This is a genomic window from Micromonospora sp. TSRI0369, from assembly GCF_001905625.1.
Lineage (GTDB): Bacteria > Actinomycetota > Actinomycetes > Mycobacteriales > Micromonosporaceae > Micromonospora > Micromonospora echinospora_A.
The window spans coordinates 224,172-337,090 of record NZ_LIVU01000005.1 but is presented as its reverse complement, the minus strand read 5'-3'; the positions used below and the strand labels follow the sequence as shown (position 1 = coordinate 337,090).

108 protein-coding genes (2 of these 108 cut by a window edge) are annotated in these 112,919 nt (G+C 73.2%); 50 read left to right on the top strand and 58 right to left on the bottom strand.

The window, feature by feature from the left end; all coding sequences use genetic code 11:
• Positions 1-76, bottom strand: partial view of an ABC transporter substrate-binding protein gene (locus tag AMK25_RS18810; protein ID WP_073829659.1) — the start only. Its footprint begins 809 nt before the window's first position; the window shows 76 of its 885 coding nt (coding positions 1-76); it begins with the start codon at positions 74-76; its stop codon lies beyond the left edge, outside the window.
• Positions 77-259: 183 nt separating this feature from the next.
• Here AMK25_RS18810 and AMK25_RS18805 point away from each other — a divergent pair, with 183 nt between their 5' ends.
• The 3 genes from AMK25_RS18805 to AMK25_RS18795 all read left to right on the top strand — a co-directional run bounded on the left by AMK25_RS18805 (position 260) and on the right by AMK25_RS18795 (position 2,753).
• Positions 260-958: a hypothetical protein gene (locus tag AMK25_RS18805; protein WP_073829658.1), complete on the top strand. Its 699-nt coding sequence runs from the start codon at positions 260-262 to the stop codon at positions 956-958.
• Positions 959-1,068: 110 nt separating this feature from the next.
• Positions 1,069-1,719, top strand: coding sequence for a fasciclin domain-containing protein (locus tag AMK25_RS18800; protein WP_241826407.1), 651 nt, complete (start codon positions 1,069-1,071; stop codon positions 1,717-1,719).
• A 107-nt stretch (positions 1,720-1,826) separates the two neighbouring features.
• Complete coding sequence (locus tag AMK25_RS18795; RefSeq protein ID WP_073829656.1) at positions 1,827-2,753, top strand: diacylglycerol kinase family protein; 927 nt, start codon at positions 1,827-1,829, stop codon at positions 2,751-2,753.
• Here AMK25_RS18795 and AMK25_RS18790 read toward each other — a convergent pair.
• Positions 2,675-3,691 carry an EamA family transporter gene (locus AMK25_RS18790; RefSeq protein WP_338013376.1) on the bottom strand — a complete coding sequence of 339 codons (1,017 nt, stop codon included), beginning with the start codon at positions 3,689-3,691 and terminating at the stop codon, positions 2,675-2,677. The two genes, AMK25_RS18795 and AMK25_RS18790, sit on opposite strands and share 79 nt — an antisense overlap.
• A gap of 70 nt (positions 3,692-3,761) precedes the next feature.
• On the bottom strand, positions 3,762-4,526 hold the full coding sequence (locus AMK25_RS18785) for an HAD family hydrolase (protein ID WP_073830015.1): 765 nt from the start codon (positions 4,524-4,526) through the stop codon (positions 3,762-3,764).
• 86 nt (positions 4,527-4,612) lie between these two features.
• On the opposite strand from AMK25_RS18785, the gene AMK25_RS18780 reads away from it, so the two are divergent.
• Together AMK25_RS18780 and AMK25_RS18775 are read left to right on the top strand one after the other, a co-directional pair.
• Positions 4,613-7,393, top strand: coding sequence for a DEAD/DEAH box helicase (locus AMK25_RS18780; protein WP_073829655.1), 2,781 nt, complete (start codon positions 4,613-4,615; stop codon positions 7,391-7,393).
• A gap of 165 nt (positions 7,394-7,558) precedes the next feature.
• The gene (locus AMK25_RS18775) at positions 7,559-8,446 is read left to right on the top strand and encodes an MHYT domain-containing protein (protein ID WP_073829654.1); all 888 of its coding nucleotides are present in this window, start codon (positions 7,559-7,561) and stop codon (positions 8,444-8,446) included.
• A gap of 33 nt (positions 8,447-8,479) precedes the next feature.
• Here the strand turns inward: AMK25_RS18775 and AMK25_RS18770 are convergent, their stop codons facing one another.
• On the bottom strand, positions 8,480-9,403 hold the full coding sequence (locus tag AMK25_RS18770) for a 5'-3' exonuclease (protein WP_073829653.1): 924 nt from the start codon (positions 9,401-9,403) through the stop codon (positions 8,480-8,482).
• A gap of 99 nt (positions 9,404-9,502) precedes the next feature.
• On the opposite strand from AMK25_RS18770, the gene AMK25_RS18765 reads away from it, so the two are divergent.
• Both AMK25_RS18765 and AMK25_RS18760 read left to right on the top strand, forming a co-directional pair.
• Positions 9,503-10,588 (top strand): DUF4037 domain-containing protein, encoded by a 1,086-nt coding sequence (locus AMK25_RS18765; RefSeq protein ID WP_073829652.1) that lies wholly within the window; start codon positions 9,503-9,505, stop codon positions 10,586-10,588.
• Between the two features lie 127 nt (positions 10,589-10,715).
• A complete protein-coding gene (locus AMK25_RS18760; protein ID WP_073829651.1) occupies positions 10,716-12,110 on the top strand; it encodes an extracellular catalytic domain type 1 short-chain-length polyhydroxyalkanoate depolymerase in 1,395 nt (464 codons plus the stop codon).
• A gap of 25 nt (positions 12,111-12,135) precedes the next feature.
• Here the strand turns inward: AMK25_RS18760 and AMK25_RS18755 are convergent, their stop codons facing one another.
• The 4 genes from AMK25_RS18755 to AMK25_RS18740 form a co-directional block, all read right to left on the bottom strand.
• Entirely contained in the window at positions 12,136-12,927 is a 792-nt protein-coding gene (locus AMK25_RS18755) for a glycosyltransferase family 2 protein (RefSeq protein WP_083664759.1), read from the bottom strand.
• Positions 12,928-13,010: 83 nt separating this feature from the next.
• Positions 13,011-13,649, bottom strand: coding sequence for a YdcF family protein (locus tag AMK25_RS18750; protein ID WP_073829650.1), 639 nt, complete (start codon positions 13,647-13,649; stop codon positions 13,011-13,013).
• Positions 13,650-13,665: 16 nt separating this feature from the next.
• Positions 13,666-13,935 (bottom strand): DUF4873 domain-containing protein, encoded by a 270-nt coding sequence (locus AMK25_RS18745; RefSeq protein ID WP_073829649.1) that lies wholly within the window; start codon positions 13,933-13,935, stop codon positions 13,666-13,668.
• The gene (locus AMK25_RS18740; RefSeq protein ID WP_073829648.1) at positions 13,932-14,648 is read right to left on the bottom strand and encodes a TetR family transcriptional regulator; all 717 of its coding nucleotides are present in this window, start codon (positions 14,646-14,648) and stop codon (positions 13,932-13,934) included. The genes AMK25_RS18745 and AMK25_RS18740 overlap by 4 nt, the downstream gene beginning before the upstream one ends.
• Positions 14,649-14,697: 49 nt before the next feature.
• Here AMK25_RS18740 and AMK25_RS18735 point away from each other — a divergent pair, with 49 nt between their 5' ends.
• The gene (locus AMK25_RS18735) at positions 14,698-15,600 is read left to right on the top strand and encodes an AurF N-oxygenase family protein (protein ID WP_073829647.1); all 903 of its coding nucleotides are present in this window, start codon (positions 14,698-14,700) and stop codon (positions 15,598-15,600) included.
• 44 nt (positions 15,601-15,644) lie between these two features.
• Here AMK25_RS18735 and AMK25_RS18730 read toward each other — a convergent pair whose 3' ends face one another.
• From AMK25_RS18730 to AMK25_RS18710, 5 genes are all read right to left on the bottom strand, one after another.
• Positions 15,645-17,096: a cellulase family glycosylhydrolase gene (locus tag AMK25_RS18730; RefSeq protein WP_073829646.1), complete on the bottom strand. Its 1,452-nt coding sequence runs from the start codon at positions 17,094-17,096 to the stop codon at positions 15,645-15,647.
• 139 nt (positions 17,097-17,235) lie between these two features.
• A complete protein-coding gene (locus tag AMK25_RS18725) occupies positions 17,236-17,526 on the bottom strand; it encodes a BON domain-containing protein (RefSeq protein ID WP_073829645.1) in 291 nt (96 codons plus the stop codon).
• Between the two features lie 22 nt (positions 17,527-17,548).
• On the bottom strand, positions 17,549-18,085 hold the full coding sequence (locus tag AMK25_RS18720; protein WP_073829644.1) for an STAS domain-containing protein: 537 nt from the start codon (positions 18,083-18,085) through the stop codon (positions 17,549-17,551).
• Entirely contained in the window at positions 18,082-18,393 is a 312-nt protein-coding gene (locus AMK25_RS18715; protein WP_073829643.1) for a hypothetical protein, read from the bottom strand. The genes AMK25_RS18720 and AMK25_RS18715 overlap by 4 nt, the downstream gene beginning before the upstream one ends.
• Positions 18,394-18,402: 9 nt before the next feature.
• Entirely contained in the window at positions 18,403-18,768 is a 366-nt protein-coding gene (locus tag AMK25_RS18710; protein WP_073829642.1) for an STAS domain-containing protein, read from the bottom strand.
• A 150-nt stretch (positions 18,769-18,918) separates the two neighbouring features.
• Between AMK25_RS18710 and AMK25_RS18705 the strand changes: the two genes are divergently transcribed.
• The 4 genes from AMK25_RS18705 to AMK25_RS18690 all read left to right on the top strand — a co-directional run bounded on the left by AMK25_RS18705 (position 18,919) and on the right by AMK25_RS18690 (position 22,451).
• Positions 18,919-19,593, top strand: coding sequence for a response regulator transcription factor (locus AMK25_RS18705; protein ID WP_073829641.1), 675 nt, complete (start codon positions 18,919-18,921; stop codon positions 19,591-19,593).
• Positions 19,590-20,939, top strand: coding sequence for a HAMP domain-containing sensor histidine kinase (locus AMK25_RS18700; protein ID WP_073829640.1), 1,350 nt, complete (start codon positions 19,590-19,592; stop codon positions 20,937-20,939). The genes AMK25_RS18705 and AMK25_RS18700 overlap by 4 nt, the downstream gene beginning before the upstream one ends.
• Positions 20,936-21,499: a GerMN domain-containing protein gene (locus AMK25_RS18695; protein WP_073829639.1), complete on the top strand. Its 564-nt coding sequence runs from the start codon at positions 20,936-20,938 to the stop codon at positions 21,497-21,499. The genes AMK25_RS18700 and AMK25_RS18695 overlap by 4 nt, the downstream gene beginning before the upstream one ends.
• A 142-nt stretch (positions 21,500-21,641) precedes the next feature.
• A complete protein-coding gene (locus AMK25_RS18690; RefSeq protein ID WP_073829638.1) occupies positions 21,642-22,451 on the top strand; it encodes a SigB/SigF/SigG family RNA polymerase sigma factor in 810 nt (269 codons plus the stop codon).
• 54 nt (positions 22,452-22,505) lie between these two features.
• Here AMK25_RS18690 and AMK25_RS18685 read toward each other — a convergent pair whose 3' ends face one another.
• On the bottom strand, positions 22,506-24,497 hold the full coding sequence (locus AMK25_RS18685; RefSeq protein ID WP_073829637.1) for a glycosyl hydrolase family 28-related protein: 1,992 nt from the start codon (positions 24,495-24,497) through the stop codon (positions 22,506-22,508).
• Positions 24,498-24,696: 199 nt separating this feature from the next.
• Here AMK25_RS18685 and AMK25_RS18680 point away from each other — a divergent pair, with 199 nt between their 5' ends.
• The 7 genes from AMK25_RS18680 (at position 24,697) to AMK25_RS18650 (ending at position 38,526) form a co-directional block, all read left to right on the top strand.
• A complete protein-coding gene (locus AMK25_RS18680; RefSeq protein WP_073829636.1) occupies positions 24,697-25,698 on the top strand; it encodes a LacI family DNA-binding transcriptional regulator in 1,002 nt (333 codons plus the stop codon).
• A gap of 434 nt (positions 25,699-26,132) precedes the next feature.
• On the top strand, positions 26,133-27,509 hold the full coding sequence (locus AMK25_RS18675) for an ABC transporter substrate-binding protein (protein WP_073829635.1): 1,377 nt from the start codon (positions 26,133-26,135) through the stop codon (positions 27,507-27,509).
• A 60-nt stretch (positions 27,510-27,569) separates the two neighbouring features.
• On the top strand, positions 27,570-28,526 hold the full coding sequence (locus AMK25_RS18670; protein WP_073829634.1) for a carbohydrate ABC transporter permease: 957 nt from the start codon (positions 27,570-27,572) through the stop codon (positions 28,524-28,526).
• Between the two features lie 3 nt (positions 28,527-28,529).
• Positions 28,530-29,417: a carbohydrate ABC transporter permease gene (locus AMK25_RS18665; RefSeq protein ID WP_073829633.1), complete on the top strand. Its 888-nt coding sequence runs from the start codon at positions 28,530-28,532 to the stop codon at positions 29,415-29,417.
• 74 nt (positions 29,418-29,491) lie between these two features.
• The gene (locus tag AMK25_RS18660) at positions 29,492-31,117 is read left to right on the top strand and encodes a glycoside hydrolase family 13 protein (protein ID WP_073829632.1); all 1,626 of its coding nucleotides are present in this window, start codon (positions 29,492-29,494) and stop codon (positions 31,115-31,117) included.
• Positions 31,118-31,266: 149 nt separating this feature from the next.
• Entirely contained in the window at positions 31,267-34,137 is a 2,871-nt protein-coding gene (locus tag AMK25_RS18655; protein ID WP_073829631.1) for a discoidin domain-containing protein, read from the top strand.
• Positions 34,138-34,236: 99 nt separating this feature from the next.
• On the top strand, positions 34,237-38,526 hold the full coding sequence (locus AMK25_RS18650; RefSeq protein WP_073829630.1) for a discoidin domain-containing protein: 4,290 nt from the start codon (positions 34,237-34,239) through the stop codon (positions 38,524-38,526).
• 206 nt (positions 38,527-38,732) lie between these two features.
• Here AMK25_RS18650 and AMK25_RS18645 read toward each other — a convergent pair whose 3' ends face one another.
• Positions 38,733-40,124 (bottom strand): aminotransferase-like domain-containing protein, encoded by a 1,392-nt coding sequence (locus AMK25_RS18645; protein WP_073829629.1) that lies wholly within the window; start codon positions 40,122-40,124, stop codon positions 38,733-38,735.
• 40 nt (positions 40,125-40,164) lie between these two features.
• Between AMK25_RS18645 and AMK25_RS18640 the strand changes: the two genes are divergently transcribed.
• Complete coding sequence (locus tag AMK25_RS18640; protein ID WP_073829628.1) at positions 40,165-41,127, top strand: DMT family transporter; 963 nt, start codon at positions 40,165-40,167, stop codon at positions 41,125-41,127.
• Here AMK25_RS18640 and AMK25_RS18635 read toward each other — a convergent pair.
• Complete coding sequence (locus tag AMK25_RS18635; protein WP_073829627.1) at positions 41,065-42,279, bottom strand: hypothetical protein; 1,215 nt, start codon at positions 42,277-42,279, stop codon at positions 41,065-41,067. The two genes, AMK25_RS18640 and AMK25_RS18635, sit on opposite strands and share 63 nt — an antisense overlap.
• Before the next feature lie 330 nt (positions 42,280-42,609).
• Between AMK25_RS18635 and AMK25_RS18630 the strand changes: the two genes are divergently transcribed.
• Positions 42,610-44,175, top strand: a complete 1,566-nt coding sequence (locus tag AMK25_RS18630; RefSeq protein WP_073829626.1) for a pectate lyase family protein — start codon at positions 42,610-42,612, stop codon at positions 44,173-44,175.
• Positions 44,176-44,235: 60 nt separating this feature from the next.
• Here the strand turns inward: AMK25_RS18630 and AMK25_RS18625 are convergent, their stop codons facing one another.
• The 5 genes from AMK25_RS18625 to AMK25_RS18605 all read right to left on the bottom strand — a co-directional run bounded on the left by AMK25_RS18625 (position 44,236) and on the right by AMK25_RS18605 (position 50,789).
• Positions 44,236-45,966 carry a cellulose binding domain-containing protein gene (locus AMK25_RS18625; protein WP_073829625.1) on the bottom strand — a complete coding sequence of 577 codons (1,731 nt, stop codon included), beginning with the start codon at positions 45,964-45,966 and terminating at the stop codon, positions 44,236-44,238.
• Between the two features lie 27 nt (positions 45,967-45,993).
• The gene (locus tag AMK25_RS18620; RefSeq protein ID WP_073829624.1) at positions 45,994-47,424 is read right to left on the bottom strand and encodes a non-reducing end alpha-L-arabinofuranosidase family hydrolase; all 1,431 of its coding nucleotides are present in this window, start codon (positions 47,422-47,424) and stop codon (positions 45,994-45,996) included.
• 264 nt (positions 47,425-47,688) lie between these two features.
• Positions 47,689-48,756: an SRPBCC domain-containing protein gene (locus tag AMK25_RS18615; RefSeq protein WP_073829623.1), complete on the bottom strand. Its 1,068-nt coding sequence runs from the start codon at positions 48,754-48,756 to the stop codon at positions 47,689-47,691.
• Positions 48,757-48,777: 21 nt separating this feature from the next.
• The gene (locus tag AMK25_RS18610) at positions 48,778-50,109 is read right to left on the bottom strand and encodes a low temperature requirement protein A (RefSeq protein ID WP_073829622.1); all 1,332 of its coding nucleotides are present in this window, start codon (positions 50,107-50,109) and stop codon (positions 48,778-48,780) included.
• An 89-nt stretch (positions 50,110-50,198) separates the two neighbouring features.
• A complete protein-coding gene (locus AMK25_RS18605) occupies positions 50,199-50,789 on the bottom strand; it encodes a TetR/AcrR family transcriptional regulator (protein WP_073829621.1) in 591 nt (196 codons plus the stop codon).
• A 121-nt stretch (positions 50,790-50,910) separates the two neighbouring features.
• On the opposite strand from AMK25_RS18605, the gene AMK25_RS18600 reads away from it, so the two are divergent.
• Both AMK25_RS18600 and AMK25_RS18595 read left to right on the top strand, forming a co-directional pair.
• Positions 50,911-52,551, top strand: a complete 1,641-nt coding sequence (locus AMK25_RS18600; RefSeq protein WP_073829620.1) for an MDR family MFS transporter — start codon at positions 50,911-50,913, stop codon at positions 52,549-52,551.
• A gap of 74 nt (positions 52,552-52,625) precedes the next feature.
• The gene (locus AMK25_RS18595; RefSeq protein WP_073829619.1) at positions 52,626-53,474 is read left to right on the top strand and encodes a phosphatase PAP2 family protein; all 849 of its coding nucleotides are present in this window, start codon (positions 52,626-52,628) and stop codon (positions 53,472-53,474) included.
• A gap of 7 nt (positions 53,475-53,481) precedes the next feature.
• Here AMK25_RS18595 and AMK25_RS18590 read toward each other — a convergent pair whose 3' ends face one another.
• A complete protein-coding gene (locus AMK25_RS18590; protein ID WP_073829618.1) occupies positions 53,482-55,539 on the bottom strand; it encodes a cellulose binding domain-containing protein in 2,058 nt (685 codons plus the stop codon).
• Between the two features lie 246 nt (positions 55,540-55,785).
• Here AMK25_RS18590 and AMK25_RS18585 point away from each other — a divergent pair, with 246 nt between their 5' ends.
• From AMK25_RS18585 to AMK25_RS18565, 5 genes are all read left to right on the top strand, one after another.
• Entirely contained in the window at positions 55,786-56,535 is a 750-nt protein-coding gene (locus tag AMK25_RS18585) for a lytic polysaccharide monooxygenase (protein ID WP_073829617.1), read from the top strand.
• The gene (locus tag AMK25_RS18580; RefSeq protein ID WP_083664758.1) at positions 56,520-57,155 is read left to right on the top strand and encodes a DUF305 domain-containing protein; all 636 of its coding nucleotides are present in this window, start codon (positions 56,520-56,522) and stop codon (positions 57,153-57,155) included. Before AMK25_RS18585 ends, AMK25_RS18580 begins: the two co-directional genes overlap by 16 nt.
• A gap of 311 nt (positions 57,156-57,466) precedes the next feature.
• The gene (locus tag AMK25_RS18575) at positions 57,467-59,056 is read left to right on the top strand and encodes a DHA2 family efflux MFS transporter permease subunit (protein WP_073829616.1); all 1,590 of its coding nucleotides are present in this window, start codon (positions 57,467-57,469) and stop codon (positions 59,054-59,056) included.
• 127 nt (positions 59,057-59,183) lie between these two features.
• Positions 59,184-59,408 carry a hypothetical protein gene (locus AMK25_RS18570; RefSeq protein ID WP_073829615.1) on the top strand — a complete coding sequence of 75 codons (225 nt, stop codon included), beginning with the start codon at positions 59,184-59,186 and terminating at the stop codon, positions 59,406-59,408.
• Between the two features lie 35 nt (positions 59,409-59,443).
• Positions 59,444-60,529, top strand: coding sequence for a PIN domain-containing protein (locus tag AMK25_RS18565; protein ID WP_073829614.1), 1,086 nt, complete (start codon positions 59,444-59,446; stop codon positions 60,527-60,529).
• Between the two features lie 193 nt (positions 60,530-60,722).
• Here AMK25_RS18565 and AMK25_RS18560 read toward each other — a convergent pair whose 3' ends face one another.
• A complete protein-coding gene (locus tag AMK25_RS18560; protein ID WP_241826406.1) occupies positions 60,723-61,964 on the bottom strand; it encodes a hypothetical protein in 1,242 nt (413 codons plus the stop codon).
• Positions 61,965-62,055: 91 nt separating this feature from the next.
• Between AMK25_RS18560 and AMK25_RS18555 the strand changes: the two genes are divergently transcribed.
• Entirely contained in the window at positions 62,056-62,529 is a 474-nt protein-coding gene (locus AMK25_RS18555) for a molybdenum cofactor biosysynthesis protein (protein ID WP_073829613.1), read from the top strand.
• Between the two features lie 152 nt (positions 62,530-62,681).
• Positions 62,682-63,248, top strand: a complete 567-nt coding sequence (locus tag AMK25_RS18550; protein WP_073829612.1) for a sigma-70 family RNA polymerase sigma factor — start codon at positions 62,682-62,684, stop codon at positions 63,246-63,248.
• Between the two features lie 90 nt (positions 63,249-63,338).
• On the opposite strand, the gene AMK25_RS18545 is transcribed toward AMK25_RS18550, so the two are convergent.
• Both AMK25_RS18545 and AMK25_RS18540 read right to left on the bottom strand, forming a co-directional pair.
• Positions 63,339-64,076 (bottom strand): zf-HC2 domain-containing protein, encoded by a 738-nt coding sequence (locus AMK25_RS18545; RefSeq protein ID WP_073829611.1) that lies wholly within the window; start codon positions 64,074-64,076, stop codon positions 63,339-63,341.
• Positions 64,077-64,125: 49 nt separating this feature from the next.
• Positions 64,126-65,526 (bottom strand): acyl-CoA synthetase, encoded by a 1,401-nt coding sequence (locus AMK25_RS18540; protein WP_073830011.1) that lies wholly within the window; start codon positions 65,524-65,526, stop codon positions 64,126-64,128.
• Between the two features lie 111 nt (positions 65,527-65,637).
• On the opposite strand from AMK25_RS18540, the gene AMK25_RS18535 reads away from it, so the two are divergent.
• The gene (locus AMK25_RS18535) at positions 65,638-66,765 is read left to right on the top strand and encodes a CaiB/BaiF CoA transferase family protein (protein ID WP_073830010.1); all 1,128 of its coding nucleotides are present in this window, start codon (positions 65,638-65,640) and stop codon (positions 66,763-66,765) included.
• Between the two features lie 25 nt (positions 66,766-66,790).
• Here AMK25_RS18535 and AMK25_RS18530 read toward each other — a convergent pair whose 3' ends face one another.
• Positions 66,791-67,207: an ASCH domain-containing protein gene (locus AMK25_RS18530; RefSeq protein ID WP_073829610.1), complete on the bottom strand. Its 417-nt coding sequence runs from the start codon at positions 67,205-67,207 to the stop codon at positions 66,791-66,793.
• Between the two features lie 60 nt (positions 67,208-67,267).
• Positions 67,268-68,146, bottom strand: coding sequence for an alpha/beta hydrolase family protein (locus AMK25_RS18525; RefSeq protein ID WP_073829609.1), 879 nt, complete (start codon positions 68,144-68,146; stop codon positions 67,268-67,270).
• A gap of 108 nt (positions 68,147-68,254) precedes the next feature.
• Between AMK25_RS18525 and AMK25_RS18520 the strand changes: the two genes are divergently transcribed.
• The gene (locus AMK25_RS18520; protein ID WP_073829608.1) at positions 68,255-68,791 is read left to right on the top strand and encodes a GNAT family N-acetyltransferase; all 537 of its coding nucleotides are present in this window, start codon (positions 68,255-68,257) and stop codon (positions 68,789-68,791) included.
• A 1-nt stretch (position 68,792) separates the two neighbouring features.
• Here the strand turns inward: AMK25_RS18520 and AMK25_RS18515 are convergent, their stop codons facing one another.
• Positions 68,793-69,203 (bottom strand): MmcQ/YjbR family DNA-binding protein, encoded by a 411-nt coding sequence (locus AMK25_RS18515; RefSeq protein WP_043324249.1) that lies wholly within the window; start codon positions 69,201-69,203, stop codon positions 68,793-68,795.
• A 163-nt stretch (positions 69,204-69,366) separates the two neighbouring features.
• Between AMK25_RS18515 and AMK25_RS18510 the strand changes: the two genes are divergently transcribed.
• From AMK25_RS18510 to AMK25_RS18500, 3 genes are all read left to right on the top strand, one after another.
• Positions 69,367-70,482, top strand: coding sequence for a WD40/YVTN/BNR-like repeat-containing protein (locus AMK25_RS18510; RefSeq protein WP_073829607.1), 1,116 nt, complete (start codon positions 69,367-69,369; stop codon positions 70,480-70,482).
• Positions 70,479-70,775, top strand: coding sequence for a MoaD/ThiS family protein (locus AMK25_RS18505; RefSeq protein ID WP_073829606.1), 297 nt, complete (start codon positions 70,479-70,481; stop codon positions 70,773-70,775). The genes AMK25_RS18510 and AMK25_RS18505 overlap by 4 nt, the downstream gene beginning before the upstream one ends.
• A gap of 84 nt (positions 70,776-70,859) precedes the next feature.
• Positions 70,860-72,773, top strand: a complete 1,914-nt coding sequence (locus AMK25_RS18500; RefSeq protein WP_073829605.1) for a beta-propeller domain-containing protein — start codon at positions 70,860-70,862, stop codon at positions 72,771-72,773.
• A gap of 49 nt (positions 72,774-72,822) precedes the next feature.
• Here the strand turns inward: AMK25_RS18500 and AMK25_RS18495 are convergent, their stop codons facing one another.
• From AMK25_RS18495 to AMK25_RS18455, 9 genes are all read right to left on the bottom strand, one after another.
• Positions 72,823-73,437 carry a hypothetical protein gene (locus AMK25_RS18495; protein WP_073829604.1) on the bottom strand — a complete coding sequence of 205 codons (615 nt, stop codon included), beginning with the start codon at positions 73,435-73,437 and terminating at the stop codon, positions 72,823-72,825.
• Entirely contained in the window at positions 73,434-74,783 is a 1,350-nt protein-coding gene (locus AMK25_RS18490; protein WP_073829603.1) for a hypothetical protein, read from the bottom strand. The genes AMK25_RS18495 and AMK25_RS18490 overlap by 4 nt, the downstream gene beginning before the upstream one ends.
• Positions 74,783-75,577 carry an ABC transporter ATP-binding protein gene (locus AMK25_RS18485; RefSeq protein ID WP_073830008.1) on the bottom strand — a complete coding sequence of 265 codons (795 nt, stop codon included), beginning with the start codon at positions 75,575-75,577 and terminating at the stop codon, positions 74,783-74,785. The genes AMK25_RS18490 and AMK25_RS18485 overlap by 1 nt, the downstream gene beginning before the upstream one ends.
• Before the next feature lie 74 nt (positions 75,578-75,651).
• Positions 75,652-76,467 carry a zf-HC2 domain-containing protein gene (locus AMK25_RS18480; protein ID WP_073829602.1) on the bottom strand — a complete coding sequence of 272 codons (816 nt, stop codon included), beginning with the start codon at positions 76,465-76,467 and terminating at the stop codon, positions 75,652-75,654.
• Positions 76,464-77,048 (bottom strand): RNA polymerase sigma factor, encoded by a 585-nt coding sequence (locus AMK25_RS18475; protein ID WP_198937573.1) that lies wholly within the window; start codon positions 77,046-77,048, stop codon positions 76,464-76,466. Before AMK25_RS18475 ends, AMK25_RS18480 begins: the two co-directional genes overlap by 4 nt.
• 64 nt (positions 77,049-77,112) lie before the next feature.
• Positions 77,113-78,279: an SGNH/GDSL hydrolase family protein gene (locus tag AMK25_RS18470; RefSeq protein ID WP_073829600.1), complete on the bottom strand. Its 1,167-nt coding sequence runs from the start codon at positions 78,277-78,279 to the stop codon at positions 77,113-77,115.
• 73 nt (positions 78,280-78,352) lie between these two features.
• Positions 78,353-79,192 (bottom strand): sugar phosphate isomerase/epimerase family protein, encoded by an 840-nt coding sequence (locus AMK25_RS18465; RefSeq protein WP_073829599.1) that lies wholly within the window; start codon positions 79,190-79,192, stop codon positions 78,353-78,355.
• Positions 79,189-80,352, bottom strand: coding sequence for a dihydrodipicolinate synthase family protein (locus tag AMK25_RS18460; RefSeq protein WP_073829598.1), 1,164 nt, complete (start codon positions 80,350-80,352; stop codon positions 79,189-79,191). The genes AMK25_RS18465 and AMK25_RS18460 overlap by 4 nt, the downstream gene beginning before the upstream one ends.
• Positions 80,349-81,500, bottom strand: a complete 1,152-nt coding sequence (locus tag AMK25_RS18455; protein WP_073829597.1) for a Gfo/Idh/MocA family protein — start codon at positions 81,498-81,500, stop codon at positions 80,349-80,351. Before AMK25_RS18455 ends, AMK25_RS18460 begins: the two co-directional genes overlap by 4 nt.
• Positions 81,501-81,604: 104 nt before the next feature.
• On the opposite strand from AMK25_RS18455, the gene AMK25_RS18450 reads away from it, so the two are divergent.
• Together AMK25_RS18450 and AMK25_RS18445 are read left to right on the top strand one after the other, a co-directional pair.
• Positions 81,605-82,627, top strand: coding sequence for a LacI family DNA-binding transcriptional regulator (locus tag AMK25_RS18450; RefSeq protein ID WP_073829596.1), 1,023 nt, complete (start codon positions 81,605-81,607; stop codon positions 82,625-82,627).
• A gap of 39 nt (positions 82,628-82,666) precedes the next feature.
• Entirely contained in the window at positions 82,667-83,176 is a 510-nt protein-coding gene (locus AMK25_RS18445; protein WP_073829595.1) for a pyridoxamine 5'-phosphate oxidase family protein, read from the top strand.
• Positions 83,177-83,248: 72 nt separating this feature from the next.
• Here the strand turns inward: AMK25_RS18445 and AMK25_RS18440 are convergent, their stop codons facing one another.
• A complete protein-coding gene (locus AMK25_RS18440) occupies positions 83,249-83,869 on the bottom strand; it encodes a class I SAM-dependent methyltransferase (protein ID WP_073829594.1) in 621 nt (206 codons plus the stop codon).
• Positions 83,870-83,977: 108 nt separating this feature from the next.
• Positions 83,978-84,919 (bottom strand): sugar phosphate isomerase/epimerase family protein, encoded by a 942-nt coding sequence (locus AMK25_RS18435; protein WP_073829593.1) that lies wholly within the window; start codon positions 84,917-84,919, stop codon positions 83,978-83,980.
• Between the two features lie 147 nt (positions 84,920-85,066).
• Between AMK25_RS18435 and AMK25_RS18430 the strand changes: the two genes are divergently transcribed.
• Complete coding sequence (locus tag AMK25_RS18430) at positions 85,067-85,480, top strand: NUDIX hydrolase (protein ID WP_073829592.1); 414 nt, start codon at positions 85,067-85,069, stop codon at positions 85,478-85,480.
• On the opposite strand, the gene AMK25_RS18425 is transcribed toward AMK25_RS18430, so the two are convergent.
• A complete protein-coding gene (locus AMK25_RS18425) occupies positions 85,477-86,367 on the bottom strand; it encodes an arginase family protein (protein ID WP_073829591.1) in 891 nt (296 codons plus the stop codon). The genes AMK25_RS18430 and AMK25_RS18425 overlap by 4 nt on opposite strands.
• Positions 86,368-86,407: 40 nt before the next feature.
• Between AMK25_RS18425 and AMK25_RS18420 the strand changes: the two genes are divergently transcribed.
• Positions 86,408-86,821 (top strand): hypothetical protein, encoded by a 414-nt coding sequence (locus AMK25_RS18420; RefSeq protein WP_073829590.1) that lies wholly within the window; start codon positions 86,408-86,410, stop codon positions 86,819-86,821.
• 10 nt (positions 86,822-86,831) lie between these two features.
• Here the strand turns inward: AMK25_RS18420 and AMK25_RS18415 are convergent, their stop codons facing one another.
• Complete coding sequence (locus tag AMK25_RS18415) at positions 86,832-87,566, bottom strand: class I SAM-dependent methyltransferase (RefSeq protein ID WP_073829589.1); 735 nt, start codon at positions 87,564-87,566, stop codon at positions 86,832-86,834.
• A gap of 157 nt (positions 87,567-87,723) precedes the next feature.
• Here AMK25_RS18415 and AMK25_RS18410 point away from each other — a divergent pair, with 157 nt between their 5' ends.
• On the top strand, positions 87,724-88,191 hold the full coding sequence (locus AMK25_RS18410) for a hypothetical protein (RefSeq protein ID WP_073829588.1): 468 nt from the start codon (positions 87,724-87,726) through the stop codon (positions 88,189-88,191).
• Between the two features lie 70 nt (positions 88,192-88,261).
• On the opposite strand, the gene AMK25_RS18405 is transcribed toward AMK25_RS18410, so the two are convergent.
• From AMK25_RS18405 to AMK25_RS18390, 4 genes are all read right to left on the bottom strand, one after another.
• A complete protein-coding gene (locus tag AMK25_RS18405) occupies positions 88,262-90,157 on the bottom strand; it encodes a DUF2075 domain-containing protein (protein WP_073829587.1) in 1,896 nt (631 codons plus the stop codon).
• Between the two features lie 128 nt (positions 90,158-90,285).
• Positions 90,286-90,621, bottom strand: a complete 336-nt coding sequence (locus AMK25_RS18400; RefSeq protein ID WP_073829586.1) for a nucleotide pyrophosphohydrolase — start codon at positions 90,619-90,621, stop codon at positions 90,286-90,288.
• 351 nt (positions 90,622-90,972) lie between these two features.
• Entirely contained in the window at positions 90,973-91,176 is a 204-nt protein-coding gene (locus AMK25_RS18395) for a DUF397 domain-containing protein (protein WP_073829585.1), read from the bottom strand.
• Positions 91,169-92,056 carry a helix-turn-helix domain-containing protein gene (locus AMK25_RS18390; protein ID WP_073829584.1) on the bottom strand — a complete coding sequence of 296 codons (888 nt, stop codon included), beginning with the start codon at positions 92,054-92,056 and terminating at the stop codon, positions 91,169-91,171. Before AMK25_RS18390 ends, AMK25_RS18395 begins: the two co-directional genes overlap by 8 nt.
• Positions 92,057-92,378: 322 nt before the next feature.
• Between AMK25_RS18390 and AMK25_RS18385 the strand changes: the two genes are divergently transcribed.
• The 5 genes from AMK25_RS18385 (at position 92,379) to AMK25_RS18365 (ending at position 97,712) form a co-directional block, all read left to right on the top strand.
• A complete protein-coding gene (locus AMK25_RS18385) occupies positions 92,379-92,660 on the top strand; it encodes a DivIVA domain-containing protein (protein WP_073829583.1) in 282 nt (93 codons plus the stop codon).
• Entirely contained in the window at positions 92,657-92,908 is a 252-nt protein-coding gene (locus tag AMK25_RS18380) for a hypothetical protein (RefSeq protein ID WP_073829582.1), read from the top strand. Before AMK25_RS18385 ends, AMK25_RS18380 begins: the two co-directional genes overlap by 4 nt.
• 132 nt (positions 92,909-93,040) lie before the next feature.
• On the top strand, positions 93,041-93,631 hold the full coding sequence (locus tag AMK25_RS18375) for a DUF7019 family protein (RefSeq protein ID WP_073829581.1): 591 nt from the start codon (positions 93,041-93,043) through the stop codon (positions 93,629-93,631).
• A 9-nt stretch (positions 93,632-93,640) separates the two neighbouring features.
• Positions 93,641-97,096 (top strand): protein kinase domain-containing protein, encoded by a 3,456-nt coding sequence (locus tag AMK25_RS18370; RefSeq protein ID WP_073829580.1) that lies wholly within the window; start codon positions 93,641-93,643, stop codon positions 97,094-97,096.
• Between the two features lie 4 nt (positions 97,097-97,100).
• The gene (locus AMK25_RS18365; RefSeq protein ID WP_073829579.1) at positions 97,101-97,712 is read left to right on the top strand and encodes a hypothetical protein; all 612 of its coding nucleotides are present in this window, start codon (positions 97,101-97,103) and stop codon (positions 97,710-97,712) included.
• 1 nt (position 97,713) lies between these two features.
• Here AMK25_RS18365 and AMK25_RS18360 read toward each other — a convergent pair whose 3' ends face one another.
• From AMK25_RS18360 to AMK25_RS18350, 3 genes are read right to left on the bottom strand one after another with little or no spacing between them, the layout of a single operon-like run.
• Complete coding sequence (locus AMK25_RS18360; RefSeq protein ID WP_073829578.1) at positions 97,714-98,373, bottom strand: response regulator; 660 nt, start codon at positions 98,371-98,373, stop codon at positions 97,714-97,716.
• Complete coding sequence (locus AMK25_RS18355) at positions 98,370-99,530, bottom strand: sensor histidine kinase (protein WP_073829577.1); 1,161 nt, start codon at positions 99,528-99,530, stop codon at positions 98,370-98,372. Before AMK25_RS18355 ends, AMK25_RS18360 begins: the two co-directional genes overlap by 4 nt.
• Complete coding sequence (locus AMK25_RS18350) at positions 99,530-100,366, bottom strand: CPBP family intramembrane glutamic endopeptidase (RefSeq protein WP_073829576.1); 837 nt, start codon at positions 100,364-100,366, stop codon at positions 99,530-99,532. The genes AMK25_RS18355 and AMK25_RS18350 overlap by 1 nt, the downstream gene beginning before the upstream one ends.
• Before the next feature lie 192 nt (positions 100,367-100,558).
• On the opposite strand from AMK25_RS18350, the gene AMK25_RS18345 reads away from it, so the two are divergent.
• Positions 100,559-101,350 (top strand): class I SAM-dependent methyltransferase, encoded by a 792-nt coding sequence (locus AMK25_RS18345; RefSeq protein WP_073829575.1) that lies wholly within the window; start codon positions 100,559-100,561, stop codon positions 101,348-101,350.
• A gap of 21 nt (positions 101,351-101,371) precedes the next feature.
• On the opposite strand, the gene AMK25_RS18340 is transcribed toward AMK25_RS18345, so the two are convergent.
• The 8 genes from AMK25_RS18340 to AMK25_RS18305 form a co-directional block, all read right to left on the bottom strand.
• Entirely contained in the window at positions 101,372-101,656 is a 285-nt protein-coding gene (locus AMK25_RS18340) for a hypothetical protein (RefSeq protein ID WP_073830006.1), read from the bottom strand.
• Positions 101,657-101,782: 126 nt separating this feature from the next.
• Positions 101,783-102,022 carry a hypothetical protein gene (locus tag AMK25_RS18335; protein WP_073829574.1) on the bottom strand — a complete coding sequence of 80 codons (240 nt, stop codon included), beginning with the start codon at positions 102,020-102,022 and terminating at the stop codon, positions 101,783-101,785.
• Positions 102,019-103,293 (bottom strand): WXG100 family type VII secretion target, encoded by a 1,275-nt coding sequence (locus AMK25_RS18330; RefSeq protein ID WP_073829573.1) that lies wholly within the window; start codon positions 103,291-103,293, stop codon positions 102,019-102,021. Before AMK25_RS18330 ends, AMK25_RS18335 begins: the two co-directional genes overlap by 4 nt.
• Positions 103,290-103,610: a type VII secretion target gene (locus AMK25_RS18325; RefSeq protein ID WP_073829572.1), complete on the bottom strand. Its 321-nt coding sequence runs from the start codon at positions 103,608-103,610 to the stop codon at positions 103,290-103,292. Before AMK25_RS18325 ends, AMK25_RS18330 begins: the two co-directional genes overlap by 4 nt.
• A complete protein-coding gene (locus tag AMK25_RS18320) occupies positions 103,597-103,998 on the bottom strand; it encodes a YbaB/EbfC family nucleoid-associated protein (RefSeq protein WP_073829571.1) in 402 nt (133 codons plus the stop codon). The genes AMK25_RS18325 and AMK25_RS18320 overlap by 14 nt, the downstream gene beginning before the upstream one ends.
• A gap of 86 nt (positions 103,999-104,084) precedes the next feature.
• Positions 104,085-104,360, bottom strand: coding sequence for a hypothetical protein (locus AMK25_RS18315; RefSeq protein WP_241826405.1), 276 nt, complete (start codon positions 104,358-104,360; stop codon positions 104,085-104,087).
• A 99-nt stretch (positions 104,361-104,459) separates the two neighbouring features.
• Positions 104,460-105,851 (bottom strand): pyridoxal phosphate-dependent decarboxylase family protein, encoded by a 1,392-nt coding sequence (locus AMK25_RS18310; RefSeq protein WP_073829570.1) that lies wholly within the window; start codon positions 105,849-105,851, stop codon positions 104,460-104,462.
• Positions 105,852-105,860: 9 nt separating this feature from the next.
• Positions 105,861-107,822: an AfsR/SARP family transcriptional regulator gene (locus tag AMK25_RS18305; protein WP_073829569.1), complete on the bottom strand. Its 1,962-nt coding sequence runs from the start codon at positions 107,820-107,822 to the stop codon at positions 105,861-105,863.
• Between the two features lie 97 nt (positions 107,823-107,919).
• Between AMK25_RS18305 and AMK25_RS18300 the strand changes: the two genes are divergently transcribed.
• The gene (locus AMK25_RS18300) at positions 107,920-108,798 is read left to right on the top strand and encodes an alpha/beta fold hydrolase (protein ID WP_073829568.1); all 879 of its coding nucleotides are present in this window, start codon (positions 107,920-107,922) and stop codon (positions 108,796-108,798) included.
• Positions 108,799-108,848: 50 nt separating this feature from the next.
• On the opposite strand, the gene AMK25_RS18295 is transcribed toward AMK25_RS18300, so the two are convergent.
• Positions 108,849-109,811 (bottom strand): ABC transporter permease subunit, encoded by a 963-nt coding sequence (locus tag AMK25_RS18295; RefSeq protein ID WP_241826404.1) that lies wholly within the window; start codon positions 109,809-109,811, stop codon positions 108,849-108,851.
• Between the two features lie 5 nt (positions 109,812-109,816).
• Entirely contained in the window at positions 109,817-110,650 is an 834-nt protein-coding gene (locus AMK25_RS18290; RefSeq protein WP_073829566.1) for an ABC transporter ATP-binding protein, read from the bottom strand.
• Between the two features lie 119 nt (positions 110,651-110,769).
• Here AMK25_RS18290 and AMK25_RS18285 point away from each other — a divergent pair, with 119 nt between their 5' ends.
• From AMK25_RS18285 to AMK25_RS18275, 3 genes are all read left to right on the top strand, one after another.
• Entirely contained in the window at positions 110,770-111,891 is a 1,122-nt protein-coding gene (locus tag AMK25_RS18285) for a sensor histidine kinase (RefSeq protein WP_073830005.1), read from the top strand.
• Complete coding sequence (locus AMK25_RS18280; RefSeq protein WP_073830004.1) at positions 111,891-112,538, top strand: response regulator; 648 nt, start codon at positions 111,891-111,893, stop codon at positions 112,536-112,538. Before AMK25_RS18285 ends, AMK25_RS18280 begins: the two co-directional genes overlap by 1 nt.
• 65 nt (positions 112,539-112,603) lie before the next feature.
• Positions 112,604-112,919 carry the start of an ATP-binding cassette domain-containing protein gene (locus tag AMK25_RS18275; RefSeq protein ID WP_073829565.1) on the top strand. It continues 653 nt past the right edge of the window, so the window shows 316 of its 969 coding nt (coding positions 1-316); it begins with the start codon at positions 112,604-112,606; the stop codon falls past the right edge of the window.

Sequence of the window (112,919 nt, the reverse complement as noted above, 5' to 3'; positions counted from 1 at the left end):
CGCCGACCAGATCGTCACCGAGACCCAGCGCGTACACGATCTCGGTGGCGGAGGGGAGCAGGGAGACCAGCCGCATGCCGCCATCATGCCGGTCGCGCCGATCACCCGGCGCGCGGGCACATCGGGCCGCCCTCGGGCCTTGCTGCGACGCCGTACCCGCTTAGACTCTGCTGACTCCGCCGAGCCCCCCGGGCGGTGTGCCGGGGTGCGTCGGCGCCCCGTTCCGGTCAGCACGCTGACCTGCGCTCCGGAGATCCCGATGAAGAGCCGTACCGCCGCCGTCCTGACCGTCCTCTGCGCGGCCACCGCGCTCACCGCCTGCGGTGACGACGAGCCCGCGCCGAAGGGCCAGCAGGTGCCGGTGACCGCCACCGACACCAGTTGTGAGGTCACCACCACGCTGTTCACCCCGGGCACCGTCACCTTCACCGTCACCAACCGGGGTCAGCAGGCCACCGGGGTCTACGTCTACGGCCGCGAGGGTGACGCCTTCACCAAGGTGATCGCCGAGGTCGCGGATGTGCCGGCGGGCCGCACCGGCGACCTGCGTGCCTCGCTGCAGACCGGCACGTACGAGGTGGCCTGCAAGCCGGGCCGGCAGGGCGACGGCGTGCGGACCCGGATCACCGTCTCCGACGACGGCAACCTCGCGAGCGCCGCCGCCGAGGTGGCGTACGACCGGTCGGTGACGATCGAGCTGACCGCCGACGCGATCAGCGGGGTGGACGCCCTGATCGCCGAGCCCGGCGAGAAGCTGGCGTTCAAGGTGACGAACAAGACCGCCGGGGCCCGGACGCTGTACGTGCTCAACCCCGACGGCAAGCGGGTCGCCGAGATGAAGGCGGAGGCGAACGGCACCGCCGAGACGGTGGTGACGCTCGGCGCGGCTGGGGACTGGTCGCTGAAGGTCAAGGGCGACGGCGTGCCGTCGGTGAGCAAGCGGCTGGTGGTGCGCTGAGGCGGCGGCGAAAACGGATCGATCCGGCTGCATCCACCGGGGACGGTGCGGGCGAAGCATTGGTCGTGACGACAGTCACGGACCTGGTCGCTTCGACGAAAGGCTCCCCGATGAACATCGCTCGTCTCGCCGCCCGGCTGGCCGTGGGCGCCACGGCTGCGGCGGTGGCCACCACCGCCGTCGCCGTGCCCGCCCAGGCTGGCGCCAAGCAGCCGGGCACCCGGTCGCTGGCCGCCGTGCTCACCGCCGACAAGAGCGGCTTCGACCGCAACGCGCGGGACTTCGACGTGCTCACGAAGGCGGTCCTGACGGTGTTGCAGGCCAAGCCGGACTCGCCGGTGAAGGTGCTCACCGACGGCACCGTCGCGCTCACCGCGTTCGTGCCGAACGACTACGCGTTCCGGGAGTTGGTCCGGGACATCACCGCCGCGAAGAAGCTGCCCGGTGAGCAGGCCGCGTTCGACGCGGTCGCCGGCCTCGGCGTGGACACCGTGGAGGACGTCCTGCTCTACCACGTGGTGCCGGGCGCGACGATCGACCGGAAGGCGGCGCTGAAGGCGGACGGGGCGGATCTGACCACCGCCCTCGGCGCCACCGTCGAGGTGGACGTGAAGCGCTGCTGGTACGGCCGCGAGGTGCGCCTGGTCGACGCCGACACCAGCGACCGCAACGCGCGTGTGGTGCGGTACGACATCAACAAGGGCAACAAGCAGATCGCGCACGCCGTGGACCGCGTGCTGCGCCCGATCGACCTGCCCTGAACCACCCCCGCGACGGCGCCCGGCACCCCCTGCCGGGCGCCGTCGGCGTGCGCCGTCCGTTCGCGGCGTGACCTGGCTCTGGTGGCCCGCGCGACCCGTGTCGTACGGTGCTCGCCGTGACCGCGCACGATCATGTCCCGCCCGGCCCCGTCGCCGTGCTCGCCAACCCGAGCGCCGGCCGGGGACGGCACCGCGGGCTGCTGCCCCGCATCCTGGAGCGCCTGGGTGCCGCCGGCCGGCCGGTCGAGCTGCTGCGCGCGCGTACCCCCGCCGAGGCGGAGGCGGCGTGCCACGCCGCGGTGGCGGACGGCGCCGGGGCGCTGGTCACTGTGGGTGGCGACGGCACCGTGCACCGCGCGTTGCAGGCGGTTGCCGGCACGGCCGTGCCGTTCGGGCCGGTCCCGGCGGGCACCGGCAACGACTTCGCGGTGGAGACCGGCTTCCCGGCCGACCCGGCGGCAGCGGTCGAGGTGATCGCCGACGCGCTCGCCGCCGGCCGGACCCGCCCGGTCGACCTGGCCCGGCTGTCCGGGCCCGGCGTGCCCGACCGCTGGTACGGCGCGGTGCTCGCCGCCGGGTTCGACGCCATCGTCAACGAGCGGGCCAACCGGATGCGCTGGCCGCGCGGTCCCCGCCGGTACGACCTGGCGATCGTGGTCGAGCTGGCCAAGCTGCGGCCACGCCGCTACCGGCTGGTGCTGGACGGGGTGCCGCAGGAGGTGGACGCGGTGCTGATAGCGGTCGGCAACGTGGCCAGCTACGGCGGTGGCATGCGGATCTGCCCGGACGCCGACCCGCACGACGGCCTGCTGGACGTGGTGGTCGGCGGCCGGTTCGACAGGCGCACGCTGATGCGGGTCAAGCCGCAGATCTACCGGGGCACGCACGTCACGCATCCGCTGGTGCGCGCGTACCGGGCACGGACCGTGGAGCTGGCCACCGACGGCATCACCACCTACGCCGACGGGGAACGCTCCCTCGACCTGCCGGTGACCGTCACCGCCGCGCCGGCCGCGCTGCGACTGCTGCGCTGACCGGCGCCGCCGTCCTCGGCGTCCGGCGGGCCGGGAGCGGGCGGCGGCGCGGCGGACGGAGCGGGTCCGGTGGGGGAGGCGGCGGCGCGGACCGCGCCGGCGCTCGCGGCGACCACCAGCACGATCGCGAGCACCTCGACCGGGTGCAGCGCCTGGCCGAGCACCAGCCAGCCGGCCACCGCGGCGATCGCCGGGCCGAGGCTCATCATGACCGCGAACGTCGCGGTGGGCAGCCGCCGCAGCGCCGCCAGTTCCAGGCTGTACGGCAGCACCGAGGCGAGCAGCGCCAGCGCGGTCCCGAGCCCCAGCACCGCCGGGTCGGCGAGCCGCCCGCCCGCGTCGGCCAGCCCGAACGGCAGCGTGAGGAGGGCGGCGAAGGTCAGCGCGAGGGCCAGCCCGTCGGCGCCGGGGAACCGCGCGCCGATCCGCGCCGAGCAGACGATGTACGCGGCCCACATGGCCCCCGCCGTCAGCGCCAGCGCCGCGCCGACCGGGTCGAGCCGGTCGAACCCGCCCTGCCCGAGCAGGGCCACCCCGCCCAGCGCCAGCGCGGCCCAGAACCAGGCCGCCGCCCGGCGCGCGCCGAACACGGACAGCGCCAGCGGGCCGAGCACCTCCAGCGTCACGGCCGGGCCGAGCGGGATCCGCTCGATCGCCTGGTAGAAGATCGAGTTCATGCCGGCCAGGGCCAGCCCGAACGCGACAACGGCGGCCCAGTCGCGGCGCCCGTACCCGCGCACCCGGGGCCGGCACACCACGAGCATCAGCAGCGCGCCGATGGTCAGCCGCAGCGTCACCGCCCCGGCCACCCCGGTACGCGGGAACAGCAGCGCCGCCAGCGCGGAGCCGAACTGCACCGACAGCGCCCCGCCGAGCACCAGCGCGACCCCGCCGAGCCGGCCCGGCGCACGCGGCGGCAAGGGGTGGGCACCGGTCATGCCCCTGACCGTAACCGGTCCGCCGGGACGCCTTCGCGCCGGTCACACCCGGCTTGACCAGGCCGGGCGCTCAGCCGACCCCGGCCAGGTCGAGCACCGCGCCGAGACCGTTCGGGCGGCCGGCGTCGGCGCACGGCAGCACCAGCACCCCGCACCCGGCCGCGACAGCGCCCGCGTCCGCCGGGGTGTCGCCCACCATCAGGGTGCGCTCCGGGTCGACGCCGAGCATCCCGCAGGCACGCAGGAAGATGCCCGGGTCCGGCTTGCAGCGCCCCACCTCGTACGACAGCGCGTACGCGTCGACCAGCGCGTCGAGATCCCACGCGGTGAACAGCGGCCGCAGGTCGAAGCCGATGTTGCTGACCACCGCCACCTTCACCCCGCCGGTCCGCAGCGCGCCGAGCACCGGCGCGGTGTCCGGGTACGGCACCCAGCCCTCGGGCACCAGCACCCGCTCGTAGAGCGCGTCGGCGAACCCGTCGATGCCGGTGTCCACGGTCTCGGCCAGCCCGGTGTACGCGCCCCGGTGGGCGTGCGGGTAGAGATCGCGGTCGGCCCACAACTCGGCCAGCCGGGGCGGTACCCGGGCCGGCAGCGGGCCGCCCGCGCGCCCGGCGGTGAGCAGCCGGTCGGCGAGCGACGTGGCCCGGATCCGGTCCAGCTCGACCCCGCAGGCGTCCGCGGCGGCGAGCACCCAGGCCAGCGGCTCCTCGACCTGGGCGAGGGTGCCGTGGAAGTCGAAGAGCACCGCCTCCACGGGCCGGCGGGACGGGCGCGGGCCCACGACGTCGTCGGCGCCGCTGGCGGCATGGGGCAGTTCGGTACGGTCCGGCACGTCGTGCACCCTACCGACCCGCTCCGACCGTCCTGCCGGATGGCCTTGACCGGTACTCGTCGGCCGTACCGATTAATCTTGGATCCATGTCGAGCCCCGCCGAGCGGTACGCCGCGGCGCGCCGCCGGGCCGCGCAGGCCTCCGCCTTCCCGGCCCTGGACGAATTCTCCCTTGATCTCGGGTTCGATCTCGACGACTTCCAGCGCGAGGCGTGCGAGGCGCTGGAGCGGGGCAGCGGTGTGCTGGTCTGCGCGCCCACCGGCGCCGGCAAGACCGTGGTGGGGGAGTTCGCGGTGCACCTTGCGCTGCGCGGGCGGCCCGGCGGCGACGCGCCGGCGGCCCGGCGCAAGTGCTTCTACACCACGCCGATCAAGGCGCTGTCGAACCAGAAGTACCACGACCTGGTGGACCGCTACGGCGCCGAGCAGGTCGGCCTGCTCACCGGCGACAACGCGATAAACGGCGACGCGCCGGTGGTGGTGATGACCACCGAGGTGCTGCGCAACATGCTCTACGCCGGCTCGGCCACCCTGGAGGGCCTGGCGTACGTGGTGATGGACGAGGTCCACTACCTGGCCGACCGGTTCCGCGGCGGGGTCTGGGAAGAGGTGATCATCCACCTGCCGGAGTCGGTCACCCTCGTCTCGCTGTCGGCCACCGTCTCCAACGCGGAGGAGTTCGCCGACTGGCTGGTCACCGTACGCGGCGAGACCGCCGTGGTGGTCTCCGAGCACCGCCCGGTGCCGCTGTGGCAGCACATGCTCGTCGGCAAGCGGATGTTCGACCTGTTCCACGACGCCGACGCCGCCCGCAAGCACGACGTGCACCCGGAGCTGCTGCGCTACACCCGGGACACGATGCGCCGGCTGGAGCTGGGCGAGGGCCGCAGCGCCGGCCCCGGCGGCGGGCGGCGCGGCCCGCGCTGGCGTGGTCCGATGCGCCCGGACATCGTCGACCGGCTCGACCGGGAGGGGCTGCTCCCGGCGATCCTGTTCATCTTCAGCCGGGCCGGCTGCGACGCCGCCGTGCAGCAGTGTCTCGCCGCCGGCCTGCGGCTGACCTCCCCGGAGGAACGCGCCGAGATCCGCCGGGTGGTCGAGTCCCGGGTCACCGCCATCCCCGGCGAGGACCTGTCCGTGCTCGGCTACTGGGAGTGGCTCGACGGGCTGGAGCGCGGGCTGGCCGCGCACCACGCCGGCATGCTCCCGGCGTTCAAGGAGGTCGTCGAGGAGCTGTTCGTCCGCGGGCTGGTCAAGGCCGTCTTCGCCACCGAGACGCTCGCGCTGGGCATCAACATGCCGGCCCGCTGTGTGGTGCTGGAACGCCTGGTCAAGTTCAACGGCGAGGCCCACGTCGACCTCACCCCGGGCGAGTACACCCAGCTCACCGGCCGGGCCGGCCGCCGGGGCATCGACGTCGAGGGCCACGCGGTGGTGGTCTGGTCGCCGGAGACCGATCCCCGGCACGTGGCCGGGCTCGCCTCCACCCGCACCTACCCGCTGCGCTCCAGCTTCCGGCCGTCGTACAACATGGCCGTCAACCTGGTCGGCAGCGTCGGCGCGGCGCCGGCCCGGGAGCTGCTGGAGTCCTCGTTCGCGCAGTTCCAGGCGGACCGGTCGGTGGTCGGCCTGGCGCGGCAGGTGCAGCGCAACACCGAGACCATCGAGGCGTACGGCGCGGAGGCCGCCTGTCACCACGGCGACTTCGACGAGTACTTCGCGCTGCGGGTGGCGATCGCCGACCGGGAACGGGCCATCGCCCGGCAGGGGCAGACCCAGCGCAAGGCGGCGGCCGTCGCCTCGCTGGAGCGGCTGCGGGTCGGTGACGTGATCCGGGTGCCGTCCGGGCGGCGGGCCGGCCTGGCAGTGGTGCTGGACCCGGCCACCGGCGGGTTCGGCGAGCCCCGGCCGCTGGTGCTCACCCAGGACCGCTGGGCCGGGCGGGTCACCCCGGGTGACTTCACCACCCCGGCGGAGGTGCTGACCCGCATCCGGGTGCCGAAGCACTTCAACCACCGCTCGCCCGCGGCCCGGCGGGACCTGGCCGCGGCGGTCAGCGGCACCGGGCTGGACCGGCACGGCGGCCGGCGCGGTGGCCGGTCCCGCCAGGCGGCGGGGGAGGACCACCGGCTCAGCCAGCTCCGCGTCGAGCTGCGCGCGCATCCCTGTCACGCCTGCCCGGACCGGGAGGAGCACGCCCGCTGGGCGGAGCGGCGACGCCGGCTGGAACGCGACACCGAGGAGCTGCGTGAGCGGGTGTCCGGGCGGACCGGTTCGCTGGCCCGTACCTTCGACCGGATCGTGGCGTTGCTGACCGCGCGCGGCTACCTGGCCGCCGACGGCGAGGTCACCGACGCCGGCCGGACGCTGGCCCGGATCTGGACCGAGGCCGACCTGCTGGTGGCCGAGTGCCTGCGCCGCCGGGTGTGGGACGGCCTGTCCCCGGCGGAGCTGGCCGCCGCCGTGTCGGTGGTGGTCTTCGAGGCCCGGCGCGACGTCGACGAGCGGGCGTCGTTGCCGCGCGGCGGGGTCGCCGACGCGGTCGACGAGACGCTCAAGCTGTGGAGCGACATCGAGGCCGACGAGGCCGCGCGCGGCCTGGCGGTGACCCGCGAGCCGGATCTCGGGTTCGCCTGGCCGATCTACCGGTGGGCACGCGGCGAGGCGCTGGCCAAGGTGCTCGCCAGCGGGCACCAGATCGACGGGGAGATGCCGGCCGGCGACTTCGTCAGGTGGGCGCGCCAGGTGGTCGACCTGCTCGGCCAGGTCGCCGATTCCGGCGGCGCCTCCGCCGAGCTGCGCGGCACCGCGCGGCAGGCCATCGCGGCAGTCAACCGGGGCGTGCTGGCCTACCACGCCTCAGCCTGATGGTCACTTCCGGTCACTCGTAGGCGGGAAATCGACGCATCGCTGCGTCACTGCGACAACACCCGGCGAACATCCGGGGGGCCGATGTAACAGCAGGTCAGGGGCTGCCCGATCATTGCCCGGGGCGCCGTGCTTCGCGCTCGGCCGATGTGAGGGAAGGGCGTCGTGGGCGAGATCAATCACTTCGAGTACGGGTGGATCACACCCGCGCTCAGCTACGCGTTGTCAGTGCTCGGCTCGGCGCTCGGGCTGGTCTGCGCCGGACGGATCCGGACCGCCACGAGTGGCGGCCAGCGCGTCTGGTGGGGCCTGCTCGCCGCGTGGGCGCTGGGCGGCACCGCCATCTGGGCGATGCACTTCATGGCGATGCTCGGGTTCGCCGTCGCCGGCACCCGCATCCGCTACGACGTGCCGCTGACGGCGGCCAGCACCGCGATCGCGGTGGCGGCGGTCGGCATCGGGCTGGCGATCGTGGGCACCGGCCGGCTCGCCGCGCCCCGGCTGCTGGCCGGCGGGTTCTTCACCGGCGGTGGCGTGGCCGCCATGCACTACACCGGCATGGCCGCGATGCGCCTGGACGGTTCGTTCGGCTACGACCCGCTGCGGGTGACGCTGTCGGTGGTCATCGCTGTCGTGGCGGCCACGGTGGCGCTCTGGCTGGCGATGACCGTCCGGCGGGCGCTCGCCATCGGCGCGTCGGCGCTGGTCATGGGCGTCGCGGTCAACGGCATGCACTTCACCGGCATGAGCGCGCTGTCGGTGCATCTGCACGAGAGCCGCGGCCCGGCGTCCGGCGCCGAGGTGAGCGGACTGCTGGTGCCGATCGTGCTCGCAGTGATCTTCGGCGTGGTGGGGCTCGTCTACGCGCTGCTCGCCGCGCCGTCGGACGACGACCGGGCCGGGGCCGCGTACGTCAGCTCGCGACTCGGTGAGGCGCCGCAGACAGTCGCCACCGAGCCCGCGCCGGACCCGGTCGGCCTGCGTGCCCGGTCGACGCTGGCGCAGCCCGGCACCCAGTTCCCGTCCCGCCGCAACACCGACCGCCGCCCGTGATCAACTGACCACTTCCGGTCACCCGGGCAGCCGTCAGTCCCGGGACGTGGCCAGCGCGTCGACCAGGCGGCGGCACGAGCCGGCCAGGTTCCACCGCTGCGCCAGCTCCAGCAGCCGGTCCGGGTCGGCGGGGGACGTCGGCAGCGCCGGGTCCAGCTCGGGCAGCGGCACGTCGGTGGCGACCCGGACCACCTTCGGCGCCACCGCCAGGTAGTCGCGGGCGGCGTCGAGCTTGGCCCGCAGCCCGGGGGCGAAGCCGGAGCGGGGATCGTCGAGCGCGGCCAGGATGCCGTCGAGCCCGCCGTAGCGGTCGATCAGCCGGGCGGCGGTCTTCTCGCCCACCCCGCTCACGCCGGGCAGCCCGTCGCTGGGGTCGCCGCGCAGCGCCGCGAAGTCGGCGTACCGGTCGGCGGGCACGCCGTAGCGGGCCCGCACCGCCGCGTCGTCGCAGTCGTCCAGCTTGGCCACGCCCCGCCCGACGTAGAGCAGCCGCACCGGGCGCGCGTCGTCGACGAGCTGGAACAGGTCGCGGTCGCCGGAGACCACCTCGACCGGGCCGGGCTGGGTCACCGAGAGCGTGCCGAGCACGTCGTCGGCCTCGTAGCCGGTGGCGCCCACGGCGGGGATGCCGAGCGCGTCGAGGACCTCCAGGATCATCGGCACCTGCGGGGACAGCGTGTCCGGCACGACCTCGCCGCCCTCGGGCGCGACCCGGTGCGCCTTGTACGACGGCAGCAGCTCCACCCGCCACGCCGGCCGCCAGTCGTGGTCCATCGCGCAGATCATCCGGTCGGGCCGGCGGGTGCGCACCAGCTGGGCGAGCATGTCGAGGAAGCCGCGCACGGCGTTTACCGGCTGGCCGTCGCCGGTCTTCGCCGCCGACTCGGGAATGCCGAAGTAGGCGCGGAAGTAGAGGCTGGGGGAGTCGATCAGGAGGATCGGCTGTCGGTGTGCCACGGCGGCAAGCCTTCCACAGCCCTGTGACGAGATGGGGGAGGCGGCCGCCGGGCCGCAAACCCGGACGCGCGCGGGGCTTCGGATGCGCAGACTGGCGGGGTGAGCTTCGTACCCGGCCTGACCCTGGCCCGCCGGTTCCACGACGAGGTGGTGGGTCCGCTGCTGGCCCGGCGTCTGCCCGGCCTGCGCTACGCCGCCGGCCTGCTCGACGGCGGCTCCGAGCTGCTCGGCCTCGACACGCCCCGCTCCACCGACCACGACTGGGGTCCGCGTACCCAGGTCTTCGTGGGCAGCGCCCACGACGTGGCGCCGGTACGGGCGGCGCTGGACGCGGAGTTGCCGGCGCGCTTCCTCGACTGGCCGACCCGGTACGCCGGTGGCCCGGCGGCACGGCTCGGCACGGTCCACGCCGACGGTGACCGGCACGGCGTGACAGTGGACGAGCTGGACGCGTGGTGGCGTGACCGGCTGGGCGCCGACCCGCGGCCCGGCATGTCGGTGGCGGACTGGCTGGCGACGCCGACGCAGCGGCTGGCGGAGCTGACCGGGGGAGCGGTGTTCCACGACGGGCTCGACGGGGCGCTCACCGCCGCCCGTGCCGCGCTGGCCTGGTATCCGGACGACGTGTGGCGGCACGTGCTGGCGTCCGGGTGGCAGCGGGTCGCGCAGGCCGAGCACCTGGCGGGCCGGTGCGCCGAGGTCGGCGACGAGCTGGGCAGCCGGGTGGTGGCGGCCGGGCTGGCCCGGGATCTGATGCGCCTCGGGTTGCTGCTGCGCCGCCGCTGGCCCCCGTACGCGAAATGGCTCGGCACGGTGTTCGCGACGCTGCCGGACGCGGCGCCGGTGGTCGACGGGCTCGCCGCCGCGCTCGGTCCGGGCGACTGGGCGGCCCGCGAGCCGGGCCTGGTGCGGGCGCTGGAGACGGTGGCCGGGTGGACCAACGACGCCGCTCTGGCTCCGCCGGTGGACCCGGCCGCCCGGCCCTTCCACGACCGGCCGTTCCTGGTGCTCGACGCGGGCCGCTTCGTCGAGGCGCTGCGCGCCGCGATCGCCGATCCGCGGCTGCGCGGCCGGCCGCCGATCGGCGCGGTGGACCAGTACGTCGACAACGTGGACGTGCTCACCCATCCGGGCCGGGCCCGCCGGGTGGCCGCGGCGGTTGTCCGTCCGCCGGGTGCGGCCTAGACTGCGATCGGGTCGCATCGATCAGCGACCGTCTATCTCGTCTCCGAGGGTCCGGGCCGCCCTTCGCAGGCGCCTCGCCGGCGAGAACGCCGCTGCGCGCGGCGTTCCACCACCCGAGGAGAACCGCATGCTGTCCAGAAGAAGCAGACTCCGGCTGCTCGGCGCGGCGCTGGCCGCCGCCGGGGTCGCCGTGGCGGCGGCGCTCGCCGTGCCCGGCCCCGCCTCGGCGGCGTCGCTGACCGAGGTGACGAACTTCGGCGCGAACCCGAGCAACCTGCGCATGTACCTGTACGTCCCGGACACCGTCGCGGCCCGTCCCGGGCTGCTGGTGGTGAACCACTACTGCACCGGCAGCGGCCTGGCCATGTACTCGGGCACCCAGTTCGCGGCGCTCGCCGACCGGTACGGCTACATAGTGGTCTACCCGTCCGTCACGCGCAGCAGCAAGTGCTTCGACGTCTCGTCGCCGCAGGCGCTGCGCCGCGACGGCGGCAGCGACCCGGTGGGCATCAAGTCCATGGTGGACTACGTGCGGCAGCGCTACCCGGTCGACTCGCAGCGGATCTTCACCACCGGCACCTCGTCCGGCGCGATGATGACGAACGTGCTGCTCGGGGACTACCCGGACGTGTTCCGCGCCGGGGCGGCCTTCGCCGGGGTGCCGTTCGGCTGCTTCGCCACCACGAACGGCTCGGAGTGGAACAGCGAGTGCGCCAACGGCCAGGTGCTGAAGACCCCGCAGCAGTGGGGCGACCTGGTGCGCAACGCCTACCCGGGCTACACCGGCCCGCGTCCGCGCATGCAGATCTGGCACGGCACCAACGACGAGACGCTCCGCTATCCGAACTTCGGCGAGCAGATCGACCAGTGGACGAACGTGCACGGGCTGAGCCAGACGCCCGCGTACACGGACAGCCCGCAGTCCGGCTACACGCGCACCCGCTACGGCGGCACCGGCGGCACCGCGACCGTCGAGGCGATCAGCATGCAGGGCGTCACGCACAACCTGCCGGTGGACGCGGCCCAGGCCATCCGCTTCTTCGGCCTGGACACCGCGCCGCCGACGAGCCCGCCGCCCACCACGTCCGTCCCCACGACGCCGCCGCCGACCACACCTCCGCCCACCACGCCTCCGCCGACGACGCCCCCGCCCACCACGCCGCCGCCCACCACGGCGCCTCCGCCCACGACGCCGCCGCCGTCGGGGGCCTGCCGGGTCGGGTACGTGGTGAACGCCTGGAACAACGGCCTCACCGCCTCGGTGACCATCACCAACACGTCCACCACGGCGATCAACGGCTGGAACCTCGCATTCACGCTGCCGAGCGGCCAGACGATCACCGGAGGCTGGAACGCCACGTACAGCCCGTCCAGCGGCGCGGTGACCGCCCGCAACGTCTCCTACAACCCGGTGATCGGACCGGGCGGCTCGGTGGACATCGGCTTCCAGGCCACCCACACCGGCAACGCCGGTAAACCCGGCTCGTTCACGCTCAACGGAAGCCCCTGCACGGCCGCCTGACCGGCGCGCCGCCGTCGTGGCGGCATCACCGGTCCGGGTGATGCCGCCATCCGGCCGCGTCCACGCCGATCGGGGCGGGCGCGGCCGACCGGCGCCGGACGGCGTGCGGGACCCGCCCCGGGTGGGCGCGGCCGGCCAGCCGGGCCGCGGCGAAGCCGACCAGCGGGCGGTAGATCCGCACCGAGTCGGCGAGCGCGGAGAAGTGCGAACCCGCGTTGTCCGCGTGGTAGCGGGTGGCGATGTCCACCTGTTCGACCGGCAGCCCGGCGCCCACCGCGCGCAGCAGCACGTCCATCTCGTACTCGAAGCGGTCGCCGGGGACGGTGACCAGCCAGTCCAGCAACCCGGCCGGGTACGCCCGCAGGCCGGTCTGGGTGTCCCGCACGTCGCGCCCGGTCGCCAGCCGGAACGCTACCCGGGTCGCGGCGTTGCCGAACCGGCTGCGCGCCGGCACCTCGCCGTCGAAGAGGCGGACGCCGAGCGTCGTCGCTCCGGTGGCGCGCATCCGCTCGGCCACCCGGCACACGTCCTCCACGCGATGCTGACCGTCGGCGTCCACACAGACCACGTCGTGTCCCGGGTGCTTCGCTGCGGCGTACCGGAAGCCGGTGCGCAGCACCACGCCCTTGCCCCGGTTGACCCGGCGGCGCAGCACCTCCGCGCCCCGGTCGCGGGCCGCGCCGAGCACCCCGGCGGCGGCCGGGCCGCTGCCGTCGTCCACGACCAGCACCCGTGCCCCGGGCAGCGCGGCCCGCAGGTCGGTGACCAGCGGCGGAAGCCGGTCACCCGGTCGGTACACCGGCACGAGCACGATCACGGAACCTCCCCGGTTTCCTCGCCCGCCGGCACGCTCCGCCGGGTCGATCGGGGAGCGTCGTACCCCCGGCGCGCGGCGGCGAATCACCGGCCGGGCGTGAGGCGTCCGATCCGGTCGGCCGCGCGGGTCAGCGCGCGTTCGCGGCGCAGCGACGCCTCCGGGGTACGCACGCCGAGATAGCCGAGCCGGCTGAGCGCCCGGACGGCCCGCTCGCGCCGGGCCGGCACCGGGTCGGGCGCGGTCACCGGCACGTCGGCCAGCGCCGGGCCGGACAGGCCGAGCACGCGCGCGGCGAGCAGCCGGACGCGGGGCAGGTGCCACGGGTGCGTGACCAGCCCGAGCGGGCGCCGCGCGGTGAACTCGGCCGCGCCGAGCAGCCCGTCCTGCACCGTGTGCGCCAGGTTCTGCAGCGTGGTGCGGGACCGGGTCTCGGCCGCCGACCGGGCGTACGCGTCGAGGCCGGCGTCGCGGGCCAGCGCCCGCATCAGCTCGCCCTCGCGGAATCCGGGCGGCGGGCCGGGCGCGCCGCCCGGGCCGTGCGGCCAGCCGCCGGTGAACACCACCCGCGCTCCGGGCGTGCGGCGGAACTCCTCGGCGTGCGCCCGGACGTACGCCACGGCGGCCTCGGTGCGCGCGACGCTCTCGGCGGTGAGCCGGTAGCCGTCGTCGCCGGCCACCACGCCGCGCCCGAAGACCAGCAGGACGGTGGCGGTCGGCCTCATCCCCTCACGGTACGTGTCACTCCTCCTCCGGCGGCCAGGGCGGCGTACCGACGCCGGTGATGCGTACCCCGCCCCACGGGTCCACCTCGGTCAGCCGGGCCCGGGTGACCCGCTCGCCGATGCGGACCTCCACGTCTCGGCGGCCGGAGCGCAGCAGCCGCACCAGGCGTGGCTCCGGCTCGACCCGCCCGGCCCAGTGGTAGCGCCCGTCGACCGGCTCCCACCGGCCGCCGGCGTGCAGCCGCACCGCGGTGCCGGCCACCTCGGCCGGGCCCTGCCAGGTCACCTGTCGATCCGTTCGTGCGCGCGGGTCAGCTCCGGCGGCAGGTCCGCGCCGCGCCGTACCCCCTCGATGCCGCTCCACAGCAGCGTGGTCAGGTACTCGGTGAGCGCGGACCGGTGGATCGGCTGCCCGTGCGTGGTCCACCAGTCGCCGACCGCCTGCACGAACCCGACCAGTCCGTACGCCCACGGCTCGGCCGGCCCGGCGTCGAGGCCGAGCGCGCGCAGCCGGTCGCCGATGACCCGGGCCAGTCCGGTGGCGACCTGCCGGCTGGTGCCGGTGACCACCTGCTGGATGCCGGGGTGCCCGGACTCGTGCACCAGGAACCGGTAGAGCGAGGGTTCGAACTCCACCACGCTCAGGTACGCGTCGATTGTCGCCTCGACCAGCGCCCGCTCCTCGCGGACCTGCTCCACGGCGGGCGCCACAGCGGCCACCACGCGCTCGGCGACCACCTCGCTGACCGCCAGCCAGAGCTGCGCCTTGTCGGCGAAGTAGCGGTAGAGCACCGGTTTGCTGACCCCGGCGGTGGCCGCGACCTGGTCCATGTCGACGCTCGGGCCGTGCCGCAGCAGCGCCTGCACGGCGGCGGCGATCAGCTCCTGGCGGCGCTGTTCGCGGTGCTCGGCCCAGCGGTCACGCCGCCCGCCGGAGCGGGGCGGGGACGGCTCGCGGGGGGCGTGGGGGCCATTGACATCGGTGGTGGTGCGTCGCATGCTACCACTCGTAACAGTTACTGGAAGTTACGTCAACTGTGGAGGGGACATGGAGCGGACGACTGCCGGATTCCCGCGCGAGGCGGTCGCCGATCGCCTCCTCACCGCCTCCGTGCGCACCAGCTACGACCCCATGGTGGACATCGACTGGGCGGCGCCGCCCGCGCCCGGCGCGTACTGGATGCCGCCGCGGCGCAGCAGCCTCTACGGCACGCCCCTGTGGGAGGCGATGAGCGAGGAGCAGCGGATCGAGCTGACCAAGCACGAGGTCGCCAGCGCGGCCAGCGCCGGGATCTGGTTCGAGACGATCCTGATGCAGATGCTGATCCGGCAGTACTACGACGCGGATCCGACCAGCCGGCACGCCCAGTACGCGCTCACCGAGGTCGCCGACGAGTGCCGGCACTCCATCATGTTCGGCCGGCTCATCGAGGCCACCGGCGCGCCCGTCTACCGCGCCGAGCCCGTCGACCACCTGCTCGGGCGCTGGCTCAAGGCCACGGCGACCGGCCCGCAGATGTACGCGGCCATCCTCATCGCCGAGGAGATCCTCGACGCGTTCCAGCGCGAGATCATGGCCGACGAGTCGCTGCAGCCGCTGATCCGGATGGTGTCCCGCATCCACGTGGTCGAGGAGGCCCGGCACGTGCGCTTCGCCCGCGACGAGCTGGCCCGGCAGGTGGAGGCGTCCGGGCCGGTCGCGCTCGCGTACGCGCGGCTGGTGATCGGGCGGGCCGCGTACTCGATCACGCGGCGGCTGGTGCACCCCCGGGCGTACGCGGCGGTCGGGATCGACCCGGCGGCCGGTCACGCCGCGGCGCGGGCCAACCCGCACTGGCGGGCCACGCTGCGCTGGTCGGCACAGCGGATCGCCGACCACCTGACCGAGCTGGGCCTGGTGGACGGGCCGGGCCGGCTGCTGTGGCGCCGGGCCGGGCTGATCGAGGGCTGACCGGCGGCGACCCGAAGGGGAAAGGATCGCCGCCGGTCGCCCGGTCAGGAGGTCGGGAAGTTGTCGGGGGTACGGATGCGGTCGCGCATGTACGCGCCGGACTGCGTCAGCACCGACGTCCCGCTGAACGAGCCGGACGCGCACGTGCCCGGCCGCAGCGCGGCTGAGCCCTCGGGGGCGTCGGAGAACGTCCAGTTGGCGTAGCTGATCTTCAGACGGTCGAGCAGGTCGAGCCAGGCGTTGCTGCTGGCGGTGTCGACTGCGCCGTCGCCGGTGTAGGTGACGGTGCCGAACTCGGTGACGAACAGCGGCAGCCGGGAGGCGGCCCGCTGCACCTCGTTGCGGTAGTTGTCCTGGTGCGAGGCGGCGTAGAAGTGGAACGTGTACATGATGTTCTGCGCCCGCACCGGGTTGTTCACGATCTCGTCGGAGTTGCTGCCGTCGGACACGCCCAGCGAGGACCAGCCGCGGGTGCCGACGATGACCACCGCGTCCGGGTCGTTGGCCCGGATCACCGGGATGACCTGCTCGGCGTAGTTGCGGATGGTCGACCAGCTGACCCCGTTGGGCTCGTTGGTGATCTCGTAGATCACGTTCTTCTTGGCCGCGTTGCGCGCCGACACGTTGGCGAAGAACGTCTTGGCCCGGTCCAGGTTGTACATCGGGTCACCGGGAGTCAGCGTGTGGAAGTCGATGAGCGCGTACATGCCGCGGGCCTCGGCCTTGTCCACGAGCGTGTTCACCTGGGCGGTGAAGGCGGCCGGGTTGGTCTCGTAGCCCTGCTCCTGCACGTACATCGAGATGCGCAGCAGGTCCGACTGCCACTCGTCGGCCAGCACGTTGAGCGAGGTGTCGGTGTAGCAGTTGGCGAACCACTGCAGGCCGTGGGTGCTCATGCCGCGCAGCTGGATCGGCCGTCCGTACTGGTTGCAGAGGTTGACCCCGCAGACCTGGAGCTGGCCGTTGATCGCGACCGGGGTGGTGCCGGTCGGCGGCGGCGTCGTGGGCGGGGGAGTGGTCGGCGGCGGGGGCGTGCTGGGCGGCGGGGTGCTCGGCGGCGGCGTGGAGGTGCCGCCGGTGCAGACCGTGCCGTTGAGCGTGAACGAGGTGGGGCTCGGGTTCGACCCGGTCCAGGAGCCGTTGAAGCCCACTGTGGTGCTCGCGCCGGTGCCGAGCGCGCCGTTGTAGTCGGCGCTGCGCGCGGTGACCGAGGAGCCGCTCTGCTGCCAGGTGGCCGACCAGCCCTGCACCACGCGCTGGCCCCCGTCGGGGAAGGTGAAGCCCAGCGTCCAGTTGCTCACCGGGTCGCCGAGGTTCTTCACCGCGACGGTGGCGGTGAAACCGCCGGGCCACGAGTTGGTGGTGTAGGTGACGGCACAGCCGGTCGCGGCCATCGCGTTCGCCGACGGCAGGACGGCCGTCGCCGCCAGGGCGAGCGCGCCGACCGCGCCGCCGACGAGCAGGTGCCGTCGCGACGGCCAGGGGATTGAGAACATGCGGGAAGGTCCCATCTGGTGGATGGTGATCGGACGATGCCCGTCGTGAACCTGCCCGGAAAGTCCGACGCGGCGACCTGGGGGAGCGCTCCCACGGCCGAGCGTAGAGGCGGACGCCGATGCGTGCAACCGCCGCGGCTCAGCGGCCGCCGCGCCGCCCGCCGTAGAGCCGCAGCGCGTTGCAGACGTCGAACACGCCCGGCACGTCCCAGGCCAGCTCGGCGGCGACCAGGCGGGTCTCCGGGTCGGCCACCAGGCCGGCGAGGATCACCACGCGGTTCTGCACGGTGACGGTGATCTGCTGCCGCCGGGTGGTCCAGTCGGCGCTGAGCCGCTGGGCGACGAGGGAGGCGAGCCGGCTGTCCGCGTCGTCGGGCTCGGGTCCGCGGCCGGTGTACGGGAACTCGGGGTACGGCCAGGGCATCACCACGGGGAGGGCTCCTTCTGTTCGGTCATGACCGCGCGCCGGACGCGGATCGCGGCGCCGGGACGCGGCCGTCGACGACTGTGAAGACGCCGTCGAGCCGCATGGTGTGCAGCACGGTGAGCACGAAGCGCGACGGCGACAGCAGGCACAGCCGGCGACCGTCGCGCCGGGCGTCCTGGTGCGCGCGCACCAGCAGGCCGAGACCGGCCGAGTCGATCACCTCGAGCGCGGACAGGTCGACCAGCTCGCGGTCGCCGCGTACGGAGCGCTCCGCGAGCGCGCGGCGTACCGCCTCGGCGGGGTCGACGTCGGCGACGGCCGGGGCGCCGCCCACCTGCTCCAGGTCCTCCGTGCCGAGGCCGTCCTCGGCGACTGTGGCCCGGACGCTGCACCGGGGGCAGTGGTGCGGGCCGGCCGCGAAGGGCGAGCCGACCCAGTCGTGCTCGAACACGAGCGTCCACACCACCTCGGCGTCGGGCAACGTGGCGCCCGCGCCGGTGACGCTGTCGCCGCAGCCGTCGCAGATGAGCATCATCAGGTGGTCCGCGGGGACGACTGTCACACCTCCTCCTTCCGTCGGGCGCCCGGATCGGGCGCCTGCCCGTCGGTCTCCGTGCGGCCCGCCGCCACCACGGCCAGCACGACCGCCACGGCGGCGAACGCGGTCTGCGTCATCAGGGACAGCAGCGGCGAGGTGTCGGGACGGCGGTCCACCAGGCCGACCACGATCGCGCCGAGCAGCGCGGCGGCCACGCCGAGCGCCAGCGTCAGCCAGACCGGGACGGCCTTGCGTCCCGGCACGACGAGACGGCCCACGCCGCCGACGGCGAGGCCCACCACGAGCGCTCCGACAAGCGTGCTTCCGGTCACGGCCCCTCCTCAGCGGGGTGCGGACGCGACCCGGGCCCGGCCGCGCGCGGCCGGACGGGGCGTGTCGACGACGGGTACGGCGCCCAGCCCGGAGGTCTGCAGGATGCGCCGGATCCGTGGGTGCGGGTTGCTCAGCGTGAGCACGCCGTCCTGCCGCGCCAGCCGCCGGTGCACGTCCAGCAGCAGCGCGACCGCGGCGGCGTCCACATGTCGGCACTCGGCGAGATCGATCGTCAGCTCGCGGGGACGGAGCGCGAGGATGCGGTCCAGCACGTGCGCGACCTCGGGCAGCCCGGCGAGGTCCAGCTCGTCGGTGATGTCCACCCGCACGTGCGGCACGGCGGACTCCGGCGGGGACGGCGAGGTTGCGGGCATCAGGTCGCTTCCGTGGTGGGATCAGTGTCGATCCCCACTCTGCGCAGCGATCTTGGAGGTCGCCGGACGGTTGTATGACGGTTCGATGACAAAAACCACGAACGGCCTACGCGATTGGGCGACCCGTGGCCCGCCGGTCATGATGCCCATATGACGGCCGTACTGGTGATCGAGGACGACGACCGCATCCGGCTCGCGCTGCAGCTCGCCCTGGAGGAGGAGGGCTACGAGGCGTACGGCGCCCCGACCGCGGAGGACGGGCTGCGACGGCAGCGGGAGAAGCCGGCGGACTACGTGCTCGTCGACCTGATGCTGCCCGGCATGAACGGGTTCGACTGCATCCGTCAACTGCGCCGCGACGACGACGTGCCGGTCGTGGTGATCAGCGCCCGCGACGACACCCACGACATCGTCGCCGCGCTGGAGGCCGGCGCCGACGACTACGTGGTGAAGCCGGTCGCGATCAAGGAGCTGTCCGCCCGGCTGCGGGCGCTGCGCCGGAGGGTACGCACCGTGTCCGGGCCCGCGCCCGCCCAGTTCTTCGGCGATCTGGAGATCAGCGCCGAGGCCGGCGAGGTGCGCCGCTCCGGACGGCCGGTGCCGGTCACCCGGACCGAGTTCCGGCTGCTCTGCGAGCTGGCCGAGCACGCCGGCCGGGTGCTGTCCCGCCAGCAGCTGCTCAGCCGGGTCTGGGGCTACGAGACCGGCGACGAGCGGCTCGTCGACGTGCACGTCGGCCGGCTGCGGCAGAAGATCGAGTCGGACCCGGCGAACCCCCGCCACCTGGTCACCCTCCGCGGCCTCGGCTACAAGCTGCAGCGATGACCCGTCCCGGACTGCGCGCCCGCGTCACCGCGGCGTTCGCCGTCGGCGCGCTGCTGCTGTCCGCGCTGATGGCCCTCTTCTCGTACGACCTGACCCGGCGCTCGCTGCTCGACGAGCGCGAGCGCACCGCGGTACGGGCCGCCTACTACGACGCGGCGGTGGTCCGCTCCGGGCTGGACACCGGCACCCCGGACGTGGTGGCGGTGCTGCGCTCGCTCGACACCGGCAGCGCCCGCCGGCCGCTGCTGCACCTGCCCGACGGCTGGTACGCCCGCACCGCCGACGTGGGCGCCAGCTCGGTGCCGGTGGAGTTGCAGCGTATGGTCGCCGACGGCAAGCCCGCGGTACAGCGGATCCGCCTCGACGGGCAGCCCGCGCTGCTGGTCGGCGTGCCGCTGCCCGGCGCGCTCGGCTACTACGAGCTGACCTCGCTGCGGGAGGTGGAGGAGACCTTCCAGGTGGTGGGACTGGCGCTGATCGCCGTGGCGATCATGGTCGCCGGGGCCGGCGCGGCGCTCGGCTGGTACGCCACCCGGCACAGCCTGCGGCCACTGACGGCGGTCGCCGACGCGGCGGAACGGATCGCGGGCGGCGACTTCGCCACCCGGCTCGACCCGACCACCGATCCGGACCTCACCCGCCTGTCCAGCTCGTTCAACGAGATGGTCGACAAGCTGGTGCAGCGCATCGACCGGGACCGCCGCTTCGCCGCCGACGTGAGCCACGAGCTGCGCTCGCCGCTGCAGACGCTGGCCGCGGCGGCGAGCGTGCTGCACCGCCGCCGCGAGCACCAGGACGAACGCACCGCGACCGCCGCCGGCCTGGTGGCCGACGAGGTGACCCGGTTCCAGCGGCTGGTCGACGACCTGATCCAGTTGGCCCGCACCGAGCAGCCCGCCCACCGCGAGACCGTCGACGTGGTCGAGCTGGCCCGGGCCACCTGCCGGGAGCGGTCGCTGCCGGAGAGCCTGGTGCAGGTGGCCGACGGCGTCCCGCGCGAGTGGTGGATCGACCGGCGCCGGTTCGCGCAGACGCTGCTGAACCTGGTGGAGAACGCCGAGCGCTACGGCGGCGGTCCGGTCGCCGTACGCCTGGGCGGGCGCGACGGCGTGGGCGTGCTGGAGGTCGACGACGACGGACCCGGAGTGCCGCCGGGCGACCGGGAGATCATCTTCGACCGGTTCGTGCGGGGCCGGGCGGCGCACGACCGGGCCGGCACCGACGGCACCGGTCTCGGCCTCGCCCTGGTGGCGCAGCACGCCGACGCGCACGGCGGGTCGGCGCGGGTGCTGGACCGCGGGCCCGGCGCCCGCTTCCGGGTCGAGTTGCCCGGAGCGCTCCGGTGAGCCGACGGCGGCTCCTGCCCGGCCTGCTCGCCGTGGCGCTGCTCGCCGGCTGCGGGGTGCCGGTGGACGACGAGCCCCGCCTCGTGCAGACGCCGCCCGGGGCCTTCCCGACGCCGGCGGTGTCCTCGACCGCCGACGGGGACGGGCGGGTGGACGAGCCGTTCTGCTTCGTCCGCGACGACGGGCTGGTCGTAGTGAACCGCCGGGTGGACTGGCTGCCCGGGGTGGACACGCACCTGCAGCACCTGCTGGCCGGGCCCGGCCCCGGGGAGCGCCGTCAGGGGTTGTCCACGGCGCTGCCGGGCACGGTGGCGGTGGCCGGGGCCACACTGGCCGGCACCGTGGCGACAGTCGACGTGCGCCAGGCCGGGGAGGAGACCGGCCGCAACGACGAGGTGCTTGCCTTCGGGCAGATCGTGTGCAGCCTCACGCAGCGGCCGGACGTGTACAGCGTCGCGTTCCGCCGGGGCGGGCAGCCGCTCGAGGTGCCGCGCGCGGACGGAAGCCTCTCGGTGTTGCCGCTCACCGCTGCCGACTATCGGCCGTTGATGCCGCGCTGATCGCCGTTGCTCGCCTCAATGTCCGGATATGAGACTAAATCTCCATCGTCCGTTCGGTTGATTTGGCCATGACCTTTGGTCTAGTGTGGCTGGCACGACCGGTGTGGGAGGCCACCCGTTCTCCGAGGACAGGAAGGGCAGCATGACCACGATGACCATGGCATCGACCGCGACCGAGGTGCAGCGCGCGCCGCAGACCGGTGAGGAGTCCCGTGCCAGCGAGCTGATCGCGGCGCTCGCCGCGCTGCCCGCCGACCACCCGCAGCGGGCCGCCCTGCGCAACCAGGTCATCGAGGCGTGGCTGCCGCTGGCGAACCACCTGGCCGCCCGCTACAGCGGGCGCGGCGAGCCGGCCGGTGACCTGGCGCAGACCGCGGCGCTGGGCCTGATCAAGGCGGTGGACCGGTTCGACGCCTCGCGCGGCGTCGACTTCGCCGGGTTCGCCATCCCGACCATCCTCGGCGAGATCAAGCGGCACTTCCGCGACCGCACCTGGAACATCCGGGTTCCGCGCCGCCTCCAGGAGCTGCGCCTGCGCATCTCCGAGGCGAACAGCACGCTGACCCAGACGCTCAACCGGGCCCCGACCGTCGCCGACATCGCCGCCCACCTCGACGTCACCGAGGAAGAGGTGCTCGAAGGTCTGGAAGGTGCCCGCGCCTACAACGCGGTGTCGCTGTCCACCCCGATCGGCGACGGCGACAGCGCCACCGAGCTGGGCGACACCCTCGGCGCCGAGGACAACGAGTACGAGCTGGCCGACCTGCGCGCCTCCCTGGGCCCGGCGCTGGCCACGCTCGACGAGCGCGAGCAGAAGATCCTCACGCTGCGCTTCTACGGCAACCTGACCCAGAGCGAGATCGCCGCCCGGGTCGGCGTCTCCCAGATGCACGTGTCCCGGCTGCTCGCCCGCGCCCTGACCAAGCTGCGCGGCCAGCTCACCGAGGCCTGAGCCACACGCACCGCGACCCCCGCCGGCCCGTGCCGGCGGGGGTCGCGTCGTCCGTCACCAGGGCGAAGGCGGTGGTGGCGGCACCACCGGCGGGCGGTCGTCGCACGTGATGGTGTTCGGCAGCAGCCACGGGGCCAGCCAGCCGCCGTCGTTGCCGCCGAGGTCGGTCAGAGTGAACTCCGACCCGGCCGGGGTGAAGTGGAACGAACCGCAGTTGTTCACGCCGACCGCGCCCACGTTGCGGGCGTCGACATCGGCGAAGCTCGCCCCGCCGGCCGTGCGCGCGCTGACCACCGACGTCCCGGCGCCGTCGACCCGGATGTCGTGGAAGCGGACGTTGTCGATGCGGACCCGGTCCTTCACGGGCCAGTCGCTGACCAGCATGATCGCGTTGTAGGTGCTGTCCAGGTACGCGTCGCCGCTGACCAGGATGTCCGCGTCGATGCTGCGGTCCAGCGCGTAGAACCAGATCGCGCCGAGACCGATGTTCCAGTTCAGGTCGTACGTGCCGGCCCGCACCGTGGTGTTGCCGGTGATCCGCAGGCGGCCGGTGAACGGCTCCGCCCCGAACCGGGCACCGACCTGGATCGCGCTGCCCTCGCGGACCGGATCGGCGATCAGGTTGTGCGCGACGGTCAGGTCCGCGCCGCCGTACAGCGCGATGCCGTTGGCGAGCACCGGCGACTGCACAGTGTTGTACGCGAACGTGTTCGACGCGTTCGCCGTCCCCTCCGACCACATCGCCAGCGCGTCGTCGCCGCTGTTGCGGACCACCGAGTTCGTCACCGAGGAGCGGGTGACGCCGGTGTGGAAGTTCAACCCGTCCGCGATCTGGTCCGCGATCACGGTGTTCGTGACCCGCAGCCCGGTCATCGGCCCGTCGAACCACATGCCGACCTTCGTGTGGTGCAGGTAGAGGCCGTCGATCGTGCTGTGGCTGAGCGCCCCGCCGACGGCGTTGACCTGGTCGGTGTCGATCCGCTCGCGGACGTCGCCCTCGATCGCGAAACCGGACAGGTGCACGTCGCGGCTGCCGCCGTCGACGGCGTCGCGGCCGTAGAAGCCGACGCCCGTGTGCCGGGAGCCGTCGGGCGCGGGCGTGTCCAGCGCGACCTCACGTCCCCGCACGATCGTGTACCAGCTGCCCGCCCCGGCGATCGTCACGTCGTTGACGACGATGTGCCGGTTGACCTGGTAGGTGCCGGGCGGCAGGTAGAGCGGGCGGTCCACCCGCCGCGCGTACGCGACGGCCCGGTCGAACGCGTCGGCGGACTCCCGCCGGCCGGTCGGGTCGGCGCCGAAGGACAGCGCGTCGACCGCGCGGGGGACCACGCGGGGCGGCGCGACCAGGTGCGCGTCCACCAGGTCGATCACCGTCCAGGCGGTGCCGCGCGGCGCGGTCAACCGGACCACCTCACCGGCCCGATGGGTACGGCCGAGCAGCATCCGCTGCTCGTCGTAGAAGTGGTGCGGCCGGAACGGCTTGGTGATCACCGGCGCGGGCGTGGTGGCCGCCGGGACGCAGGAGCACTCGGTGATCCACCAGTCCGGGTGCAGCAGGTCGGCGCCGGGGTCGTTGGTGAACGGGTATTGGTTGTAGAGCCAGGCGTACTGCGAGGTCAGCGTCATGGTGCGGGCGGGCGCGCGCCCGACGGTGATCCGCAGCGGCGCGGTGATGCCGCCGCCGCCCGGCGCGTCCGGGATGCTGTAGCGCACGGTGAGCGCGTTCGTGGGCCGGGGGAGCGTGAGTTCGACGTACTGGCCGGGCAGCAGGCGCACGGCCCGGCGGCCGGACGCCTCACCTGCGAGTGTGTACGCCGACCGGTCCGGCCCGATCACGACGCCGGTGGTCCGGCCGTGCTCGGCCTCCTGCTCGACGTAGTCCACTGTGGCGCCGCGACCGGCCACGAGCGCGGGGTCGAGCCCGGCGCGCGTCACCACCGGGGCCGGTCCGCGCGGGGGGCCCGCCGCGGCGGCGCCGGGCGGGACGAGCAGGGTGGCGGTGACCAGCGCCGCCGCGAGGATCCTCGGCACGCTCCGCGACATCGGAGCACCCACTTTCTCGGGGGACGGGTGGCCTCGGCGGCGCAGGCCATCGACAAGGGTCCTCATGTTATTCCCGCTATCTGTTCTCTTTCAAGCATCAATCTGCTCTCATCTTTCGGACAGGTTGCCGCCCTCGGCGGCAAGAAGTGACCCGTACGGTTGTTCATTTCTTGCAAGAATCCGACGTACGATTGCCGCCGTGACGAAGCGCCTGACCGAGGTCGCCCGCAAGGCGGGTGTCAGCGAGGCCACCGTGAGCCGCGTACTGAACGGCCGCGGCGGCGTGTCCGAGGCGACCCGGACCGCCGTGCTGACCGCCCTCGACGTGCTCGGCTACGAGCGCCCGAGCAAGCTGCGCGGCGAACGCGCCCGCCTGGTCGGCCTGGTGCTTCCGGAGTTGCAGAACCCGATCTTCCCGGCGCTGGCCGAGGTGGTCACCGGATCCCTCGCCCAGCGCGGCTTCACCCCGGCGCTGTGCGCCCGCACCATCGGCGGCGTGCCCGAGTCCGGGTACGTGGAGATGCTGCTCGACCACCAGGTAAGCGGCGTCATCTTCGCCGGCGGCTCGTACGCGCTCGCCGACGCCTCGCACGAGCACTACCGGCGCCTCACCGACCGGGGCCTGCCGGTGGTGCTGGTCAACGCCGGCGTCGAGGAGCTGGGCTTCCCGCGCGTGTCCACCGACGACGCGGTCGCCGTCGAGCAGGCGTACGGACACCTGCGCTCGCTCGGCCACGACCGGATCGGCCTGGTGCTCGGCCCGGCCGACCACGTGCCCTCGCGCCGCAAGCTCGACGCGATGGTCCGGGCCGCCGGCTGGGGAGACGACCGCTCCCTCGTCGAGCGGTCGAGCTTCTCGATGGAGGGGGCGCGGGTCGCCGCCACGAAGCTGATCGAGCGCGGCGTGACAGGCATCGTCTGCGCCAGCGACGTGCTCGCGCTGGGCACCATCCGGGCCGCCCGGCGCCTGGGCTGCGCGGTGCCGGCCGACGTCTCGGTGGTCGGCTTCGACGACTCGGCGTTCATGACCTGCACCGACCCGCCGCTGACCACCGTGCGGCAGCCGATCGAGACCATGGGGCAGGCCGCTGTGGACCTGCTGGTCACCCAGATCGAGGGCGCCGGGGTGCTGCACGACGAGCTGCTGTTCGAGCCCGAGCTGGTGGTACGCGGCTCCACCGCCCCCGCCCCCCGCCGCTGACCCCGGGCCTACTCACTCACCCATCTCGGCCGGCTAAGCCCCGTCGGGCGGTGCCCGACACTGCCGCCCCGGCGCCGGCGGCCCTCGACCTCTCCGGTGTCCCGTCCCTCGTGGAGCCCCACCCCGCCGCATCCGTCGATCTGCTGGCGGCGACCGCGTCTGGTCAGGGTGGTTCCGCGTCCAGGGGGCCGGATGGCCGCGCTCCCACGGCCGCCTCCGGACTTCCGTCGGCAAGTTCAGTTCTTGCATTGGATAGTTCGCATCTTGCTGGCTCCGGTTCGCGTCGCTACAGTGACTCCACTCACACCTGACCCGGGGCGCGGTTTCCGGAGGCAGGGCGCGTGCCGGCTGCCGTTCCACCACCAGAGGCAGCCGCGCGGTCACCGCACATCAGTGAAGGCCATGGATACACCCGTTCCCGAAGGGATGGACAGATGTCCGTACCGCAGTATCGGAAGGTCGCGGCGCTCGCGCTCGCGACCGGCCTCGGGCTCAGCCTTGCGGCGTGCTCCACCAAGAGCGACGACAGCAGCGACGCCGGCGGCAAGGTCACCATCACCGTCGACTGTCAGCCGGTCGGCGCGCAGAAGGAGCTGCTGAAGAACTGGAACGACGACGTCGCCGAGTTCCAGCGGCAGAACCCGGACATCGTCGTCAAGAGCGTCAGCGTCGGCGAGCAGTGCAACAACCCGCCGGACTTCACCGCCCGCCTCGCCGGCGGCACCGTCACCGACGTGTTCTACGGCTACATGACCGACCTGCAGCAGGTGCTGGACTCCGGCCAGGCGATGGACATCGGCCAGTACGCCACCAAGGACACCATCCCCACCTGGGACAGCGTCGACCCGGCGCTCAAGGAGGTCTTCACCGACGGCGGCAAGCTCTACGCCGTACCGGTGAAGAACTACTCGATGGGCCTGATCTACAACAAGGCGCTGTTCCAGCGCGCCGGGCTCGACGTCGACAACCCGCCGAAGACCTGGCCGGAGGTGCGGGCCGCGGCCAAGAAGATCTCCGCGCTCGGCGACGGCATCGCCGGGTACGCCGAGTACAGCGCCGGCAACACCGGCGGCTGGCACTTCACCTCGCTGCTCTACTCGCAGGGCGGCCAGGTGCTCAGCGCCGACGGCAAGAAGGCCGACTTCAACAACGCGATGGGCAAGCAGGTCCTGCAGAACCTCAAGGACATGCGGTACGGCGACAACAGCATGGGCGCCCGGCAGCTGCTCCAGTGGGGTGACCTGCTCACCAACGCCGGCGCCGGCAAGGTCGGCATGTTCATCGGCGCGCCGGACGCTACCCAGGCGATCGTCAGCCAGTTCCAGGGCAAGTACCAGGACTGGGCGATGGGCCCGCTGCCCGGCCAGGACGGGCAGGCCAAGGCCACGCTCGGCGGCGGCGAGGGCTACTTCTTCAAGAAGGGCCTGAGCCCCGAGCAGGTGAAGGCCGGTCTGAAGTGGCTCGCCTACCAGAAGCTCACCCCCGGCAAGGGCCAGTTCGACTACGTGCGCGCCAAGCCGCAGAACTACCCGGTCGGCCTGCCCCAGCCGCTGCTGTTCGCGAACGGCAGCGACGCGCAGAAGCAGGAACTGGAGCTGCGCAAGGCCAACGCGAACGTGGACACCACGAACTTCGCGGTCTTCGAGGCGAACCCGGTGCCGATCAAGGGCGAGCCGCGTAACGCCCAGGCCATCTACGCGGTGCTCGACGCGGCGATGTCCGGGGTGCTGACCAACCCGAACGCGAACATCGACGCGCTGCTCAAGACCGCCGAGGACAAGGTCAACCAGCTGCTGGCCGCCGGCAGCTGACCCGACCGGAGGTGGGGCCGGCGCACCGGCCCCACCTCCCCGAGCACCGCAGGAGTCGCCTTGGCGCTCACCACCGTCCCCGGCGCCACCCGCCGTACCCGCCCCGTCGCGCCGCCGTCGCGTATCTCCCGACGCCGCGCCGGCCTCGGCCGCAAGGTGCGGGACAACCTCACCGGGCACACGTTCCTCATCGGCGCTGTCGTGTGCTTCGCCGTCTTCTCCTGGTACCCGATGGTGCGCGGCGTCGTGATGAGCTTCCAGCGCACCCGCCGGGGCGAGACCACCTGGGTCGGCTGGGACAACTACAGCCGGATCATCGCCGATCCGAGCTTCTGGACCGCCTGGAAGAACACGTTCGTCTTCACCGGCCTGGCGCTGGTGCTCGGCTACCTGGTGCCGTTCTTCGTGGCGATCCTGCTCAACGAGCTGCGCCACGCCAAGGGCTACCTGCGGGTGCTGGTCTACCTGCCGGTGATGCTGCCGCCGGCCTCAGCGCTGTTCCTGTTCAAGTTCTACGCCTACGACCCGAGCGAGGCGGGGCTGTTCAACGCGATCCTCACCGCGCTGGGACTGCCCACGTCGGAGTGGATGCAGTCGCAGGCGATGACGATGCCCGCCATGGTGATCGCGTCGACCTGGATGAACATGGGCGGCGCCGTGCTGATCTACCTGGCCGCGTTGCAAAACATCCCCGGCGAGCTGTACGAGGCCGCCGAGATCGACGGCGCCGGGGTGTGGCGGCGCATCCGGCACGTCACAGTGCCGCAGACCCGGCTGATCCTTGCGCTGCTGGCGATGCTCCAGATCGTGGCCACCATGCAGCTGTTCATCGAGCCGCTGATCCTCGCCAACGGCGCCGGTACGCAGGACTCGGCGACCTCGGTGGCGTACCTGATCTACCAGCACGGGTTCTTCCAGAACGACCTCAACGGCGCCGCCGCGCTCGGCGTGATCATGCTGGTGGTGCTGGCCGGGTTCTCCGCCGTCTACCTGCGACTGACCGCGAGACAGGACTAGGACATGGCCGCCGACAGCACCACCCGTACCCTCATCTCCCACGCCCAGCTGCGGCGCGGTCGCGGCCGCGTCCTCTACTGGGCCGTGCTCTCCGTGGTCGTGGCCGGGTTCACGCTGGTCTTCCTCGGCCCGCTGTACTGGATGGTCACCGGCGCGCTGAAGTCCGGCCAGGAGATCGCCCAGACCCCGCCGACGCTGTTCCCGCGCGACCCGCAGCCGGGCAACTACGTGGACGCCTGGACCAACCTGGACCTGGCGAAGCTGCTGTTCAACACGTTCTACTACGCCACCGGCGCGGTGCTGTTCCAGCTCGTGTTCGACACCGCCGCGGCGTACGCGCTGTCGAAGCTGCGTCCGGTGCTGGGCAAGCTGATCCTCGGCATGATGCTGGCGACGCTGATGATCCCGGCGATGGTGCTGATCGTCCCGCAGTACGTCACGGTGATCGACCTGCCGATCGTGCACGTCAACCTGCTCGACTCGCCGTTCGCGATCTGGCTGCCGCTGGTGGCGAACGCGTTCAACATCTTCCTGCTGAAACGGTTCTTCGACTCGATCCCGGAGGACCTGATGGCCGCCGCCGTGATGGACGGCGCCACCCCGCTTCGCACACTCTGGTCCATCGTCCTGCCGATGTCCCGCCCGATCCTCGGCGTGGTGGCGATCTTCGCGGTGACGGCGGTCTGGAAGGACTTCCTCTGGCCGAAGCTGGTCATGCCGTCGCCGGAGACGCGGACCGTCAGCGTCGGCATCTACGCCTTCGCCGGCGGCACCCCGATGAACGTGGTCATCGCCGCGTCGGTGATCGCCGCGATTCCCACAGTCGTGCTGTTCCTGATCTTCCAGCGCAACATCATGTCCGGCCTGACCACCGGCGGCCTCAAGGGCTGACCGGGCGCCGCCGCAAGCCCGCCGCATGCCCGCCGCCCCAGTACCGACCCCGCAGAAAGCAGGTGCCCGTGTCCATGGCCGACAACAGCCCGTGGTGGCGCTCCGCGGTGATCTACCAGGTCTATCCGCGCAGTTTCGCCGACGGCAACGGCGACGGGATCGGCGACGTCGCCGGCATCCGGTCCCGCCTGGACCACCTCGCCGCGCTCGGCGTCGACGCGATCTGGTTCAGCCCCTGGTACCCGTCGCCGATGGCCGACGCCGGCTACGACGTGTCCGACTACCGCGACATCGACCCGGTCTTCGGCACGCTCGCCGAGGTGGAGGCGCTGATCGCGGAGGCGCACGCGCTCGGCATCCGCAGCATCGTCGACGTGGTGCCCAACCACTGCTCCGACGCGCACCAGTGGTTCCGGGCCGCACTGGCCGGCGGGCCGGGCGCGCCCGAGCGGGACCTGTTCTGGTTCCGCCCCGGCCGGGGACCGGGCGGTGACCTGCCGCCCACCGACTGGACCGGCGAGTTCGGCGGCCCGACCTGGACCCGCACCACCGACCCGGACGGCACGCCCGGCGACTGGTACCTGCACCTGTTCGCCCCGCAGCAACCCGACTTCAACTGGGACCACCCCCGGGTACGCGCCGAGTTCGAGGACATCCTGCGGTTCTGGTTCGACAGGGGTGTGGACGGCATCCGCATCGACTCGGCTGGGCTGCTGGTCAAGGACGGCGCGCTGCCGGAGGTCCACCCGGACCGGCCGCACCCGTTCCGCGACCAGGACGGCGTGCACGACGTGTACCGCGCCTGGCGGCGCATCGCCGACTCCTACCCGGGCGGGCGGGCGCTGGTCGGCGAGGTGTGGCTGCCCGACCGGCAGCGGTTCGCGAACTACCTGCGCCCGGACGAGCTGCACACCGCGTTCAACTTCGACTTCCTCGGCTGCGCCTGGGACGCCACAGCGCTGCGGGACAGCATCGACGGCACGCTCGGCGCGCACGCCCCGGTCGGCGCCCCGGCCACCTGGGTGCTGTCCAACCACGACGTGACCCGCCACGTCACCCGGTACGGCCGCGCCGACACCCGGTTCAGCTTCGCCGCCAAGCGCGAGGGCATCCCCACCGACCTGGAGCTGGGCACCCGACGGGCCCGCGCCGCCGTGCTGCTGTCCCTCGCGCTGCCCGGCGCCGCCTACGTCTACCAGGGCGAGGAGCTGGGCCTCTGGGAGGTCGAGGACATCCCGTACGAGCTGCGGCAGGACCCGATGTGGGAGCGGTCCGGGCGGGTCGACCCGGGCCGCGACGGCTGCCGGGTGCCGCTGCCCTGGCAGGGCGACACCCCGCCGTTCGGGTTCAGCCCGGATGGCGCGGCCGCCGCGCCGTGGCTGCCGCAGCCGGCCGACTGGAAGGACCGCACGGTCCGCGCCCAGACCGGCGACCCGCACTCGATGCTGGAGCTGTACCGGGCCGCGCTGGCGCTGCGCCGCGCCGAACCCGCGCTCGGCGACGGCACGCTGACCTGGCTGCCCGCACCGGACGGCGTGCTCGCGTTCGCCCGCGAGCCCGGCTTCACCTGCCTGGTCAACCTCCGCGGCACAGCGGTGCCGCTGCCCGCGTACGACGAGCTGCTGCTGGCCAGCGGCCCACTCGACGACGACCGGCTGCCACCGGACACCGCGGTCTGGCTGCGTACCCGATCGGCCTGACGGCGGCGCCGGCGGCCCCGTCCCGCCGCCGGCGCCGCGATGACACCCGGCGGCCCGTCCCGGCCGCCGCGCCGCACACCTGGGGAGGAGGAAGGAGAGGCAACGCCGCACGGGGGATCTGGCCACCGACGAAAGGGAGCACACCCCGCATGGCCGAGCACCGCACCGCGCACCGCCACCGCAGCACCGGCGTGGCCGCCCTCGCCGCCGCCGCGCTCGCCGCCTCGACACTCGTCGTCGTGGCGCTCACCACGACCGCCACCCCGGCGTCCGCCGCCGGGCTGTCCCCGTTCGACATCGCCGGCCGCGGCGCCACCGTGCCGTTCCGGGAGCAGGAGGCCGAGCAGGCCGCCCACACCGGCACGAAGATCGGCCCCGACCGGCGCTACGGCACGCTGCCGTCCGAGGCGTCCGGCCGCGAGGCGGTCACCCTCGACGCCGTCGGCGAGTACGTCGAGTTCACGCTCACCGCCCCGGCGAACGCTGTCACGTTCCGGTACAGCCTGCCGGACAACGCCGCCGGCACCGGCCGGGACGCCACCATCGACCTGCGCGCCAACGGCACGCTGGTCAAGGCGGTGCCGGTCACCTCCCGGTACGGCTGGTACTACGGCGGCTACCCGTTCAACAACAACCCGGGCGACACCAACCCCCACCACTTCTACGACGAGACCCGGACCATGTTCGGCACCACGTATCCGGCCGGCACGAAGATCCGCCTCCAGGTCTCCTCGACCGCCCAGTCACCCACGTTCACCATCGACCTGGCCGACTTCGAGCTGGTCGGCGCGCAGATCACCAAGCCGTCCGGCGTGCTGGACGTGGTGACCGACTTCGGCGCCGACCCGACCGGCGCCACCGACTCGACGGCGAAGTTCCAGGCCGCCGTGGACGCCGGCAAGGCGCAGGGCCGGGCGGTGTGGATCCCGGCCGGCACGTTCACGCTCTGGGACCACGTGGTGGTCGACGGCGTGACGCTGCGCGGCGCGGGCCCGTGGTACTCGGTGCTCGGCGGCCGGCACCCCACCGACCGCAAACGCGCCGCCGGAATCTACGGCAAGTACGTGCCGGGCGGCGGCTACTCCGGCGAGATCCGCCCGCACGAGGCCGGTGGGCCCAGCCGCAACGTCACGCTGCGGGACTTCGCCATCATCGGCGACATCCGGGAGCGGGTGGACGAGGACCAGGTCAACGCCATCGGCGGCGCGATGACGAACTCGGTGGTGGACAACCTGTGGTTGCAGCACACCAAGGTCGGGGCCTGGATGGACGGCCCGATGGACAACTTCACCATCCGCAACAGCCGCATCCTCGACCAGACCGCCGACGGGGTGAACTTCCACTGGGGCGTCACCAACTCGACTGTCACCAACACGTTCGTCCGCAACACCGGCGACGACGCGCTGGCCATGTGGGCGCAGAGCGTGCCGAATGTCGGCAACTCCTTCACCCGCAACACGATCGGCGTGACGATCCTGGCCAACCACCTGGTCACGTACGGCGGGCGGGACATCACCATCGCCGACAACGTCACCGCCGACTCGGTCACCAACGGCGGCGGCATCCACGTGGCGAACCGCTACCCGGGCGTGACCGGGCCGACGGCCGTGGCCGGCACCATCACGGTGGCCCGCAACACGCTGATCCGCAACGGCAACTCCGACTACAACTGGCAGTTCGGCGTCGGCGCGATCTGGTTCTCCGCGCTCAACGAGCCGATCCAGGGCGCCGCCATCAACGTGACCGACACCGACATCCTGGACAGCTCGTACGCGGCGCTGCACTGGATCGAGGGCCAGACCAGCGGCATCTCGTTCGACAACGTCCGCATCGACGGCGCGGGCACGTACGCGCTCCAGGTGCAGGCGCCCAGCCAGGTCCGGTTCACGAACGTGCGGGCCACCGGCATCGCGCAGTCCAACCCGATCCACAACTGCGTCGGCAGCGGCTTCCAGATCACCCAGGGCACCGGCAACTCCGGCTGGTACACGGCCACCCCGTACTGCGGGCCGTGGCCGCAGCCGCAGTGGGGCAACGGCCCGTCCAGCCCGCCGCCCACCAGCCCGGCGCCGACCACGGCAGCGCCGACGACGGCCCCGCCGACCACCGCGCCGCCGACCACGCCGCCGCCGGCCGGCGGGAACCTGGCCCTGGGCCGGCCGGCGACCGCCACCAGCACCACCCAGACGTACGCCGCCGGCAACGCCGTCGACGGCAACCCGGCCAGCTACTGGGAGAGCGCCAACAACGCGTTCCCGCAGTCGCTCACCGTCGACCTCGGCGCGTCCCGCACCGTCGACCGGGTGGTGCTGAAGCTCCCGCCCGGCTGGGAACGGCGTACCCAGACGCTGTCCGTGCTCGGCTCGACCGACGGCTCCTCCTACACCACGCTGGCCGGGTCGGCGGGGCGCGTCTTCGACCCGGCGGCCGGCAACAGCGTGCCGATCGCGCTGCCGTCGGGCGACCGGCGGTTCGTCCGGGTCACCGTCACCGGCAACACCGGCTGGCCGGCGGGCCAGCTCGCCGAGCTGGAGGTGTACGGCGGCGGCACCACCACACCGCCGCCCACCACGACTCCGCCACCCACCACCGCACCGCCCACCGGCAACCTCGCGGCGGGCCGGCCGGTCGCGGAGACCAGCCACGCCGACGTGTACGGCGCCGCAAACACCGTCGACGGCAACGTCAACACCTACTGGGAGAGCGCCAACAACGCCTTCCCGCAGTCGGTGACGGTCGACCTGGGCAGCGCCCGGCCGGTGGCCCGGGTGGTGCTGAAGCTGCCGCCGTCGGCGGCCTGGCAGACCCGTACCCAGACCGTGTCCGTGCTCGGCTCCACCGACGGCTCGTCGTTCTCGACGCTCAAGGCGGCGGCGGGCTACACGTTCGACCCGGCGGGCGGCAACAGCGTGTCGATCGCGCTGCCCGCCGGTGACCGCCGCTTCGTGCGGCTGACCTTCACCGGCAACACCGGCTGGCCGGCCGGCCAGCTGTCCGAGTTCGAGGTGTACGCCTCCTGACCCGGCGCGGCGGGGGCCACCGCCGGTCCCCGCCGCGCCACCGCACCCCCACCCCCGAACGCCTCTCCACCTCCCCCGGGAAGAAGGTGTCCGTCCACCATGTCCAGACTCCGTACCCGGATCGTCGCGGTGCTCGCCGCGGTCGGCCTGGCCGTCACCGCGACCCCGGCCCCACCGGCCCTCGCGGCCGGCGGCCCGAACCTCGCCGCCGGGCGCACCGCCACCGCCAGCAGCGTCAACGGCCCCTACGCCGCGGCCAACCTGACCGACGGCAACCAGGGCAGCTACTGGGAGAGCAGCGGCGCGCTGCCCCAGTGGGCCCAGGTCGACCTCGGCACCAGCCGCGCCGTCGACCAGGTCGTGCTCAAACTCCCGGCCGCCTGGGAGGCCCGCAACCAGACGCTGTCCGTGCAGGCAAGCGCCGACGGCAGCGGCGGCTTCACCACTGTCGTCGCGTCCGCCACCCGCACGTTCAGCCCGGCCGCCGCCAACACCGTGACGCTCGGCTTCACCGCCACCGACGCCCGCTACCTGCGGGTCGTGACCACCGCGAACACCGGCTGGACCGCCGCACAGCTCGCCGAGCTGGAGGTGTACGGCGCGGCCACCTCCTCGACCAACCTGGCGCTCGGCCGGACCATGACCGAGAGCGGCCACGCCGACGTGTACGGCGCGGGCAACGCCAACGACGGCAACGCGGCCACCTACTGGGAGAGCCCGAACAACGCGTTCCCGCAGTGGATCCAGGCCGACCTGGGCGCCGCCACCAGCGTCAACCGGCTGGTGCTGCGACTGCCGTCCGGCTGGGGCGCGCGCACCCAGACGATCACCGTGCAGGGCAGCACGAACGGCTCCACGTTCGGCACGCTCGTCGGCTCCGCCGCGTACGCGTTCGACCCGGGCGGCGGCAACACCGTGACCGTCACAGTGCCCACCGCCTCCACCCGGTACGTGCGGCTGCTGTTCACCGCGAACAGCGCCTGGCCCGCCGGGCAGCTCGCCGAGCTGGAGATCTACGGCCCGGTCACCGGCGACACCCAGGCCCCGAGCGCGCCGGGCAGTCTCGCGTTCACCGAGCCCGCCACCGACCAGGTGCGGCTGACCTGGACCGCGTCCACCGACAACGTGGGCGTCACCGGTTACGACGTGTACGCCAACGGCGTACTGCGCACGAGCGTGGGCGGCACCACGCTCACGTACACCGACACCCAGCCGGCCGGGACCACAGTCGCCTACTACGTGCGGGCGCGGGACGCAGCAGGGAACGTGTCGGCGAACAGCAACACGGTCACCCGCACCGGCAACACCGGTGACACGGTCGCCCCGACCGCGCCCGGCAACCTGGCCTACACCCGGCCGGCGAGCGGGCAGGTCCGGCTGACCTGGACCGCGTCGAGCGACAACGTCGGCGTCACCGGCTACGAGGTGTACGCCAACGGGTCGCTGCGCACCACGGTCAGCGGGTCCACGCTCACGTACACGGACAGCCAGCCGGACAGCGCCACCGTGTCGTACCACGTGCGGGCCCGCGACGCGGCCGGGAACGTGTCGGCCAACAGCAACACGGTGACCCGCACCGGCAGCGGCACGGGTGGCACCAACCTGGCGGTCGGCAAGCCCGCCACCGCGTCGTCGATGGTGCACGTGTTCGCCGCCGCCAACGCCGTCGACAACGACGTCACCACGTACTGGGAGGGCGCGCCCGGCGCGTACCCGAGCACGTTGACCGTCGCGCTCGGCGCCAACGCGAGCATCAGCGCCGTCGTCGTGAAGCTGAACCCGGACCCGGCGTGGGGCGCGCGTACCCAGACGTTCCAGGTGCTCGGCCGGGAACAGTCCGCGTCCGGGTTCACCAGCCTGGTCGGCTCCGCGACGTACTCCTTCAACCCGAACAGCGCCAACACGGTGACCGTCCCGGTCTCGGCGACCGCCGCCGATGTCCGGCTCCAGTTCACCGCGAACTCCGGCTCCTCCAACGGCCAGGTCGCCGAACTCCAGGTCATCGGCGTCCCGGCACCGAACCCGGACCTCACCGTCACCGCCGTCACCGCGTCACCGTCCACGCCGGTGGAGACGGACACGATCACGCTGTCCGCCACAGTGCGCAACGCCGGCACCGCGGCCTCCGCCGCCACCACTGTCAACCTCTACCTGGGTACGACGAAGGTCGGCACCGCCGCCGTCGGCGCGCTCGCCGCGGGCGTGTCGAGCACCGTCTCGGCGAGCATCGGCGTACGCGACGCCGGCAGCTACCAGGTCACCGCCACTGTCGACGAGTCGAACGCGGTGATCGAGCAGAACGAGGCGAACAACTCCTACACCAGCCCGACCCCGCTGACCGTCAGCCCGGTCGCCAGCTCCGACCTGGTCGCCTCCGCCGTCACCTGGTCACCCGGCACGCCGAGCGCCGGCGCCACCGTCTCCTTCGCGGTGACGCTGCGCAACCAGGGCACCATCGCGTCGGCGAGCGGCGCGCACGGCATCACGCTGACAGTGCGCGACCAGTCCGGCGCGGTGGTCCGCACGCTCACCGGCTCGTACAGCGGCACGATCGCGGCCGGGGGCATCGCCGGTCCGGTGTCGCTGGGCACCTGGACGGCCGCCAACGGCCGGTACACGGTGCGGGTGGTGGTCGCCGACGACGCCAACGAACTGCCGGTGAAGCGGCAGAACAACACCAGCGACCGGGCGTTGTTCGTCGGTCGCGGGGCGAACCTGCCGTACGACGCGTACGAGGCCGAGGACGGCACGACCGGCGGCGGCGCGCAGGTGATCGGCCCGAACCGCACCATCGGTGACCTCGCCGGGGAGGCGTCCGGCCGCCGCGCGGTCACGCTCAACACCACCGGCGCGTACGTCGAGTGGACCACCCGATCGGCCGTGAACGCCCTGGTCGCCCGCTTCTCCATCCCGGACGCGCCGGGCGGCGGCGGGATCGACTCGACGATCAACGTCTACGTCAACGGCGTGCTGCACAAGCCGATGAGCCTCACCTCCAAGCACATCTGGCTCTACGGCGCCGAGGCCGGTCCCAGCGACTCGCCGAGCGCGGGCGCGCCCCGGCACCTGTACGACGAGGCGAACGTGCTGCTCGACACCACGGTCCCGGCGGGCAGCCGGATCCGGCTCCAGAAGGACCCGGCGAACAGCACCACGTACGCGATCGACTTCGTCAACACCGAACTGGTGTCGCCGCGCGCCAACCCCGACCCGGCCCGCTACAAGGTCCCCACCGGGTTCAGCCACGCCGACGTGCAGAACGCGCTCGACGCGGTACGGATGGACACCACCGGCACGCTGATCGGCGTCTACCTGCCCGCCGGCACGTACGAGACGGCGCAGAAGTTCCAGGTGTACGGCAAGGCGGTGAAGGTCGTCGGCGCCGGCATGTGGTTCACCCGCTTCCAGACGCCGCGCAACCAGCAGAACACCGACGCCGGCTTCCGGGTCGAGTCCTCGGCGAGCGGGTCGACCTTCGCCCACCTGGCGTTCTTCGGCAACTACACCAACCGGATCGACGGTCCCGGCAAGGTGTGGGGCGAGCTGAAGGACGTGGACAACCTGACGCTGGACAGCGTCTGGGTGGAGCACACCGTGTGCGCGTACTGGGGGGTGAGTGTGGACGGGTTGACCATCCGGGACAGCCGGTTCCGCAACACCTTCGCCGACGCGGTGAACATGACGAACGGCAGCACCAACAACCTGGTCACCAACTCGGAGGGCCGCTCCAACGGCGACGACGCGTTCGCGTTGTTCTCCGCGACCGACCAGGGTGGCTCCGGCGGCAACCACGGCAACGTGTTCGAGAACCTGACCGCCACGCTGACCTGGCGGGCAGCAGGGCTGGCGGTGTACGGCGGCTACGACAACGTGTTCCGCAACCTGTACATCGCCGACCAGCTCACGTACTCGGGCATCACGATCAGCTCGCTGGACTTCGGCTACCCGTTCGTCGGGTTCGGCGCCAGCCCGCCAACCCGGTTCGAGAACATCTCGCTGATCCGCTCCGGCGGGCACTTCTGGGGCGCACAGACGTTCCCGGCGATGTGGTTGTTCTCCGCGTCCAAGGAGTTCCGCGGCATCCGGGTGAGCGACGTGGACATTGTCGATCCGACGTACTCGGGGATCATGTTCCAGACCAAGTACAACGGCAGCCAGCCGGAGAACCCGATCACCGACACGGTGCTCACTAACGTGTCGATCTCCGGGGCGCGGCGCAGCGGTGACGCCTTCGACGCGAAGTCCGGCTTCGGCATCTGGGTAAACGAGATGCCCGAGGCGGGTCAGGGCCCCGCTGTCGGCGCGGCGACCTTCACCAACCTCCGCCTGACCGACAACGCCCAGGACATCAAGAACACCACAACAACCTTCACCATCACCCGCAACTAACCCGCCCCTCCCACCCCCGCGATCTTGCACTCTCGGCCCCCGCAATGCCGGATTACTCCTGGTATGGGGGGTGCCAAAGCGCAAGATCGCGGGGGCGGCGGGGCGGCGCGGCGATCTTGGAGTTGTGGCGCCTCTGATAGTGGGGCGAAGCCGACAAGATGTGGCACCACAAGTCCAAGATCGACGGAGGGCGTAGGGCCGCGCGGTCAGTGGGGGAGGGCGGTGGAGAGGCGGCGGATCGCCTCGTCCATCTGCTCGGGTGGGGCGGCGGCGTACGTCAGGCGCAGGTGCGGGGCGGGGGGTTCTGCCGCGTACCAGGGGCGGCCGGGGAAGACCGTGACGCCTGCCGCGGCGGCCGCCGCTGTCACCGCCACGTCGTCGGCACCGTCCGGCAGGCGTACCCACAGGTGCAGGCCGCCGCGTGGAACGTCGCGCGGGGTCAGCGACGGCAGGTGCCGGTCCAGTGCCGCGAGCAGCGCATCCCGGCGGGCCCGCAGTTGTCCGCGCAGGCTGCGGCGGTGCCGGTCCCACGCGGGCGCGGTGAGGAACTCCAGCGCTGCCTGTTGCAGCGGTCCGGCGACGAAGAGGTCGTCGAGCAGGCGGGCGGCGCGCAGCCGCGCCCCGGCGGGTCCGCGCGCGCCGATCGCGGCGATGCGCAGGCCGGGCGCTGTGGACTTGGTCAGCGAACGCAGGTAGACGACGTGCCCGTCCGGGTCGTCGGCGGCCAGCGGTGGCGGGGCCTCCCCGTCGATCGTCAGGTCGCGGGCGTAGTCGTCCTCCACCAGGAACGCCCCGGCGTCGCGTACCGCCTCGGCGACCTGGGTGCGCCGGGCGGGGGAGAGCGTCGCGCCGTGCGGGTTGGCGTACAAGGGCTGGCAGTAGAACAGGCGGGCGCCGGTGCGGGCGAACGCGGCGGTGAGCTGGTCGGGGCGTACCCCGTCGGTGTCGGCGGGGACGGGCACCACCCGCAGCCCGGCGGCGCGCGCGGCGGCGAGCGCGCCCAGGTAGGTGGGGGACTCGACCAGCACCGTGTCGCCGGGAGTGGTGAGCGCCCGCAGCGTCGAGGAGAGCGCGGCCTGCCCGCCCGGGCAGATCACCATGTCCTCGGTGCGCAGGCCGCCACCGGCCTCGCGGGCGAACCAGGCGCGCAGGTCGGCGCGTCCCTCGACCGGGCCGCGCTGCCACGCGGCCGGCTGCCGGGCCGCGCGGGCGAGCGCCGCGCCGAGCGCGGCGGCCGGCTGGAGATCCGGGTCGAGGTAGCCGCCGGTCAGCGGGATGGCACCCGACGGTGGTAACGCGAGCAGCGCCTGCATCTCGTCCTCGCCGCCCCGCCGCGAGCCCAGCGCGACGGTCTGCCACGACAGGTCCGCCCGTGGCGGGTCGGCGCGGCGGTTCGCCACGTACGCGCCACGGCCCGGCCGCGTCTCGACCAGGCCGTCGGCGACGAGCCGCCGGGTCGCCTCGGCGACGGTGACGGGGGAGACGTGATGGTGTGCGGTCAGCTCCCGTACCGACGGCAGCCGCGTGCCGGGGACGGCATCCGAGGCCAGCGCACCCAGATGCCGGGCGACACGATCGATAGCGCTACCATCACTCATGACGGCACAGAGTAGCGCTACTGCACCAACGACGGTAACGGTGAGGCCGGGCTCCGGGGTCGCTCTCGGCGCGCTGGGTGTGCTGGCCTTCAGCATGTCGCTGCCGGCCACCCGCGTCGCGGTGCACACGCTCGACCCCTGGTTCGTCGCGTTCGGACGGGCCGTCGGCGCGGCGCTGCTCGCCTGGGCCTACCTGCGGCTCACCGGCGCCGCACGCCCCACCCGGGACCAGTGGCGACGACTGTCGATAGTCGCACTCGGCGTCGTGGTCGGCTTCCCGCTGTTCACCTCGCTGGCGCTCACCACACAGACGTCCGCGCACGGCGCGGTGGTGGTCACCGTCCTGCCTGCCATGACCGCGGTGTTCGCGGTGCTCCGGGCCGGGGAGCGGCCGCCGCCGCTGTTCTGGATCGCCAGCGCCGCCGGACTGGCGCTGGTGCTCGCGTTCCTCGCCGCCGGCGGCTCGATCCGCGGGACGCTGGCGCCCGCCGACCTGTTCCTGCTCGCCGCCGTGGTGCTCTGCGGACTCGGGTACGCCGAGGGCGGCCGGCTGGCCCGCGAACTCGGTGGCGCCCGGACGATCTGCTGGGCGTTGCTGCTGTCGCTCCCCGTCACCGTGCCGGTCACGGCGGTTGCCGCGTTCGTCCACCGGCCGCAGGGCGGCGTCGCCGCCTGGACCGGGTTCGGCTACCTCACAGTGGTCTCGATGTTCCTCGGCTTCTTCGCCTGGTACGCCGGGCTGGCCCGGGGCGGCATCGCCCGGGTGGGTCAGATCCAGCTCGCCCAGCCGGTGCTCACGCTGATCTGGTCGGCAGTGCTGCTCGGTGAGGCGGTCACGCCGGGCGCGCTCGTGGTGGCGGGTGGGGTGCTCGCCTGCGTCGTGCTCATCCAGCGCACCCGGGGCGGCGCAATGCCGGCGCGCGCCCCGGGCGGACCGTCCTCAGCAGGGCGCGATGGTGCCGGTCACGCTGGAGACGTACGCGTGGCTGACGAAGTGTCCTGACGCGAGGCGGTTCCACTGGGTGGTGGTCCGGTACGGGCCGCTCACCGACGAGCCGGTGACGGAGCACTCGATCGGCACGTTGGCGTACGTGGCGGCCAGGCCGACGACCGGGTTGCTCGTACTCGGGCCGGAGCGGATGTTGAGCGGCCCGCTGCCGATCCGGCCCCGCGTGCCGGTGCCGGTCCAGAGGTAGGCGACGTCGACCCAGGCGTTGTCGGTCAGCAGCAGGCCGTCCCAGAACGTCCCGTCGGCGAGGTCGATGCCGGCCGGGCTGCCCACCACGCGTCCGAACTGGTCCCGGCCGCCGTTGTAGCCGCTCTGGTACGCCGCCTGCGCCTCGGGCCGGCCCTGCGGCAGGTCCTTCCACATCTCCCGCACACCGCTCGGGTTCCAGTAGTCGTCCTTGGTGTTCCACGGGCCCATGTCCCAGACCGGCGCGTATTCGCAGCGGCTGCGGGTCGTGGTGCAGACCCGCACGGTGTAGTCGCCGGTGTTCTTCGGCGCGAGTCCGCGGGCCGAGGGCAGCGCGACGAAGTGGTCCCGGGAGACGATCACGTGCCCGTTGGCGGTGGTGCCGCCGACCAGGCCCTCGCGGGTGGCGTACACCCGGTAGGTGAGGCCGGGCGTGGCGGCCGTGACGGCGGCGACCGAGTCGGCGGTGAGCCGGACCGTGCGCAGGCTGGGCGCGGCGGCCGGCCGGTCGGCGGTGAGGACCACCCGGATCTGCACCCGAGTGACCGGCTGGTCGAAGACGGCCGCGCCGGTCACCGTCCGCCATTCGGTCCACGCGCCCGATCGCCAGCCGCGCGCCGCCACCTCGACGGCGCTGTCGCGGGCGGGACCTGCGACGACGTCGGCCCGGACCCGGTTGGCGGGTGCGGCGAGTGAATGCGGCGCGACGACGAGCGTGCCCTCGGCCGCGATGCCGCGCCGGGCCGTGGGCCGGTGTGCCGCATCGGCGAGGCGCAGTTCCGTGCCGGTCCAGCGGACGTTGACGTCGTCGGAGTCGACTCCGGCCAGGTCGGCGCTCCAGGTGTTGCCGGCGGCCGCCGGTGCCGCCAGGGGCGCGGCGAGGGCCGGCGAGGCGGCCAGGACAGCGGCGACCGCGCCGGCGACTGCCGCCGACGTACGGGTCCTGCGGGATCGGGACATGGCGCTCCTTGTGGGGGCAGGATTAGACAGATGTCGATGCAAGGGTGAGGTGCAGGCAACCATCGATCTCGCTGTCCGTCAAGGTGGCGTCTCTGGCGTGCGGCCGCCCTGGGCAGTGCAAAAAACCTGCAAACGCTACCTCTTGCCCTGAGCGAAAGCGCTTTCATACGATCGCGTTACATCGATGTTTCGTTTGCGGCCCGGGCATCGCAGATGACGACATCCGCCGGCGACGCGCCTGATCGCGTCGCGGCTCCTCACTATTCCCATTCGGTGACTGGCCGCTGCTCGGCGGCAATTCCCGCATGCTCGAAAACGAAAAGAGGCGACATGAGAAGACCAGTCGCGCTGCGACTCCACGCGGCACTGGCCACGGCGGTCGTGGGGATCGCCGTCGCCGTGGCACTCCCGTCCCCGCAGGCGTCGGCGGCGGCCGGCAGCGCCACCGGCTACGCCACCCAGAACGGCGGCACCACCGGCGGCGCGGGCGGGCAGACGGTACGCGCCACCACCGGCACCGCCATCCACGCCGCGCTGTGCGGGCGGGCCAGCAGCAGCACCCCGATCATCATCGAGGTGACCGGGACCATCAACCACGGCAACACCAGCAAGGTCTCCGGATCGAGCTGCAACACCGCCGACGGCGTGATCGAGCTGAAGCAGATCAGCAACGTCACCATCATCGGCGTGGGCAGCGGCGCCGTCTTCGACCAGCTCGGCATCCACATCCGCGACTCGCGCAACATCATCATCCGCAACGTGACGGTGCGCAACGTCAAGAAGTCCGGCTCGCCCACCTCCAACGGCGGTGACGCGATCGGCATGGAGAGCAGCGTCCGCAACGTGTGGGTCGACCACGTAACGCTGGAGGCGTCCGGCGGGGAGTCGGAGGGCTACGACGGCCTGTTCGACATGAAGGACGACACCCAGTACGTGACGCTGTCGTACAGCATCCTGCGCAACTCCGGGCGCGGCGGCCTGATCGGGTCCAGCGAGAGCGACCGCGGCAACGGCTACATCACGTTCGAGCACAACCTGTACGAGAACATCGACTCCCGTACGCCGCTGCTGCGTGGCGGCATCGCCCACATGTTCAACAACCACTACACCGGGCTGCACGAGTCGGGCATCAACTCCCGGGCCGGCGCGCGGGCCAAGGTGGACAACAACTACTTCCGCAACTCCAAGGACGTGCTCGGCACGTTCTACACCAGCGAGCGCGGCACCTGGCAGGTCAGCGGCAACATCTTCGACAACGTGACCTGGTCCTCGCCCGGGAGCGACAACTACCCGGCGGGGCCGAACGTGACGTCCACGACCACCGTCAGCGTGCCGTACTCGTACCGCCTCGACGCGGCGAGCTGCGTGCCGGACATCGTGCGGCAGACGGCGGGCGCGAACACCGGCCTGCGCGTCTCCGACGGCAACTGCACGCCGCAGTCCCCGGCCCCGACCACTCCGGCCCCGACCACGCCCGCACCCACCACGCCGCCGCCCGGGACGACCACCCCGCCCCCGTCCGGCGGGACCAACCTGAGCCTCCTCTCGGGCGCCGGCGCCGACGGGTCCAGCAAGGCCGACGGCACCAGCTACGGCAACGTGCGCGACGGCAGCCTGAGCACGTACTGGTCGCCGTCTGGGTCCACCGGCACCGTCTCGATCAAGTGGGGGTCGGCCACCACCGTGTCCCGCGTGGTCATCCGCGAGCCGTCCGGCACCTCGGGCTCGATCGGGTCCTGGCAGCTCGTCAACAACGACACCGGCGCGGTGCTCGCATCCGGCAGCGGGGCCGGCCAGATCACCTTCGGCGCGACCTCGCTGAAGAAGATCAACTTCAAGATCAACAGCTCCAACGGTACGCCGAGAGTCGGCGAGTTCGAGACGTACGCCAGCTAGCAAGTCACATACGAGCGGGGGCGGCCGATCCGGCCGCCCCCGCCCCTGTTCGTGTCCCGGTCAGAGGGTGAGCACGACGGTGGAGATGCTCCGCGCGCCGACGTTCACGGTGACCTGGTTGCCGTTCACGCCGACCGGCTGGCTCGCCGCGCTGGCGTTCTGCGACGTGGCCACGTACTCCGCCCGGCTGACGTTCTGCGGCGCCTGGATGATCGCGTTGTTCACCGCGCTGGTGGACCGGTTGAGGATCACCAGCGTGACCTTCCCGTCACCGGAGTAGGCGGTCACCTCCAGCGGCGACGCCTTGGAGCTCTTGGTCAGGGCGACCCGCTGGTAGCCGGGCCGCACGTACTTCGAGTACTGCGAGAACGCGTACCCGCGCTTGAGCGGCGCGCCCGCCACGGTGCCGTACGCGGACTCGCCGTCACCGATGAACGAGTAGTAGCGCTTGCCGTACCACCAGACGTACGCGCTCCAGTTCGACTCCATCGACTTGTGCACGGTGCGCATGATGTCGTCGAGCGTCTCGTTCCAGGCCGCGGTGTTGGCCGGGTTGCCCCAGATGTTGGAGCCGCCGCCGTCGGCCTCGTGCAGGTTCCACTCGGTCATCCACACCGGCTTGTTGTACTGCTGCGCCAGCGTGTATGGCTTCAGCCGGCCGGACGCCTCGGTGCCGTACAGGTGCCCGCCGATGTAGCCGATGTTGTTGCGGGCCGCCGCGTCGTTGAGCGTCGGGTCGGTGTAGCCGTAGTTCAGGTTCACCGCCTCGGCGACCATCAGCTTGGTGTTCTGCACCTTGGCGCCCTGTTCCCGGACGAAGGTCTGCAGCTCGGTGCCGCTCCAGTCCATCGAGTCGTAGTCCGGGTGCCAGTCCGGCTCGTTCTGCACTGACGTGACGTCCACCGTCACGCCCTGGTTGCGCATGTACTGGACGTAGCTGTTGAGGTGGTTGGCGTAGTCGTCGTAGTAGTCGGTGCGCAGCTTGCCGCCGTTGATCCGGCTGTTGTTCGTCTTCCAGGCCGCCGGAGCGGTCCACGGCGACGCCATGATCTTCACGTTCGACCCGTACGACTTCGCCGTGCGCAGCGCGCTGACCTGGGTTCCCCACTCGCCGGACACCGGCGAGATGCCGGTACGCACGATGGACAGGCCGAGCTGGTTGGGGCCGAGCCCGACGAGCGTCTGCGTCTCGGCCGTCGACCAGGCGCCGCCCCAGATCGACACGGCGGCGCCGAACCCGTCGATCGTCTGGTAGCGGCTGGCGGTGTTGACGGTGATGTCCGCCGCCCCGGTGGGCGGCGGGCTGCTCGGTGAGGTGGTCGGCGAACTCGTCGGCGACGTGGACGGCGAGGTGGACGGCGACGTCGGCGTCGTGCCGCCGGTGCAGGTCACCCCGTTGAGCGCGAAGCTGGTCGGCGCGGGGTTGCTGCTGGTCCAGGACCCGTTGAACCCGAACGACGTGCTGCCGTTCGTCGGGATGGACCCGTTGTAGTCGACGTTGCGGGCGCTGACCGCCGCCCCGCTCTGCGTCACGGTGGCGTTCCACGCCTGGGTGACGGTCTGGCCGGCGGCGTAGGACCAGGTGAGCGTCCAGCCGTTGACCGGGTCACCGAGGTTGGTGACCGTGACGTTCGCGCCGAAGCCGCCCTGCCACTGCGACGACACGGCGTAGGTCACCGCGCATCCGGCGGCCGCCGCCCCGGCCGGCAGCGCCGCGGCCATCGCGGTGGAGGCCAGCAGGACCGCGCCGGCCGACAACACCGCGGTACGGGTGGTTCTGTGCCTTCTCATGCGACCTTCCTTCCTGGATGGTCCGGCTCAGCGCTGGAGGGTGAGCAGTCCGGGGCGGTAGGGCAGGAGGCCGTAGTCGCCGCCGGAGTTGGGGGAGCGGCCTTGGTAGAGCAGTTGGAGGTTGCAGGGGTCGACGGTGAAGGTCTGGTCGGCGGTGGTGCGGATGAGTTCGCCGTGGCTGATGTCGTTGGTCCAGGTGGCGCCGCTGTTGGCCTTGCCGGCGAAGGGGTTGGACTCGGTGGCGGCCTGCGGGGTCCAGGAGCCGCCCAGGCTGGTGGCGGTGAAGGACCGGAAGTAGCGGCCCTGGGAGCCGATGGCCTCGACGATCATCAGGTAGCGGGTCTGGCCTTGCAGCTTGTAGACCTGCACGGCTTCGAACAGGTTGTTCGTCGAGTCGGACATGATGGTGGTGTAGTTGGAGCCGAAGCTGCCGGGGAAGTTCCCGATCGGCATGCTGGAGCGGTAGATCTTGCCGTTGTCACCGGCGAAGAACAGGTACATGTTCTGGTCGTCGGCGATCAGCGTCTGGTCGATCGGGCCGGTGCCGGAACCGGAGATGCTGCCGGTGAACAACGGCTGCGCCGACGACCAGCCGTTCGGGTTGGTCGGGTTGGTCGAGGTGCGGTAGGAGAACGCGGTCGGTCCCCACTGGTAGGCCAGCACCCAGATGTTGCGCGGCGCGAAGTAGAACAGCGTCGGCGCCACAGTGCCGGAGGACATCGCGTTCTGGCTGGCGGAGGCCATCTGCGACCAGTTGGAGAACAGACCGAAGTTCATCGACCCCCACGACGAACCGGTGTCGTGCGTGGTGGCGTAGACCAGGTGCTGCCCGTTGTAGGGCACCACTGTGAAGTCCTTCAGCGACACCCAGCCCGAGCGCGGCTGCGCCAACACACCGGTGGACGACCACCGGTACGACGACGGCAGGTTGCAGGTGCCACCCGGCGGCGGCGTCGTGGGCGGCGCGGTGGTCGGCGGCGCCGTGGTGGGTGGCGCCGTGGTCGGTGTGCCGGTCGGGCCGCTCGTCGGCGTGGTGGTGCCGCCGGTGCACGTCACCCCGTTGAGCGCGAAGCTGCTCGGCACCGGGTTGCTACTGGTCCAGGAGCCGTTGAAGCCGAACGACGTGTTGCCGTTCGTCGGGATCGACCCGTTGTAGTCGACGTTGCGCGCGGTGACCGCGGACCCGCTCTGGGTCAGGCTCGTGTTCCACGACTGGGTCACGGTCTGCCCGGCGCCGAACGACCACGTCAGCGTCCAGCTCGACACCGGGTCGCCCAGGTTCGTGATGGTGACGTTGGCGCCGAAGCCGCCCTGCCACTGGGACGAGATCGCGTAGTTCACCGAGCAGCCGGCGGCGGCGGCCCCGGCGGGCAGCTGCGCCACGGCGACCGACGCCGACGCGAGCAGCGCGGCGCCGGCGGATGCCAATATGGCATTGACTGATCTGGATCTGGGCATGGATTGACCTCCTGCGGGGGCGGCGGCTCTGGCATTGGCGGTGGCGATTGTGTTGTGAGCGTTAACAGCCGCGTCAGGGATGTTACGGGAGCGCTCCCATGCGCTCAACAACTCATTTCCGCACCCACCGCATCAGAGCGCTGTCCGCCATCCGCCCGCCCGAACGCGACGATCATGAAGTTGGCCGCGCTCAATGCGGACAAATCAGCGGCCTAACTTCATGATCAACGGGGTGAAAGGGAGAGGGGGAGAGGGGGCAGGGGGTCAGGCGGGGGTGCAGGGGGTGTTGTCGGTGGCGCAGCCGGCGGGGGCGTTGTGCGACGGATCGGGGTCGCGCACGTCGAACCGGATGGTGACGGACTCGCCGCCCGCCAACGCGGCCCCGGTGAACGTGACCACGCTGCCGTCCTGCGCCGCCTCGGCCCCGTTGACGCTGCCCACCGTCGCGCCGCTGTGCAGGGTCACGGTGACCGTCCACTCCGGGCGCGGCGCGGGACCCGGATTGCGCAGCACCACCTCGCCCCGGTAGCCGAACAGCCGGTCGTTGACCGTCTCGTACGTGGCGCTCAACGGCGCCGTCACCACAGTGGAGGGCGTCCGGCTCGGCGTACGGCTGGGGGTGGCCGACGGGGACGAGGAGGGTGAGGCGCTGCGGCGGCTGGCGCTCGGCGTGGGCCGGGCCGTGGTGGGCCGGGCGGCGGGCGTGGACTCCGACGGCACGACGAGCGGGGCCGACGGCGGCAACGCGGCCGGCGCGCTCGGGTTGTCGCCGGTGGCCCACAGCGCCGCTGCGGCGCCCGCGGCGGCGAGCAGCGTCACCGCGCCGGCCGCCAGCAGCACCGGGCGTCGCCGGGAGTGGCGGCGCTCCTCGCCGAGCAGCCGCACCACAGGCAGCTCGGCGGTCAGCCCGCCCTCGGCCCGGCGCAGATCCACATTCTGGAACGCCAGCCAGTCGAGAATGGCCGGCAGCCGCCCGGTGACCGCCTGCTCGTGCTGCTCGGCGCGGGCGTCGGCGTCCCAGTCGCCCTCTTCGAGCACCTCGCGTACGGACAGCCGGGTGCCGTGTGCCGTGGGAGCCAGGTCGCAGGCCAGGCGGGTGGCCCGGCCGGCCTCCCGGCAGCGGACGACCAGCCGGTGCGGCGCGCGCAGCTCGACGGTCTCGACCTCGGTGTCGGTGTCGTACCCGGGCAGCGCGGCGGTGGCCAGCACCCACCGGTCGGACCCGGGCGAACTGTCGGCGAACCACTTGGCCAGCAGCGCGCGTTCCGTCAGCGCCCGCCAGGTCCGGGCGGGCGGGTGGAACAGGTCGACCTCGGTGACGATCTCGATCACGCGGAGACTCTAGGGCCTGTGTCAAGGTCGGTGCGGGGCGCTGTCACCGTCGTCGCGCCAGCGGGCCCGCCAGGCGGCTTCGCTCTCCTCGGCGCTCGCCTTCTCCTCGTGCATCAGCCGGCGCAACGCGACCCGGGAATCGGCGAAGATCACCAGTTCGGCCGCGACGAGGGCCACGCAGATCGCGGTGAGCAGGCCCAGCGCGCCGAGCGCCGGCAGGTGCTGCCCGGCCGGCAGCGCCGCGGCGAGCAGGAGCAGGGTGCCGAGCCGGGTCCAGGACAGCGTCCGCAGCGCGCGCCACTGGAACGCCATGTTGGCGGCGAGGTAGACGAGCACACCACCGAAGAGCAGCGGCACCGCCGGTCCGTGGCCGCGCTCCATCGCTCCGCCCGCCGGGTCGGTGACGATTCGCACCAGCTCCTCGGCGCCGATCGCGAACAGGATCACGCCGGCGATCATGGGCAGGTAGAGGTAGGCGTACGCGTCGCGGGCCAGCGTCACCCGCGCGTGGCCCTGGGCGGCGTGCAGCGCGATCCGGGCGGCCGGGCCGATCATGTCGAAGTGCGCCCACCAGAGCGCGGCGGTGAACAGGATGCCGAAGATCGCCGCCGGGATCGCCGGCCAGGTCACGGGCTGACCGAGCAGGTTGCCGCCCACGCCGACCGAGATGACCGACTCGCCGAGCGCGATGATCAGGATGAGGTCGTACCGTTCGGTCCAGTGCTCGGCCGAGGTGATCTTCCAGCCGTCGGTGCCGGCGAGCAGGCCGCTGCTGTACTGGATGGCCACCACGGCGATCCACAGTCCGTCGCGCAGCCACGGGCCGACCTCCGGCGGCACGCGCGGCGGCAGCAGCGCCGCCACCAGGAGCAGGGTCGCGGTGACCAGCGCCTCGGGCAGGAACAGCCGCAGCTTGCGGCGTGCCGGCGGGTCGTCGCCGGTGGCGTACCAGTACAGCGCGGTGTGCACGACCCTGATCACCACGTAGCTGATCGTGACCAGGATCGGCCCGGCGCTGCCCTTGTCCAGGTCGCCGAACGTCTGCGGCAGCGCGAGCGCGAACGTGAACAGCGCGATCATGCCGACCACCATGAGGATCGGCACGAAGCCCTCGCCGAGGCGCAGCCGGGCGGCCACCGCGCTGTGCACCACCCAGCACCACCACAGCACGGCGAGCACCAGCAGCGCGTGCAGCAGCTCCCGCGGCGTCACGTTGGCGGCGGTGGCGCGCGTGATGATGAAGAAGGACACCACGAAGACGAGGTCGAAGAAGATCTCGAACCGGTCGACCCGGGTGGCGGGGGCGACGCCGGTAGCCGGCCCGAGCCCCTTGCGCCACCGGTCGCCACCCACCGGGCGAGTGTGTCAGCCCAGGTCAGGCGTGGTGTGGCAATCGCCGGCCATTCCACCGCTCCGACCGGGCGCGGCGGACCGGGGTGCGCTCAGCCGGCTGCCGGGGCGGCGTGGGCGAGCACGTCGCGCAGCACGTCGCGCAACGGCCGCCCGGGGTGTTCCAGCCACTCCTGGGCGGCGATCCGCAGGGACGCGAGGAACGTCGCGGCGATGATCCGGGCCCGCAGCGCCGCCTGGGGTCCGTCGAGACGGCGGGCCAGCTCCGCGGCCATCTCCCGCTCCAGCGCGGCGTACGCGGCGACCTGGTGGGCGGCCAGGCTCGGCTGGCCGTGCAGTCGCCGGCGCCGGTTGAGCCAGGGCTCGGCCGGGTCGTCGTAACCGTCCTCGGCCTGGGCCAGGGCGGCCCGGGTCAGCGCGGCCCACGGTGGCAGCTGCGCCGGTTGCTCCGCGACCAGCGCGAGGAGCCGGCGCAGCCGCAGCGTGTCGCCGTGGAAGAGGGCCTCCTCCTTACCGCTGAAGTAGTTGGAGAACGTGCGCCGCGAGACGTTGGCGGCGTCGGCGATCGCCTCGACGGTGATCCGGTCGGGGCCGTGCTCGACGGCGAGGGACAGCGCCGCCTCGTGCAACGCCTGACGCGTCGCCGCCTTCTTCCGTTCGCGCAGCCCGGTGCACTCCTCCATGCGACAAGCGTAGGTGACCCATTTCTCAATGGGCAAACTTGCCCGACGGGCAAGGTTTAGTGTTGATTGCTTGAGGCAACGAAGCGGCCAACACGCATCGACACACCTGGAGGACGCGCGCATGAGCGCACCCACCGCGACGGCCGAGGCCGCGCCCATGAGCAAGCGGCAGACGCTGGAGGCGCTCAGCGGTCTGCTGCTCGTGCTCTTCGTGGCCATGCTGAGCGGCACCGTGGTCTCGACAGCTCTGCCGAAGATCATCGGATCGCTCAACGGCTCGCAGACCCAGTACACCTGGGTGGTCACCGCCACCCTGCTCACCGCGACCGCGACCACCCCGATCTGGGGCAAGCTGGCCGACCTGTTCAACAAGAAGCTGCTGATCCAGATCGCCATCGTGGTGTTCCTGGTCGGGTCGGTCGCGGCCGGCTTCGCGCAGAGCGCCGGGCAGCTCATCGGCGCCCGGGCCTTCCAGGGCATCGGCGTGGGTGGCCTCCAGGCGCTGGTCCAGGTCGCCATCGCGGCCATGATCCCGCCCCGCGAGCGGGGCCGCTACAACGGCTACCTGGGCGGCGTGATGGCGCTGGCCACCGTCGGCGGCCCACTGCTCGGCGGCCTGATCGTGGACACCTCGTGGCTCGGCTGGCGCTGGTGCTTCTTCGTCGGCGTGCCGGTCGCGGTCGTCGCGCTGTTCCTGCTCCAGATCACCCTGAACCTGCCCACCGCGCGCCGGGACAACGTCAAGATCGACTACCTGGGCGCCTCGCTGATCGCCGCCGGGGTCAGCGTGCTGCTGATCTGGATCTCGTTCGTCGACGACTCGTTCGCCTGGGCCTCCTGGCAGACCGGCGCCATGGTCGGCGGCGCGGTGCTGCTGCTCGCGCTCGCCGTCTGGGTGGAGTCGCGGGCCGCCGAGCCGGTGGTGCCGCTGCACATCGTCCGCGAGCGCACCACCGCCCTGGCGATCCTCGGCAGCCTCGCGGTCGGCATGGCGATGTTCGGCGGCGCGGTCTTCCTCGGCCAGTACTTCCAGATCGGCCGCGGCTACAGCCCGACCGAGGCCGGGCTGCTGACCATCCCGATGATGGTCGGCGTGCTGCTCTCCTCGATCGTGGCCGGCCGGATGATCACCGCCACCGGGAAGGTCAAGCCGTACATCGTGTTCGGCGCGGTCGTGCTGGTCATCGGGTTCGCCATGCTCGGCACCATCGACCACGAGACGTCGCTCGTCTTCGTCGGCATCGCGATGTTCATCGTCGGCGTCGGCGTCGGCATGACCATGCAGAACCTGGTGCTCGCGGTGCAGAACACGGTCTCTCTCAAGGACATCGGCGCGGCCAGCGCCAGCGTGGCGTTCTTCCGCTCGCTCGGCGGCACCATCGGCGTGTCGGTGCTCGGCGCGGTGCTGGCCCGCCGGGTCACCGACCGGATCACCGGCGACCTCGCCGCGGCCGGCATCCCCGCCTCCGGTGGAGGCGGCGGCAGCACGCTCAACCTCGACGCGCTGCCCGAGCCGGTACGGCAGATCGTGCGGGCCGCGTACGGGGACGCAACGGGGCACATCTTCCTGATCTCGGCCGCCATCGCGGTGGTGGGTATCGTTGCGGCGCTGCTGCTGCGCCCGGTCACCCTGCGTTCCAGCCTCGACCTGCCGGACACCGGCCGGTCGGTGGCGGTGGGAGCGGACGCCGTCGACGGCGCGCCCGCCTTCGACGAGGTGAGCGTGGACTCGGCCGGCCGGGAGGAACGCGCCCGCCGCTGAGCCCGTACCCCCAGGGCCGTCGCCGACCCCGGCGGCGGCCCTGTTCCGTGCCGGGAGGCACCGAAGGAGGAGCCGTGGACACCACGCGGGCCGTGCCCCCGCGCCTCGCCGCATGGCGGCGGGCCGCGCGTGAGCTGGCGCTCGTCGCCGTGCTCTTCCTCGTCTACAAGGCGGGCCGGCAGGTGGTGGCCGACCACGCCGACCTGGCCCTCGCGAACGGCGAGTGGATCTGGCACCTGGAGCGGCTGCTGCGCCTGCCGGACGAGGCGGCGGTGCAGGGGCCGCTGCTGCCGCACGAGATCCTGATGCGGCTGGCGAACAGCTACTACGCCTACGTCCACTTCCCGGCCACTGTGCTCTGCCTGGTCTGGCTCTGGCTGCGCCGCCCGGCCCACTACCTGCGGCTGCGGCGCGCCCTGGCGGCGCTGACCGCCGTGGCGCTGGTGCTGCACGTGTGCGTCCCGCTCGCGCCGCCCCGGCTGACCGAGCTCACCGGCCTGGTCGACACCGGCACCCGCTACGGCCCGAGCGTCTACGGACCGCCCGACACCGACCAGCTCAGCAACCAGTACGCGGCGATGCCGTCCCTGCACGTGGGCTGGGCCCTGGCGATCGCGCTGGCGCTGATGGCGGTCACCGCCGGACGCCGCCGCTGGCTCTGGCTGGTCCATCCACTGGTGACCGCGCTCGTGGTGGTGGTCACCGGCAACCACTACTGGCTCGACGGCCTCGTCTCGATGGCGCTGCTCGTGGTGATCCTGGCCGTGCTGCCCCGGCCCGCGCCGGAGCGGCCCGCGCTCGTCGAGGCGGCCGGACCGGTGCGTCCGCACCTGGTCCCCGCGCCGCGCCGCGCCGGCCACCGCCGGAACCCGAGGGTCCCGGCGGCGGCCGACGTGCGGCTCCGGCCACCCGGCCGGGGCTGAGGACCGGTCAGCGCAGCGTGCAGACCGTCCCGTTGAGGCGGAACGCGCCCGGCGGCACGTTCGGCCCGCTGTACGCGCCGACGAACCCGACGGTGGTGCTCCCGCCGTCGGCGGCGAGCCGCCGGTTGTCGTCGGTGGGCGTGACCCGCACGTTGCGGCCCTGCTGGTCCCAGGTGGCGCTCCACCCGCTGTTCACCTGCTGCCAGGCCGTCGGCCAGGTCCAGGTGAGCGTCCAGCCGTCCAGCGCCTTCGCGCCGGTGTTGATCACCTCGACGTTGGCCACGTACCCGTTGCCCCAGTCGTTGTCGTCGTTGAACCGCACCGCGCAGGAGCTCTCGGCCGGGCTGCCGGTGGCGAAGGTCAGCGGCGGCGACGACCACGAGACCCGCCCGGCGGTGTCCCGGGCGAGCACGTTGACCGTGTAGCGGGCACCCGGTTCGAGGTTGCCCACCGTCAGCGACGTGCCGGCGGTCTCGCCGAGCTGCTCGCTGACCGCGCCGTACTGCCGGTGCACCTCGTACTTGGCGATCGGGGACGCGCCCGGCGTGGCCGCCGGCCAGGAGATGGTCGCCGCGCGGTCGGTCACCGCGCTCGCCGTCGGCCGGCCCGGGGCGCCGGGCCGCCCGGCCGAGCTGCCGGCCGGTCGCAGCACGAGCGTGGTCAGCGAGTACGGCGGCAGCGTGCGCACGGTGGCGCTGCCCGAGCGGCCGGTGCTGATCCCGGTCGCCCCGTTGGCGAGGGTGTGCACTGTCGGCGCCTCGTCGGCCGGGGTGAAACCGGCGTAGTCGAGCGCCACCGGGTACGCCGTGTCCGGGTCCTTGTTGAGCAGCAGGACCGCGACGCTGCCGTCCGGCCGCCGGACCGCGTGCGCGGCGACGAGCGGCTGGTCGGTTCCGGCGCGGACGAGCTGGTCACCGGGCCGGGCGAACAGGTTCATCATGGACAGCGCGTGGTACGGCGCGAACGGGGTGTTGAACGGCGGCTGGCACACCTCGCCGTCGCTCGTGCAGTTGCCGCTGGACAGCATCCCGAAGTCACCGTAGTCGGTCTGCCCGGCCACCTCGGAGACCGTGCCGATGCCGTTGTGCACGTTCCACCACTGCACCGTGAAGACGCCCTGCTCCAGCAGGCCGCTGTAGGCGTCGGCGAGGAACAGCGCGCCGGGCGCGGTGGTGCGGCCGGCGTCCACGTTCAGCTCGGTGAAGCTGATCCCGATCCGGTCGGCGCCGGGGCCGGCGTACTTGGCGATCTGCTGGCGCAGCAGCCAGGCCGCGTCGGGCAGGTGGTTGGTCCGGGCCAGCGAGTCGGCGGCGTTGCCGCCCGGGTACCAGTGCACGTCCACGAAGTCGATCTTCGGGCCGGCGAGGGAGAGCACGGTCTGGTTCCACGGTCCCGGGTCGGACCCGGCGGTGATCCCGTCGGGCCAGTTGCCGGGCATGGTGAGCACCGCGCCGACCTTGATGCTCGGATCCACCGCCTTCATCGCGTCGGCGTACTCGATCACCAGCCGCGCGTACTGGGAAGCGCTCTTGTCCGGGTGGTCGTCCGCCTCCCAGGCCGAGCCGTAGTGGCCGTTGCCGTAGTTCTCGTTGCCGACGGTCCACCACTTGGCGCCGTAGCCCTTGGTGACGTTGGCGTAGCGGACCCAGGCCGCCGCCTCGGCGGGCGTGCCGGTGCCGTAGTTCGCGATGATCATCGGCTCGGCGCCGACGCGCCGGGCGCCGGCCATGAACGTGTCGAAGTCGGTGTTCGGCGCGACGTAGCCGCCGGGCGCGGTGTGCGTCTCCCAGTGGTAGATGTCGGCGTACGAGCCGCCGGGGTAGCGCAGCATCTTCACGCCCGCCGCCTTGAGCAGGTCGGACGTCTCGGCGCTGCCGAGCTGCGCGTCCCAGATGGCGTGGTTGACGCCGAGCGCGGTGGCCGGGACGGTGGCCAGCCCGGCGCGCGTGTTCACGGTGACGGTGACCGGGTCGGTGGGGTCGGCGGCGGCGACCGGCCCGCCGGCGGTGCCGAGCGCGGTGGCGAGCAGCAGCAGGGCGGCCGCGAACGCAGTGGGTCTTCTCATCCGGGGATGTCCTTCGGGGGAGTGGAACGACAGGGAGGTGCCCGGTTCTGCGTCGTCCTCCCGGACGCCTGACGGCGGCGGGATGCCCACGAACGACGATCGGCTCCGCGCGGCGAGCCATCGACGAGGATCATACGCCCGGCGCCGGGGAGTGCAGGGCTTAATTTATAGACAGGAGTCTTTACTGTTAACAATGTTTAATTTATGTTCGGGGCACCTTCCGTTCCCCCTGAAGGAGTTGCCACCATGCGCCGAAGAATCACCCTCCCGCTGCTCACCGCCGGCGCCGTGACCGGCACGCTGGCGCTCGCCGCGCCCGCGCAGGCTCACGGCTACGTCTCCTCGCCGCCCAGCCGCCAGGCGCTCTGCGCGCAGAACCGGGTGCCCGACTGCGGCCAGATCAAGTACGAGCCGCAGAGCGTCGAGGGCCCCAAGGGCCTGCGCAGCTGCCACGCCGGCATCGCCCAGTTCGCGGTGCTCAACGACGACAGCCGCAACTGGCCGGCCACCTCGGTCGGCAGCACCGTCACGTTCACCTGGGTCAACACCGCCCGGCACGCCACCGCCAACTGGGAGTACTGGATCGGCGGCACCCGGGTCGCGGTGGTCGACGGCGGCGGCCGCCAGCCCGGCGCGACCGTGTCGCACACGGTCAACCTGGGCGGCTTCTCCGGCCGGCAGAAGCTGCTCGCCATCTGGAACATCTCCGACACCGCCAACGCCTTCTACTCCTGCGTCGACCTGCAGATCGGCGGCGGTGGCGGCAACCCGACCCCGTCGCCCACCCCGACGGCGGCGCCGACCACCCCCGCCCCCTCACCCACGCCCACCCGGACCAGCACGCCGGCGCCGGGCGGCACGTGGACGGCCGGGCGGACGTACCAGGTCGGCGACACGGTGACCTACGACGGCCGCACCTACCGCTGCCGCCAGGCGCACACCGCCATCGCCGGCTGGGAGCCGCCGAACGTGCCGGCGCTGTGGCAGCAGATCTGAGGCCGCGTACCCGCGCGGCGGAGCCGGCCGGTCCCCGGCTCCGCCGCGCGTCCGCCGCCCTGCTCGGCGTGGTGCTCGCGGCGGGGCTCGCGCTGCCTGGTTGCGGCGGCCCGCCCACCGCCGATCCGTCCCCGTCCGCCGCGGCCCCGGTCCCGGGCGGCGGCGCGGACGCCACGGTCAGCGGGATCGACGCGCTGTTCCTGGCCATGATGGTGGCCCACACCGAGCAGACGCTGGAGATCGTCCGGCTCGGCCTCGACCGCGTCACCGATTCGCGCATCCGCACGCTGATCGCCGCCGTGCGGGCCACCGAGACCGACGAACTGGCCACCATGCGCGAGTGGCTGCGCGACGCCGGCCCGTCGGCCGCCGCCGCGGCCGCCCGGCACGACCACTCCGCGCACAGCGACGCCGCCGCCGGACTGGCCCGGCTGCGCGCCGCCGCGCCCGCCGACACCGACCGGGTGCTGCTCGACGTGCTGAGCCGGCACCAGCGCACCGCGGCCGACCTGGCTCGCGCCCAGGTCACCGCCGGCACCAGCGAGCGGGTACGCGAGCTGGCCCGCCGGGTCGAGCGCTCCCGGACCGCCGAGATCGAACTGATGGGTCAGATGGGCTGAAACGGCGCGCCGGCATGCGCCCCGAGCTGCCCGGACGCGTGATGACCTTCGTCACGTCGCCGTTGCGCCCGCGGTCCCGCCCAGCCGCACGAATCGGCGCGCAACCACCCTTTTCCGTGAGCCGCCGGCCCGCCGTGGGGCCGCGCGCAGGTCGGGGACGTTCGCCGGTCGGCAAAACCCGCCGCGGCGCGTCACCGGTCGTGGTTAGGCTTCCCGCCGGACGTCGCCCCGCCGCACGTTCCGCCCGCGCCCGGACGGTGCGTGGCGCCCCCCCGCCTTCCCGCAGCCGAACCGGATCCAGGAGACCGTAAGTGACCCAGCAACCCGTCGCGACGTCGACAAAACTCGACGCCGCGGTGCTCAAGGTGGCCGGCGTCGTCGTGCTCGGCGCGATCATGTCGATCCTCGACGTGACAGTCGTCAGCGTGGCGCTCCCGACGTTCCAAAGCGACTTCGACGCCTCGTACGCGCGCGTCGCGTGGACCATGACGGGCTACACGCTCGCGCTGGCCACGGTGATCCCGCTCAGCGGCTGGGCCGCCGACCGGTTCGGCACGAAACGCCTCTACATGGTGGCGCTGGCACTGTTCACCATCGGCTCCGGGCTGTGCGCCACTGCCGACTCGATCGGCGAGCTGATCGCCTGGCGTGTGGTCCAGGGTCTCGGCGGCGGCATGCTCATGCCGCTCGGCATGACGATCATGACCCGGGCCGCCGGCCCGCACCGCATCGGCCGCCTGATGGCCGTGCTCGGCATCCCGATGCTGCTCGGCCCGATCACCGGCCCGATCCTCGGCGGCTGGCTGATCGACGTCGCCAGCTGGCACTGGATCTTCCTGATCAACCTGCCGATCGGCGTGGTCGCGCTGATCTACGCCCAGCTCGCCCTGCCGAAGGACAACGCCGAGCCGTCCCAGTCGTTCGACTTCCTCGGCATGCTGATGCTCTCGCCGGGCCTGGCCCTGTTCCTGTACGGCATCTCCACGCTGCCGGAGACCGGCACGATCGCCGACACCAAGGTCTGGCTGCCGATGCTGGCCGGCGGCGCGCTCGTGGTCGCCTTCGTGGCCTACTCGTTCCGGCCCCGGCACCCGCTGCTCGACCTGCGGCTGTTCCGCAACCGCAACCTCACCATCGCCTCGATCACCATGTTCGTGTTCATCATCGCGTTCATGGGCGCTGGCCTGCTGTTCCCGAGCTACTTCCTGCAGGTACGCGGCGAGACGACGCTCGCGGCGGGCCTGCTGATCGCGCCGCAGGGCATCGGCGCCATGCTGACCATGCCGATCGCGGGCATGCTCGCCGACCGGGTGCCGGTCGGCCGGACGGTCCCCTTCGCGCTGGTCCTCATCGCAGCCGGGTTCTTCACCTTCACGCAGCTCGGCACCGACACCTCGTACTGGCTGCTCTGCGGCTCGCTGTTCGTGATGGGCCTCGGCATGGGCGGCACGATGATGCCGATCATGACCTCGGCGCTGAAGACACTCAGCGCCGCCGAGGTGGCGCGCGGCTCCACGCTGGTCAACATCCTCCAGCAGATCGGCGGATCGGTCGGCGCCGCGATCATGTCGGTCATCCTCACCAGCGAGCTGAACGGCTCGCGGCCGATCCCGGGCGTGACCGACCCGGGCACCGGCGCCCCGCTGACCGAGTCCCAGCTCGCCATCGCCGCGCAGCAGCGGCCCGAGCTGATCCAGCAGTTCCCGGTGCCGCCGTCGCTCATCGAGCGCGGGCTCGACTACGCCGCTGGCGCCTTCTCGACCACGTTCTGGGTCGCGTTCGGGCTGGTGCTGCTCACCTTCGTCCCGGCCGCCTTCCTGCCGCGCCGGCGCGAGCCGTCGCACCTGCTCGACGGCGAGACGGGCGAGGACAAGCGCCCGATGGCGGTACCGATCCACTGACCGCCGCCGTGACACGGGGCCGGACGCCCAGGCGTCCGGCCCCGTGCCGTGTCCGCGCGGCCAACCCGCCACCCGGGCCACGGCGAGCGCCTACGATCGGCACAGGAGCAGGGGAGAGGCGGGCAGCGTGAGCGCAGACGACGCGCAGCGGTCGGCGCGACGGCGTAACCGCCTGCTGCTCGCGGGTCTGCTCGCCGTCGTCGGGATCATCCTGCTGCTGCTCGGCCTCACCGTCGCCACCGGCACGGTCGCCGGCGTCGAGGTGGTGCTGGCGCTGCTGCTCCTGGTGAGCAGCTACGCGATCCAGCGCCTGGCCCGCCGCGAGACCGTGTACCGCGACGAGCGGCGCTGACCGGCGCGGCGGCCCGGCCGGGCTAGGCTGCCAGTGTGGATCACGAAGACCGCATCGCGCTGTTCCTCGACTACGAGAACCTGGCCCTGGGCGTACGCGACCACCACGGTGGCGGTGCGTTCGACTTCCGGCCGATCGCCGACGCCCTCGCCGAGCGGGGGCGGGTGGTGGTGCGCCGGGCGTACGCGGACTGGTCGTACTTCGACGAGGACCGGCGGATGCTCACCCGTTCGCACGTCGAGCTGATCGAGATTCCGCAGCGGATGGGCGCCTCCCGCAAGAACGCCGCGGACATCAAGATGGCGGTGGACGCGGTCGAGCTGGCGTTCGAGCGCGGCTACATCTCCACGTTCGTGATCTGCACGGGCGACAGCGACTTCACCCCGCTGGTCCACAAGCTGCGCGAACTCAACAAGCGGGTGATCGGCGTCGGGGTGGAGAAGTCCACCTCCGCGTTGCTGCCGCCGGCCTGCGACGAGTTCCTCTACTACGACCGCCTCGAAGGCGTCGACGTACCGCCGCCGGCCGCCCGCCGGTCGCGTCCGGCCCGGACGGCGCCGCCCGGTCCGGCGGCGGAACCGGCGGTGGAACCGCTGGCGGAGGCCGCGCCGGCCGAGGAGGGGCGGGCGCGGGACGTCGACACACTCGCCGTCCAGCTCGTGCAGACAGTGGCCGGCATGCAGGGCAGCTCGAGCGGCGACGTGACCGCGTCCGCGCTCAAGCGCGCGCTGCTGCGCAAGGACCCCACGTTCAGCGAGTCCGACTACGGCTTCCGTACGTTCGGCGAGCTGCTGCGTCACCTCGCCGCGCGCAACGTGGTGGAGCTGGCGGCGGGGCCGGCGAAGGGTGACCCGGAGGTGTCGCTTCCGGAACAGGGAGACCGGGACGTCGCGTTCGGGCTGCTGCGTTCAGTGGTGGTGGACCTGGCCGGCGAGGGCGGCACTGTGGCGCTGTCCGGGCTGAAGGACCAGCTCCGGCGCGCCCGGCCCGACTTCAGCGAGAAGAAGCTCGGATATCGCGGCTTCCTGCAGTTCTGCAAGGCGGCCGCGACGGGCGGCGCCGTGGAGCTGCGCTGGAGCCCCGAAGACGGCGACTACCTGCTCACCCCCCACACCCCCTGACCCCCCACCCCACCCGCCCGCCCCTCGCCCTCGCCCTCGCCCCTCGGTCCCGCGATCTTGTACTTTCGGCCCGCCTGAAGCGGGATGAATCCGGCATGTGCGGGGCGTCAAGTGCAAGATCGACGGCGAGGGAGAGGGCGGTGACGGCGAGGGAGGGACGGCGGGGAAGCGGGAGAGCAGCGTGGGGACGAGGTCAGGGGAGAGTCGCGTCCGCCTGGGCTGTTGCGCCGGAACTGACGTCCAGGCCGAGGGGCAGGCCCACCAGGTCCAGGATGCTCGGCTCGGCTGATGCGGCGGACGGGCTCGGCTCCGCTGTGGGATCGGGTTCGCCGGTCGGAACCGGATCAGCCGTCGGGCTCACGCTCGGCGCCGGGGTCACCGGACCGGCGGCGGGCGGGCCGGACGGCTCGACTGGCGCGGGCGGACGGTCGCCGACGTGCGTCGACGGGGAACCGGCGACAGGTGGCGCGGTGCTGAGGACTCGATCACCCGAACCGGCGGCCGGAGGTCGCGGCGCGGGCCGGGGCGGCCGGGGCGCCGGGGAAGCCGGCGGGCCGGCCGGAGTCGCCGCGGGCGGCGCTGACGAGACGGTCGGCGCGGGAGCAGTCGCCGGGTGGACGGCGGTTCGGCCTGCCGGATCGGTCTGCCCGGCGGTCGCCGTCCAGGTGCCGGCCGAGGTGACGCCCAGCAGCACTGCCACCGCCGTGACGCCCGCCGCCGCCAGCCGCTGAGGGAGCGCTCGTTCGGCGGGGGCGTCGTACGGCCCGAGTGGCCGGGGAGGGCGGGGCCGGGCGGCCCGGTGGGCGGACCACAGCGCCTCGACGTCCTCGACCACCGCCTCCCGGGTGCCGGTGGCGTCGGCGTGGGCCAGGGTGAGGTAGAACCGGGCGTTAGCCGCGCCCGGCGCCGGCACGCGCAGGCCCGCCGGTGCGCCGCCGTCGGCGCCGTGCAGCAGGGTGAGCGGACGGCCGGGGTGGTGCCCGGGGCTGCGCAGACTCCGCAGGGGCCACTCCCGCCCGACGTCGGGCCCGGCGAAGACCACCCGCCGGTCGGTCACCACTGCGGCGCCGCTGGCGACCAGGCGCAGCCCCGCCGGTAGCGGGCCCTCCGCCGGGTCGAGACAGCCGGCGAGCGTGCCGCCCGGCACCGACAGTCCGGGCAGGTGCCGGGCCGTGGCCTCGACCAGGTCGACGGTGGGCAGGATGCGGTAGACGACCTCGCCGTCGTCCAGCGGTACCGGCAGCGCGGTGCCCGGCAGGGCGCATCCGTGGAAGTCTGCCGCTTCGATCCGCAGCCGGTCGAGGTGCTCCGCGCGCCGCCGCCAGGCCCGCGCCGCCGTCTCGTACGCCTGGCGCCGGCGCTCGTTCTCGCGCCGCGCCCAGGTCAGCCGCCGCCGGGGATGAGCCCCGATCGCGTCGGGTCGCCTCGCCGTCACACCTGGTACAACGGCCTGCGTACGGCATGGATACGTGAGCGCGGCTATCGTCCGGTTTAGCGGTGGTATGCCCGCGATTACACTTCGGGGTATGCCGCGGATCGTCCAGTTGCTGGCCTCGCCCGTGCACCGGTACGTGGGCCGCCCCGCGGACGGGCCCGCCCCCGCGCCGCCGGGTGAACTGGTCGAGCGGGTGGAGGTGCGCGCCGGACTCGGCATCGTCGGTGACCGCTACTTCGGCCGTCCGGCGCACCGCCAGGCGAGCGTCACGCTGATCGCGCGGGAGTCGCTGCCGCCCGGCGCGGACCTCACCCAGTTGCGGCGCAACGTGCTGACCGACGGCATCCCGGTGGACGAGCTGGTCGGCCGGGTGCTCACCCTAGACTCCGGTGACGGTCCCGTCCGCCTGCGGGTGCACCGGGCCGCGCCGCCGTGCGCCTGGCTCGACGTGGTGGTCGCGCCCGGCACCTGGAAGGCGATGCGTCGCCGGAGCGGCGTGCGCTGCGCGCCGCTCACCGACGGCGTCCTGCGGGTCGGGCCGGTCACCGTCCGCGTCGACGACTGACCGGTTCGGGAACTTTTCCGGGCGGCCGGCCGACCAACCGGTGGTCGCCGACAGTCAGGCCCGGTGGCAGGAGGGACGCCAGGGATGAACCGAGCGGGCTGCGGATCCGTACCGTCCGGCATGACCATGTCGGGCCCTGGGGCCGGCCGCCGATGAGCCCGGACGCCGACGACGAGCAGGTGACCGGGTGGGCCCGGCGCGCCGCCCGCGGCGACCGGCTGGCCGCCGCCGCGTTCGTCCGTGCGCTCCAGGCGCCGGTGTGGCGGTTCCTCGCCCACCTGGCCGGTCCGGCCGAGGCCGATGACCTGGCCCAGGAGACGTTCCTGCGCGCGCTGCGCAGCCTGCCCGGATTCGCCGGCCGGTCGTCGGCGCGTACCTGGGTCTTCACCATCGCCCGCCGGGTCGCGGTGGACCACGTCCGGACGGCGACCGCGCGGCCCCGGACGGCCGCGCTGGCGGACTGGCAGACCGCCGCCGAGGCGGCCGGGGCGGTGACCCGCGGCGGGGAGGACGGGGTCGTGTTGCGCGGGCTCATCGCGGCGCTCGCCCCGGACCGGCGGGAGGCGTTCGTGGCCACCCAGGTGCTGGGCCTGTCCTACGCCGAGGCCGCCGAGGTGTGCGGCTGCCCGGTCGGCACCATCCGGTCCCGGGTCGCCCGCGCCCGGGAGGACCTGGCCGCCGCCTGGTCCGGCGACGTCCACGACCGCCGGGCCCGCTGACACCCGCGCGCCGCCGCCGGCCGCCGGTGGTCCGGGCTCCGCGCGGCCCCGCGTCAGTACGGCGCCGAGCCGGTGGCCCAGCCCTGCGCGTCAGGCGGCGCGCCGGTCGCGGGCCTGTGCGGGGTACGGGCCCGGCTGCACCAGCCGCAGCGGCGCCGGCGCTGCCGGTTCCTCGGCGCGCAGCGCCCACCGCGATCCGCTCGACCGGCCCCGCCCGGGCGGCGTGTCGCCGGGGCGCCAGCCCGGCCGGGACAGCACCAGCATCACGGCCCAGCCGACGAGCAGGAAGCCGTGGCTGACCAGCCGGGTCATCGCCACCTGACCGGTGATCAGGTCGTTCACCGACAGCAGCACCAGCGTGGCGACGAACGCGCTGAGCATCGGCAGCAGGCCGGACGGCGTGGACCGGCGTGCCGCCACGTAGAGGAACCCGGCGCCGACCGCCACGTTCCACGCCGCGGACTCGTGCCACAGGTGCTGGCCGGAGGCGTGCGCGTGCGCGACGACCGCCTCCCGGCCGATCTGGGCCAGGCCGAGCACGAGCTGCACCGCGCCGAGCAGTCCGAGCGCCCCGCGCAGTCCGAGCGCGATCCGCTGGCGGCGGCTCGGCCGGGGCGGCGGCGCGGCGGCGAGCACCGCGTCGACCAGGTCGGGTACGCGCGGGGCGAGCTGCGTACGGGCCCGCCGGGTGACCGCCGCGGCCGAGTCGAACCAGCCCCGGCAGCCGGCGCACCCGGTCAGGTGCGCCTCGGCCGCCTCGATCTCCGAGCGGGACGCCTCACCGTCCAGCTGTGCCGACAGGATCTCCCGCCACTGCTCACACGCCATGTAGGGATAGTCGTCGGGAGGGGCGCGCTGGTTCCCGGCGGGGTGTGGGTCACGCCTCGGTCAGCAGGGTCTTCTGCACCTTGCCCATCGCGTTGCGGGGCAGGGCGCCGACCAGCCGCACCTGCCGGGGGCGCTTGTGCGCGGACAGGTGCCGCGCCACGAAGTCGATCAGCTCCGCCTCGGTCACGCCGTCGCCGACCACGTACGCGGTGACCTGCTGCCCCAGGTCGGGGTGGGGCGTGCCGACCACTGCCGCCTCCCGCACGCCCGGATGGGCCAGCAGCGCGTCCTCGACCTCGCCCGCCCCGATCCGGTACCCGCCGCTGGAGATCAGGTCGGTGGCGGCCCGGCCGACGATGCGGTGGGCGCCGTCCGGGTCGACCGTCGCGACGTCCCCGGTGCGGAACCAGCCGTCGGCCGTGCGGGTGGCCGCGTCGGCGTCCGGCCGGTTCAGGTAGCCGTCGAACAGCGTGCCGCCGCGTACCTGCAGCTCACCCATGGCCGCGCCGTCGGCGGGCAGCGGGTCGCCGTGCTCGTCGCGCACCCGCGTGTGCACGCCGGGCAGCGGCACACCCACAGTGCCGGGCCGCCGGGGACCGTCCGCGCGGGCGCTCACCGTCACGAGCGTCTCGGTCATGCCGTACCGCTCCAGCGGCCGGTGCCCGGTCAGCCCGGCCAGCGCCGCGAAGACCGGCTCGGGCAGCGCCGCGCTGCCGGACACGAGCAGCCGGGCGCCGCGCAGCGCCCGCGCCGCCGCGGGTTGCGCCGCGATCCGCGACCAGATCGTGGGTACGCCGAAGTACAGCGAGCCGCCCGCGCCCGCGTACCGGTCGGGGTGCGGACGGCCGACGTGGCGCAGCCGGCTGCCGACGCGCAACGGGCCGAGCACGCCGAGCACCAGCCCGTGCACGTGGAACAGCGGCAGCCCGTGCACCAGCAGGTCGTCCGGCGTCCAGGCCCAGGCGTCGGCGAGCCCGTCCAGGCAGGCGGCGACCGCGCGTCGGGACAGCACCGCGCCCTTGGGCGCGCCCGTGGTGCCGCTGGTGTAGAGGATCAGCGCGGCGGCCGCCGGGTCGGGTTCGGGGTGCCTGGTGTCCGAGCGCCGGGCCAGGTCCAGCGGCACGAGCGGCGGCGAATCGGCTTCCCACGTGCCGGGCGCCGCCAGCAGCAGCTCCGCGCCGGAGTCGCGCAGGATGTGGTCGCGTTCCATCGGGCCCGCGTCGGGCGGCACCGGAACCACCGCCGCGCCCGCGAGCAGCCCGCCGACCACGCCGACCACCGTCTCCAGGCTCGCCGTGGCGGGCACCGCCACCCGGGCCGCGCCGCGCAGGTCGTCGGCGACCGCGGCGGCCGCCCGGCGCAGCTCCACCCAGGACAGCGACCGGTCCTGCACCCGGATCGCGCCCGGACGCTCGTCGGTGGCCTCGGCGAGCCGGCTGAGCAACGGCACGGGCACCCCTTTCCGGTACGTCCCTGACGTGACCGTAGCCGGACGGGCCACCCCTGCCCGGTCCGCCGTCAGGAATGTGTCATCGTGGTCGGCGGCGAGGGAGGGATGGGCATGTCGGGTCCGTTGCACGGGGTGCTGGTCGCCGACTTCTCCCGGATCCTCGCCGGGCCGTACGCGACGATGCTCCTGGCCGACCTCGGCGCGGACGTGGTCAAGGTGGAGTCGCCGGGCGGCGACGACACCCGGGGCTGGCGGCCCCCGGTGCGCGACGACGTCTCCACCTACTACCTGGCGGTCAACCGCAACAAGCGCTCACTGGTGCTCGACCTGACCGACCCCGGCGACCTGGCGCTGGCGCACCGGCTGGCCGACCGGGCCGACGTGCTGATCCAGAACTTCCGTCCGGGCGCGCTGCGCCGCTTCGGCCTCGACCACGACACGGTCACCGCCCGCAACGCCCGCCTGGTCTACGCCTCGATCAGCGGCTTCGGCGCCGCCGGGGGCGCCGACCTGCCCGGGTACGACCTGATGGTGCAGGCCGCCGCCGGGCTGATGAGCCTCACCGGGGACGCGGACGGCCCGCCCTACAAGGCCGGCGTCGCAGTGTTCGACGTGATCGCCGGGCTGCACGCGGCGGTCGGGATCCTGGCCGCCCTGCGGCACCGCGAGTCGACCGGGCGTGGGCAGCACGTCACAGTCGACCTGCTCTCCTCGGCGTTGTCCGGGCTGGTCAACCACACCAGCGCGCACGTCGCCGGGGCAGCGCAGCCGCACCGGATGGGCAACGCGCACCCGAGCATCGTGCCGTACGAGCCGCTGCCCACCGCCGACGGCGAACTGGTGGTGATCGCCGGCAACGACGCGCAGTTCCGTACCCTCTGCCGGGTGCTGGGCGTGCCGGAGCTGGCCGACGACGAGCGGTTCCGGCGCAACGCCGACCGCACCGCGCACCGCGACGAGCTGCGGCCGCTGCTGGTGGCGGCGCTGTCCCGGCGCGGCAGCGCGGAGTGGTTCGGCGAGCTGCGCGCGGGGGGCGTGCCGTGCAGCCCGATCAACTCGGTGGCCGAGGGCGTGGCGCTGGCGCAGGGGCTGGGCCTGGAGCCGGTGGTGACGACCGGCGGGGTGCCGGGGATCCGGAACCCGATCGGCCTGTCCGGGGCGCCGCCCCGCTACGAGCTGCCGCCGCCGGAGCTGGACGAGCACGGCGACCAGCTGCGCGCCTGGCTCGCCGCCCCCTGAGCCGGCGCGTCGGCCGGGCACATGGTCAGAGCGTCTCGACCAGGCGGAAGCGTTCCAGCACGGCAAGGGTGTCGTCGTCGACGGTGAACGTGGGGTCGCCGAGCCAGCCGCGGTAGTCGTCGCCGTGCCAGAACCGCTCGTGACCGGCCCGCCAAGCGGCGACAGTGTCGAACCCTTCGCCCTCGTCGCGCGCGTGGTCGAGGTCGACGTCGCCGAGGCGCGCGACGCGGACCTCGACCAGCTCGATCACCGCCACCGGCCGGTTGTCGGAGTCGATGACCGCCGAGCGGCTGCCGACGGCCGGCAGTGGCTCGCCGTCGATCTCGTAGTCCTGGACCAGCCCGGTGGTGGTGGTCTTGCTGCCGTCGAGCACGGCGGCGACGAGCTGGTCGCGCAGCGGGCCCGGGAAGGCGAACTCGAAGGTGGGCAGATCGGCGTCCATGCGCGGCAGCGTAGCCGGGCCACGCGGGGCGGGCGACCGCCTTCTGCGGCGCCCGGCCACTCAGCCCGGCGGCGGCAGCGTCCGGTCGAGCCAGTCGAGCAGCAGCCGCTCGTACTGCGGGCTGACGCCGTCCAGATCCTCGCGCTCCCCGAGCGTGGGGGCGTGGTCGCAGCCGGCCAGCCGGGCCACTGTCAGCTCGGCGTCGCGGGCCGTCCGCCGCCACACCGCGAGGCTGTCCTCGATCGGGATCCAGGCGTCCGTCTCGCCCCAGCAGAGCAGCACCGGGCCGGTCAGCCGCGCCAGCACCGGCGCCGGGTCGTAGTCCATGTCGGTCCAGGTGCCGGGCCGCTCCGGCAGCTCGGCGGGCAGGAACGTCAGCGGGAACCACCGCCGACGTGCCGCCGCGTCCAGCGCCGCCTGCGCCGCCGGGCGGGACACCTCACCGCGCTGGTAGCCCTCGGCCAGCCGGCGCAGCTCGGCCAGGTCGGCCAGGTCGGCCGGCCCGTAGCCGTGGCGGCGGAGCTGCTCGGCCGTCGCGTAGCGCATCTGCGCGGCCGGGCTCACAGCGCTGCACCCGACCAGGACCAGGAAGTCGACCGGGTGCCGGGTGGCGGTGAGCGTCGCCGCCCACGCGCCCTGGCTGAACCCCCAGAGCCCGACCGGAACCGTCCCGACGTGCCGGCGCAGCTCGGTGAGCGCGGCGGCGGCGTCCTCGGCCTGGTCGGCAAGAGGCACGTCGTGCCCGTCGACGCGGGGGCGGCGGTCGTAGCGCAGTACCGCGATCCCGGCCGGAGGCAGCAGCCGGGCCAGGTGCGCGTACAGGAAGTGGGAACGCTGCCCGGCGTGCGAGCCGTGCAGCACCACCAGGCCGCCGCGTACCGGCCCGGCCGGCAGGTCCAGCACTCCCGGCAGTCCCGCCGCGCCGATTGTCGTCTCCATGCCGGGCAGTGAACCACCAGCCGTCCCGCCCGGTGGTCCCGGCCGCCGTCGGCAACGCCCGCGTGCGTACGCTGACCAGGTACGCAGTCGCGACCGTGGAGAACCGCCATGACCAGCCCCGCATCCCGTGCCGTCCGGGTCGCCCGCCCCGGCGACGTGGCCGCCCTCGTCGACCTGATCGAGTCGGCGTACCGGGGCGAGCGCAGCCGGCAGGGCTGGACCCACGAGGCGGACCTGCTGGCCGGGCAGCGCACCGACCCGGACATGGTCGCCTCGGCGGTCACCGCCCCGGACGGCGTGGTGCTGGTCGCCGAGCAGGACGGCGACCTGCTCGCCTGCTGCCAGCTGGAACGCCGCGACGACCACGTCTACTTCGGGATGTTCGCGGTCAGCCCCGGCCGGCAGGGCGGCGGCCTGGGCCGGGAGCTGCTGGCCGAGGCCGAGCGCTACGCGGCCGAGCAGTGGCACGCCGGGGAGATGCGGATGACCGTGATCGTCCAGCGCGACGACCTGATCGCCTGGTACGAGCGGCGCGGCTACGTCCGCACCGGCGAGCTGAGCCCGTTCCCGTACGGCGACGAGCGCTTCGGCGTGCCGCTGCGGCCGGACCTGGCGTTCGAGACGCTGCGCAAGAAGCTCGGCTGACTCAGCCCGGCCGGTCGACGAGCGCAACCAGCTTCTTCGGGGCCAGCACGCAGTAGCTCTCGGTGAGCAGCTCGGCGACCTCGGTCCAGTCCGTGTCGGCGTCCAGCCGCAGGCCGACCACGTCGGCGGCCCAGTCCGGCTTGAAGAAGTGCGGCCCGGCCGCGAGCAGCCCGGCGATCTCGTCGCCGGGGGAGCGGAACGTCATCACGCACACCGGCTCGTCGGTCGCCGCCGCCCGCGCGTACGCGGCCTGGTGGCCGGGGTCGACGGTGAGCACGTGGGCGAACGTGCGGCCGCGCACCCGCCACCGCACGCCCACCCAGGCCGGCTCCTCGTAGGCGTCCGGCAGGCCGAGGCAGACCGGGCGCAGGCGGTCGAGGTGCTCGGGCGGAACGTCTCCGGGGCCGGTCATGCCCGCACGCTAGCCGCAGCCCCCGACATTCCCGCCGCACCGGCGTGGCGTCCGGCCGCCGCGCGTCCGGCGGAGAAATGTCACAGCCGGGGAGTACCACGACGATGAGTTTCGGCAAGGCGCGCGGTCAGTGCAGGGAAGACACCTGGATGGAGGACGAGACATGAGCGGCGTACGGGTACTTGTCGGCACGCGCAAGGGCGCGTTCATTCTGACGTCGGACGGCAAGCGCGACGACTGGACGGTCGACGGACCGCACTTCGGCGGATGGGAGATCTACCACCTCACAGGTTCACCTGTCGAACCGGACCGGCTCTACGCGTCCCAGTCCGGCGGCTGGTTCGGGCAGCTGATCCAGCGCTCGGACGACGGCGGCCAGAACTGGACGACAGTCGGCAACGACTTCGCCTACAGCGGCGAGGTGGGGCAGCACCTCTGGTACGACGGCACCCCGCGCCCGTGGGAGTTCAAGCGGATCTGGCACCTGGAGCCGTCCCGTCACGACCCCGACACCGTGTACGCGGGCGGTGAGGACGCCGCCCTCTACCTGTCCACCGACGGCGGCCAGAAGTGGTCCGAGCTGACCGCGCTGCGGCAGCATCCGACCGGCCCGTCCTGGCAGCCCGGCGCGGGCGGGATGTGCCTGCACACGATCATCCTCGACCCGGCCGACCGCGACCGGATCTACGTCGCGATCTCGGCGGCGGGCGCGTTCCGCAGCGACGACGGCGGCGCGAGCTGGCTGCCGATCAACAAGGGACTGCGTTCCGGCGAGATCCCCGACACCGACTCCGAGGTGGGGCACTGCGTGCACCGTCTCGCCCAGCACCCGTCCCGGCCGGACACGCTGTTCATGCAGAAGCACTGGGACGTCATGCGCACCGACGACGCCGGCGGCAACTGGCGGGAGATCAGCGGCGACCTGCCGACGGACTTCGGCTTCCCGATCGCGGTGCACGCGCACGAGCCGGAGACGGTCTACGTGGTGCCGATCACCAGCGACTCGCTGCACTACCCGCCGGAGGGCAAGCTGCGCGTCTACCGCAGCCGCACCGGCGGCGAGCACTGGGAGCCGCTGACCGAAGGGCTGCCGCAGTCGCACTGCTACGTCAACGTGCTGCGCGACGCGATGGCCGTCGACACGCTCGACCCCTGCGGAATCTACTTCGGCACCACCGGCGGTCAGGTCTACCACTCGGCCGACGGCGGCGACACGTGGGCGCCGATCGTGCGGGACCTGCCGGGCGTGCTCTCGGTCGAGGTCCAGGTGCTGCCGTGATCCGGGTGGTGCTGCCGGCGCACCTGAAGAACCTGGCGCACGTCACCAACGAGGTACGCGTCGAGGTGGCCGGGCCGCCCACCCAGCGGGAGGTGCTGGACGCGCTGGAGGCCGCGTATCCGATGCTGCTCGGCACGATCCGCGACCGGCACAGCGGGAAGCGCCGGCCGTTCGTCCGCTTCTACGCCTGCGAGCTGGACCTGTCGAACGAGTCGCCGGACGACCCGCTGCCCGAGGAGGTCGTCAAAGGCAAGGAGCCGTTCATCGTGCTCGGCGCGATGGCCGGCGGCTGAGCGCGTCCGGCCGGGAACCGTGCTCGCCGCGGCCACGTCTGACGGTCCATGACCTGTCGCAGATCCCGGACGATCGGATGGACGATGGCCGCCGCGCTGGCCCTCGGTGGCTGCACCGCGTCACCGCCGGCCGATCCGCCGCCCACCGGCCGGCCCGTTCCGGCCGGTGGGTTGCGGCTCGTCGCGTTCGACTCCTGCGACGCGGCGCTGCGGCAGATCCGGGCGGCCGCGCGGGCCGCGGTGGGACCGTGGGGTCTCGGGCCGGGCCACGACCTGCTCCGGTTCAGCGCGGAGGCCGGGGCCGACAGCGGCGCCCTGAAGGCGGCCGGGCCGGCGTCCACGCCGGACTTCTCCGGCACGAACGTGCACGAGGCCGGCGTGGACGAACCGGACCTGGTCAAGACCGACGGCCGGCGCATCGTCACGTACGGCCGGGGCGTGCTGACGGTCGTCGACCCGGCGACCCGCCGGCAGACCGGCCGGCTGGCGCTCGACCCGGCCGCCGACCGGTTCTCCGGTCAGGAGGGCAGCCTGCTGCTGCACGGGGACCGCGCGCTCGTGCTGCTGCGCGCCGGAATGGTCCCCAAGTCCGGGGTGCCCGGCCGGCGTCCCGCACCCGGCGTGGTCGGGCAGGCCCGGCTGGTCCTGGTCGACCTCGCCGCAGCGCCGCGCGTCGTCGGCGAGTACTGGATCGACGGCCGGATGCTCGACGCCCGGCAGGTCGGCGCGACCGCCCGCATCGTGATCAGTTCCGGGCACCGGCTCGAATTTCCGCAGCCGTCGGGGAAGCGTACCGACGCGCAGCGGATCGCCGCGAACCGCGGGGTCATCGACAAGGCCACGCTCGACGACTGGCTGCCCCGCTACGAGATCCGCGACAGCGTCCGAACGGTCGGCAGCGGTCGGGTGGGCTGCGACCGGGTGAGCCGGCCGGCCGGCTTCTCCGCCGCCTCGATGCTCACCGTGCTCAGTTTCGACCTGGCCGCGCCCGCGCTCGGCGCCGGTGACCCGGTCACCGTTTTCGCGGACGGCGACACCGTGTACAGCAACGGTCAACGCCTCTACGTCGCCACCGATCAGCGCTGGCGGACGTGGCGCGCCGCGTCACCGGAGGCGCGCGACGTCAGCACCGAGATCTACCAGTTCGACACCGCTGCGGGCACGCCGCGCTACGTCGCCGCCGGATCGGTGCCCGGGTGGCTGATCAACCAGTACGCGCTGTCCGAGTGGGACGGTCACCTGCGGGTGGCCACCACCACCGGCGACAGGTGGGGCCGGGGGAACGCCTCGCAGTCCGGCGTGTACGTGCTGCGCGCCGACGGTCCCACGCTGAAGGGGGTCGGCGCGGTCACCGGCCTCGGCAAGGGGGAGCGGATCTACGCGGTGCGTTTCATCGGCGGCACCGGGTACGTGGTGACGTTCCGGGAGACCGACCCGCTGTACGGCGTGGACCTGCGGGACCCGGCCAAGCCCCGGGTCACCGGCGAACTGAAGATCAACGGGTATTCGGCGTACCTGCACCCGGCCGGCGACGGCCGGCTGATCGGGGTCGGGCAGGACGCGACCGACCGGGGGCGGGTGACGGGCACCCAGGTGTCGCTGTTCGACGTCGCCGACCCGGCCCGGCCGACGCGGATCGCCCAGCACCACGTCGCCGGCGGCTGGTCCGAGGCGGAGCACGACCCGCACGCGTTCCTCTACTGGCCGCCGGAGCGGCTGATGGTGATCCCGGTGCGGCAGCCGGGCGTGGACACCGACCGGCCCGACGGCACGAAGCGCCCGCCGTCCGGTGGTGTGCTGGCGTTGCGGCTCGGCGACAAGGGCTTCACGGTGGCCGGTGCGGTGGACCATCCGGGGAGCCTGGCCGACGGCGGCGAGTGGGCGCCGATCCGCCGCTCGCTGATGATCGACGGTGTGCTCTGGACGGTCTCCGACGCCGGTCTCAAGGCGACCGCCCTGTCCGGCATGACCAGCCTGGCCTGGGTGCCGCTGGCCTGACGTCGGCCGGGCCTCGCCGCGCGGTGGGCGCGCGACGAGGCCCGGCACGTCACTGCTCCAGCGCCGCCTCGGCCGCCGCGACCTGCGGGCCTGCCCGCAGCGCGTACGCGACGACGCCGCCGAGGAGGAACGTCGTGGCGGTGACCGCGGCGATCCGGTTGCCCGGCTCCTGCGCCATCCACAACGCGACCTGCCGCCATTGCGGCCCGCCCGGCGCGGCCAGGAACGCCCCCAGCGCGGCCCAGGCGGTCGGTACCTGCCAGGCGGCCCGCGCGCCGGCGAGCGCGGCGCCGAGTCCGACCAGCCCGATCAGCCCGGCCGTATTGCGGGCCAGCACGGACAGCGGCCCGAAGTCGGCGCCGAGGGCGCGGGCGGCGGCCAGCAGCCCGACGACCACCACGCCGTACCCGAGCAGATGCCCGGCCCGGCGCGGCGCCCACTGCCACGCGGCGGTCCGCTCCAGCGCCGGGTCGGTGCCGGCGAGCGTCGGCCCGAGCGGCGCGACCGCCAGCGCGGTGGTGAGCACGGCGAGGCCGGCGGGCACCTCGGGCCGGTCGGTGAAGGCGGCCCAGGAGACGGCCATCACGGCGACGGCGACCGCGGATCCGGCCAGGGCGGCGGGTAGCCGGCGGGACCGCACGTACAGCGGCAGCCAGCGGGTCACGGCGCGGCCCGTCCGGTGAGCGCCGGCATCAGGTCCGGCTCGCAGCGCGCGGCCGCGTCCCGCAGCGCGGTGACCCGCCGCAGTTGCTCCGGCTCGGGCAGCGCGCGCAGTTGCCGCACCCCGGCCCGGATCTCGTCCTGCTGCGTGTCGGTGTGCCGGTATCCGGTCCAGGAGTCCCACAGCCGGACCGTCTCGGCGTCCAGCAGCCAGGCCGCGGCGATCGCCGGGGCGATGTCGTCGCCGCTGCGCCCGCAGCCGTACCACATGGTGCCGCCGCCCAGGGCGATGCGCTCGGCCACGTCGGCGGCCCGGCCGGTGTCCGGGTCGACCTCCAGGAGGAACTGCACGGTGTCCGGTGCCGGCTTGGGCCGGTGCCACTGCTCGCTGTCGTTGCTGCCGATGGTGTCCAGCCGCAGTTCCACCGCGCGGGTCGGCGCGTCCGGCAGCTTCGCCAGCGCGCGCAGCCCTCGGCGGGCCTCGGTGGTGACCTCGGGCAGCAGATGCGCGTTGACGGCGGTGACGCACACCTGCGGCGTGCCGTCGGCGCAGACGTAGCGGCGCGCTCCCGCGTCGAGCTGCCAGATTCCGGCCGGGCCGGGCACGCCGATCAGCACGAGACCCGCCACGCCACCGGTGAGGCCCGCGAACGCGCCGGCCCGGGTGAGCCACGACCCGCCCGCCGCCAACAGCAGCCCGGCGAGCACCAGCCCGGCCCCGAGGACCAGGCGGCTCAGCAGAAGCCGGTCCGACAGCGTCTCCCAGGGCGTGTCCGGCGGCCAGTTGATCATGAGGGACGGACTCGACAGCGTGCTGTCGACGCCCGCGATCAGGGACGTGCCCTCCTGCGCCACCAGCGCGGCGGCGGCCAGCAGCGGGGGCAGCAGCGGTGAGGACCACAGGCGGCCGACGGCCGTGCCACACCAGGCCGCGCCGACGAGCACCAGCACGTCGACCAGGGGCCCGGCGAGCCCGCGTACGCCGAGGTAGGCGCCGCCGGTGGCGACCAGCGCCGCGCCGCCGGCGAGCACGAGCAGGTGCGCGGCCGCGACGGCGACGCCGAGCGCGGTCATCGCGGGCAGCGCGCGTTGCCAGCGGGGCCGGCCGGTGCTGTTCATCAGCTCGTCGGCGCGGGTACGCCGGTCCCGGCGCCCCAGCACCGCGCCGCCGGCCAGCGCCAGCGGCATCAGGAAGAACATGGCGGAGGAGTGCACGTAGCCCAACCGCAGCCACTGTCCCTGCCAGAAGCTGTACATGCTCGCGACGCCGAGGATCCCGATGGCGAGCAGCAGCACCGCCACGGCCGGCGCGTTGGAGCGGCGCAGTTCGACGCGTACCTGTCGGATCATCAGGCGCCCCGGTGCTGCTGGAGGAGGTACGAGTAGCCGCGCTCGGCGGCGCTGTCGCCGACGCCGCCCGTCTCGCCGTGGCGGACCAGGTCGGCGGGCAGACCCTGGAAGACGCGGGCGCCGTGGTCCATCAGGATGACGTCGGAGCAGGCCGCCACCACGTCCTCCACCAGGTGGGTGGAGACCAGCACGCAGGCGTCCGTGCCGAGTTCGCGGATCAGCTCACGGAACTCGACCCGCTGTTCCGGGTCCAGGCCGACAGTCGGCTCGTCGAGCAGCAGCAGGTCCGGCTCGTTGACGATCGCCTGCGCGATGCCGGCACGGCGCAGCATCCCGCCGGACAGCGACTTGAGCTTGGCGTCGGCCCGGTCGGTGAGGCGTACCCGGTCGATGGCCCGCTGGGCCGCGGCCGGCACCGCCGAGGCGGGCATCTCCCGCAGCCAGGCCACGTACTCGACGTACTCGCGGACGGTGAACCGGGGGTAGTAGCCGAACTGCTGCGGCAGGTAGCCGAGGCGGCGGCGCACCGGCCGCAGCTCCCGGCTGGCGGTGGCGTCCGCGCCGAGCAGCCGCAGCACCCCGCTGTGCGGCTTGACCACAGTGGCCAGCGCGCGCATCAGCGTGCTCTTGCCGGCGCCGTTCGGGCCGAGCAGCCCGTGCACGCCGGCGCCGAGCGTCAGGCCGAGGTTGTCGACGGCCAGGTGCCGTCCGGCCTTCACCGACAGTCCCACCGCCTCGATCCGCCAGGCGTGCCGGGTCGGCGCCACCTCGTCGGCGCTCACTGCGCGTACCAATGTCTTCTCCTTCTCGGGCACTGTCGGTCGCGGCGCCGGGCGGGCGCCGTGTGGTCGTTTCATGGGGTGCGGAGTCAGCGCCAGCCGGGGCGTCGAAGGTGGTCGGCGCGCAGGACGGCCAGCACTGTGAGCACGACGGCGGCCGTCGCCCAGACGGGCATGGTCGCGGGCCGGATCAGGGCCTCGGTCGCGGCGGCCGCGCGGGCCAGGTCAGGCCCGCCGGTGAACGACACCGCGGCGACCGCCGCGAGCCAGCCGCCGCCCAGCACGGCGGCCGCCAGCGGCACGCCGACGCGGCTGCCGAGCAGCAGCGTCGCCGCGACGAACGTCAGGCACGGCAGCAGCCACAGCACCGGGTTGCGGCCGACCGCCAGCCCGGCCACCGCCAGCACTGGTGCCACCAGGAGCAGAACCGCGAGGGTACGGCGCAGCAGCAGTTCCAGTCCGGCGCGGGCGGTGCCGGCGACCACCTCCCAGGCCGGGTTGGCCCGGTGGGACCAGGCGACCGCGAGCCCGGCCAGCGGCGCGACAGGGGCCAGCAGCAGCACCGCCGAGGGGCGGTCCGGGTAGTTGCGGTCCAGCAGCACCGCGGCGAGGATCGCCGTGCCCGTCATCGCGGCCCAGGCCAGCAGCGACCAGTCGGTCCAGCGCAGCCACCACCGCCGCAGCGGTCGCCGGGGCGCCGGTCGTGGCCCGGTGCGGGCCTGTTCCAGGATCGTCTCCCGGGCGTCGCCGAGCAGCGCTCGCAGCGGCGGGGCGGCCAGCTCGCCGAGCCGGTGACGGCACTCGGCGCAGCCCTCCAGGTGCACCTCGACCGTCCAGGTGGCGGCGTCGTCGGGCCCGCCCGCCGCGTACGCGGCCAGTGCCTGCGGGGGTACGTGAGCTGTCATGCCAGGGCCTCCCGTAGCGCGTTGCGGGCACGCCGCGCCCGGCTCTTCACGGTGCCCTCCGGCACCCCCAGCAGGACCGAGGTCTCCCGGACGGTCAGCCCGTCCAGGACCATCGCGGCCAGCACCGCCCGCAGTTCCGGGGCCAGCGCGTCCAGTGCGGCGCCCAGTTCCAGGCTCATCGTCCCGGCGAGTGCCTCGTCCTCCGCGGCGGGCGCGCTGCGTACCGGAAGCACGTCGGTCGGCACCTCCTGGACGCGGGCGCGGCGGCGCATCGCGTCGACCAGACGCCGGGCCGCGATGGTCCAGATCCAGCCGGCCGCCGAGCCGCCGGGCGCGTCCGATCCACCGGAGCGCCGGATGCCGGAGAACGAGCCGGCGGCCCGCCACACGGTGAGGTACGTGTCCTGGAGGACCTCGGCGACGATGCCGTCGTCCGCGCAGCGCCGTCGCAGCCGGATCGCGAGCCACGGCGACGTGCGCCGGTACAGCTCGTCGAACGCGTCGAGGTCGCCGCGCGCGACCCGCCGCAGCAGCCGCTCCTCGTCCTGTTTGCTTCCTCCCACGCCTAGATGGTCGTCCACGGCCCCTCCGACGGATCACGGCGCAGCGTGACCTGGGTCACACCGCGCCGTGGGCAGGTGTCCGTCACTCCGCGGCGGCGAACGGTCCCTTCAGGCCGAACGCCAGCGCGGCGAACCGCTCGCCGATGCGCCGGTCGGCGGCCGGGTCGGGGTGCAGCTCGTCGGGCAGCGGCAGCTCGGCGTAGTCGGCCTCGCCGTACAGCTCCAGCCCGTCGAGGTAGTGCAGGTTCGGGTCGGCGCCGGACCGGGACGCCACGATCCGGGACAGCTCGGCGCGGATGACGCGCAGCGTGAGCCGGCCGGACGCCACCTCGGCCGGGTCGCCGGTGGCCCGGAACCGCACCTTCCCGTCGACGAACTCGACAGCGCCCGGGCCGGGCGTGTCCTCCTGGATCGGGCACAGGATCGACGACACGACGAGCAGCGGCGTGCGTGGGTGCCCCTCCCGGATGGTGTCCAGGAAGCCGTGCACGGCCGGGCCGAACGCGCGCAGCCGCATCAGGTCGCTGTTCACCACGTTGATGCCGATCTTGACGCTGATCAGGTCGGCCGGGGTGTCGCGCATCGCCCGGGCGGTGAACGGGTCGAGCAGCGCGCTGCCGCTGAACCCGAGGTTGACCAGCTCCACGCCGGTCAGCGCGGCGGCCACCGCCGGCCAGGTGCCGGTGGGGCTCTCCGCGTCCGAGCCGTGGCTGATCGAGCTGCCGTGGTGCAGCCACACCCGGCGGCCACCCGTGTCGGCCGGCTCGACCGGCGCGTCCGTGCGCAGCGCCACCAGCTCGGTGATCTCCCGCTGCGGCAGCCAGATCACCACCTCCTTGTCGGTGGCGGGCAAATCGGTGAAGCGCACCGTGCCGACCGGCCCCGGCTCGATGCCGGACGTGCCGGTGGCCAGGTCGATGGTGAGCACCTTGCCGCCACCGGCGGTGGCCTGACCGGCGAGACGGCCGTCGACGACCAGGTCGTAGCGGCCGTCCGGACGCGGCCCGGTACCCCGGTAGACCATCTTCATGGGCAGCACGTCCAGCTCGACTGTGGTGGCGCGGGTGCGGAACACCAGCCGTACGCCCGAGGGCATCGCCTCCGCCGTCATCAGCTGCGGGTCGATGTTCTGCGCCCGGGCCCACGCGGGCAGCCGGTGCGGCAGCACCCCGTCGACGGTCTGTTCCAGGTCGAGCGCGCCGCGCAGCAGGTCGGGAGTGATCGGAGTGGTGAGGTGCGGGGATGCCATGATCCCGATCCTGCCTCCGGATCCGGGGACCGGCCACCTGATTTATCCGACAGGCCGGACTCGTCACGCCCGGTCAGTCGGTGAGCACCAGATCCACGTACCGGGCGATCATGGTGGCGAGGACCTGGTCCGGGTCGGTGGCCCACACCTCGGCGTTGAAGATCTCCACCTCGACGTCGCCGGTGTATCCGGCGGCCTCCACCGCGCGGCGCAGCGGCGGGAAGTCGATGTGCCCGTCGCCCATCATGCCGCGCCCGAGCAGCACGTCCGCCGGGAGCGGGGTGAGGAAGTCGCACACCTGGAAACTCGCGATCCGCGTCCCGGCGCGGGCGATCTGCCGCCACACGTCCGGATCCCACCAGACGTGGAACGTGTCCACCACGACGCCGACCTGCTCGGCCGGGAACGCCTCGGCCAGGTCGAGCGCCTGCCCGAGCGTGGACAGCACCGCCCGGTCGGCGCAGTACATCGGGTGCAGCGGCTCCAGCGCGAGGCGTACCCCGCGCTCGCCCGCGTACGGCGCCAGCTCGGCCAGCGCGTCGGCGACCCGCTGCCGCGCGCCGGGCAGGTCGCGGGAGCCGGGCGGCAGGCCGCCGACGACGAGCACCAGGCAGGCGGCGCGCAGCGCGGCGGCCTCGTCGATCGCACGGCGGTTGTCCGCGAGGGCCGCGGCCCGTCCGGCCTCGTCGGCGGCGGTGAGGAACCCGCCCCGGCACAGCGACGACACCCGCAGCCCGGCGTCGGTGACGAGCCGCGCCGCGGCCGGTACGCCGATCTCGGCCACCGGCTCGCGCCACAGCCCGATCGCCGGGATGCCGGCGCGCACACAGCCGTCGACCGCCTGCGCCACCGACCAGCGTTGCGTGGTGCGCTGGTTGAGCGACAGCTTCGCCAGCCGTGGGTCGGCGGTCATCCGGGCACGCCCGCGACATCCAGGTACGCACGCATCCGCCGTGCCGCCAGGCCGGGGTCGAGCAGCAGCCCGGCGGCGTCGGCCAGCCGGCACGCCTCGACCAGGTGCGGGACGCCGCGCCCGCCGTGCAATCCGCCGACCATGGTGAAGCCGGGCTGCCGCCCGTTGAGCCAGGACAGGAACGCGATGCCGGTCTTGTAGTAGGGCGTCGGCGGGGCGAACAGGTGCCGCGACAGCGGCACCGTCGGGTCGAGGATCGCCCGGAACCCGGCCGCATCGTCCGCGTCGAGCCGGCCCAGCGCCGCCGACGCGGCCGGGGCGATCGCTGCGAACGCGCCGAGCAGCGCGTGGCTGAACCGTTTCCCGTCGCCCTCGATCAGCTCCGGGTAGTGGTAGTCGTCGCCGGTGTAGACCTTCACCGCCGGCGGCAGCAGTTCCCGCAGCCGCACCTCCCGGCCGGCGTCGAGCAGCGACACCTTCACGCCGTCGACCAGGTCGGCGTGGGCGTGCACCAGCGCGGCGAACGTGGCGGTGGCCTCGTCCAGGTCGGTCGAGCCCCAGTAGCCGGACAGCGCCGGGTCGAACATGTCGCCGAGCCAGTGCAGCACCACCGGAGCGCCGGCCTCCCGCAGCACCTTCTCGTAAACACGCAGGTAGTCCTCCGGGCCGGTGGCGAGCGCGGCGAGGTGCCGGCTGGCCATCAGCACCGGCGTGGCGCCGTAGCCCTGCACGACCGCGAGCTGCTCGGCGTACGCGGCGGCGACCTCGTCGAGCGTGCGCGGGACGCCGGTGAGCTGGTCGGTGCCCACCCCGGCGACGATGCGCCCGCCGCAGGAGGCGGCCTCGGCGGCGCTGCGCCGGATCAGCTCGCGGGTGGCCGCCCAGTCCAGCCCCATCCCGCGCTGCGCGGTGTCCATCGCCTCCGCCACGCCGAGACCCCACGACCACAGGTCGCGCCGCACCGCCAGCGTCGCGTCCCAGTCCAGGCCCGCCGGGCGGCCGGGGGAGTTGTCGGCGTACGGGTCGGCGACGACGTGCGCGGCCGCGTACGCGATCCGGCTGGCCGGCGGCGCGGCCGGCCGCTGCCAGGCGGGCGGTTCCCGCAGCGTCAGCTTCTCGGTGCCGCCGCCCGGCGCCGGCAGCGTGATCCGCGTGCTCACCGAGGGATCTCCTCGATCGTCACCCGCCGCCCCTCGCGGGCCGAGCGCAGCCCGGCCTCGGCCAGCTGCACGCCCCGGGCGCCGGCGAGGAAGTCCCACGGGAACGGCTCGTCGTCGACGACGTGGCGCAGGAACGCCTCCCACTGCACCTTGAACGCGTTGTCGTGCTCGCCGTTGTCCGGCACTGTCTGCCACTGCGCGCGGAACGGCTCGGTGACCGGCAGGTCGGGGTTCCACACCGGCATCGGGGTGGCGCCCCGGTGCTGGATGCGACAGTCGCGCAGCCCGGCCACCGCGCTGCCGTGCGTGCCGTCGACCTGGAACTCGACGAGTTCGTCCCGGTGCACGCGGACCGCCCAGGAGGAGTTGACCTGCGCGACGACGCCGCCGGCCAGTTCGAAGATGCCGTACGCGGCGTCGTCGGCGGTGGCGCGGTAGCGGGCGCCGTTCTCGTCGACGCGCTCGGGGATGTGCGTGGCGGTGACAGCGGTGACTGCGGTGACCGGGGCGATGATCTGCTCCAGCACGTAGTGCCAGTGCGGGAACATGTCGAGCGTGATGCCGCCGCCGTCCTCGGCGCGGTAGTTCCAGCTCGGACGCTGCGCGCCCTGCCAATCGCCCTCGAACACCCAGTAGCCGAACTCGCCGCGCACCGACAGGATCCGGCCGAAGAAGCCGCCGTCGACCAGCCGCTTGAGCTTGCGCAGGCCGGGCAGGAACAGCTTGTCCTGCACGACGCCGTTGCGGACCCCCTTGGCGGCGGCGAGCCGGGCCAGTTCCAGCGAGGCGAGGAAGTCCTCGGCGAGCGGCTTCTCGGTGTAGACGTGCTTGCCGGCCTCGATCGCCGCCCGGATCGCCTTCTCCCGCGCGGCGGTCACCTGGGCGTCGAAGTAGATCTGGTTGGCGTCGTCGGCGAGCGCCGATTCCAGGTCGCATGTGTACGCCGACAGCCCGTGCCGGGCGGCGATCTCGGCCAGGCGGTTCTCGTCGCGGCCCACGAGGGTCAGCTCCGGCCAGATGCGGGTGCCGTCCCGCGCGGGCACGCCGCCCTGTTCGCGGATGGCCAGCAGGGACCGGACGAGATGCTGACGGTAGCCCATCCGCCCGGTGACGCCGTTGAGGATGATCCCGACGGATGTGCGCTCCACTGTGCCCCTCCCAGCGGTGAATGCGCTTTCAGTAAGCGCTTTCAGGGTGTTACCGTAGCCACGCCGGAACACCGGGTCAAGACGTTCCGCAGGGAGACTCATCGATGCCGCACGTGACGCTGGAAGACGTGGCCAGAGCGGCCGACGTGTCCCTGGCCACCGCCTCCCGGGCGCTCAACGGGCGGCGGGTCACCCCGCACCTGCACGACCGCGTGCTGGCCGCCGCCGCGCGGCTCGCGTACACCCCGAACGCCCACGCCCGCGCGCTGGCCGGCGCGTCGCACCGCAGCGTCGGAGTGATCTGCCACGACGTCACCGACCCCTACTTCGCCGCCGTCGCCGGTGGCGTCATGCGGGTCGCCGCCGACAACGACCTGCTGGTCATGCTCGCCAGCACGTTCCGCGACCCGGAACGCGAGATCGCGTACGTGTCGATGCTGCGCGCCGAACGCGCCCCGGCCATCCTGCTCATCGGCTCGGGCTTCGAGGACCCGCGCTGGGATCGCGCGCTGGCCGCCGAGCTGACGCCCTACCTCGACGGCGGCGGCCGGGTCGCCGTGGTCAGCCGGCACCGCACCCTGAAGGTCGACAGCGTCCTGCCGGAGAACCGGGCCGGGGCCGCCGCGCTGGCCCGCGCGCTGCTCGGCCTCGGGCACCGCCGCTTCGCGGTGCTCTCCGGCCCGCCCGAGCTGACCACCGTCGCCGACCGGCTCGGCGGGTTCCGCGACGAGCTGGCCGCCGCCGGCGTGACGCTGGCCCCGGCGGCGGTGGTCGAGGCGGAGTTCACCCGCGACGGCGGCTACCAGGCGATGACCGAGCTGCTCGGCCGCGGGCTCGACGCCACCTGCGTGTTCGCGCTCACCGACGTGATGGCCGTCGGCGCGTACGCGGCGCTGCGCGACCACGGGCTGTCCGTGCCCGGCGACGTCTCGGTGGCAGGCTTCGACGACATCCCGATCGTCCGCGACCTCACCCCGCCGCTGACCACAGTGGCGCTGCCGCTGCGGCAGCTCGGCGAGAAGGCGATGGAGCTGGCGCTCACCGAGAACCCGGGCCGCCGCCGGCGGATCACCCGCCTGCCCGCAGAGGTGGTGCTGCGGGCCAGCACCGCGCCGGCCCGCGCCTGAGCCCGGCCGGTAGGGTGCCGTCATGATCGAGGACGCCACGTGCCGCTGACGAACCCCTGGCTGACCGGGCCGGCGCCGACGAGGAAGCTGGACCGGGACCGCTTGGCCGAACGCATCCTCAACCTGCTGTCGTCGCAGAACATGTGCGTGCTGGCCACAGTCGGGCCGGACGGCCCGCTGGCCACGCCGGTGCGGTACTACCCGCTGGGCTTCACGCTGATGTTCACCGCCGCGCCGCGCTCGCCGAAGATGCGCAACATCGCCGCTGACCCGCGCGTGTCGGTCGGCGTCTTCGCGCCGCTTGTCGGGCTGGCGAGCAGCCGGGGCGCGCAGGTGTTCGGCTCCGCCCGGGTGCTCGGCCCGGAGCATCCGGACCGGGCCCGCCACTGGGCGGCGTTCCGCTGGGAGAGCGAACACGCCGAGCGCGGCCGCTCACTGGCCGAGCCACCCGAGGACCCGCTCGTCGTGATCGAGGCCGACCGGATCGTCTACACCGAACACTGGCTGCGCCGCGAGGGCTACGCCCCACGCCAGCACTGGCGCCGCTGACGCCGCTCGCCGTTCGTGCGTTGGCGTCGCGGCGGGTGTCGCCCGAGGCCCGACGCCCATGGCCGAGGAGCGCTACGGGCCGGCGGGGGAGCGGGTGGCGCTCAGCAGGTTGCCGGCCAGCCGCAGGTCCGCGCCCTCGACCTTCGCAAGCACGTCGATCCGCTCGACCGTGACGTGCGACCACAGCGGCTCCGGGAACGCCGCGCGCAGGGCGGCGGCGTCCAGGCCCCAGCCCTGGCCCGCCTCCGGTGACACCGCCAGCACGAACACCGCCCCACCGGGCGCGGTCAGGCGCGGCAGCAGCGCCAGGTAGTCGCGTACGGCAGCGCCCCGCCGGTCCAGCGAGTGCAGCAGCCCGGAGTCGAACACCGAGTCGTACGGCGCCGGCGGCACCGGGATCGCCGTGGCGTCGCACACCTCGAAACGCACCGGCAGTCCCGCCTCGGCGGCCCGGGCCCGCGCCTGACCGATCGCCACCGCCGAGATGTCGACACCCGTCACGTCGAGACCGCGGCGGGCCAGCGCGAGCGCCAACTCCCCGGTGCCGCATCCGACGTCGAGCACGCGCGGGCCGCGTACCCCGGTGTCGAGGACCGTGGCGAGCGCCGGCTGCGGACCGCCGATCTCCCACGGCGGGCGCTCGGTGCCGCGGTAGAGGCGGTCGTAGTGGACGTCGTCCGGCTCGTCGGTCATCGCGTACCCCCTCGGTGCGTGACAGGTGCCGAGCGTGTCACGTCCGACGGCCGTCCGTGCGCCCGCCGGGGCGGCGGTGAGCCGGCCCCGGCGGTCACGCACGGGGCGTCAGAACCGCAGCCGGCGCAGGTAGCGGTAGCCGACCTCGGCGGTCTGCTGCGGCGTCACGTCCGGCGTGTCGTTCTCCACGATGTACTCCAGCACCTGGTGCCCGCGGAAGATCCGGGCGAAGTCGATCATGCCGGTGCCCAGGTCGGCCATGTCGCCGGTGGCCGGGTCGCGGTCCTTGACGTGATACTGCAGGACCCGCTGCGGCGCCGAGCGGATCACGTCGAGCGTGAAGCCCTCCGGGTCGGCGACGCCGTCGCCGGAGTTGATGCCGCCGGTCACCGCCCAGTAGATGTCGATCTCCAGGTGCACCAGGCGCGGGTCGAGTTCCTCGGTCAGCACGTCCCACGGCCGCCGGCCGTTGCCGAAGTCGATGGTGAACTCGTGCGCGTGGTTGTGGTAGCCGTACCGCAGGCCCGCCTTGCGCGCCGCGGCGGCCTCCACGTTCATCTGCTCCGCCCAGCGCTTCCAGTCGTCCTCGCGGTCGGAGTTCAGGTACGGCACCACCATGAACCGCTGGCCCAGCGTACGGGCGTCGGCGATCTTCTGGTCCAGCGCGGCGGCGTCGGCGGCGATGCCGTCGTGGCTGGAGCTGGCCTTGATGCCGATGCCGTCCAGGAAGCGGCGCAACTCCCGGGCGGTACGCCCGAAGTAGCCGAGCGCCAGCTCGACCCGGGGGTAGCCGATGCGGGCCAGGTGCGCCAGCGTCGCGTCGTAACCGGGGGAGCCGTTGAGCGCGTCGCGGACCGTCCAGAGCTGGAGGCTGATCAGTTCCTTCGGCACCGGGCGCCGGCCGTGGTGGTGTCCGCCGGCCTGGGCCGCCGTCGCACCCAGCCCGGTGGCGAGGCCGACGCCGGCGAGCGCGGCGAGGGAGCCGCGCAGCAGTCCACGCCGGTCCAGCGACTGCTCCAGCGCGGCGTGCCCGTCGTATCCGTAGCACATGGTCGTACTCCTTATCGCCTGTGCGCCGACGCTACAAAAGCCATGTCGATATGTCTATGCCTTTCGGTGTTGCGAGTCGGACTTTCGATCGGCCTGTTTGAAAGTCGGGGACTGCGTGTCGCCGGTGCCGCGTGGCAGGCTCGGGTCGTGGCCACCTACGACGTCGCTCTCGTCCTGCTCGTCGACCCGACCGGCGCGATCCTCATGCAGCACCGCGACGGCAACGCGCCTGTCTCCCCGTACCAGTGGAGCCTGCCCGGCGGCAGCATCGAACCGGGCGAGACACCGGAGCAGGCCGCCCGCCGCGAGCTGCTGGAGGAGACCGGGCTGACCGCCGGGGAACTGCACCTGCTGTGGAGCGGTCCGCGCCCGCACGAGGACGGCTTTCCGCACACGGTCACCGTGTACGTCTTCCGCGGCACCACGCAGGCGCGGCAGGAGGATGTGATCCTCGGCGAGGGACAGGCGATGGTCTTCGTGCCCCGCGACCAGGTGCTGCACCGCGACCTGGCGGTGAGCGCGGCGAAGGTGCTGCCGCTGCACCTCGCGGAGACCGCCTAGCGCCCGGTCAGCGCCCCGGCGAACACACCGGCGAACCGGGGCAGCACCTCGTCGTCCGGCAGATGGTGCGGGTTGATCTCGGTGACCGACAGCCCGGCGAACCGCGGGCTCGCCACCAGCTCCGCCAGCGTGGCCGCCGCCTCGCCGAGGCTGAGCCCGAACGGCTCCGGCACGTCCGCCAGCGGCGCGTCCACGAAACGCAGCACGTCCACGTCGAAGTGCACCACGAACCCGTCCGCCGCGCCCTCGGCCACCGACCGGGCCCGCCGCGCCGCCGCCCGCGCGTCGGCATGCACCTCATCGGCCGGCACGTACGCCAGCCCCAGCTCCGCCACCAGCTCCCGCTCGTGGTCACCGCGGGGCAGCGAGTCGCCGTACACCACCACCCGCTCCGGGGACAGCAGCGGCGCCACCGGCCCGACACCAGCCACCTCGGGCAGCGTCCCCGGCAGGCCCAGCATGTGCGCCAGCCCCATCGCATCCAGGTTGCCGTTCGCGCGGGTCTCCGGCGTGTACAGGTCCGGGCCGCCGTCCACGTACACCAGCGCGGGCGACATCCCGGCCCGCGCGCAACCGGCGACCAGGCCGACGGTGACGGTGCAGTCGCCGCCGAGCACCAGCGGCACGCGGCGGCGGCCCAGCGCGCCCACGACCCGGTCGGCCACCGCCGACGCCACGGCGGCCACCGCGCCCGCGTTCTGCCCCCTCGGGTACGCCGGATCGGGCCGCCACCGGAAGCCCGGCACGTCACCGGCGTCCTCGACGTCGGCGCCCAGTAGGTCGAGCAGGCCGGCGGCGCGCAGGGCGGCCGGAGCGCGCTCGACACCGGGGGTGTGCGCGCCGGCGCTCGACGGCGCGCCGACGACCGTCCACTCACGAGGGCCCATGCCTCACCCTAGCCGCCGTCGACGACAGTACGATGCGCCGATGGCCGAGATCCGCTTCGCTCGCGGCACCCATGGGACCCCGACGACGACCGCCGGCGACGCCCGCTTCCGGCCGCTGGTGTCCCAGCTGACCAGCGACATCCAGACGTACGCGCCGGACTGTGTCGACCTGCTGCAGTGCATCCACGACGTGGTGTCCGGACGATCACCGCACGAGGAGTACGAGGGCAACTCGGCCGTCCTGCGCTGCACCCCGGACGGCGTCACCGTACGCAGTCTCGGGCCGGTCCCCTCGTCGGCGGCGTACTCGACCGAGGAGGCGCAGACGGTGATCCTCGCCTACCTCACCCGCCTCGCGCCGACAGCCGTGGAACGCCTGCGGCACGTCGCCACCTGGGAACGGGAGCACGGTCGCCCGTGCACGGTCCGGCACCTGCTCGACCTGCCCGGCTGAACCACTGCGGTCAGCGCAGAACCAGCAGGTCCAGCGCGTCCACGACCGGCCCGGTGTCCACCCGCGCGGCCTCCCGCAACCGCCGCACGCCCGCGGCGTACTCCGCGTCGGTGATGAGCTGAAGCGGCGTGTGCGCCTCCCGGCGCAGCCCGGCAGCCGCCTCCCGCAACGACGGGGCGGTGACCTGCGGAACCTGCTCGACCACCGCGGCGGCGGTGAAGCCGGCGCCCAGGAAAGCGGCCTCGACCTCGGCGACGCTCGGGAACGTGTCGAGTACTCGCACCGCCTCCGGGAAGTAGCGGAACAATGTGATCGCCCGGTGCCGCCCGGCGAACGCGGACCGGATGAGCACCGGCGCGCCCTGCCGCACCACGCGGCGCAGCTCACGCGCCGCCACCGCCAGGTCGGGTACGTGATGGACGACAGTGGACAACCACGCGCCGTCGACGCTGCCGGCAGCCAGCGGAAGGTGCCCTGCGTCTCCCGCGACAAGCGGCGCGAACGCGCACCGGGCGCGCATCGCCGTCGACGGCTCGACCGCGACCACGTCGAGGCCGGGGAACCAGGAGGTGAAGGCGCGCGCCCAGCTGCCCGTGCCGGCGCCCAGGTCGAGCAGCCGCGTGCCGGGACGCGGGGCGAGGTGACGGGTGACGGCTGACCGCCAGGCGGTGAGGCCGTCGTCGGTGAGGTGCCGGGTCGCCGCGAACGCCTCGGCGTCGGTGTCGTGGTACGCGATGCGGGCCATGCCTTCGAGCCAACTACAAGGAGACGCATCACGCAGTCCCGGGTAGCCTTTCGGGCCCCTCACACTTCGTGCCGGACTGGTATCTTGCCGCGTCGTGGCGAGCGAACGTGAAGTGTCGAAGTTCTTTCGCCACCACAAGAGCTACCAGGAGTAGAAGGTGCAGTATCAGATGCACTTCGCGGGCGAGCTGCCGGCGGACGGCCTGCGCCGCTTCCTGCACCAGGAGTACGGCGTCGCGCCGGATGCCGTCTACGTCGGGCGGATCGAGGACCGCGCCGTGGACGACCCGCGCCCGGTGGCGATGCTGACGCCACCCGACGAGGACGAGGGCTTCGGCTGGATCCTGACCGGCGACACCGAACTCCTCGACGCCACCGGCCAGGGCGAACGGGACCTCGCCGTCACCCTGGCCCGGACCTTCGGCGTACGGGCGCTCGTCGACGACGGCAGCATCCACCCCGACCGGTGGCTGCTGGTCAGCACCGACGGCAGCAGCGGCCGGGTGCTGACCGACGAGGATGCCGCCGCCGACGGGGACCTGCGGATCGTGCACGCGCTGGAGCCGATCAGCGGGGAGCCGCAGCTCGCCGTCGTACCGCCGCCGGACTGGGCCCGCGACTGGTGACCCGGCGCGAGAAGAACTCCTCTCCGAGCATTGCGATCGCCGCTGTCGAGCCCGATTCCTTCTGAGATTCTCACCCACCGCCCGGCTCGTAGACCGTCTCGAGACCACGCTTCACGCGGATCAGCGAGCCGAGCCACGCCCGGGTCTCGGCGTCCGTCGAGTACAGGACGGTGCCGCGCATGCCTCGCGTCATCAGCACCTTGTAGGTGTTGCGGATCAGACGGTCCGCCTCCGCGTCACTGAGCGTCTTCCTGCTGCGGAACGCGGGGTCTTTCGATTCCGCCCGCTGGGTGACGAGCCGGCCGTTCCGCGCTACCAGGTCGGGTCCGAGGATGACACCAGACCACTCGTACTCGAAGCCCTGAGCGGTGTAGACACAGCCCACCTGGCCGAAACCATGCGGGTCGGTGGCCCAGAATGCGCTGCCGGGCGCGTCACCGACGCTGCGGTCGCTCTTGACGTTCCAGGGTCGGGCCCAGTCGCCGATCCGGACGTCGGCGATCAGGGAATCGTCCGGCAGCGGGTCGCTCCACGGCCAGCAGTACCCGGCCGACATCCGCGCCGTCTCCCCGGCCGCCTGCTTCGCGGCCAGGAATGCCTCCATCTCCTCCGGCGAATCCGCCAGCCGCAGGTCGAAGCGTCCGTCGCCGGCCCACACCGATGGCTTGCCGCCGTCGAGGCCGAGCAGGTCGACAACCCACTCCTCGTACGCCTCACTGCCGCCGCACCGGAACTGGTCGTGCAGCGACACGACCTCGATATCCAGATTGAGCTGTTTCGCGTACGTGGAGATGACCTCGACGTTCCCCAATTCGCCCGGCTTGACCACCTGGTGCTCGTCGAGCAGGAAGACCGGTACGCGGGCCGCGGCGATGAGTTCGTCGATCTGCGGCCGGGCACGGTCCCGCTTCGCCTTCGGCGTGAACCGGTTGACCGAGGTCTCCCGGATTCGGTGCGCCTCGTCGCAGATCAGCACGTCGAGGCCGTTCCGCTCGGCCGTCATGAAGCTGTTGAAATAGCCGAACAGGTTCTTCAGCCGGGTCGAGCCCTTGCCCGCGTAGCGGCGCAGCGTCTGGGTGAACGACCGGGATCCCGTCGCGTGCATGACCGACCGCTGCTGCCGGGCCAGTTCACCGAGGACCGACAACGCGATGACGCTCTTGCCGCTGCCCGGTCCGCCGGCGACCACCACGACGGACTTGCGGTCGGCGCTACGCGCACGCTCCACGGCGTGCAACACCAGCTCGTACGCCAGGCGCTGCTCGTCGAGCAGAGTGAAGTGGGACCTGTCCTTCAACTCGGCGGCGGCGTAGGAGAGTAGGTGCTTGCTCGGGCGCACGGAGCTGGTGAGGAAGCGATCAGCGGCGGCCGCGCCGGAGCTGGGCGCCAGGTGGCTGCGCAGATAGTCGAGGAACCGGCCGCGGCGCTGCTTGGTGAAGATCCGGCTCTGCTCCGTCGCTCGCCGGGCGAAGAGGTCGTCGATGTCGCGGTCGACGGCGTTGTGCAGGTAGGCGGCCCCGACGATCGGGTTGCGCGAATGAGCGAGCACCCCGAGGAAGTCCGCGAGGTACTCGCAGTAGTCCCCGACCTGCACGCCCGGATGCAGCCGAGGGGCGGCGGCGTGCTCGACCAGGACGAGGCTCTCGGACCCCTCGTACGACTCGACCCGCGACCACTGCTTCAACTCCACCACGACGTAGAAGTCCTCGGCCGTCCTCGGATGTGTCCCGGCGAGGACGACGTCGATCCGCTTGCTGGTCAGCGGAAGCTGGTATTCCACCAGCATCTCGACCTGCCCGAGACCCGCGTCGGCGAGATCCTGGGCGAGCACCGGCAGGCTCCGCTCCCAGGACCGCCGTTCGGAGGCGCTCACGTTGTGCCCGATGTGCCCCGCGATCCGGTCGGCGAGGGCGCCACCGGCCGCGTAGCGCAGCAGTCCGTCGGCGGAGGTGCGAAAGGCTGACACGACTTGCCCCCGGGCAGCACGAAATGATCGTGCGCATGGGGGGCGTGTCCGGCGACGACCGGAAGCCCGTCGTTACGCGCTTGTACGGGTGGACTGTAGCGGAGAGATCATCCGCATGGCACGCCCTGCTACCGCTTGGCCGGCGAGCCCTTGACGTCTTCGGCGGCATACCGGACGGCGACCTCGGTCAACTTGGCGAGGGCGGCCTCCGTCAGGTCGATGCCGAGGACGTCCGCCAGCCTCGTCAGGTAGATCATGACGTCGCCGATCTCCGCTCGCACGCGTGCGCCCGCCTCGCGGTCGTCCATCACCGTGGCGGCCTGCTCCGGGGTCAGCCACTGGAACTCGGCGACCAGTTCCCCGACCTCGCCGGCCAGTGCCATCGCGAGGTTTTTCGGCGTGTGGAACTGCTGCCAGTCTCGTTCCTCCGCGAACGCCCGAACGCCGGCCGTCAAGTCCTCCATCCCCGCAGTCTGACACCGCTCTCGGGAGTCCGATTGGTGCGGTCAGTAGGGCCGAGGGTGCTGGGCAAATGGCCTGAGGACTGTGCCGTCCTGACCGAGTGATACCACCTGGTCACGGGCACGAAGCTGTCGCCAACGACGGCGGACCGACGGTGCCGACCGGAGATAGGCGGGGACCTTGCCCTCGGCGAGATGGCGATACAGCCTGCTTTCCAGGCCCCGGAACACCTCCGAAGGCTCTGCCTTGGGGCAGCGGAGTGCGATAAAGGGTTCCTTCGGCCTGCAGGCCGTCCGCCACGTCCTGGGACGTGGCCGTGCTCTCTGCCCAGGGCGGGTCCAGCTCGAAGAGTTCTAAGGGCGCAGTGTCTTGTCCACCAAGGAGGAGAGGAACGTTGACCATCCAGGACTGCTGAATCGCAGCCAGGGGCCCGAGGGGTCCTTCGAGTCGCGTACGGCGACGACGCCGGGAAGGTTCGTAGCAACCTCGACGCAGTCGCCACCGTTGTCGCCGCTGCGAGTGCTCTTGCGCCAGCGGGCGCCGGTCAGGTCAGTCATGGCGCAGCTCCCCGACGATTCCCTTGATCACGTCCCTCGATTCTGCCTCACCTAACGCGAGAGCATCTACGCCCTTCCAGGTGCTTTCGTAAGCTGCGAGCTCGTCGGGCTTGTCCAGGTAGAGAGCGCCGGTCAGGGACTCGCTGTAGACGACGGAGGGCTCGGGCGCCGCTCGTCCGCCTTTCGTGGCGGGGAAGTCGAGGATGACGAAGGACCCGGCCACCGCGCCGGGATGCGGCCCGGCGGCCAGCGGCACCACGCGCACCGACACGTTCGGCAGTTCGGAGGTTTCGAGCAGGTGGCTGAGTTGGTTGGCCATGACAGATGCACCGCCAACCGGCCGCCGGAGCACTGCCTCCGAGAGAGCGGCCTCCAGCCGTGGAGGCGTAGGAAGACGGCGGGTCAGCAGAGCTTGTCGCTGCATACGCACCTCGACGGCACGTTCCCGCTCCTCCATGCTCAGCCGGCTGCCCCGATGGAAAAGCCCGAGCGCGTACTCCCGAGTTTGGAGTAGGCCAGGGATCAAGGATTCGTCGTAGCGGCGTAGATGGGCGGCGGCGGATTCCAGGCCGACGTACAGCTCGAACCAGCTCGGCACCGCGTCCCCGTACGCGTGCCACCACCCCTTCGACTTCGTCTCCGCGGCCAGCCCTCGCATCGCCTCGGTCATCTCCGCGGACACGCCGTACAGCTCGCACATCGCCTTGACGTCGAGCACCCGCACCGGCCCGAGGCCGCACTCGATGCGCCAGATCTTCTGTCGGCTGTATTCCAGCGCCTCCGCTGCAGCGTCGAGGGTCACGCCGGCCTCGTTGCGGAACTGGCGTAGCAGCCGGCCGAGCTGTCGGCGCGGCACGGTCGAGCCGATGTCTTCCGCCATCCGGGCACTCCCTGGTTCCAACCGGCAACAACGAGTGACGTTGCTCTGCAACGTCTACTCGTTTCCACGAAATAAGTCAATGCACAAGCTGGAAAGGCGCGCTTGGAACGTTGCGCATCCACTGCGCACTGTCACAGGATGACTACCGGTAGGGCGACCTGGCGATCTCTACGGCTCGGCCGCTGTGCCTGTCGATCGGTGATCCGTTGAGCAGCCCTGGTGCCGTACCGCTGAATGAAGCTGCGGTGTCAGGGCGGGGTGGGCCCGCCGGCGCGGGACGGGCAGGCGGGCCCACCCCTTCCACGACAAGGAGGACAGGCTGATGAGCGTCCGTAACGATGGACCGGGGCGGGGCAGCGGGACGACCGCGTACCCCTCGCTGCTGCCGTGGCAGGTGCGCGAGCGCCGCTTCCCGCCCGCCCGGTTCGGGCGCCGCGGCCTCGACCCCGATGCGGTGTACGCCTACCTCGGCCGGGTCGCCGGCGACATGGCCTCGCTCCACGCCGAGATCACCAGGCACCGCCAGGAGACCCTGCGGATCAAGGTGGCGCTGCGCCGCTGGCAGTCCGAGCAGGCACGGCAGGCGAACGGCGAGCGCCGGTGACCGGGCGCTGGGTCATCCATCTGCCGGTGACCGCCGCTGACCTGCCCGCCGCGCAGCGCCTGGCCCGCGTCGTCGCCCGGTGGACCGGGATGCTGCCGCATGCCGACCCGGGGGAGACCACCGTGTCGGCCGAGGATGACCAGAACGTACGCCATCGGGTCTTCTGCGACCTGCTCATGTCCGGCGGCCGGCGGTGCCTGCTCCGCGCCGACCATGACGGCCCCTGCTCCCGCCGCGTCCATCGCTGACGTGCTGAGCAGGTGGTCGCGTCGGTGCGAGGGGTCCGCGCGGACACCGATCATCGTCGATCGAGGGTCAGCGGCGTGAGCGTGTGCCACGTAGGGTGGGCTTCGGACGTCTCCCCGTAACCGGAGTGCATCTTGAGCCTCAAGTACTACCTCTACCTGTCGCATCTCAAGATCGGGCTCCTGGCCGCACAGATCGCCTCCTCCGCGCAGCACGAGACCGAGCTCGCCGTGGACCTGAAGGTCGTCCGCTACAGCCGCAAGGCGGTGCTGCCCGAGCGCCACGATCTCGACAAGCTGGAGAAGGTCATCCGGCATCTGCAGGACGCCGACCAGATCGGCGCTGCGGACGAGGAACGTCCCTACGTCCAGGCCTGCCTCGAGATGCGCTGGCAGGTCTTCCCGACCACCGGCATCGTGGTCTTCGCGGGGACACTCGACGACCAGGTCATCGTCCTCGGCGGCTCGGCGTCGCACGTGGTCGGCGGCGGTGACGCCGAACCGGTCGGATCGGTCCCGCCGTACCTGTTCCGCAAGCTCCAGGAACTGAGAGCCGACCCGGGCGAGTTCGACGACGAGCGCTTCCACGAATCACTGGCGCAGATCGGCGCCGCGCTCCCGGGGCCGGCGCAACGGGTCGAGTTCGTCGCGAAGCGACTCGCCGAGAAACCGGGCCCGAACGGCACGCTGCTGGGCAGCCCGATCTACGTGGCACTCGTCGACTAGGGCCTCGGCGTGGACGCGGGGCAGGTCATCCGGTGGCGGCCGGGGGAGACCGTCCTCGACACGTTCCGCATCGAGGAAGTCGTCGAAACGGGCGGCACGGGGTTCGTCTACCGCGCCCATCACCTCGCCTGGGGCGTCGACCTCGCGGTGAAGACGCCGCGCCCGGACCTGGCCTCAGCGCCCGGGATCCTCGACCTGCTTGCGCAGGAGGCGCAGGCCTGGACCGATCTCGACCCGCACCCGAACGTGGTCGGCTGCAACTACGTGCAGCGTGTCGGCGCGTACCCGGTGATCTTCGCGGAATGGGTCGCGGGCGGTGACCTGACCGCGGCGGTCCGGGACGGGCGGTGCCGCGACCTGCCGCGGGCCCTGGACGTTGCGATCCAGATGCTGCGCGGCATCGGGCACGCCCACGCGGCGGGCCTGGTGCACCAGGACATCAAGCCCTCTAACGTCATGTACGACGGTGAGACCGCACGGGTGACCGACTTCGGAACGGCCAAGGCGAAAGCGTCCGTGTCGCACAGCGCAGAGGGTGGCGTCGAGACCTCGTACGCGACGCTCGGCGGATTCACACCGCAGTACTGCTCCCCGGAGCAGGTCGATCCGGACGGAAGGATCGGCCGGACCAGCGACATGTGGTCCTGGGCGCTGACGGTGATCGAGCTGCTGCACGGGCGCCGGCTCTGGAAGTGGGGACACGACGGTGCGGATGCGCTGGCGTCGCTACGCGGCGATCTCCCGCGGCCGCTGCGCGATCTCCTGTCCGGCTGCCTGGTGCGCGACCCCCGGTCGAGGATCGGCGACAGCGCCGAGGCGGAGGCCGTCCTGCTGAGCGTCTACGCGGACTGCGCATCTGGTCCCTACCCGCACCCCGACCGGGTGTCGCCGTCTCTCAAGGCCGACGGCTTGTCGAACAAGGCGCTGTCCCTGTGGGACCTCGGCGACCAACGCCGGGCGATCGAGATGTTCGAGCGGGCCAAGGCGATCGACCCGCACAACGTCCGCGCGGTCTACAACCACGGGCTCGTCAGATGGGCCGACGGCCTGGTCACCGACGAGACCCTCCTGTCGGAACTGCGCGCCACGGGCGACTCCTGGGAGGCGGACTACCTGGCCGCGATGGTGCACATGGAACGCGGCGACGGCGTCCTCGCGGCCCGGCACCTGGCGGAGGCGGACCGCAAGCATCCGGGTTCGCCGGAGATCGTGGCCGCGCGGGAGCGCTGTGCCCGGCTGGAGCCGCGGGGCACGCTCGAGGTGTTCGGGCAGTTGTCCGGCCAGGTCGTCGCGATGGCCTGCGATCACGACGCGACACACGTGGTGGTGGCCGAGAGGTCAGGGCGGGTGCGGGTCTGGGACGCCTTCGCGGGCCGGGTGGTCGCGGAACTCGCCGCCTCCGGCCCGGCTCCCGTCGACGTCGCGATCGACCACGCCGGAGCGCGGGTCCTCGTCTGCTACCAGGATTCCCGCGTCGAGCGGTGGCTGCTCGCCGACGGCACGGCCCACCTCGAAGGCCGGCTGGGCGGAGGAACAGCCGTGGCGCTCAGCCCCGAGGGTGGCTTCGCGGCTGTGGGCACGGCCGACGGCCGCGTCCTCGTCTTCCGCACCGATGCGTGGGAGCCGGTCGCCCGCATCCGGCCCCACGACGGCACTGTCACCCGGGTGATCCTCGGCCCGGACGCCGAGGTGTGCGTCTCCGCCTCACTGGGCCGTCCCGGCTCCGCCGTCGACCATCGGGTGGAGCAGTGGTGGCCCCTGCGGGACACGAGGATGCGGGGCCTGCACATACCCGCCGACGAGATGGACGGCGGCGGCCAGAAAATCGCCCTGGCGCCGGACGGGTCGACCGTCCTGAGGATCGGCTATCAGTCCCTGACCATGGTGGACATGCGGGTCTGGGACGAACCGCGACGGTGGGAGATCCCCTGGCTGACCGGATACCGCATGCTCGGCGTCTCCGGCCGGGCCGGCTGGGCTCTGCTCGACCCCGGGACCGGCGACCTTCAGGTCCTCGAACTCGCCATCCGCCGATGCGTCCGCACCTTCCCGAAGGACTGGGCGCGGGGTTCACGTCGCGACGCGACGGCGTTCAGCGGGGACTGCGGCTACGCCGTCATCGCCGAATCGCACGGCTACAGTGGCCAGACCTCGCTCTCCCGACTCCCCATGCCGCTCCGCGGACACCTCGCACCCTGGTCGTACGCGCCGCCCCGGCCGGTCGGTGCCCTCGCGCGCGACGAGCGGGCGTTCGACCAGGTCATGGAACGCGTCGAGGCGATGATCGCGGCCGGAGAGGATCGGCGCGCGGCAGACGCGATCCGCGAGGCGCGTGCCGTTCCCGGCCACGAACGTCACCCGCGGCTACGCCGGGCCTCCGGGGCCCTGGGCCGGAACCTGCGGCGCACCGGACTGACCGGCATCTGGCTGGAGCAGGAGCTGTCCGACGTCATGCTCGCCCATGGCACCTTCGACATCGGCGCCTCCGGCCGCTTGTTCGCCTTCCCGGCCAACATCGACGAGGTCGAGATCTTCGACCTGGAGACACTGGAGAAGGCAGGCGGGGTCACCGAGCGGCGGAACCCCGCCACCAGCCTGTCCTTCGCCAGGGGCGGCCGGGACGTGATCATCGGCTACTCGGACGGATCGGTCGCCTGCCATGACACCAGGACGTTCCAGCCCCGGTTCAAGGTGGCCGGCGCGCTGCCTCGCGACGACGGGAACACCACGCTCGACATCACGGGCGACCTGTTGGCGGTCGGCTTCGGCCATGGATTGGCGACGGTGTGGTCGCTGGAGGCGGCTGCCTGCGTCGCGACGGTCCGCACCGGACCCGGCACGATCGTCGGCGTCACCGCCGACGAGGCGTCCCGCTCGATCGCCGTGCAGCTGCGAACCCCCGACGCGGCCGCCGTGGAGGTCCGGTCGATGGACACCGGAAAGCCCGTGAAGACCTTTGCGGACGTCGACCCGCACACGGAGATCCGGTTCGCCTCCGGGATGCTGCTGCTGGCCGAGATGACCCGCCTGACCGCGTGGCGACCGGGTGACAAGCGCCCGTCGTACCACCTCGACCGGGTCAAGCACAGCTCGTCGGCGGCGTTGGCCTTCACGGACTCCCGTCGGCTCACCGTCATCGCCGGGCAGACGGGCTTCGTCGTCTGGGACGCCGCGAGCGGAGAGCTGGTGTTCGACGGGAGAGCCCTCGACGACCCGGATGGACGCCTCTCCGGGGTCGAGGAGGTGGTGGTGTCGCCCGACGGGAGGTTCGCGGTGGCCGGAGACCCGGGAGAGCAGACCGTCGACGTCTGGGACCTGCGCGCCGGACGCCGGATCCGCTCACTGCACGGTCACCACGTCCGGGTCAACGCGATACGCGCCGACGCCGCGTTCGGCACCGTCGTCACCGGCGACCACCAGGGCAAAGTCCGCATCTGGGGCCTCGACTGGGACTACGGAGAGTGATCCGATGACCGAACGCCGCCAGCACGATGAACTGCGAGCCGCGTTCCTGGCCAACCGGGAGCGCGTCAGAACCTGGCTCGACGCCTGGGAGATTCCCGAAGTGGTGTGGACCGACGAGTTCAACGAGATCCCTCTGCCCTGGATCGTGCCGCAGCAGGAAAGGGAGATCTGGCTCAAGCGCCACGCACCCTTCCTGGACGCGTACGACTGGTTGTTCGTCGGACGGCCGCTGACCCCGGGGGTCCGCGAGGTGCGGGGACTGTGGCACTTCGGGCCGGCTCACCGGTTCGCGGAACTTGATCTGATGATCACCAGCGTCTGTGACCCCGAGTACCTGGCCGAGAAGCTGACCCTGGCCGTTCACCACGCCGGCTTGAAGGGCTGGCGTGACGCGGACGCGCAGCCGCTCTATCAATGGCTCGTCGAGGGTGTGCACACGATGCCCCTCGGCAACGGCGTGCGGGGCAGCAACCGTTCGGGGTTCGTCCTGTTGCGTTTCACCCGCTTTCCGACCTCCGACGGCGACGTGATCGTGCGTCTGACCGCAGCGGAGACCGATAGCGCCCTGGACGGCTCACCTCTCGACGACGATGGTGTGTCGGTTCCTGGCGGGTAGATCAGGTGACCAGGCCGGTACGGTAGGCGTACACCACCGCCTGCACCCGGTCCCGCAGGTCCAGCTTCGTGAGGATGCGCGACACGTACGTCTTCACCGTCTCCTGGCTGATCACCAGCCGCGCCGCGATCTCGCTGTTCGACAACCCTTCGGCGATCAGCCGCAGCACCTCCAGCTCACGCGGCGTCAGCCCCACATCAGCGGGCGCGCCCTCGGCCGGGCGGATCCGCGCCGCGTACCGGCCGACGAGCTGCCGCGTCACCTCCGGCGCGAGCAGCGCTGCGCCGGAGGCGACCGTGCGGATGCCGTGCAGCAGCTGCGCCGGCGGGGCGTCCTTGAGCAGGAACCCGCTCGCGCCGGCGCGCAGCGCCTCGTAGACGTACTCGTCGAGGTTGAACGTCGTCACCACCAGCACCTTGACCGGGTGGGCGACGCCCGCGCCGGCCAGCAGGCGGGTCGCCTTGATGCCGTCGAGCACCGGCATGCGTACGTCCATCACCACCACGTCGGGTCGCAGGCGGCCGGCGAGGTCGACAGCGGCGCGGCCGTCGCCGCACTCACCCACCGCCGTCATGTCCGGCTGCGCGTCGATGATGGTGGTGAATCCGGTACGGATCAGCGCCTGGTCGTCGCAGACCAGCACCCGGATCGGCCCGGTCACGACGCGCTCCCGGTGGGGATGCGCGCCCGGACGACGAAGCCCTCGCCCGCCCCGCGCCCGGCGTCGAACTCGCCGCCGAGCACCGACACGCGCTCGCGCAGCCCGGCCAGGCCGCGTCCGCTTCCGCTTCCGCCCGGACCCGCGGCGCGCGGGCCCGGGCCGTCCGTGCTGATCTCCACCGTGATCTCCCGGTCTCCATGGTGTACGTGCACAGTGGTGGGGCGGCCGTGGGCGTGCTTGAGGGCGTTCGTCAGCGCCTCCTGCACCACCCGGTACGCGGCCATCTCCGCGCCGCCGGTCACCTCGGCCGGGCTGCCCTGCTGCGTGAACTCCACCGGCTGCCCCGCCTGCCGGGTCTGCTCCACCAGGGTGTGCAGCTCGCCGACCGACGGGGTGTGCGGCTCCGTACCGTGGTCGGGGTTGAGCACGTCGAGCAGCACCCGCAGGTCGCCGATGGCCCGGCGGCCGGTGTCGGTGATGGCTGTGAGCGTGGTGTCGAGGCGGTCGGGCGCGCCGGTCAGGTAGCGGGCCGCCTCGGCCTGCACCACCATCGCCGTCACGTGGTGGGTCACCACGTCGTGCAGCTCACCGGCGATGCGGGCGCGTTCGGCGGCGCGGGCGGTCTCGGCGACGTGCCGGCGGCGTTCGGCCTCGGCGGCGCGGTTCTGCCGCAGCCATGACCCGGTGCCCCAGGCGAGCGCCAGCAGCAGGTAGAACGTGGCGAAGCCGGTAACCCCCTCGGCCGACCCCTGCCGGTCGAGGGCGACGGCCAGTCCGACGTACGCGAGGGAGCCGACGAGCACCGTGGCACGGCGGCCTCGGTCCAGGTGAGCGCCCGCGCTTACCAGCGCGACGGCGAGTGCGGCGCCCGCGAAGGTGTGGTAGGCGCGTACCTGGTCGAGCGCGAAGCCGAGCGACACCAGGGCGAGGGACAGCGCCGGACGGCTGCGGCGCAGCGCCAGCGGAAGGCACTCCAGCGCGATCACCACCACTGTGAGCGCGTCGAACGGCCGGGCGGGCAGGTCGCCGAGTTGCGTACCGATGCCGCGCAGCGGTGGTGTCACGGACGCGAGCGCGATCACCAGCGCGAGCGGGAGATCCCGGACCGTGACGGGCCAGCGCCGCCACGAGTCCGGGAGCATCCGTCGGGTGATCATCAGGAGACCGTAGCGCTCTCCGCCGGGGCCTCGACCATGCGGCGACGCCGTCGCACGATGTGGCCGCGACGGTGGGCCAGCCAGAGGAAGACCACCGTGAGCGCCGCCCCGGCGGCCACCGTGTAGAGGCTGCCCTCCGGCCCGAAGTCGCCGCCGCTGAGCAGCGTCGAACCCGACGTGGTGGCGTCCAGCAGACCCGCCGATTCGCCGTTGCCGGAGACGACGACGCCGAAGACGCCGCCGGCGGCGAAGTTCCAGCCGAAGTGCAGGCCGATCGGCACCCACAGGTTGCGGGTCGCGGCGTAGGCGGCGGCCAGCATGAACCCCGCCTCGATCGCGATGGCTGTCGCGCCCCACAGGCTGGCGTCCGGGTTCAGCATGTGCATCAGGCCGAACAGTACGCCGGTGAGCAGCAGCGAGAGCCACGTGCCGAGCCACTCCTCGACCAGGCGGAAGAGCAGGCCGCGGAACATCAGCTCCTCCGTCACCGCCGCGGCGGCCATGAGCCCGAAGATGCCGACCGCGCCGGACACCGACCCGATGCCGTGCACGTGGTAGCCGCCCATGAGGGCGATGTTGACGATAACGGCCGCGAACATGGCGAACCCGATCAGCACCCCGCGGTTGAGCCGGGCCGCAGCGCCGTGCCGGGCCAGCTCGGTGACCTCGCGACCTTCGGTGCGGCGCACCACCCACCCGTACACCATGATCGCGGCCGCGGCGGTCGCGACGCCGAGGATCAGGCTGAGCCAGGCGTTGTCCTGTGCCGCGACGACCGCCCGGCTCCCGACGAGACTGACCGCGACGACGGCCAGGAACTGCTTCACCACACGCATGACGATTCCTTCGGGATTTCCGCGGCCCGAACGCCGCGGTTCACCTGGAACGCTATGGATTCGCCGGCCGGAAATCGTCACCGTGCGGTGGACACTTGCGGGTAGCTCGCACGGGGGACGAGCGCGGCGTTCTTGGCGTGCCCTGAGCAGAACGGCTGGCTTCGAGACTGCCTCGGCGGGCAGGCTGCCGACATGGCGACGGGCTTCGGCGGTGAGGTGGCGACCTACTACGCACGGCATCGGCGGGGCTATCCGCCCGAGGTGCTCGACGCGCTGGCGGCAGCGTTCCGTCTCGGCGGCGACGACACGGTGGTCGACCTCGGCTGCGGTACCGGTCAGTTGAGCCTCCCGCTCGCCGACCGGGTCGGCGCGGTCATCGGCATGGACCCGGAGCCGGACATGCTGGCGATCGCCCGCCGTACCGCCCTCGACCAGGGCACCGCCAACGCCACGTGGGTGCTCGGCAGCGACAGCGATGTGCCCGCGTTGTCCCGGCTGTTCGGCGGGGGGACGGTCGGCGCGCTGACCGTCGCCGTCGCCGTTCACTTCATGGACAGGGACACCCTGTTCGAGGCGACCCGGCCGTTGTTGCGCCCAAGCGGTGGCATCGCCATCGTCACCAACGGCGAACCCCTGTGGACGCAGGACACCGAATGGTCGCTCGCGCTGCGCGGATGCCTGGAGCGGATGCTCGGCCACTCCGTCACGGGGAGATGCCAGACCGACGAGGACGGGCGTCGGCGCAACCGGGAGGCACTCGTGCGTGCCGGATATCGGTACGAGGAGACGTCGGTGCAGTACGACGCCCCGCTCACCGTCGACGACATGGTCGGCGGCGTCTTCTCCGCCATGTCCGCGGAACGGTTGCCGTCTTCGGGGGAACGCGCGGCATTCGCCGCCGACGTACGCGATGCCCTCGGCGGGGTGGACGTGGTGACCGAGCGCGTCACCGTCCGGCTCCAGTGCGGGATCCTCGGCTTATAGCCGATTCCCGACGGGATTCAGCTACGTCACCAAGCGGTAGTTGGGGATGCCCCTGGTGCGTGCCTCGATCGGCGCGGCAGTGGACAGGGCCGTCACTCCGGCAGGAACCGGTGCCCGCGAGACGTGGATGCCCTCCAGGCAGGTGTCGCACCAGAACGAGACGTAGCCGTACCCGGCGCCGGGCGGCGTGGTGAACACCATGCGCAGGGTCCGGTGACCGCAGTTCGGGCACTGGTGGTCGGACTCGGCCGGCAGCATGCGATAGACGACCTCGTAAGCGTCCAGCCACTCGTCGAATGAAGCCACCAGCACTCCTCCGAGTTGACCGGGTGGGTTCCCATCCCTCGTCCTCAAAGGCCTCGGTATTGCAGAACCGACGTGACGAGAGCGTCGAGCTCTGGTTGCAGTGGGGGCGTTCTCGATGAAGGCCAGCTAACTCGCGAAGAGCATCCGTTGCGGGAATTCCCCCCGGTCGCGCCAGGTCCTGACGATCTTGGCCGTGATCGCGCTCGCGGAGGCGTTGAAGTCGCCGTCCTCGACTCGCGCCTGCAAGGTCTCGGGGTCGATGACGAGGATGCGGTCGAACCGGTCCTCGAACCCGAACTCGTAACGCACCTCGTCCGCCGGGGCCTCGACCCGGCGGGCGGTGACCATCATGCCCATGTCGCTCATTCTCCAAGTCTTGAATAGTCCTCGTACGTTGGGCCTGGGATCGAGTCTTCCCAATTCGCGATCCGGTTCGCAGCGAGATGAGCTTCCCGGTAGTCCGCGTGCGGGTTGTCAAGGTAGTACCGCGACTCCGCCAACTCGTGCTCCAGGAGCTTTAAATCCTCCGGCAGCGGGTCACCGCGGCGCAGACGTAGCCACGCCTCGGCCATCGGCGCACTCGGGTCGTACCGTTGACGAACGATCCCACCGGCATAGTCGTCCATCGGATGTTCCTCGAAGAAGATGTGCCGGCGGATCTGCTCGACCTCCGCCGGTGAGAAGCCCCGGGATCCGTCGAGGCGAGGGGCGTCAGCGAGCTTGCGCGCGATGAGGCCGGCATCGTCGTGTCGGCGGATCGCCTCGTAGGCGTCCTTGGCCCAGTTCTCCTGACGATCGTAGTCGGACAGATTGCGAGGTCGAGTGGTGTGACCGCCGTGGATCCCGTCGAGCGGGGCGTGCGGACGTTCCGGGGTGGAACGGGTGAGTCGGCTCAGCGCCTCCTTCAGCTTTCCGATCAGGTCGCCGAGCCGCCGAATCTCCGGCATCAACCGCCGCAGACTCGCCAGCAACCCCCGCAACAACCGCCCGATCCGCGCCGCCCACGACGCCACTGTCGTCGTCACCTGCTCCACCACCAGCGGCGTCGCCAGCCCGGCCGTGGCGACCAGTTCGGCCGCGTACACGATCAGACGGGACACGCAGGCGGCGATGGCGTCGCGGACCAGCAGCCGCACGGCCGCGACCAGGCCGGCGGCGCCTTCGGTGATCGCGGCCATCGCCTCGGCGCCCTGCGCGAGCCCGGTGATGGCCTGCTGCTGTTCGCTCGCCCAGCGGCGGTAGCCGGTGGCGGCGGCGCCGGTCCAGCCGGCGACCTCGGTGCGTACGGCGTGGGCCAGGTCGGCGGCGTCCTCGCGCAGGGACGCGGCGACGTTGCGCCAGGTCTGCGCGTGCGCGGTGATCTCGGCGGGGTCGCCGGCGAGCCAGTCGAGGGCTTCGCTGAGTGGCTTGACGTGCTCGATGAGCCAGGCGATGCCGTACTGGAGAAGGACCCCGGCCGGGTCGGACACCAGCGCGAGCGCGTCGAGGCCGGCGCTGACCACGCCGAGGCTGCCGTCGATCCAGCTTCCGGTGCGTACGCCCTGGGCGATGAGTTCGATGTCCTCGCAGATCCACACGCCGGCCCAAGGACTCGGGCCGGAGTCCGCCGCGGCGGCGACCAGCGGGTTCGTGGTCACCGCCGCGGCCGTACCCGGTCGAGCAGGTCGGCGGCGTGCGCGTCGGAGGCGCGGTAGCGCTCGGCGCTCGACCGCAGCTTCCCGGCGGTGTCCCGGACCGACGCGGCGGCGGTGCCGATGCCGTCTGTGAGCGTCCGTTGGAGGCCGTCGAGCAGGACCGGCATGATCGCGCAGAGTTGGCCGTACGCGTCGGCGCTCAGCCGGACGTGCTGGCCTGCCTGCCGGGCGGTGTCGATGCTGTCGGCGCGGCGGCCGAGGTGGGCGGCGTGCGCGGTCAGGTCGTCCGGGTCGACCTGGAGGCCGTCACCGGCGGGCATCCGGCGTGCCCGGGTCGGGGCCAAGCCGCCGCTGGTGGGACTCGACGATCGCCCGCGCGGCCGGCTCCTCCGTGCCGAGGACGTCTGTGGTGGCCTCGGTGATCCGTCGCAGCAGGTCGGCGCGGGCGTCCCGGGTGACCGCAAGGATCTGCCGGGCGGTGTGTGCGGCGGAGTGCTGCCGGACGCGTTCGTCCAGCCGCAGGTCGGCGAGCAGCCCGGACGCGTCGACGGTGACCTCGACCAGCCCGTCGGCGCTGCGCGCGGTGCCGGTCAGCGTCTGTGTGCGGGCGGACAGGTCGCGGGCCCGTGCCGCCCGATCGGCCAGCGACGACTCCCACTCGTCGAGCCGGCGTGCCGCCGCGTCCAGCGCGGCCTCGTCCGCCCACATGATGACCCTCCCCAGGGGACTGCGGCAGCGCCACGCTATCAACCGATCGCGCTGCGTGTATGCCCCGACCGGGTCTGCGCAGCGGTTCAGCCCTGCAACCGCTGCGCCCAGTACACCTGCCCGTCCGGCCCCATGTGGACGAGCGCCAGCAGCAGGTCCGGCAACGTCACCGGCGCGGTGGCGATCGGGTACGCCCGCTCGTGTCTCTCCAGGTGGGGAAACAGGGCGACGAACGTCAGAGGTGAGGCGCCCGCGTCGTGAATCCCCAGCCGGCTGCCGACGCTGAGCCACTCGTCCTCGCTGACCTGGATGTCGCCCGCACCGCGCAACCAGGGGTAGCGGTCGGGGATTCGGTTCTCCACACCGGCACCGCCGATGCCACCAGCGCCACCCGCCGACGGCCGCGACGGCCAGGACCAGCACGGCCGCCGTGCAAGCCGCCCGCCGCCACGTCATGGCCCTCAGTGAACCATGTCGCCGCCGTCCCGGTGGGCCACCCGGATGATGGCCGCCACCGACCGGTCAACATCGGCCTCCGTCGTGGTCGCGTTCGACACCGAGATCCGCATCAGCCGCCGTCCCCGCCACGTCGTCCCGCCGACCCAGCACGTCCCGTCGGCCTGGACTGCGTCCACCACCCGGTCGGTGCGCGCGTCGTCGCCGAAGCCGACCAGCACCTGGTTGAGCACCACGTCGTTCACCACCTCGAACCCGGCTTCGGCGAGCCCGTCGGCGAACCGGCGCGCCAGCGCGCAGCACCGCTCGACCAGCGCGGCGACGCCGTCGCGGCCCAGCTCCCGCAGGGCCGCCCAGACCGCGAAACCACGGGCGCGGCGGGAGGACTCCGCGGTCAGGTCCGCGCCCGCGGGCACACCACCGGAACCCACGAGGTACGCGGCCGCGAGCGACATGGCCGCCGCGTGCGCGTCGGGCCGGGCGCAGAACGCGAATGCGCTGTCGTACGGCAGGTTCAGCCACTTGTGGCCGTCGCAGGCCCACGAGTCGGCGTTCTCCAGCCCGTCGACCAGGTGCCGGGTGGCGGGACTGGCGGCGGCCCACAGGCCGAACGCGCCGTCCACGTGCGCCCAGCCGCCGTACCGGTGGACCAGGTCGCAGGCCCGGCGCAGGTCGTCGCACGCGCCGGTGTTCACGTTGCCCGCCTGCAGGCACACGATGGTCGGGCCGGGACCGGCGTCGCGCAGCGCCGCCGCCAGCGCGTGCGGGTCGATCGCGCCCTGCGGGCCGGTGGGCACCGCGTGCAGCGCGTCGGTGCCGAGACCGAGCAGCCGCAGCGACCTGTCGATGGTGGCGTGCCGTTCGGCGCCGGTGTACACGCGGACCGCCGGCGCGCCAGCCAGGCCGCGCCGTTCCACGTCCCAGCCGGCGTCGGCGAGCACCTGGTGACGGGCGGCGGCGAGCCCTGCGGTGTTCGCCGCCTGCGCGCCGGTGACGAAGCCGACTGACGCGGTCGCCGGGATGCCCAGCAGGTCCTTCAGCCAGCCGCCGGCTGTCGTCTCGGCGGCCACGGCGGCGGGGGAGGTGACCGCGTTGAACGCGAGCTGGTCCCACCCGACGGCCAGCATGTCGGCGGCGGTGGCGGCGGGGGAGGCGCCGCCGACGACGAAGCCGAAGTAGCGAGGGCCGGCGGTGGCGACCAGGCCGGGTTCGGCGGCGGCCACCAGTTCGGCGAGGACCTGCTCGGGCGGGGTGGGCGCGTCCGGCAGCGGCCCGGCGAACGCCTTGGTGAGCGCGGCCTGGTCGAGGGGTACGCCGACCGGCCGGTCCGGCAGCGACAGCCGGTAGTCGGCCGCGTGGTCGGCGGCGCGCCGAAACAGGTGCCTCAGCTCGTCCATCGCCGCACCCTAGCCCCGGTCGCCGCTCCCTTCGAGGGCGGCGTCGAGCCGGTCCAGGTGTGCGGCCACCGGCCCCACGGTGAGCAGGCCGCTGCCCGCCCCGGCCACCTCGTGCGCCGCCGGGGCGAGCGCGCTGCGGGCCCGCAGCATCGTGTCCCGGTCGCCGAGGGACACAGCAGCCCGGCCGGTGAGGCACCACAGCGCCTCCTGCAGCAGGTCACGCGGCGGCGCCGGGACGCGGCGCAACGCCCTGGCGGCCTCGTCGCGGCGGTCGGCGGCGAGCAGCAGCAGCGGGCGGGCCCAGGGCGCGTACGGGCCCCAGTCGGTGTCGGCCGGGAAGTCGGCGGGCCGGTCGTGCCACACCCGCAGGCACAGCAGCGCCAGGGGCAGCAGCCCGCGTTCCACGCCGGGCATCCCGCAGCCGGCCAGCGCAATCGCCCACGACCGGTACGCGGCCTCCGCTTCCGGGTACGCGGCGCCGGTGGCGGCGGTCCGCATGGCCCGGTAGCCGCCGGTGAACACGCCCACCAGGGGGCTCTCGTGCCGGGCGGCGAGCCGGTCCGCCGCGTCGGCGTGCGTGTCGGCGGCGGTGAAGTCGGCGAGCGCGCCGCGCGCCTGCACCCGGATCAGGTGCCCGAGGATCTCCACTGTGGCCAGGCCGTGCCGGGCCGCGAGCGCCACCAGTTCCGCGCCGATCCCGTCCCGCTCGACGGCCAGCCCGGCGCGGTGGAACGTCTGCATGAACACGCCGTTGAGCGCCTGGGCCAGCAGCGCCGGGTCGGCCACCCGGCGGGCGATCGCCTCCGCCTCCCGCGCCGCCTGCGCCGGGCCCGGCGACGCCGTACCTCGGGACTCGATGGCGACGGTGGCCAGCAGCCGGGCGCGGGTTGCCTCCGGCGCGTCCGGACCCAGCCCGGCCAGCGCCCGCTGGGCCGCCGCGACGACCCGGGCCGCCTGCGCCGGGTCGTCGGAGCGGGTCCAGATCGCGGGTACGTCGTACCCGCCGATGACGCGCGCGGTGAACTCCGGGTCGCCCAGTTGCTCGGCGGCGGTGATTGCCGCTTCGCGCTGGTCCCGGGCCGCCTCCAGTCCGCCCGGCCCGGTCACCGCGAGGCTGCGCAGCATTCCGACTGTCGACTCCAGCCGGGCCCGCGCGCCGGGCACCACGCTGCGCTCGTACGCCGCCGCGGTGTCGGCCCACACCCGCGCCGCGCCGGTCGGTTCGGGTTCGGCCTGGCGCAGCAGGTCGGTCTCCAGCCGCCGCAGCCGCGGCCCGGGGTCCAGGCCGAGCTGGTCGCGCAGCAGCTCGCGGGCGCGGCGCAGCACGGCGAGCGCGTCGGCCTGCCGCCCGGCCCGGTAGAGCGCCGAGGCCAGCAGCGCCCACCCGTCCTCCCGCCACGGGTACGCGGCGACGTGGGCGTCGAGATCGGGTACGGCGTCCGCGGCCCGGTCCAGCGCCAGCAGCGCCTCGGCCCGCCGCTCGATGGCGGTGAGCCGGATCTGGTCCAGCCGGGACCGTTCGGCGTGCGCCCACGGCTGGTCGAAGTCGGCGTACGCGGGTCCGCGCCACCAGCCCAGCGCCTCGTCGAGCCGGTCGAGCGCGGCGCGGGGCAGCGCGTCGGCGACCTCGTTGACGGTGTCCTCGAACCGCCACGCGTCGACGGTGTCCGGGGCGGCACGCAGCGCGTACCCCGGTCCGTCGGTGACCAGCAGCCGGGCCGGCTCGCGTGGCGGTCGGCGCGGTTCCAGGCGGCGGCGCAGCGCCGCGACGAACGTGCGGACCGCGCTCACCGCGCCGGCCGGCGGGTCGTCCCACAGGTCGTCGACGATCTGCCCGACCGGCACCACCCGGCCCCGGGCCGCGACCAGCCGGGCCAGCACGGCCCGGTGCCGGGGCCCCTTCAGGTCGACCGGCTCACCCGCGTCGTCCCAGGCCGTGACCGGACCGAGCACACCGAAACCGACAGGCACCGACCCTCCTCGACAGGGGTCACCGTATCGCGCTCATCGGTTGCTCATCGGGCGCCGCCACGCTGGTCAGGTACGACGAGACGAAAGAGGGATCGAGATGAGCACCACCATCGCGGGATTCGACTACCAGCGCGTTCCGGTCGCCGAGGGTGTGACGCTGAACGTGGCGGTGGGCGGCTCCGGTAGCCCGCTCGTGCTGCTGCACGGCTTCCCGCAGACGCACCTGATGTGGCGGCACGTCGCCGCCGACCTCGCCGGCGAGCACACGGTGATCTGCCCGGACCTGCGCGGCTACGGCGCCAGCGACACGCCGGCCGCGCACACCGAGGACACGTACAGCAAGCGGACCATGGCCGCCGACGTGGTGGCGCTGGCCCGCGCGCTCGGACACGAGCGGTTCGCGCTCGCCGGGCACGACCGGGGCGCCCTGGTAGCGGTCCGGGCCGGCCTCGACCACCCGGACACGGTCACCCACCTGGCGTCGCTCGACGTGCTGCCCACCCTCGACATGTGGGACGTGCTGCACGGCGTGAACGCCTCGGTCGCGTTCCACCTCTACCTGATGGCCCAGCCGCCCGGCCTGCCCGAGAAGATGATCGCGGGCAGCGCCGACGCGTTCTTCGGGCACTTCCTCGACGCCTGGGCCGGTGACCCGGCGGCCATGCCCGCCGAGGTGCGCGCCGAGTACCTGCGGGCCTCCCGGGAGGCGGTCGACTCCATCGTCGCGGACTACCGGGCGTCGGCCGGGATCGACGTGACGCACGACCGCGCCGACCGGGACGCCGGGCGGCGGCTGACCATGCCGGTCACCGTCATCCAGCAGGACTGGGGCGCCGCGCTCGGCTACGACGCGGCGGCGGTGTGGCGGGCCTGGGCGCCGGACCTGGAGCACCGCACCACCACGGCTGGGCACTTCATGGCAGAGGAGGCTCCGGGCGAGATCAGCGAGGCGCTGCGCGCGCTGCTCAAGCGGTAGGTACGGCGGTCCGGGCGCGCGTGGCGCCCGGACCGGCCGCCCCCGTACGCTCAGCCGGCCCGTCTCCGGACGTGCCACAGGCCGAGCGCCGCCAGCAGATTGGCCACGCCGAGGTGCAGCGCCAGCTCGATCCACTGGAACGTCCAGAACCGGTGGTTCGGCTGGTAGGCCAGGTCCACGTGCAGGTCGAGCTTGCCGAGGCAGACCGCGGTGTCGCCGAACGTGCCGGTGGCGCCGGTACGCGGCGGGTCACGGAAGCAGGCGCCGAACGCGGCGTCGGAGAGCCGCCGTCCGTCGGCGGTACGCAGCGGGCTGATGTCGGTGACCCAGGCGCCCGGCACGTCCAGCCCGCCGACGACCGGCGAGCCGGTGATGCTGCCCAGGTTGCGGGCCCGGTTGACCGCCTCCGCGGTCATCGGCACGGTGACCCGCTCCGGCGGCAGGTAGTGCGGGCGCAGCAGGTTGGGCACCGCGAGCTGCGCCAGCACCACGGCCAGGAACACCACTGCCATGGCCGGGAGGGTGCGGCGCAGCAGCAGCCCGGCGACGACGCCGAGGACGAGGGCGAACACGGCGTACCCGACCGGCGCGACGCCGCGCGCGCCGAACAGCACGGTGCTGAACCGGTCGCCCGCGACCCGGTCGACGGGCGCGGCCGCCCAGGTCAGCAGCGCGCCGAGCAGCCCGGAGACGAGCGCGGCGGCGGCCGACAGCACCGCCAGCTTGACCGCCAGCCAGCGGCGGCGCGGCACGCTCTGGTTCCACACCAGCCGGTGCGTGCCCTGCTCCAGTTCCCGTGCGACCAGCGGCGCGCCCCAGAACGCGCCGATCAGCGCGGGCACCAGCGCGAACCCGCCGGCGAGGAAGAGCCTCGTCTGCGCGTACCGGTCGGGCAGCCGGGCCGGGTCGGGCACGGCCCGGATGTCCGTGCCGAGGCGCAGCAGGTAGGCGCCGGCCAGCGCCAGCAGGACGGCGCCGGCGAGCGCCGGCAGGCGGAACTGCCGCAGCGTCATCCGGATCATCTGGTCACCGCCGGGTGGGCGGCGGCCCGGGACAGGTACGCCAGGACCAGCTCCTCCAGCGTGACCGGCGCGCCGTCGCGTACCGCCGTGCCCCGGACCACGACGCGGCCGGGCTCGGCCCAGACCACCTCGGTCCCGGCGGGCGCGGCGGCGGCCCGGTGGTGGGTGGCGAGCAGGTCGGTGACCGGTCCGGCCACCTGGACCCGGGCGGCGCAGAGCACGACCAGGTGGTCGCAGACCTGCGTTACGTCGCCGAGCAGGTGCGAGGAGAGCACCGCGCCGGCGCCGAGTTCCCGCACGAAGCCGGCCAGGCCGTGCATGAACTCGCGGCGGGCCAGCGGGTCCAGCGCGGCGGCCGGCTCGTCGAGGATCAGCAGGTCGGGGCGCTTCGCGGCGGCCAGCGCGAGGGCCAGTTGGGCGCGCTGGCCGCCGGAGAGCCGGCCCGCCTTCTGCGCCGGATCGAGGCCGACCTCGTCGATCCGCCGCCGGGCCAGCGCCGCGTCCCAGGACGGGTTCAGCCACGCGCCCATCCGCAGGTGCTCGGCGACGGTGAGGGAGGCGTAGACCGGTGTGTCCTGGGCGACGAATCCGACCCGGGCCAGGTGCGCGGCGTCGGCTGCAGGTGGTGCGCCGAGCACCGTCAACGTGCCGGAGGTGGGCGCGATCAGCCCGCAGGCCAGTTGCAGCAGCGTGGACTTTCCGGCGCCGTTGGGCCCGACCAGGCCGACCACGTGCCCGCGCGGAACGCTCAGGTCGCAGTCGGCAAGTGCGGTGCGGCGGCCGTACCGTTTGGTCAGCCGCTCGGCGTGCAGGGCGAGTGGTGGATGCATGCGGCTCATCCTGGGCACGCCGGGACCGGCGGGCATCGGTCCGGAGCACGGTCCGGCGCGCGGCCGGGCCCTACTTTCGGCCGGTTCGCGCCGGCCCGCGATCTCCTAGCGTGCTGGACATGGCTACCGAACGGCTCACCCGGGTGGCGGCGACGGCGGGGCTCGCCGTGGTGCTGCTCGCCGCGATCGGCGTACAGGCGGTCGCGATCGCCGCGAGCTGGGGCCTGCGGTACTGGCTCGCAGGCGGCGTGGCCGCCGTCGCGGTCGGCACGCTGGCTCTGGTACGTCACAGGCAGCGCGTCGTCACAGCCACTGCCGGTCTCGCCGTCGCGGCGTCGGCCGTCGCCGCCGCCCGGCTGTTCGACCTGCCCACCGAGCCGGGGCCCGCGCTGGCGCTGGCGTCGGCCGTCCTGGTCGGATCGGCGGTACGCGCGTTGCCGCCGCTGCCCGCCGGGCTGATCGCCGCCGGTGGTCTCGTGGTCGCGGCCGGGGCGTGGGCGGCGGCCCGGCCGGGCGCGGGCGGGTCCGGGGTGGTGGCGCTCAACGGCCTGTGCTGGCTCGCCGGGGTCGCCACCGGGCTCACGCTGCGGCTGCTCGACGAGCGGGCCCGGGCTGCCGCCGAGCGGGTACGCCGCGACGAGCGGCTGGAGCTGGCCCGGGAGCTGCACGACGTGGTGGCCCACCACGTCACCGGCATCGTGGTGCAGGCGCAGGCCGCCCGCCTGGTCGGACGGCGGGATCCGGCGCGCGTCACGGAGTCGCTGGCCGGGATCGAGGCGGCCGGCGGTGAGGCGCTGCGGGCCATGCGCCGCGTGGTGGGGGTGCTGCGCGACACCGCTGACGCGCCGCCGGCCTCGGCCGGTACCGAGCAGATCGAGGAGCTGGTCGAACGGTTCCGCCGGCAGGGCCCGCCAGTGCGGCTGCGCCTACCGGGAGAGACGACCTGGCCGCCGGAGGTCACCAGCACTGTCCACCGGATCGTCCGGGAGGCGCTGACGAACGTGGCCCGCCACGCGCCGCACGCCGCCCAGGTCACTGTGGACGTGGCGCAGGAGCCGGACGCGGTGGTGGTCGAGGTGACCGACGACGCGCCCGGCGGGCCCGGCGAGCACCGGGGCGGATACGGCCTGATCGGCCTGCGTGAGCGCGTCGAGGCCCTCGGCGGCACGCTGCGCGCCGGTCCCCGCCCCGACGGCGCCGGGTGGTCGGTGCGGGCTGCCCTGCCGCACGGGAGGCCGTGATGACGATCCGGGTGCTCATCGCCGACGACCAGGCGATGGTCCGCGGCGGGCTGCGGCTCATCCTGGAGGACCAGCCCGACATCACAGTGGTCGCCGAGGCGTCCGACGGCGTCGACGCGGTCGCCCAGGCCCGCCGGCTGCGCCCCGACGTCTGCCTGGTGGACATCCGGATGCCGCGGCTCGACGGCCTCCAGGTGACCCGGGCGCTCGCCGGGCCCGAGGTGGCCGACCCGCTGCGCGTCGTCGTGGTCACCACGTTTGACCTGGACGAGTACGTCTACGGCGCGCTGCGCGGGGGAGCGGCCGGGTTCCTGCTCAAGGACGCCGGCCCGGCGCTGCTGGTGGAGGCGGTCCGGGCGGCGTACCAGGGCGACGCGCTCGTGTCCCCGTCGGTGACGGTACGGCTGCTGCGTCACCTGAGCCCGCCCGCCCCGCCCCGCGACGAGCGCCGCCCGGCGCTGTCCGAGCGGGAGATCGAGGTGGTACGCGAGATCGCCCAGGGCCGCACCAACCTGGAGATCGGCGCGGAGCTGTTCATCTCGCTGAGCACCGTCAAGAGCCACGTCTCGGCTATCCAGACCAAGCTCGGCCTCCGCAACCGCACCGAGATCGCGGTCTGGGCGTGGGAGCACCGCGTGGTCGGCTGAACCGTTGGCGGACGGCCTACCGTACGTTGTACGTTAGTGGCCGTCGTCAACGGAGGGGGACAGACGTGGAACACGCGATCCTCGCGGAGGGCCTGCGCAAGCGGTACGGGGACAGCGTCGCGCTGGACGGATTCGACCTGCGCGTGCCACCGGGCACCGTGTGCGGGCTGCTCGGCCCGAACGGCGCCGGCAAGACCACAGCCGTACGCATCCTGGCCACGCTGCTGCGCTTCGACGCCGGGCGGGCCGAGGTCGCCGGCTTCGACGTGGCCGGGCAGCCCGACCGGGTGCGCCACCGCATCGGCCTGGTCGGTCAGCACCCGGCGGTGGACGAGGCACTGAGCGGCCGGGAGAACCTGGTCATGTTCGGCCGCCTGTTCC

What these genes read in the sequence shown, in the direction of transcription:
- AMK25_RS18805 (WP_073829658.1), top strand. Translation starts at nt 260, where the DNA reads ATGAAGAGCCGTACCGCCGCCGTCCTGACCGTCCTCTGCGCGGCCACC.
- AMK25_RS18800 (WP_241826407.1), top strand. Translation starts at nt 1,069, where the DNA reads ATGAACATCGCTCGTCTCGCCGCCCGGCTGGCCGTGGGCGCCACGGCT.
- AMK25_RS18790 (WP_338013376.1), bottom strand. Translation starts at nt 3,691, where the DNA reads ATGACCGGTGCCCACCCCTTGCCGCCGCGTGCGCCGGGCCGGCTCGGC.
- AMK25_RS18780 (WP_073829655.1), top strand. Translation starts at nt 4,613, where the DNA reads ATGTCGAGCCCCGCCGAGCGGTACGCCGCGGCGCGCCGCCGGGCCGCG.
- AMK25_RS18760 (WP_073829651.1), top strand. Translation starts at nt 10,716, where the DNA reads ATGCTGTCCAGAAGAAGCAGACTCCGGCTGCTCGGCGCGGCGCTGGCC.
- AMK25_RS18750 (WP_073829650.1), bottom strand. Translation starts at nt 13,649, where the DNA reads ATGAGGCCGACCGCCACCGTCCTGCTGGTCTTCGGGCGCGGCGTGGTG.
- AMK25_RS18740 (WP_073829648.1), bottom strand. Translation starts at nt 14,648, where the DNA reads ATGCGACGCACCACCACCGATGTCAATGGCCCCCACGCCCCCCGCGAG.
- AMK25_RS18735 (WP_073829647.1), top strand. Translation starts at nt 14,698, where the DNA reads ATGGAGCGGACGACTGCCGGATTCCCGCGCGAGGCGGTCGCCGATCGC.
- AMK25_RS18730 (WP_073829646.1), bottom strand. Translation starts at nt 17,096, where the DNA reads ATGTTCTCAATCCCCTGGCCGTCGCGACGGCACCTGCTCGTCGGCGGC.
- AMK25_RS18710 (WP_073829642.1), bottom strand. Translation starts at nt 18,768, where the DNA reads ATGCCCGCAACCTCGCCGTCCCCGCCGGAGTCCGCCGTGCCGCACGTG.
- AMK25_RS18705 (WP_073829641.1), top strand. Translation starts at nt 18,919, where the DNA reads ATGACGGCCGTACTGGTGATCGAGGACGACGACCGCATCCGGCTCGCG.
- AMK25_RS18700 (WP_073829640.1), top strand. Translation starts at nt 19,590, where the DNA reads ATGACCCGTCCCGGACTGCGCGCCCGCGTCACCGCGGCGTTCGCCGTC.
- AMK25_RS18690 (WP_073829638.1), top strand. Translation starts at nt 21,642, where the DNA reads ATGACCACGATGACCATGGCATCGACCGCGACCGAGGTGCAGCGCGCG.
- AMK25_RS18685 (WP_073829637.1), bottom strand. Translation starts at nt 24,497, where the DNA reads ATGTCGCGGAGCGTGCCGAGGATCCTCGCGGCGGCGCTGGTCACCGCC.
- AMK25_RS18675 (WP_073829635.1), top strand. Translation starts at nt 26,133, where the DNA reads ATGTCCGTACCGCAGTATCGGAAGGTCGCGGCGCTCGCGCTCGCGACC.
- AMK25_RS18665 (WP_073829633.1), top strand. Translation starts at nt 28,530, where the DNA reads ATGGCCGCCGACAGCACCACCCGTACCCTCATCTCCCACGCCCAGCTG.
- AMK25_RS18660 (WP_073829632.1), top strand. Translation starts at nt 29,492, where the DNA reads ATGGCCGACAACAGCCCGTGGTGGCGCTCCGCGGTGATCTACCAGGTC.
- AMK25_RS18655 (WP_073829631.1), top strand. Translation starts at nt 31,267, where the DNA reads ATGGCCGAGCACCGCACCGCGCACCGCCACCGCAGCACCGGCGTGGCC.
- AMK25_RS18650 (WP_073829630.1), top strand. Translation starts at nt 34,237, where the DNA reads ATGTCCAGACTCCGTACCCGGATCGTCGCGGTGCTCGCCGCGGTCGGC.
- AMK25_RS18645 (WP_073829629.1), bottom strand. Translation starts at nt 40,124, where the DNA reads ATGAGTGATGGTAGCGCTATCGATCGTGTCGCCCGGCATCTGGGTGCG.
- AMK25_RS18635 (WP_073829627.1), bottom strand. Translation starts at nt 42,279, where the DNA reads ATGTCCCGATCCCGCAGGACCCGTACGTCGGCGGCAGTCGCCGGCGCG.
- AMK25_RS18630 (WP_073829626.1), top strand. Translation starts at nt 42,610, where the DNA reads ATGAGAAGACCAGTCGCGCTGCGACTCCACGCGGCACTGGCCACGGCG.
- AMK25_RS18625 (WP_073829625.1), bottom strand. Translation starts at nt 45,966, where the DNA reads ATGAGAAGGCACAGAACCACCCGTACCGCGGTGTTGTCGGCCGGCGCG.
- AMK25_RS18620 (WP_073829624.1), bottom strand. Translation starts at nt 47,424, where the DNA reads ATGCCCAGATCCAGATCAGTCAATGCCATATTGGCATCCGCCGGCGCC.
- AMK25_RS18605 (WP_073829621.1), bottom strand. Translation starts at nt 50,789, where the DNA reads ATGGAGGAGTGCACCGGGCTGCGCGAACGGAAGAAGGCGGCGACGCGT.
- AMK25_RS18600 (WP_073829620.1), top strand. Translation starts at nt 50,911, where the DNA reads ATGAGCGCACCCACCGCGACGGCCGAGGCCGCGCCCATGAGCAAGCGG.
- AMK25_RS18590 (WP_073829618.1), bottom strand. Translation starts at nt 55,539, where the DNA reads ATGAGAAGACCCACTGCGTTCGCGGCCGCCCTGCTGCTGCTCGCCACC.
- AMK25_RS18585 (WP_073829617.1), top strand. Translation starts at nt 55,786, where the DNA reads ATGCGCCGAAGAATCACCCTCCCGCTGCTCACCGCCGGCGCCGTGACC.
- AMK25_RS18555 (WP_073829613.1), top strand. Translation starts at nt 62,056, where the DNA reads ATGCCGCGGATCGTCCAGTTGCTGGCCTCGCCCGTGCACCGGTACGTG.
- AMK25_RS18550 (WP_073829612.1), top strand. Translation starts at nt 62,682, where the DNA reads ATGAGCCCGGACGCCGACGACGAGCAGGTGACCGGGTGGGCCCGGCGC.
- AMK25_RS18545 (WP_073829611.1), bottom strand. Translation starts at nt 64,076, where the DNA reads ATGGCGTGTGAGCAGTGGCGGGAGATCCTGTCGGCACAGCTGGACGGT.
- AMK25_RS18535 (WP_073830010.1), top strand. Translation starts at nt 65,638, where the DNA reads ATGTCGGGTCCGTTGCACGGGGTGCTGGTCGCCGACTTCTCCCGGATC.
- AMK25_RS18530 (WP_073829610.1), bottom strand. Translation starts at nt 67,207, where the DNA reads ATGGACGCCGATCTGCCCACCTTCGAGTTCGCCTTCCCGGGCCCGCTG.
- AMK25_RS18525 (WP_073829609.1), bottom strand. Translation starts at nt 68,146, where the DNA reads ATGGAGACGACAATCGGCGCGGCGGGACTGCCGGGAGTGCTGGACCTG.
- AMK25_RS18520 (WP_073829608.1), top strand. Translation starts at nt 68,255, where the DNA reads ATGACCAGCCCCGCATCCCGTGCCGTCCGGGTCGCCCGCCCCGGCGAC.
- AMK25_RS18515 (WP_043324249.1), bottom strand. Translation starts at nt 69,203, where the DNA reads ATGACCGGCCCCGGAGACGTTCCGCCCGAGCACCTCGACCGCCTGCGC.
- AMK25_RS18510 (WP_073829607.1), top strand. Translation starts at nt 69,367, where the DNA reads ATGAGCGGCGTACGGGTACTTGTCGGCACGCGCAAGGGCGCGTTCATT.
- AMK25_RS18500 (WP_073829605.1), top strand. Translation starts at nt 70,860, where the DNA reads ATGGCCGCCGCGCTGGCCCTCGGTGGCTGCACCGCGTCACCGCCGGCC.
- AMK25_RS18490 (WP_073829603.1), bottom strand. Translation starts at nt 74,783, where the DNA reads ATGATCCGACAGGTACGCGTCGAACTGCGCCGCTCCAACGCGCCGGCC.
- AMK25_RS18480 (WP_073829602.1), bottom strand. Translation starts at nt 76,467, where the DNA reads ATGACAGCTCACGTACCCCCGCAGGCACTGGCCGCGTACGCGGCGGGC.
- AMK25_RS18470 (WP_073829600.1), bottom strand. Translation starts at nt 78,279, where the DNA reads ATGGCATCCCCGCACCTCACCACTCCGATCACTCCCGACCTGCTGCGC.
- AMK25_RS18465 (WP_073829599.1), bottom strand. Translation starts at nt 79,192, where the DNA reads ATGACCGCCGACCCACGGCTGGCGAAGCTGTCGCTCAACCAGCGCACC.
- AMK25_RS18450 (WP_073829596.1), top strand. Translation starts at nt 81,605, where the DNA reads ATGCCGCACGTGACGCTGGAAGACGTGGCCAGAGCGGCCGACGTGTCC.
- AMK25_RS18440 (WP_073829594.1), bottom strand. Translation starts at nt 83,869, where the DNA reads ATGACCGACGAGCCGGACGACGTCCACTACGACCGCCTCTACCGCGGC.
- AMK25_RS18435 (WP_073829593.1), bottom strand. Translation starts at nt 84,919, where the DNA reads ATGTGCTACGGATACGACGGGCACGCCGCGCTGGAGCAGTCGCTGGAC.
- AMK25_RS18425 (WP_073829591.1), bottom strand. Translation starts at nt 86,367, where the DNA reads ATGGGCCCTCGTGAGTGGACGGTCGTCGGCGCGCCGTCGAGCGCCGGC.
- AMK25_RS18420 (WP_073829590.1), top strand. Translation starts at nt 86,408, where the DNA reads ATGGCCGAGATCCGCTTCGCTCGCGGCACCCATGGGACCCCGACGACG.
- AMK25_RS18415 (WP_073829589.1), bottom strand. Translation starts at nt 87,566, where the DNA reads ATGGCCCGCATCGCGTACCACGACACCGACGCCGAGGCGTTCGCGGCG.
- AMK25_RS18400 (WP_073829586.1), bottom strand. Translation starts at nt 90,621, where the DNA reads ATGGAGGACTTGACGGCCGGCGTTCGGGCGTTCGCGGAGGAACGAGAC.
- AMK25_RS18395 (WP_073829585.1), bottom strand. Translation starts at nt 91,176, where the DNA reads ATGACTGACCTGACCGGCGCCCGCTGGCGCAAGAGCACTCGCAGCGGC.
- AMK25_RS18390 (WP_073829584.1), bottom strand. Translation starts at nt 92,056, where the DNA reads ATGGCGGAAGACATCGGCTCGACCGTGCCGCGCCGACAGCTCGGCCGG.
- AMK25_RS18385 (WP_073829583.1), top strand. Translation starts at nt 92,379, where the DNA reads ATGAGCGTCCGTAACGATGGACCGGGGCGGGGCAGCGGGACGACCGCG.
- AMK25_RS18365 (WP_073829579.1), top strand. Translation starts at nt 97,101, where the DNA reads ATGACCGAACGCCGCCAGCACGATGAACTGCGAGCCGCGTTCCTGGCC.
- AMK25_RS18355 (WP_073829577.1), bottom strand. Translation starts at nt 99,530, where the DNA reads ATGATCACCCGACGGATGCTCCCGGACTCGTGGCGGCGCTGGCCCGTC.
- AMK25_RS18350 (WP_073829576.1), bottom strand. Translation starts at nt 100,366, where the DNA reads ATGCGTGTGGTGAAGCAGTTCCTGGCCGTCGTCGCGGTCAGTCTCGTC.
- AMK25_RS18345 (WP_073829575.1), top strand. Translation starts at nt 100,559, where the DNA reads ATGGCGACGGGCTTCGGCGGTGAGGTGGCGACCTACTACGCACGGCAT.
- AMK25_RS18335 (WP_073829574.1), bottom strand. Translation starts at nt 102,022, where the DNA reads ATGAGCGACATGGGCATGATGGTCACCGCCCGCCGGGTCGAGGCCCCG.
- AMK25_RS18325 (WP_073829572.1), bottom strand. Translation starts at nt 103,610, where the DNA reads ATGCCCGCCGGTGACGGCCTCCAGGTCGACCCGGACGACCTGACCGCG.
- AMK25_RS18320 (WP_073829571.1), bottom strand. Translation starts at nt 103,998, where the DNA reads ATGTGGGCGGACGAGGCCGCGCTGGACGCGGCGGCACGCCGGCTCGAC.
- AMK25_RS18310 (WP_073829570.1), bottom strand. Translation starts at nt 105,851, where the DNA reads ATGGACGAGCTGAGGCACCTGTTTCGGCGCGCCGCCGACCACGCGGCC.
- AMK25_RS18300 (WP_073829568.1), top strand. Translation starts at nt 107,920, where the DNA reads ATGAGCACCACCATCGCGGGATTCGACTACCAGCGCGTTCCGGTCGCC.
- AMK25_RS18295 (WP_241826404.1), bottom strand. Translation starts at nt 109,811, where the DNA reads ATGACGCTGCGGCAGTTCCGCCTGCCGGCGCTCGCCGGCGCCGTCCTG.
- AMK25_RS18290 (WP_073829566.1), bottom strand. Translation starts at nt 110,650, where the DNA reads ATGCATCCACCACTCGCCCTGCACGCCGAGCGGCTGACCAAACGGTAC.
- AMK25_RS18285 (WP_073830005.1), top strand. Translation starts at nt 110,770, where the DNA reads ATGGCTACCGAACGGCTCACCCGGGTGGCGGCGACGGCGGGGCTCGCC.
- AMK25_RS18280 (WP_073830004.1), top strand. Translation starts at nt 111,891, where the DNA reads ATGACGATCCGGGTGCTCATCGCCGACGACCAGGCGATGGTCCGCGGC.